We start from the raw sequence: 115343 nt of genomic DNA on the forward strand, positions 1-115343 counted from the left end.
CCTAAACTCGTTAAAACAATAGATGTAAGTTTTAATCGACTTAACAAGTTTCTGTCTATTAAATTAAAAAACGACTCTCTACCAAGTGTTGCACAAGCAATAGCAGATGTTTCTGGTAAAAATATAATTCTTTCACCTAATATTAAAAACGAAAAAGTATCTGCTTATATATTAAATAGACCCTATAGGCAAGTTCTTGATATGATGGCTAAGTCTAACGGTTTACTTGTTACGGAAGATGAGGATGATAATTTTTATTTTGAAAAAGATTCAAGACCTAAAGAGGTAATAAAGACAAATTCAAGAACAAATTCAAGAACAAATAGGAGTAGAAATAACTCAAATAGAGAAAATAAAGGAGAAGCTGGTAGTTATGAAATGAGTGTGGATGCTCAAGGTTATTTAAGTATAAAAGCATTTGAAGCAGATGCAAACGATTTAATAAATGAAGCAGCCGAAAAATTAAACGTAAATTTCTTGATGTATGACACTCCTGAAGGAGTGAATACAACTTTAGTTGCTAATGCTATTACTTTTGATAATTTACTACAACATCTATTTAAAGGAGAGAAATATACTTATAAGCAAGTAGATGATCTATACTTTCTTGGGGAACACACTACTGAAGGTTTAAGGACAACAGAATTGGTGCAACTAGAAAATCGTTCTATAGAGTCTGTTGAAGCTTCATTACCTAAATGGGTAAAAGAGAATTTAGAAGTGAAAGAGTTTGTAGAGCTTAATGGTTTTGTTGTATCTGGTTCTAAAAGTTATATAGAAGAGTTTAGGGATTATATTTATCAAATAGATCTTGTTGTGCCCGTAGTTCAAATAGAGGTAATATTTGTTCAATATCAAAAATCATATGAAATACAGACAGGTTTGCAAACGGGAATTAATAGTGAAGATAGAACCACTTCAGGGGTGTTATTTCCTACTACAGATGTTGCAATGAACTCTAGTTCAGTAAATAGCTTAATTGACGCCTTTAATGGGTTGGGAATTGTAAAATTGGGTAAAGTAACAAAAAACTTTTATTTAAACTTAAGAGCTTTAGAAAACAATTCTTTAATTAAGTTATCATCTACTCCAAAATTAGTGACACTTAATGGGCATACTGCTAATTCTTCAATTGGTCAAACAGATTATTATTTCGAACAAAGTAACCAGTTAATAACAAGAGGTGTTACAGATGGAATCTTGCAAAGTGGTTCTTGGAAGCCCACGGAAGCAAATTTAAGTATTAATATCACTCCGTTTGTGTCAAAAGATGAGAATGTGACATTAAATATTTCAGTTGAAAAAAATTCTTTTTTAGGGCGAGCAGGTGAAAATGCACCTCCAGGAAAAGCAACACAGCAATTTGAATCTATGGTAAGGGTTAAAAATAATGAGATGGTTTTGTTAGGGGGGTTAGAAGAGTTGGAAAATGAAAATTCAGGCACAGGAACACCTTTTTTGTCAAGAATACCTGTCATTAAATGGTTTTTTAGTAGTAGAGTTAAATCTAAGGAAAAATCAAAGCTTCATATTTTTATTAAACCTACGGTTATGTATTAATGGTATCTAAATATAAAGACATATTACAGGTTAATAAACGTTATTATTTATTGGGTATAAATTCTTTAAATGATAACAACCAATGTACGGTATTGATTGTTAATTTCAAAAATGATGAACTTATAATCGAAGATCGCCATTTTGTTGACAATTTTGATTTAAATATAAAGGTGTTACTAAACAAAGATTATCCAGTAATACTTCATGTTGAAGGAGAGGAAGTAATCAGTAAAAAAACAAATAACCAAGTTGGATATAAAAAAAGTCTACTTTTTAACGCAAATCTTGATGATTTTTATTTTTATGAATATTTTCAAGATAACATCGTTTTTGTTTCGATAGCACGCAAAATTTTTATTGACTTAATTGTTAAGCAGGTTAATGATTTAAACCGTGCTGTTATAGCTGTTGCTTTTGGACCTTTTGTATTATATAATTTGCTGCCTATAATACCGAACAGTTCTAGTTTATCTTCAAATAAGTATAGTATACAGATAGAAAATGCTAAATTTACTAAGTTTGTTGAAGAGCAAAAAGATATTGAATTTACTATAAGTCACGAAAAATTTAATCAAAAAGAGTTGCCAGTATTGGCTTCTTTTTTCGGGTATAAATATCCAAGTGATACTATTTCATTTGAGAACGATTTTACCAAGCAAAACCGCGAAGATTTTATTTATAAAGGGAGAATAAAAAAAACAGTTGTGGTATCTGTTTTGTTATTAGTTTTTGGAATACTTTTAAGTCATTTTTCTTTAGAAAGCAACTTACGGAAACTATCAGAAAAACAATCACAGTATTTATTTTCATCGCAAAAGTTAATCGAGTTGAAACTATTAAAGGAAGAACTTCTTTTAAAAGAAGTTATTATTAATTCTAATGGAATATTCAATAAGAATTACATTACAAAGTACATGGTAGAAGTTGGGAATTCAGTTCCCGAAGATATGAAGTTGAGTAGTATTAATTTTTTACCCTTAGTAAAAAAAGTAAGAAAAAATGAAAAAGTAAATCTTACTGAAAACACTATTATTATTGAGGGTGAAACTAATAATGATAAAGTGTTTAATAATTGGATTATGAAACTTCAAGCACTCAATTGGACTAGGGAAATAGATATATCTTATAATCAAATAAGTAAATCAACTAATACTTTTAAATTAACGATTAGCATTTAATGTTTAGAGAGTTTACGTACAAACAAAAGTTTTTTGCAACAGTTTTAATATTTGTTTTGCTGTTTTTTGCGTGTTATAAAAAGACATTTAAGCATGCTATAGAGACGCAAAAAGAATTGAAAACTGTAGAGAGTAAATTAGCATCTACAAATAACGTTAATCAAGAATTATTTTATTTAAATAGTCAGTTAGATGCAATTGATAATGCTATAGGTAGCGGCTCAAATAATCCAGAGCAAGTACAAAAAAAACTATTGAGTTTTATAGCAAAGGATAAGGTAAATATTATTTCTATGGAAGATGTTCACGTATTTAAGGATAGTCAATTTGATATATACACAAACCAAGTTGTATTAGAGGGTACTTATGAAGGTTTAATTAATGCGATGTATAATATTGAGAAAAAATTTGAGGAATCTAGAATTGCAAATGCAAATATATATATAAAAAGAGATTATAAACTAAATTTAGAAAAGCTATATCTAAAACTAATACTACAAAATTATGCAAAGAATAAATAACATTTTAATAATACTAGTACTATTGTTTACAATTTCATGTGATGATATCTTAGAAGAAGATATTAGTGATGATTTAGTACAGATTACTTCTCCAATTAATAATATAACTCTTATTGGTAATACCGTTAATTTTACTTGGCAACCTTTAAATGGAGCAGATAGTTATAGAATCCAAATTTCAGAATTGTCTCAGAATATTATTTTGGACTCTTTAGTTTCTACTTCAAATTTTTCTTATGTAATGAATTCTGGTAGTTATCAATGGCGTATAAAAGCAGAGAATTTTTCTTACCAAACGGACTACACATTTCCAGCAAATTTTAGTTTAGAAACCTCTCAAAACTTGGATAACCAAACAGTTGTGTTGCAGACACCATCTCAGAATCTATATTCAAATTCAAACGATTTTGTGTTTACTTGGGACGAACTTGAAGCGGCAACAAGTTATGATATAGACCTATTAAAAAACACAACAGGTCTAGAAACTGTTTTTCAACTATCAAATATTACTGATAATGGTGTAAGTGTAGCAGCATCTTATTTTACAGATGATGCCGAGTATATATGGAAGATAAGAGGCGTTAATGCTATGTCTCAAACAGATTATAGTGAACGTTCTTTATATATCGATAGACAAAGCCCAAATCAACCCAATTTAGTTTCTCCTGCAGAATTAGAAACCACTTCAACAGAAACTGTGACTTTTAATTGGTTAAACGGAACAGATACAGGAACATTACAATCTGAGATTACAAACACATTTGAGATTGCTACAGATATTAACTTTAATGCTATTCTTTACACTGAGCAAACTAGCAATAATACATCTCAGTACGAATTTACAACAACAGGAACGTATTATTGGAGAGTTAAAGCTGTAGATTTAGCATTTAACCAAAGTGATTTTAGTATAGTAAGAACTCTAGTTATTCAATAAATGATAAAGAAAATTGTTAACGGAATATTAGTGAGTTTTTTGTTGTTAATTACTGCTGGTGTTTTAAAAAAATGCTCTAATAAAAGTAGTAATGCTTTAGAGGCTCCAATAGCTAATGTTAACATAAAGCCTTACGAAAACTTTTCTGTTTCTAAAGATACTTTTAAACTAGAGTTGTTAAATAGAAATCCATTTAAAACAGGTAGAAGTTATATAACCCCTGTAAAAATAGTTAAAAAAAGTAATTCAAGTGCTTTCAATTCCGTTGCGGTTAAAAAGTTTAAATGGCCAATTATAGAATATTATGGTTTTGTAAAAGGAAATAACTCTAAAGATAGATTGGCTCTTATAAAGATTAATAATAGGCTTTATAGGAAGAGAGAAAACCAAACGTTAGGTGATTTAAAAATTAAAAAAGCATATAGCGATTCAATAATAGTAATCGTTAATAATAGTAGTAAAACAATTGCAAGAAAATAATGAATAAAATAAAGCTATTAGTTTTTATCAATACAATATTGATATCGGGTATAATAATTTGCGGACTAGTTATTTATTTGAAGCCAGAAAATGAAAAGCAAGATGATTTTGCTTATGTAGACCGTGTTAAGTTGTTTAATCAATTTAATATGACAAACGATATTAAGTCTATTGAAGAAAAAAAAATACAGGCTATTAAGAAGCCTATGGATAGTATTTATTCTATATATCAAAAATTGGCAAATAAAAGATCGAATAAAGCAAAGGATTTAGAAATTGAACTTAGTAGGAGAAGTCTATTATTAGATCAAATTCAGGAAAATTATACAAATACCCTAACACAACAGATTTGGGAGAGATTACATTTATATACCAGTGCTTATGCGGAAGAAAATAAAATAAAAATATTATTTGGAAGCGCAGAAAATGGAAATATAATGTACGCTAAAAAAGATATAATACTGACTGATAGTGTTTTATTTTTTTGTAATCAAAAATATGAAGGATATATAAAGTAATATCGCTCGCATTAAAAATATTTTGTTTAGTTTTGATTTATTAATCAAACCAAACCAAACCAACAACTAACCATTGTCAAAAATCCCTACAATTTTCTTTTTATCTGTATTGTTTTTATGTATTAGTTGTAATTCTAATAAAAAAAAAACAATTGAAGAGTATAAAACTTACAACCTTCAACAGCAAGGATGGAAAACTAAGCGTATAAATCAGTTTATAGGTGATATAAATTATACGGCTACACAAGTTCCTTTACAATATTATCTTTTAAAAAATATTGGTAAAGATATGGAAAGGATGGATTCAATTTATAAAGCTAATAATAAAGAACGCATTATAGAAATTGAATTTCAACACACTAATCAAGACGATTTATTAAAAGAAAAATATACTAATAGAAGTTATGAGGATGCAGTAAAATACATGGCATTTACTATAGCAAATGATTTTACTGTAATAACATCTAGCAACGACACTATATTATGTTCCGGAGTAAACTTCGAACGAAATTTTAAAGTAGCGCCTTTTAAAAGAGCACTTTTGTATTTTAATAATATTAACCCCGACCAGACTATAAAATTGATATATCAGGATAAACTTTTTGATAATGGAATTATAAAATTCAATTTTGGAGAAACACCAATAAAAATCTAAATTAAATACTATGAAAAGATCATTTTTAATTCAATTACCTTTTTTGCTGTTTTCAGTATTTATTATTGGCCAAGAAAACAATACGTCTTTTTATGAAAATGCTGCTGGAATTTCAGGATCTACAAACAGTGCTTTTGGTTATAAGTCTGGAGCAATTAACGCTAATAAAGGAAGTGTCTTTGTGGGGGCTTTTTCAGGGGGCGGAAATTCAGAAGGTTCTTCAAATGTGTTTGTAGGCTTTGAGTCCGGAGCAAAAGGTTATGAAGGTTCTGAAAATGTCTTATTAGGGTATCAATCAGGATACCATAATATAGCTCGAGGCAATACTTTTTTGGGATATCAAACGGGGTTTGAAAATCAAAAAGGAAATGGTAATGTTTATATAGGTTATCAGGCTGGTTACGGTAAAGAAAGATCCAGTACATTATATATTGAAAACTCCAATTCAAGCAAACCTTTAATTTGGGGTGATTTTAATAAGGATATTGTTAATGTAAATGGTTCTTTAGGTATTGGAACAGAAAGCCCAGCCGAATCATTACATATTATGGGGAATATCAGAGGAAATGCTTTAGGTGGTGCTTTAAGAATTAAAACATCTTCAGGATATATAGATGTGGGAGCTCAAAATGGATCATGGGCCCATATATATACGGATAGAGCTAAATTTATTTTTAATAAAGATGCCTACACTATAACAGGTGGATTTAGCTCGTATTCTTCAAGCGATTTATCATTGAAAACAAATGGAACTCAAAGATTAACCATTAATAACGAAACGGGTAATGTTGGTATAGGAACAATAGCTCCCGACGAAAAACTTACGATTAAAGGAAAAATACATACGGAGGAGGTAAAAGTGGATTTAAGTGTTTCAGGTCCAGATTATGTTTTTGAGAAGTATTTTAACGGCAAGTCTAAATTAAACCCAAGTTATAAAATGCTAACACTTCAAGAAATTGAGTCATATGCTAAAGCTAATAACCACTTACCAAATGTGCCTTCTTCTAGGGAGATGCAAGAGGATGGAATACATTTAAAAGAAATGAATTTAAAATTATTACAAAAAATAGAGGAGCTTACATTATATGCTATAGAGCAACAAAAAGAGTTAGATCTTCAAAAAGAAAACAATAATACTTTAGAAAGTAGATTGGAAAAAATTGAAGCTTTTATAAAAGGTTTAAAAAACTAAAAACAGTTAATCATTACATTCTCTATTACAAAATCCTTCTGAATGAAAAATATTAGAACCAGTAAATTTTCAAAAATATTAGCAAGCTATTTAGCAATACAACTACTAATAACGACCATTCAACCTACTAATTTATATGCATTAACAAGCGGACCATCTCAACCAGAATTTAATTCATTTACTCCAATTGGCACTAGTGATATGGTTAATTTGTCTTCAGGAGATTTTAATTATAACATCCCTATTATGGATGTTGGTGGTTACCCACTTAATCTTGCTTACAATTCTGGTGTTACAATGGATCAAGAAGCATCTTGGGTAGGTTTAGGGTGGAATTTGAATGTGGGACAAATAAATAGACAGGTTAGGGGTATCCCAGATGACTTTAAAGGCGATGAAATTACTTATGAAAAAAATCTAAAAAAGCATGTTACAGTTAATGTGAATTTAGAGGCAGGAGTGCAAGTTGTAGGTTTCGAGGCTCCAGATTTTGAGGGTAATGGAGGATCAACTGGAATAAAAGTTGATGCAGGATTAGGTATTACACATAGTAACTATTACGGTGTTAGTTTTAAGCCTTCTTATGGTCTTGCTTTTCAACTTTCAAATCAGGTAAGTGTTGGAGTCGACGTTTCAACGTCTACAACAGAAGGAGTTACAGTAAGTCCTAATGTAGGCATTTCAGCTAGTGCAAAAACTAAAGGAGCCTTAGCAATTGGAGGAAACCTTAACGCTGGATTGTCTTATAATTCAAGTCGCGGGTTGGGTACATTTAATTTGCAAGCCTCGACAAGTGCAAGTTTTAAAAAAGCTCCATTTATATCAAAAGACGGTACAAATAGTAGTGGTGTTAGCCATGGTTATTCGGCTACATCAGGAAGGATTTCGTTCTCAGATCCTTTTACTATAACACCAAGAAAAAGATTGGCTTTTAAAAATAATAGTTCAACGTTTTCGTTCTCTGTTGGGCCGGATCTTTGGGGTTTGGATGGCGAATTAGGTGTTGCTGCTACTGCTACTAAACAAGAATTAAAAGATAAAATAAAAACGGAAAAAGCTTACGGTTATGAGTTTACAGGACAAGCGTCTTCAAGTGATGTTTTAGATTACAATAGAGAGAATGATAGAGTAATAAGTAAATACATTTTAGCATTGCCAACAACTAACTATACATATGATGTTTATAGTGTTAATGGTCAAGGGATTGGTGGTATGTTTAGACCGCATAGAAGTCAGATAGGCCAAATTTATGATGAATTTGTTCAAGACCAAGGAGAAAGCTATAGTTTAGGAGGTGAGTTTGAAGGAGGTACGGGATGGCATGTTGGAGGTAATTTTATATCTGCGCCGTCATCAAGTCATACAGGGGTATGGAATACGACAGCTTCTAATACTTTTAAAAATGAAAATGAGAATGTAATTAATAATGACTATGAACCAGTGTATTTTAAACATATAGGTAATAACGGTGTAGACCAAAATAGTGCCTTGTATACAGCAGATTTAAATGGGGATGCAGCTATGACGCTTGCACTTGAAGGTAATAATGCTGTAAATAAGTTTAGAGTAAAAAAGTATAATCCAACGACTAATGTTCCATATTATGAGACCTCTTCATTTTCAGATGCATTTAGAAGGAGTAACAGAAAAGTAAGAAATCAATCGATACAAAAAATATCTAAAAAAGAGCTTCAAGATTTTTACAAACAAGAATACGCACATTATAGGACAAACAATTATGCAAAAGATCACCATACTGCAGAAATAAGAATATTAAAGCCAGATGGATCTACTTATGTTTTCGGAGAAACAGTGTATAATATCGAAAAAAATGAAGTTGCATTTAATACTGAAGCTTCTGGGGATTGCGCTACAGGTTTGGTTACATATAACAGAGGGACAGAAACATATCCAGAATCAAATATATATGAAAACGGAGAAAATACTATCAGTAATTCTAGTGGGATAGATCATTTTTATGATAAAGTTAAAACACCAGAATATGCACACACCTATTTGTTATCTTCAGTTTTTTCTTCTGATTATGAGGATTTAACAGGAAATGGCCCTACTGATGACGATTTAGGTGCGTATACTACTTTTGAATATAATAATGATATGCCTGTTTATAATTGGCGTGTGCCTTACGGTAAAAATCAAGCATCTTTTAATGCTAGTTTAAACACCAATAAGGACGATCAAAAAGGAAGTTATATTTATGGTAAAAAAGAAATAAAGTATATTGATAAAATTATAACAAAAACACACATAGCTGTTTTTGATCTGTCAGCTAGAAAGGACGCTAGAGGTTCAAAAAATGAGAATGGAGATTTGCCTAGTCAAGGAGAACAGGTCATGTATAAGTTAGATAAAGTACGCTTATATTCTAAACCAGAATATAAAAAATATGAAGAAGAATTGGAAGATAATGATCCAAGTAATGATCCAACAATGGAACAACTATCTCCAATTAAAACTGCTCACTTTGTATATGATTATTCTTTATGTAAAGATTTAGATAATAATCTAGATAGTAATTATCAAGATTCAGGAAAACTGACTTTAAAGGAGGTCTATTTTACATATAGAAAATCTAATATGGGAAAGTATACTCCTTATAATTTTGTATACGAGAGGGATTTAGACAATGACGGAAGTATTAGTGAGGAAGAATCTAAAGTGAGTAATCCAGATTTTAGCTTAAAGGCATTTGATCTTTGGGGTAATTATAAGCCTAATAATGGTGGATGTAATGCAGATGCTGGTTTAACAAACCAAGAATTTCCTTATGTAGATCAAAACGATAGAGAAACACAAGATCAATATGCATCAGCATGGACAATGAGATCCATAAATCTACCTTCTGGAGGTTCTATTGATATCGAATATGAAAGTGATGACTATCAATATGTTCAAGATAAGCATACCATGCAAATGTTTAAGGTCGTTGGAGCTGGTAGTTTTCCTGATGAGTCTACTAATCCTGAAGGAAATCAAAAATTATATAATACGCTATTGCCTGAATCTGACGCGACACATTTGTATGTAGAATTACAAGACGAAACTATATCAGATATGCCATCAGAATCAGAGTTTGTTGAAAAATACTTAAAGGGCATTGAAAATAAACCCATGTATTTTAGATTCTTGATGAACATGACCAAAAAGGGAGCGAAATTAAAGAGTATGTCAGATTTTGATTACGTGACTGGTTATTTTCAGTTAGGTAGCGATTATAAAGTTTTTGGTAAAAATGATAAAGTTTATGCAGCCATTCCTATGAAGCACACTAATATGGAGGGTGGTTTAATATTACCAGGTGAAGATGTTAATCCAATTACTAAAGCAGGTTTGTATTTTGGTAGAAAATATTTAAATAGTCTCGTATATGGTTTAAATCAAAATGTAGAAACTGAAGATGTAGTTACAATAGCAAAAAGCTTAATTAAAAGTGTACAAGCTGGGGCTCAAATATTTACAGGTCCAAATAGGGTGCTAAGAACTCCAGAATATCAATGTGCTCAACTTTTTATTCCTGAAAAGTCATGGATTAGATTAACAACACCTAAAAAATATAAATTAGGAGGAGGTATTAGAGTTAAAAAAATTGAAATGCAAGATAATTGGGATACCATGGTATCTACTTCAGGTCAATTACAAACGTATGGTCAAGTATACGATTATTCTTTAGGTAATAGTCAAGGAACTAGTGGTGTAGCTACGTTTGAGCCTAATAATAGTGCCGAAAATCCATTTGTAGAGCCTTTTTATGATAAACCAGAAAAATTAGTTGCACCTAGGGAAGTTAGTTATGTTGAGAAACCTTTTGGTAAAGCATTTTTTCCTTCTTCTACAGTGACTTACAGTAAAGTAACCGTTAAAAATTTAGAAAGAGACGATATAATTAAACATGCAACAGGTAAAGTGGTTTCTGAATTTTTCACCTCTAAAGATTTTCCAACAAAAGTAGATTATACTGATTTAGACAGACTATACCAAAGTAATGAAAACAATGTATTACAACAAATTATAGGCGGAACATTCGGTTTGCCAATTAATATTAAAAATGAATTTACGCTTTCTCAAGGCTTCGTAGTACATACTAATGACATGAATGGAAAATCAAAATCTCAAAAAGTGTATCAAGAAGGGGCAGATGACCCTATTTCGACTGTTGAATATATTTTTAATACATTAGAAGGAGATGCTAGTACATTAAATAATAAAGTAACTGTTATTAATACAAATGGAATTATAGATAATAGTAAAGAACTTGGTGTCGATTATGATGTTGTTACAGATTTTAGAGAAAGTTATTCTAATTCAAGAACCGCTGGTATAAGTGCTAATGTTGTTGCATGGGTTCCTGGAGTAGTTGTTCCTACAGCATTTCCTAGTATGAGTTCAATTACAAATATCGGACATAGTACTATCACAACAAAAGTTTTGCATACTACTGCAATTTTAAAAGGAAAAATTGCTACAGATTTAGGAGCTAAAGTAACAACCATAAATCAAGCTTGGGATGCCACTAATGGAGAAGTGATTGTAACAAAAACTCAAAACGAATTTGATGATGCTTATTATAATTTTAATTTTCCGGCCTACTGGGCACATAATGAAATGGGGCAAGCATCAAAAAACTTAGGACTAAGAGGGACTTTAATTTCATCCGGAGACTATTTTCATTTAGAAAACGCTCCAGACGCATCTAAATATTTAGCTTTAGGAGACGAAATAATAGCTGACTACGGGGCTGTTAGCCCAGAACGTCTATGGATTGCTGAATTTAATAATTCAAAAACAGGTGTTCTTTTGATGAATAGGGAAGGTGTTGTTGTTAACAAAACTAGTATTAGTGGTAATAATTTTATTATTGATCAAAATATCAATTTTAAAATTATTCGTTCAGGATATCGTAATCAACAAATCGCAAATATGGCCTCTGTAACAATGATGAAGAACCCTATACAAAATAATGATGGTAGTTACGTTCATTCCATTGGGACTAATACTTTTAGTCAGCTAGAATCAATTAATACAGAGAATAGCTCTAGAATTGTTAATGCTAGTGCAGTTTCTTATACTGATTTTTGGAACTGTCAATGTGAATACGGATTAGAAAGCTTACCATACGCTGACCCAAATAATAATAATATATCTAATCAACTTGCAGATACAGCAATTGAAGACTACGGCTTTAATCCTTATGTTCATAATGTGAAGGGAACATGGCGAGCAAATAAGTCTTATGCTTTTTTAACTGAAAGAACAAATATTAAAGAAGGGGCAAGTTTTAAAGAGAATACAAGAAAAGAAGGTTATTATAAAAAATTTACTCCCTATTATAAAAATAATGATGGTGTATGGGAGAAAAATGTAGATAATATAACAGAGGATGTAGATGATTGGACATTTGCTAGTGAAGTAACTCAATATAGTGCTTTTGGTCCAGAAATTGAAAATAGAGATGCGCTTAATAGATATTCTTCAGCGCAATATGGTTATAATTTAACATTGCCTACAGCTGTAGCTTCTAATAGTAAATATCGTCATATGGGTGCAGAGAATTTTGAGGATTATGATTACATTAGATCTAATGATGCTCACTTTAGTTACAAAGAAGTGGCTTTAGAAGATGGTGATGGGCTTATTACACCTACTACAAAATATTCGCATACCGGAAATGTTAGCTTACAGGTTCCTTTTGGTGTAACAGAAAGTTCTACTGCTAATTTACCAATAGAATTATTAGGCTTTTTACCTCCAGCACTCGACACCGATGGAGATGGTATAAATGATGATATTGATAATTGTCCAGAAACACCAAATAGAGATCAATATAATTATGATGGAGATGCTCTTGGTAATGCTTGTGATGATGAAGGCGAACCTTTGAGAACAAGTTGGGCTGCAACACCTAGAATGGATTATGAATGTAGAAAGCAAGCAATAGCTACTATCGATGGGACACCAAATTCATCGGTAACTTATCAAGTTTTTATATTAGACACTCCGAGAGGGGGCTGGCATGCACAAATTAATGGAAGTAGTTCTTTAACGGGAGAATTATATTTTGATGCTACAGGCAAAGCTTATATTCAATTAGAATTAGCAGCTCAACGAAAAAAGAAAAAGAAAAACCGTTCAAGAACTTTAAAAGTAAAAGTAGTTATTAAAGATTTGCACGGTGAGTCTTTTGATACTTTTGTTTTCCATACGACGTCATATGAAGCATCTGACTGTCATGGAGAACCTTATACTGCTCACAAATTATTTAATTAATATAGTATAAAAATGAAAAATACTTATTTAATATTACTTACTATATTTATTTTTAATAGTGCTTATTGTCAAAGGGAAGCATGTCCCATAATTACAGATATACAAGTAATGGATGAATGTAAAAGTGGAAATGTTATAGATAACCCAATCTGTAATAAAACATTCTGTTATTGGTATACAGGAAGTGGTCTATTTGGTCTGACTATTGAAAATATTTTTCTCTGGACATTTTATGATACAGATGGAGTCACTATATTACATACAGATAGTAACGTAGGAGCAAGTTATGCATTTTCTAATAATGGTTCTTATATTGTTACTTTGACTATTAACACATCATCGGGTTGTACCGTATATTATAAAGAGACTATAGTAGTTGATTCTTGCTCTGATTCTATAAAAAATGAAAATGAATTTTGTTTAAGTGAAATGGAGGAGTATCCTACGGTGGGGGATTTAACACCAAGTGGGGATAGTATAGTGTGGTATTTAACAGAAACAGGGGGATTTCCATTAAATAACAATGACGAAATTGTCGATGATAATCAAGATTTAGTAGGGACGCCTTATTGGTATAGTCTAAATTCTAATCCTACTAGAGTTCAAGAAAATATTATAGTTTATGGACAAACTTTGAATCAGGAAGATAATGTAGATCAAGTATTCGCTCAAAGTTTAAATGCAACAGTATCAAGTTTAGAACCTACAAATGCAATTTGGTATGGGGATAATTCTTATTCATCACCTTTAAGTTTGTCAGCACCATTAGTTAATGGATTAACTTATTATGGCGAATTACCAGAGGAAATATGTAAAATTAAGGTGTATGTCTCTATAGGTACAAACCCGCCAACAGGAGATGGTGTACAATACTTATGTCCAGGACAAACTATTCAAGATATTATTATCGAACTTCAGGATAGTGATTCTTTAGCAGTATGGTATTTTGATGAAACGGGAGATACATTAATTTCTGAAACAGCAACAGTATCTAATAACGGGACATATTACGCAGCGCAAATAGATGGTGATGGGGTTGAAAGTGTCGAGCGTTTAGCTGTAACAGTTCTGTTAAACACAGTAAACCAACCTGTTGTTCCTTTTCCTGTAATGACCTTTGATGTAAATCAAACTCCTCCCTCAACAATAGCTAATTTGATTGCTTTTGGTTCAGGTATTAAATGGTATCCACAAGCCGTTGGAGGTATTGTCTATGGGGAATCAGAACCATTATTTGAAGTTGGTGCTCCAAATGGAACAAGTACTATTTTTTGGGCAGAGCAAAATGCTGGTCCATGTCCAAGTATTAGAGTACCTATACAGGCAATACTTGGTGTTATAGAGGAACCTCCTTTATTAGGATGTGAGAAGTTTAAACCACAACCTGGAGATCGTTATGTTATTAACGGTTGGGTAAAAGAACAAGAAGTAATACAAGTAAATCCCATAGTAAGAGAATTTAACAATAGTGAAGAAAGCGAACGTTTTGTAGATTTACTAAATCATTTAATGGTTGTTACCCGAAGTTCTGAGAGTGAGATTCATGATATTTTACAAAATGGTTATATAGCAACTTCTCCAGAAGTAATTCTAGATTTTGATCCATTAATTCCTTTTGTTAAGTTTATTGGTGGAGAAATTAAACTTAAAGTATATGATTATGAGCGTATTGTGGATGATTATGGTGGGCAAGATAGCGGGAGAACAATTGGTTTTAGATTTAAACTTACTAATCATTTAGAGGGACCAATATTTGAATGGAAATCTCCTTTTGTAGAATTAGATGGAATTGCACAGGATTATAGATACCCAATTAATGATAATCCAAATTTAGAAATACAGTTTACAAATGCCATAGTACAAGGTAATAATATTCAACTTACTTCAGATTTTTTAGCCAATGGAACTCCTTCTCTAAATAAATATAATTATGTTTCTGAATCTGTAATTTCTGGATTGGAAGAGGCTATAACGGTTTATGATTATGAGGAAGTACCAAACTTTCAACCTATAAATTATATGAGTACCCAAGTTAATATAACTTATAGAGATGTAAATCAAAATATTATTCAAACTCCAGATGGTGAAGATACAGTAGTTTTTTTTCCACAAGGAGAAATAATAGATGGATGGCAACGCGTATCTGGAGAGTTTAGAATACTAGGTAATGCAGCCCAAATGACTATTAGTTTAAAAAATGAATCCGATTCTAATCTAGCTTATTTTGATGATATTAGAATGCACCCATATGATAGTAGTATGAAAACATTTGTATACCACCCAGTTACGCAAAGACTAATGTCTGAGTTAGATGAAAATAACTATGCTACTTTTTACGAGTATGATGCAGAGGGCGGTTTAATACGAGTAAAAAAGGAAACAGAAAAAGGTATTTATACAATTCAGGAAACAAGATCAAGTACTATTAAACAAACTAATTAAACGATGCGTCTAAATTCATATAAAAATGTACTTTGTTTATTTCTTTTTATCGGATTAGTAAAGTTATCACAGGCACAAGATTTTAGTGAAGTGTTTCAAAAAGTGAATAATTACTATAAAACGACTAATTACTATAATATAGAAACTACTTATACAATGTATAGAGGCTATACAGGTAAAATAATTACAGAATCTTATAAGGGCCATATGTATAAAAAAAAGGAAGTAACAGGTGTTACAATTTTAGGGTCAGAGATTATAACTTTTCCTGAAGGACAGATAACAATTACTGATAAGAGTAAATCTATAATTTATATCAATAGAGAAAAGATAGCTTTAAAAAATAGTATAATAGATACCCATAAATTAACAAAGTTTTATAAGCAAATAGCTTTTAAGGAAGATGATAATATAGCTCAATACCAATTTTTATTAAAAAATGAAGTAAAGAATCTCCCCTATAATAAATTGGTGTTTTATATTAATAAAAGTGATAATTCAATATTAAAACAAGAATTATTTTTTACCTCAAAACTACCTTTTACTAATAAAAAAGGAGAAAGAGAGTATGATTTTGGACGTATGGTAATAGTATATAAAGTTTCTAATAAACTTCATAAAAACAGTATAAAAATAGAAGACTATTTAATTATTGATAGTAACAATAAAGTTAGTTTAACTAAAGCCTACAAAGACTATCAATTGATTAATCAAACACCAAGCAACTAGACCATATGAACGTTATAAAAATAAAAAATAGGCATTTCTTGTTTTTCGCTTTCTTTATCATAAGCATTAGTAGTTTTGCGCAAGATGTAATGACATATAATTCATCTCAGGTTGCTTCAGCAAATTCTTTGGAGTATATAACTTTAAATTTAGCAACTACAGATACTAAAGATGTTAATCCGTATTCATACGTTTCTTTAAAGATAAAAGAGGGAGTTGCACCATATACTAACTATACCTTTAAATTAGAGTTTGAATTAACACCAGTTTTACCTGACGGGACTCTTGATATCCAAAACATTACAGATGTTGTGTTAGAAGTAAAGAATGGTCAAATTACTGGTGGAGGAAATCATATTGGTATAAAGCAATATATATTGCAAGAAAAGTATGGCGCCATTCTTAATAATATAACAACTTTTTTTGAAGATGAAAATGGAACATCTGTAGTTACTGTACCTGCTAATATAGAATTGGAAATAGGTTATAAAGCTATTAGGTATTACGAATTACCATTAACTGTGCCTAATACTAGTTATAGTGTTGTTAATAATCAATTACAGATAAATTGGGATACTATTCCAGAAGCAAGATATTATGATTTAGAATGGACTTGGATTGATAACTATGGAGGAGATATTAATTCTTCACTTAGTCAACATGAAATCTTTTTTTCTAGTAAGGAATTTAAACGTAATAGTACTCGAATTCAAACCGATAAAACAGCTTATAGTGTGCCATTATTGTATGGAAAAGGGTATTTAATATTTAGAGTTAGAACGGTAGGGAATTTTTTAGATGATTTATCAAAAAATAAATTTGGACCATGGAAAGCAACTACTAATCAGGAGGTTCTTGTTAGCGACTGGTTGAATGTTGTAGAAATTACTCAGGACCATGAAGCAAATAAAAATTGGCAATTTCAGTCATCATATGCGGAAGACGGAAAGAAGAAAGAAGTTATAAGTTATTTTGATGGTACATTAAGAAATCGTCAAACGGTAACAACAATAAACACAGACCAACATGCAGTTATTGGAGAAGTGATTTATGATGCACAAGGAAGACCAGCTATAGAAGTTTTACCAACCCCGATTACAGACAATCAGTTAAAATATTATGAGGACTATAGAAATAGGAGTGCAAGTACTAATTTGCCATACCATTATACCGATTTTGATAAGGATGCTCAAAATGAAGTAGATATAATATCTTCTAGTAAAAAAATGAGTACGTCATCTGGTGCTAGTCAATATTATTCCCCAGAAAATACTCTAGTGGATAACTTTAACGATAGAGTACCTAATGCAAAACAGTATCCATTTTCTCAAATTGAGTATACATCGGATAATACTGGTAGAATACGAAGAAAAAGTGGGGTTGGAGAGGTACATCAATTGGGAGCCAAACATGAAATGGAATATTATTATGGTGTTCCAGAGCAAAAAGAATTAAATAGATTATTTGGTTATAGTGTGGGTAATGTATCAAAATATAAAAAAAACATGGTGTTGGACCCTAACAGGCAGCTTAGCATCAGTTATATAGATCCACAAGGTCGGACTATAGCTACGGCATTGGCAGGTGAAAATCCAAAATTTGATGATAACAATATTTTAGATGGATTAGATGATGAAAGTGAAATTCTATTACATGGAGAAGTAACTACAGATTTATTAGGAAAAACAATAGAGACAGATACAGATAAAACAATAGATAATAACCAATTGGGTATTACTGGTATTTATGGTCCATTACACGATAAATTGTCCTTCGGAGCATATAAAACAGTTGTTTTTAATGATACTAGAAAATTTGATTATAAGGTAACTAATAAAAACCCCTATTTTCATTATGGTTGTGTAGATGATGATTCATACCCAACGGTATACAATTTAAATATAAATGTTTTAGATGAGAATATAAATACATTATTAGAAGCACCTGTTTCGCTAACTATTAGCTTGGCAGATTCGGGAAATAACACAAGTATAGATTATTCAAATAATAATATATTTACACTAGATCAATTTACTGCAGATTTTCAAAGAGGAACTTTTATGGTAACTAAAAATTTGACGGTTAACAGAGATAAGCTTGAAGAATATGCAGATGACTATATTATTAGATTAACAGATGAGAATAGCGCATGTTATCAAGCTTTAGAAACTATAACTCCAGAACCAATATTTATAGATGGATGTTTTTCTACTTGTTTAGAATGTGAACAGAGTATTATTGCTCAATATGCTACAGATGCAGTATTTGCAGATATAAAAATAGCAGACTATACTCAAGACCAAATAGATTTATTAATAGAACTTAATCAATATGATGCATTTTATAACTCTTTAAAACAACAATGGGCAGATGCCATTTTAGCATGTAATTTACCTTGTGAAGAAGAGGATGAAAATGCACCACTACCTTCAATTTCTTGTGAGATTGCATCATTGCAGTTTGCTGAAGACATGAGTCCTAGCGGTCAATATGGATTGGGTTTAACGTCAGATCAAGTAACGTCACAAACTATATTTAATGAAGAACAATTAAGTATTTTTAATCAAGATAATATATTGTTAAGTACCAAATCACCGTCAGGTGAGCATAATAGCTGGAAGAATCCAAGGCATCATCAATTTGATGGAGAGGCGACTACAGATGTATTTACACAAGGACATTACTATAATAGTGATGCATCAATAAGTTATGTTAAAGTCACACAATTTTATTCAGAAATAGATGATGTAACTTATTATACGCCCGAAGTAGATCAATCTGCTATTAGTACACTTATTCCAACTGAAGACGTAGATATTACAAATCAATACTGGGTAGAACCACAATATTTAAATAATGTATTAGACTTTTTAAGTACAAATATTTGGAAAAGTAGTTGGGTAAATTCACTTTTGGTATACCATCCAGAGTATGACTATTTAAAGTATAGTACTGCCATTTGTAAAATGGAATTACCACACCCTAATAGTCCCGGAATTAATTTAAATTCTGATGCTTACGATAGTTATTTATTATCTATTACTAATTATCGTGACGCCCAGGAAGCAGGTTTTTTAACTGATGATCCATTAGTTATTTATAAAACAGATCCATATTTTCAAAACACCCCAGGTGACCCATTTGAAACTTCAACGTTATATAACGGTGGAAGAAAAAAAATGATGGAGATTGCCTTACAAACTGATTTTGATGGTGGACAAAAACCTATGATGTCGGTTGCTTTCTCTAGATACGTGTGTAACAGTATCGAAGTATGTGATCCTTCAGTTCCGAATGTACAAGGTATTTTAGATGAGATGAATACTCGAACAGAATTAGAAAAAGACGAATTCTGGAATAGTTACAAAACAAATTATATAGGTTTAAAACAACGTATACAATCTCTTTTTATTAATAGTTACGCAAAAAAGCAAGGTTCGTATAATGGTTGTATTGGTCAATCGGATGCGCTTTTTAACTTAGAAACTGCAATTAACGCATATCCTGTATCAGCAGGAGTAGTAGAAAATTATTTAAATAATACTTCAGATTTTCTTTGCGAATACCAATATGGAAATGCTTATATAGATAAAGTAAAACGCTTTATACCCTCAGATATGTTTTATAATTCTGCTGCAGATCCAATAGATATTGTTGAAGGGATTGCTGAACAAGTAGAATATAATTATTACATAAATTCTGGAACTTGTCCGTTAGCAAGAGATATGCAGTTATATCTAGATCACTATTTCAAAGAAGCAAATAGTATTACAGGACTATCAATATTAGAAAGTAGAGAATATAAAGGGGTATATTTATCTCCCCCTTTATTTGAGGATTTTGGTGGTATATATCCTACTACAGATGTAGTTAAAATGGTAACTAACCAATCTGGAACAACTTTTAATATTCAATTGTATACAGGAGGAGGGGCTATGGTACAAAACTCTAATGTACAGTTAATTATTCCTGCTGGATTGGATTACACATGGGAAGAATATGGAAATGGATGGATAATAGAAAACATAAATGCCATTAATATAAATCCTTCTTTAGGTAGTTATAATGCTGCAAGTGAAGTGTTTAATTTTCAAGTATTAGCTCAAGTATCAACGGAACAAGGCGCTACCGAAGTAATTTTAAATGGTACCACTAAAGCTCGAATATTTAATTGTAGCATAGACGATAATATAGATCCTATTGGGATATACTTGGGCACAGGTAATAGTTGGGATGAGTCAGGAACTTGTAATAAAGAAGGGTATACTTCTAAAGCTTTTATAGCATTACTTAATAGTTTAATAGAAACTAACCAAATAAATGGCAGTAATGTTAATATTTCATTTTTGGAGGCCTATGCAACCAGTTATTTACCAGAATTTTTTGATGCTTATGGAACAGTTGTGTGGAATGCTGAAGGTAACGGAACTTATACTATTAAAATAGATGGAGTTCAAAAGTTTGTAATGAATTTGAGTAATCAAATTCCAAATAATACAGAAGTCACAAACGTTAGATTTGATTACCTGTTAAATTCTAATAATGCTATAATAAACCAAAAAGTTAAAGTCACTTGGGTAGATAGTAGTTTTAATCTTAATTCTGTGGAAGGATCAGTTGCCGAGAGTAATACTAGATTTTTAAACTTCTTATGTTGTGCCGATATTAATGATTTAGAAACTGCTGGTCCTTGTGATAACTTAAGTTGTGAAGATATAATTATTCAGATACTTAATTATTTAAAGGACCCAACAACGCCGCATTCAATTACTAGTCCTCAAGAGCCAATTAATCTGTTTGCTACTAAGGAAAATTGTTTTATTGATTTTTTTGATTTAACAACAGCAGACACTTTTATGTGGTCAAATTTACATGATTTTGACTCTAATGCGGAGTATAATGACAACAATTATGTCTTAACCCTTAATGGAAATATTATTTTTCAAGTTTTATGGGCTGAAAACCTGTCAGACCCTACTATTATTTCTTTTAATGGTTTAAACCAAGACGATCCAGAAAATGCAATATCTTATTACAATAATGAGGGAGTATTAAAAACTATGAAAGCTATAATAAAGATAAATTGTAATGCAAGTACAACCAATAAAGCCTCTAAAGAGTTTTATCAGTACGCAACAGCACAAATTCTTAGTAGAATGGATGAGTGTGATACAGAAACGCCATGTATTCCACAACCATTACCAATAATTACTTGCGATGCCGCCTTTTTAACTTTTAAGGAAACAATTCAAGCTTTAGAAGATAGCCATCAGGATATAAGATATGAGGACTTTTGCGAATTACAATATAAGTATTTGGTAGATGATTATAATTATTACATCAATAAATTGGTATTACAAGACCCTAGTAGCCCAAATCCTTATACTCAATCTTTACGATATATAAGTATAGCAAACTTTGGAGCAACTGTGTTTGGTTCTGGTTATAATGATATGAGTTTTGTTATAGATGCCTATGCCTCTCATATTGCAAATGCTGTAAATGAAGATAACATAGATAGCTGGAGTGTTTTTACTTCAAACTATTTACTTCAAATTACTAATGGAGGAGAGGACTGTATTTCTTTACCAGCTCTTGTAAATATAAATATTAATAATTTTACTATACCAGGACCAGTTATAAGTCCATGTTTAGAATTTTCTCAGAGTATACATAATAGCTATTCTCAAGATTCATACACCACTTTTTTAGGTACAGAAAGAGAGGATTTTATTAAAGCCTACCTGAAAAATGCAATGGATAATGCTGTCGAAAATTTCGATATGGTCTATTATGATAAAGAATATCAATACACATTATACTATTACGATCAAGCAGGAAATTTAACGCAAACTGTTCCGCCAGAAGGAGTTGATAGGTATTCAGATAACAAATTAATGACCCTTAACAGTACAGGGACTGAAACATTTAACGATCAAATTAATAGTTATAGAAATAATAATACTGCCACAGAAAATAGCAGTTTTCTACCAGATCATAAATACAAAACACAATATAAGTACAATACTTTAAATCAATTAGTGTGGCAATTAACACCCGATGGTGGAGAAACACGTTTTGCTTACGATAAATTAGGAAGAATTATCGCCTCTCAAAATGCTAAACAATTAGTAAATAATACATTTAGTTATACAGTATACGATGGTTTAGGTCGAATTACGGAAGCGGGAGAATTAATACCTAATGTGCCATTAGCTATAAACACATCTACAGGAACATTGTCAAGCACAAGTTTTAGTAATCAAGATGATATTTACGAACAAACCGATTTAACCCAACTTGTAGTAACTACTATACGTTTTCCTAAAACAATATCTGACACTCAAAGAGAAGTTACAAAAACACAATATACAGAGCCAGTAACATTTGCTGCAGATATTTTTAATACAGTAGATGCTTTAGATGCTAACTTAAAAGAAAAAACAAGAAATAGGGTAACAGCTGTTTATTCTTACGATACTGTTAATTCAACAACACTTACTAGAGATTATATTACTGCATTGTATTATAATTACGATATTCATGGAAATGTAATAGAACTAGTAAACGATAATAAATTTTTAGTTCAATCAATGGAAATACCATTTACAGGTATAAAAAATGTTGAGTACGATTACGATCTTATTAGTGGTAATGTAAATAAAGTGTATTATCAAAAAGGAAAAGCAGATCAGTTTATACACAAATACACCTATGATGCGGACAATCGTATTACAACCGTCCAAACGTCGTCAGATGGTTATATTTGGGAGCAGGATGCTTCATACAACTATTTTGCACATGGTCCTTTAGCCAGAACCGTTTTAGGCGATACCAAGGTACAAGGTTTAGATTATGCTTATACATTGCAAGGTTGGTTAAAAGGTGTTAATTCTAACACTCTTAACCCACAAGACGATTTAGGTACAGATGGAACAACAGGAAGCGAAGTCGCTAAAGATGCTTTTGCGTATTCATTAAATTATTTTGATAACGATTACCAAGCCATAGGTACTATAAATGCTTTTGTAAATAGTGGTACATATAACCCTAAAAACCTTTACAATGGTAATATTAAACAAATGTCTACCACATTATTAAACCTAAACGAATCACGTTTAGACACACAACTTAATAATTACGAGTACGACCAGTTAAATAGAATTAAAAGCATGAAAGGCTATAAGTCTGGAACTGTTTCAAATTATAGTGCAAGTTATAGTTACGATAGGAATGGAAATTTACAAACCCTAAAAAGAGGTGTAAATAGTCCTGAAGATATGGATAACTTAGAGTATTTCTATAAGCAAAAATTAAATCCAGATACAAACCAATTGGAGTATATCAACCAATTAGATTATGTTAAAGATAATGTTACCAACGTAAACCATAACGACATTGGTCCAGATCAAATATCAGGAAATTATACTTACGATGCTATTGGACAATTAACATCGGATACAGCAGAAGGCATTACAAATATAGATTGGCGTGTAGATGGTAAAGTAAAACAAATAAATAAGCTAGATGGAACGCAAATAAAGTTTGCCTACGATGGTTTAGGAAACCGTATAGCAAAAACGATATTACCAAAAGATAAAACAACACTGTACCTTAGAGACGCCCAAGGTAATGTAATGGCTGTTTACGAAACTAACGAGCATGACCTTACTAATGTAAGCGAAAATAAAAACACCCTACTTAAAGAGCACCATATTTACGGTAGTTCTAGATTAGGTTTAGAGCAAAAACATATAACAATTACAGAAACAGGTACATCTTCTACACCAACAGTACCAGAAAACCTTACCTTAGATAATGTTATAATTACAGATTCTCAATTATTTCAAGCACTAAATAATATTACAGTAGCAGGTTCTGGAAACAGTTACACAATAGAAACTTCTGCCAATGTTACTATGCAATCAGGTAATAGTATAACACTAAAACCTGGTTTTATAGCGGTAGCAGGAAGTAATTATTTAGCTAGAATAACAGATATAGATCCAGGAGGAGTAGACATCACTACTGGTATAGCATCTGGAGACAAACGCTACGAGTTATCTAACCATTTAGGAAACGTGCTATCTGTAGTTACAGATCGTAAGTTTTACGACGAAACAGTCACAGATGGTAACCCATTTAAAGCAGACGTGATTGCGTTTAATGATTACTATCCTGGCGGGATGCTTTTACCAAACAGGCATGGAAGTTCAGATTCTTATAGGTATGGCTTCCAAGGACAGGAGAAAGATGATGAGATTAAAGGGGAAGGAAATAGTGTAAACTTTAAATATAGAATGCACGACCCTAGAATAAACAGATTTTTTGCACCTGACCCGCTTGAAAGAAGCTATCCTTGGAATAGTCCATATGCTTTTAGTGAAAACCGATTAATTGACGGGATTGAGTTAGAAGGATTAGAGTTTAAAGTGATTAAAGAACAAATTCCTGGTACATCTAAATATGATATTTCTGTTGTTTATGATGATAAGATTGAATTTGGAGTTATAAGACAGACTGTTTCAAATATGAAGGCTATGGGCTTTACAGGCGGACATACTTCTGCGCAAACTGGATTAAGGTTTAATAAAAATCAAAAAAAGGGTTTTACGATTTTTGACGAAGAATTGCAAAATAATTTCAGTATGTTGTCTATTGGTAGTGGCACTTTTAAGAAAGCAACTTCTTTAACGGCTCCCATAAAATCTTCTATTAAAAATACTATAGACAATAATTTAAAGCCTGAATTAGATAAAAAATTAGGTGTTTCTAATATTGAGTTGTCTTCAAAATGGTTAAAAGGAGAAGTTTTAGGAGCAGAATTTTCTGCTTTTGTAGAAATTAAAACTGAAACAGTATTAAAAAACTACTCTTTTGACGTAACTGTAACCATAGCAGCTGAAAATATAACTTCTGATTTTATCACAGAATTAGGAGAGAATCTACAGGTAGAAGGCTATAAGGTCGTCTTAGAGCAGAAGATTGACATTGATAAAAGTATTATTAATATAAGTGACCCAAGTAACCCTAATGGCATAAATATTGATTTTAATATAAATCCAGTATTACAATCAGAGATAAAGTCTATTAAAAAGGAAATAGAGTCAGTAACAGATGAGACAAATGATATTACAATTGATAACCCGAAAAGAGAGAAAACCGATTAATTTTATTTGCATAGTTATGTGTCTTATGTTTTCTCATGTATATTCACAAAACAATAATGATTTTAAAGAATTTGATAGCTGTTTTACTTCTATTACATCGCAATTATTAATCGATGATGTAGCTATTAAATATACGGAGAGCAGTAGTATGGATTATAAATTAATTTATACTAATGTTAAGGATTCTTCAGGAGAAAAGTCTATAATTATAGGCAATAAAGACTATCATTTATTTCATTCATTAGGAAGGAATAAAATAAATGATAGTATAAGTTATTATTTGTTTTCCCATAAAGTATTATTTAAAGGAGAATCAAATTATTATGCGTATTTAGCAATTTTCAACAAAGAAGTGTTGTCTGATTTTAAGACAATATACTCTAATTCTAGTTCAGGTATAGAAGTATATAATTTCGGCTCTGTTTTTTCTGAAAATGAGTTTGCTATTTTTAAAGAAGACTCCTGCGAATTCTTATATTATACAATAGACTCATATGGTCATATATATGAAACGGACGAGAGTACTAAATTTGACAATATAAATTTCAAAAGATTAAAACCTTACGAAATAAAATTAAACGCCAAATTTTATAAAACAAATAAGGTGCTATTACCAATTGAACTTGTTTGTAAGGAAAAACCAAAACAAATCTTACGAAAGATAGCAAGTGAAAATTTAAAGCTAAAAACAACTTTTTATATAGACTGTTTAAAAAACGATAACCAATTAACGTTTATATATTTAAATAATTTGACATCACAAAATGATTCAAATATTTTTGAAATAGTTTTTGATAAGTATGATGAGAATTGTGTTTGGTCAGGGAATAAATCTGTTTCTAAATACTATATTATGCCAAATGATATTGAAGTTGTAAATAAATTCACTTTGTCTTCTTTTTGAGATTTTAAATAGCTTTTAATTTAGCAGCTTTAAGCAGATTATCCCCACTCGCGCGGCATATCACATACTCTGGCGCGCTTTTGTAAAGCGTGTCTAATTTATATTAGTATTTGCAATACCTTTTATATCTTTAAAGCATGTCACAGAGATATAAAGTAATAGATAGTACAGAACCAACATTTGTAACGATAACAATAATAGATTGGGTAGATTTGTTTATACGCCCAATTTATTTTAAAATACTAGACGATTCTTTAAACTATTGTATAGAACATAAAGGCTTAAATGTACATGCTTACGTTTATATGAGTAGTCATATACACATGATAATTAGTTCCTATGATAATGAATTACAAGATATTATTAGAGATTTTAAAAAGCATACTTCTAAACAATTTATAAAAGCAATAAAAGAGTATCCAGAAAGTCGAAGAGAGTGGCTATTAGCCAAGTTTAGTTATGCAGCCAAGCGTGTTACAAAAGGCGTAAATTATAAAGTTTGGAAAGATGGTTTTCATCCTGTTATTTTAGACAGCCATAAAAAGTTAGAACAACGGATTAATTATATACATTATAATCCAGTGTCTTCAGGGTTAGTTTTCCACGAAAGAGATTGGGTAAATAGTAGCTATGCTGTTTATGAAGAAGATAATAAAGAAGTGCCTAATGTGAGATTAAAACCGTTGTGGTAATTTATGATTATTCAGATGCATTACAATTGTTTAATATAATTAAGACACACTTTACAAAAGTGCGCCAGAGTACGCATATGCCGCGCGAGTGGAGTTTACAGGATATTCAAAATCTTGACATAGACACTCAAAATATGCTCTTTAGACTAATTGATACCATGATTAGAGATACAAAAGCTAAAAAAGCTTACTCTAATTCTTAAAACTAAAAAAGCCTCTACATCTCTGTAAAAGATTTCTGTTTATTTTATCTCTCTCGCATTACAAATGCTAAACTAAATTAGACACGCTTTACAAAAGCGCGCCAGAGTGCGTGATATGCCGCGCGAGTGGTCTATTTGCTACGAATGCATATGTAGATAATTAGGCAATCTGATTTCTTGAGGGTCTTTAGCAAACCATCTGCCTATTCTCGGGTCTAACATTCTAGCTCCAAAATCATAACTAGTTCCAGGGCGCCAGAGTATGTGATATATGCCGCGCGAGTGGGACATTGCACAAAAGATTGCCGAAGCTCTTAATGTATCTCTGGACTTTCTTGCTGGCGATTCTTCTGTTTTGGTAAAGGATAAGGAAGTTTTACAGCGTATTGAAGAGATTTCCAACCTTTCCGATGATAAGAAAAAATATATATACGATTTTATTGATATGTGTTTACGTGATTATAAAACACAAAAAGCGTATTCTTAAAAAGTAAAAAAGATATCGGTTAGGATAGCTTCTCACTTATTCTATTTTACCATTAGCTAATTTGTGGTATCTCCTTTTTTCTCATAATAATAGGTAACTCCTCTTTCATTTTCGTCTGAACGGACAACACTGCCCAAAGTATCAACTATATTTTCATCGTCTGTTACAAATACTGGGAATGTAACGTGGTTATAATTAGTAACTGTCTCTATTGGCTCTTCATAGTCACCTGTTTCAAAAAGCACTTCGTTTTCCAAAACACCTTCTAAAAAATAACGCCCAGTTTGCTTAAAACTATATTCAAAATAAATTGAATCACGTAAATCTGATGAGAATAATAATGACTTAGGGTCTTTTATAATATGATTATAACTATCCATTATTTGTTCTGTGTTATGATTTACATAGAATACCGTAAGCCTTGAACTCTTACCGTCAATTTGAAGAGGTGTTATTGTATCTAAATAACTTTTATAAGCAATAACACCTCTGTAAGTTTTGTTAACATGAACCGTATCTTGAAAATAAAAATCAAAATATGTAGACCTTTTAGTATCAAACATATTCTTATTATCTAATTTAAGATTATCTTTTAAAGTCTTATCATTTTTGCACCCTATAACAAGACTGACAAAACTTAACATTAAAACTATTTTTTTCATTACATTATTATCCTTTTTGTGACTCTATATCGTTAGCTCTTTTTTCGACACTATCTCTTTTCTTTTTATACTTTTCGATTGTCCTAGTTGAATCTTTTCTTTTAGCCCTAACCTTTTTGTTATCGGTTCTAACTTCGGCTGAATTAGGTGAAACACCTCTTGTTTTCCAATTTCTATTATAACCTGGGACTATCCATGAATCTTCAACTTCAATAGTAATCATTTCATTATCTCTAATCGGATTAAAAGATGGATCTGTATTGAGCTCAGAATTGCCTCCAAAACCTGTACCAATAGCACCCTTCCCTCTATTAAAAAGATTAAAAATTCCTTTAGCAATAGTTCTAAAAAGACCTTTATATTTAGATCCTCCTCCTCCTCCTCCGGACACACTACCTATATCAACATACACTGGCATATCTCCTTCAAGAGGTTCAAAAAGACCTAAACCACCGCCACCTGTCTTGCCATCTTCAGATAATCGATAAAAAACTAAATATGGTGTTGGATTCGGATTTGATTCTTCACCTTCTGCAATAGGTTTTGTAGTGACAGTCATAACCAATTCCTTTAACTGGTCTGCATTGGTTTTAAAATCTTCAAAGTGAAATTCTATTTCATGACCTACCTCAGAGTGCATATTGTCATAAACAGGATTGTTCTTATCTAACATATTTGTACCTGCCCAGTTTTCAACACCACCAGCTTTTAAATAGTATTTATAGTTCTGTACAACTACTTCTCGCCAAGTAATTTGTTTTTGTAATGTATATCCATATTTTTCTTGTGTCGCTGGATCATTTAAATAATCAGCAATATACGAAGGCCCAACAATATCTTTCATTATTGTATAACCAACTAAATTACTATTCCCATCTACTTGCGGTTCTAATCCTTCTAGCTCTGTAGACATTATTGGTGTATTACCACTAAACTGATAAGGCGAATAATATGGATAAGAATGTACCATTGGATCAACAGCAAAAAATCTCATTACCCTAGGGTCGTACATCCTAAACTTATAATTAATAGAGTTTCCTTCCCCTTTAATCTCATCATCCTTCTCCTGTCCCTGGAAGCCATATCTATAAGAATCTGAACTTCCGTGTCTATTAGGTAAAAGCATCCCGCCAGGATAGTAATCAAATGTGCTGTAAAAACTACAAAATAAGAACGTTCAATGTCTAAATATATAACAAAAATAGACAATAATAGTGTTTTTAATACTATTTTTAGTGTCTTAAAAAATTAAATATTTATGCCATTTTTATGAAGATAAAACAACCTATTATACCTTTTTTTAAACAGTTTATTAAAGATAGTACATCCGGTAAGCGTTTAAAAAAAAATGGCGAACGTATTTCTCCTCAATCTATTAAAAATTATCAATATGTTTTAACTAATCTAGTTAAATTTCAAACAGAAACTAATTTTGAGTTACGCATCTGTAGTGCTTCTAAATTAAACACAAGAGAATTATCTTCTGAGAAAAACTATTGGAAAAAGTTTTATAAAAAATTTACTGAGTTTTTATACAAAAAGGGGTGCTACGATAATTATGTAGGTGCAAATATTAAACATATCCGTACCTTTTTTAATTACCTTAAAAATGATAAGGATTTTGCTACTGGAGATTTTCAACGTTTATTTTATATACGAAAGGAAGAGGTGGAAATATTAGTGTTGTCTCCAGAACAATTAAAATTTTTAATACATGATCAAGTGTTTGATAATGCTTTATCACCAGCAATGAAACGGTTTAAGGATGTGTTTGTATTTGGTTGTACTACAGGTTTACGTTTTTCAGACATTTTTAATTTAACTAATAAAAATTTCGAAAAACAAAATAACGATTGGTATTTAAAGATTAAATCTCAAAAAACAAAGACTTATAGCTTTATAAAGCTACCTAGTTATGCTGTTGCTATTTATAAAAATTATAAGCCTACGTCGTCTAGAACGTCTGTTTTTGGAAGTATTAGCTTATTTATTTTTAATAGAAGCTTAAAAAATATTGGAGAAATGGCTGGTTTTATTAATCCTATCCATGTTACTAGAGAGCGTCAAGGAAAAACAAAATCTACAACAAAAAGTACGTTGCGCTTTTGTGATAAAATGAGTTCGCACATGATGAGACGTACTGCAATTACAACACTTCTAATTCTTGGAATGCCAGAGCATTTAGTCAGAAAAATTAGTGGACACAGCAGCTCCAGTAGTTCTTTTAATCGATATGTGCATTATGCGCAAGTGTATATCGATAAAGAAATTGATAAAGTGCATAGTAAGTTAGAGAATTTTTAAATATTTATGTTGCACTTATTACATGAACTTAGAAAGTTTTAATTAATGGATTTTTTTTAAGGTGGAGATTATTATTAACCACTATTTAAAGTTGTCAATCTGTTTTATAGGTTTTTATCAATGTGATTTTTTGATAGTGACTAAATCATTATATATTATAATCTAAGCTAGTGATTTATGTATAATTAAGATCACGCTATTTAAACGGTTAGTGTTTTAGATTATTTTTAAATGGTAAAAGCTGCATTACGTGTATTGTAAAAAGAATATGTTTTATTGGTATTATGTCGATTTTTATAAGGTTGATGATGTTTTACTAGTGAAAGTGTGAGTTATAAAAATAAATTAGAAAACGTTTTACGGGGATGTAGTTTTTTTCTTTTTAAAATTTCACAACTTTTTATGTTGATCAAAACAGCACTAATAAACACGAAAGTATTATAAATGAAAAAGCCTTACATAAAAATGTAAGGCTTTTTGCGGAGAGTAAGGTTCCGCCACCTATCTTTAAACATCAATGTTTACTATGCTTTCCAGAGGTTAATTTTTTAGGGTAACTAATAGGGTAACTCTCTCTGTTTTACTTCTAATTTATTTCAATGTATAATTGAACTACAAATATAGAAACTATTGCTCTCTAATTTTTAATTGTTTTAGAAATATTTTAGGGAATGCTAGGGAATCCCTCGCTACACCTAGAGTTATGTTAGATATTTGCAGTATTAATAACATAAAAATATATAATTATGATTGAAAATTTAGAAAAAATTAATTTGGATGAAACTCCATTAACAAGGCAATTATTAGAAAACTACGTTTTAAGAATGTATGAAGACGAAGCAGATTTGTCAGATGAATCTTTAAAAACTGAATTAATACTATTGAAGAATAGTAATGAACTTCAACAATTAGTTTTGGCTGAAGCTCTAACTAATCTTAAGATGTAGTTTTCTGAAAAATGTATAATAACATAGATAGGTGAGTTGAATAGTATTAAACTCACCCATGTTATTATATTCTTATAAAATTAAATTTTGAACTTTTACAAAAAAAATAGTGAGAAGGAAAGATATTTATAAACTCATATAAATATCATCCAACTCTTCTTGTCTTATACCTAGGTATCGTTTTGTTATTGCTGGAGACGAATGATTAAATAAATCTGATAAGTATAATAGGGCTTTTTCAGTTTCATTATTATTTGAGTACACTTGACGTCCAAAAGTTTTTCTTAGTGAATGTGTTGAAATTGATAGATTTTTAGTTCCGAAGAATTCTTTGATTTTACGATTTACATATTGGGTACTGTAAACGGTGTTTTGGTTTGAAGTAAAAATAAAACCTTCATGTATCTCAACTTTAGATTTTAATAGTTCAAAAGCGTTTTTAATATTATCGTTAATTCTGATAATACGTTTCTTGTTTGTCTTTTTTTCTAAAAGTATAATTGAATCAGATTCTAAATCTGAATATTTTAAAGAAAGTAAATCAGAAATACGTAAACCAGAATTAATACCTAAAACTACTAAAAAACCTAATTTATAGTTTTTGTCATTTTTAATTAATTTGATTGCTTTGTTAAGCGTAGAATCAAAATTTAAATAATCACTTGTAGTGACAGAACCTTTAACACTCATATCTTTATTATTTCTATCACAAATATAATAAAAATAAGTTTCACTTCTAACTATTTTTAATTAAAAGTGAAACTATTTTACGATTGATTTATCATGAAAACAGTTAATCTATTGATTGTCAGTGTTTTATGTAAATAAAAAAGTTTCACTTCTAATAATAGTGAAACTTTTTAGTTAAAAATAAAAATCAAACTGTTAAATCATAATGCACTAAGTTTTCTTTTATACAATCGCTTTATTTTTTAATGCCAACATAAACTCTATCTAAACTAACACCAGAACCCCAAGTAACTTCATAACAAACTACATTTTCTGAGGATTTAATCTCTAACTTAATAAAATCAGAAAAGTCGCCTTTAAATTCGTTTGCTACCCAAACCTTTTTAAATTCAAATTCTCCATCATAGTAAATAAATTCAGTAGTATTTGACGGTACATTAGATACCTCGTTTTCTTCGTCTATTATAACTTCTCCAGTTACTGGGCATTTAAAATACAATGGACTTTCAATATATACTTTTTTTATTTTCATACCCTATTTCATCAAAGCTTCATTGGTAACATCTTTCATACTAGCAGCTACAATCATCTTACTATCCAAAGCGGTGAAGTGTTTTTTACCACAATCTATTTTCCCTTGCTCTTTTGGTCTTAAATCAAATAATCCAGTACTTCCTTTAGATTCTACAACAAAGAATAACTTTTCCTCATTCTCATCTTTCCAGAGAATAGCCCAATCTGGATTGTATGTTCCTAGTGGTGTATCAATCTTAAACCAGTTTGGAAGTTTTGCGTACACAGAAATATTTTCACTTTCCTCAAAATCATTTGCTAATGTAGATTCTATACCAGAATCGTAAACCACATAATCGTAAGGTGACTTTGTACTCTCTTTCAAATTATTCTTTAAATAACCGAAAAGCTCTTCGTTTTCAAAAAGTTCTTGACTATAATACTCAGCATCATCTATTTTACTGTATTGGATACCATCAATAATATGCATACGCATCTGCTCATTAATAATATCAATGCAACCTTCAATGAATTTTTGAGGATTAATCTTGAAATACGGTAGTCTGGTAGTTCCAGTTAGTATCTCTACAATCGATTTTCTAGTTAACTGCGTTTCGTTCTGTAGGTAACCAACAATATCTGGAAGCACTTCAACTTCTTCATGTAAAGTTTCTGTTCTAACACTGTTAGGTTTTATCTCGGCGTCAACACCTCCAATAACAATAGAAATCGATGCTTTACTATAATGTAATTTTCCTCTAGTAATTTTTAATCTATCGTCTAATGCGTTAATACACTCTTTCACTAAACTAGCAGAATCAAAATCTACAGAAAATGTAGTTTTATACTTTACACGCTCCCAAAGTTCTTTAAACTCTGGACTATCTAAAACTCGTTTATTAACTTTAACTCTTTTCTTTTCGTCTTTGTTTTTAATTTCTAGTTTACCAGCTGCATCTTTTAAATTACTCAATACTTGCTTTAAAACATGTTTGTTTTCAGTAATTTCTTCTGGTAAGGTTACATTATCGTTTTTTAAGTCTGTTCTTAAATCGTCTTGTACTTTTCCTTTTGCATCAATATAGCCTTGTGCTAATAAATGTTTAAATAATTCTTCGGACTTTTCTTGACCTAAATATACTGGTGTTTCGTCTTCAATAGCCAACACCACATTTGCAAAACTATGCGTCTCTAATATCCCAAAACGGATACCAGTATCAGATTCTACTTCTTTCTGGAAGTTGCTTACAAAATCGCTGTAAGATTCTGTTGCCATTACCGTAAGTGTATTCACCTCATGACCATAAATACGCTCTCCGTCTTGGTTTACGCATAAACGTAACCCTCTTCCAATTTCTTGTCTTCTTTTTATTTCTGAATTCCCAGCATCTTTAAGTGTACAAATTTGAAATACATTAGGATTATCCCATCCTTCTTTTAATGCCGAATGCGAAAAGATAAAACGTAATTTAGACTTGAAGCTTAACAGCATTTCTTTGTCACGCATGATAAGACTATACGTGTCTTCATCTGCTTTTACACTACCAGAGGTATCTTTGAAATATTCGAACTTGTCTTTTTTGTTACTTGACTTACTCTTTTTATCAATTGAAAAATATCCATTATGAACTGCCGAAGCATCTTTTTCATCATCTGTTATTTCTCCGAATAGACTTACATATTTTGGTTTGGTTATTAGCTTTAAATATTCTTTTTCAAATATTTGGGCATACTCACCATTTTCAGCATTTCCTTCTTCATCATATACACGGTATTTACCAACTGAATCTATAAAAAACAAACTCAATACCTTAATACCTTGAGGATTTAAAACTAATTCTTTGTCTAAATGTTCTTCAATGGTTTTGCTTATTAAAGCTGTTTTTACTTGCTTTTCGTCTACAGCTCCAATAGATTGTCCTAAACGTATAACATCTTCTTTACTAGTGAAATCGATATATTCATTTCCTGGAACTGCATGAATATCTTTTAAAATATAACCTTCGTACTCAATTCTATCTGTAAGCTGTTCTAAATCTTCATTTTGCTTTACAGCATAAGTTTTCCTGGTAATGCTCCCGTTTTTGAATGCATCAACTTCTATTTTTGCAATAGGAAATCCTTTACTAACTTTTACACTAACTAATTTAATATAGGCTTGATTGTTTACACCTTCCGTTTGCACAGAACCTACTTCAATTTGCTTTACCAATTTTCTATCATAAGCATCTATAGCATCTAGTTTATACATAAGGTTTACTTTTTCCTTATGAGTGGCAGAATACCTTACAATAGCTAAAGGTTGTAAACTTTTAACTGCTTTTTTACGAATAGGCGTACTCATGGTACTTTGCGGCTCATCTATAAAAACAACTGGATTTGTGTTTTTAATAAGGTCTAAAGGTTTGTAACCTAAACTATCATTATATCTATGAATAATATTGGTTTTATTGTCCTTACTTGGGTCTTTAAAACTTTTAGAAAATGCATCAATATTAATCACCATAATTTCTAAACCATCGTTGGTAGAAAAATCACGGACTTCGTTTAGTTTACTACTATCGTAAATAAAGAAGTTGTAATTAATATTATCATACAGCTGTTTAAAATGCTCTTTGGTAATCTCTAACGATTTGTAAACACCTTCTTTAATAGGAATTGAAGGCACAACAATAATATGTTTAGAAAAACCATATTTACGATACAGTTCCATAATAGAACGTAAATACACATAAGTTTTACCAGTACCAGTTTCCATTTCAATTGTAAAATCTAAATGACTTTTATTAACTTCTTTACGCTCTGAAGGTTTTAAACCATTGGCTAATTGAATGTTTTGTACATTCTCTAATAACTTGCCTTCGCTTATCGTTAAACGGTTACCATAACCTATTTCGTTGAAAGACATGTTATGCTGTTTTGCTAGAAATTCTGGTGAATACACCGTAAAATTAGCTTCACAAACTTCTTGACCTTGAAATATATCTACTATTGCGTTAATGGCTTCTTGTTGGTAGTCTAACGCAGCATCAAATTGAATTTTCATACGTTAAATACTTTTTATTTCTGTGATACCAAAATGTTTTAAAGTCTGTACCGAATTAGTTTTTTCTACATCTGTAAAGCCAGTATCTTTAAAGATAACACGACACATTTCTGGATTAAGGTCTTCTTTCCATTTACCAATACCTTCTGCAACTTTACTGTTTAGGTTGTCACCCAAACAAATAAATAAGGCGCCAAAACCAACATTAAAAACGGTTTTACCTTCAATAGTTTTTTCTTCTATTGGTAAGGTTAGGTCTAAACCGTATTTTAATAATATCTCATACAATACATCTTCTTCTGTTCTGTCATCTTTTATATTTGTTACTGAATCCCAAAGACTAGTTTCTAAATCATCTGGATTACCATCCCAACCTTTTATATTAGAACTATCTAGTTTAAATACTTTAAAACCTAAATCTAAATCTTTTGCTTTTTCGGGGTTTTCTTCTATTATTTTTTTTGCAGCTCTACGTATACGTTCTTTTCCTATTTCCGTGATTCTCTTATAGCCAGACTTAAATGCTTCGGTTTTTTCTTCCGTTAGCTCTGGCAATTGAACTTGAATGTATTTTCTTTTAGCATCATCTTGGCTGTTTAGTTCCATTAAAGAAACAGCTGTAGAGGCTGAGCCAGAAAAGAAATCCAAAACAATATCATTCTCAGTTGAACCTGCTGTTAAAATTGTTTTTAAAAGTTTAGTAGGTTTGGGAAAGTCAAAAACATCTTTATTAAATAATGCTTTTATTTCTTTAGCTGAATCTTGTGAATAGCCATGATTGTCTAAAATTGTAGCTAGAGTTGTGCCTTTACGCACTTCGGAAAGGTATCTCTTTAGAAAAGGAGAACCAGAGTTTTCTCTAAATCCAATCCGATTTTCGGACAATAATAAATTTACTTTATCTTGATTATATAGCCAACATTTATTTGAAGGAGGAGAAAATGATTCTCCAGTTTTTGGGTTTTTAATATCAAAAATACAACTTTCAGTTATTCTCCCTCCCTTACCGTTTGCACTTAAATCCGATGCGACCCAATCTCCTTTCGGGTCGTTATCTGGATTAGAATATCTACTATTGAGTTTTGCGCTTCTGGGTTGTAAATTTAATTTTAAATTATCTATTTTTTTTGCAAAAGCGACTAGGTATTCATGATTTTTACCAATAATTCTATCGTTTGGAGGTGTAGCTCTCCTCTTCCAAATTAAGTTTTCAATAAAATTATTTTCTCCAAAAACATCATTAGATGCTTTAATTAAATTTTCAAACTCATTATCATCAATACTCATAAAAATAACACCATCCTCTGTTAATAAATTCCTAGCTAGTTGTAAACGAGGATACATCATATTCAACCAATTAGAATGATACCGTCCATCGCTATCACTGTTCGTGCTTAATTTATTACCATCACTATCTACTTGCCCAGTAACTTCTTTGTAATTTTTAAGGTTATCCTTGTAATTATCTTTATAAACAAAGTCCTTACCCGTGTTATATGGCGGGTCTATGTAAATCATCTTTACTTTACCAGCATAAGATTTTTGTAACAGTTTTAACACTTCCAAGTTATCACCTTCAATGTATAAGTTCTCCGTAGTATCCCAATCTACGCTTTCGTCTTTTGCTGGTCTTAACGTACCAGTGCTAGGCTTGTGAGCTTCACGTCTGGCTTGTGTTTTACCAGCCCATGTAAAGCGGTAATATTCGTCTTCCTCTTCAATATCTTCGCCTAAAACGTCTTGTAGCACCTTAAAATCTATTTTACCTTCAGTAACGATTTCGGGGAATAATTGTTTAAGCTTCTCAATATTATCCGTTACTAAATCTTTACTTTGCGTTAGGTTATCGCCTGGTTGTATTTTATCTATGCTCATGATGTGCTGAGTTGTTTTTTAATGCGTTGTATGTCTTGTCTCTTTTTATGAATAGCTATATTTAAAGCTACTTTAGTATTGAGTTGTTTTTCTTTGCTTAACTGGCTTTTTAGGCTAGTAATTTCGGTTTCTATATTTTCTATAACTAATAAATTAGCCATATCTTCTTCAGTACGTTTTTGGCTTCGCTTATTAAAGCTTCCCGTACTTACAGCTACTTGATATTGTACTACTGCTTGTATGTAACTTTTATATGTAGTTTCTAGATTGGTTTTGTCCAGCGTATTAAAATCTAAAGTTTTAAAAAAGGCTTCCGTTTGCTCATTTTTATACAGTTTAGAAATTGGTGAGGTGCTAAAATATTGCTGTACCACCAATTTATTTTTATCAACCTGGTTAATGCGTTTCTCTGCTACGTTTATAACAAAATCGTTACCATCTTCTATTACCAAAACCACTTGGTGCGCTATATACTTTTGGATAAATTGTATACAATTATCTGCATATTTTGTTATTTGATTGTTAGTAATGGTACATGTAATTATTAAAATATTTTCGTAGCTAACGGTTTCAGTTAACACACCTGGAATATTACTTTTTTCCAGATTAACTTGTGCTAAAATTTCCATAGACTCAATAGCATTGTTTAGCAACTTTTTTTCAGCACTGGATAAGCTAAAATTCCTAAGAAAAAAAGCTTTAGTTAAGCGCTGTGCTACTAGACCACGGTCTGGTATTTTAAATATATTATTAAACGGGTTACTCATTTACTTAATAATTAAATAACTGACTAATTCTAAAGTATCATCGTTACCTATATTTTTATTTAATAAGTTGATAGCGCCACGAGTCGCTAACATATCTAAACCAACTTCTTCTTGTACACCAACAACATCTTTTAGTGCTGTATTTAACACTTTGGTGTATGCTTCCATTTTTTTAGAGGATTTAGTTTCTTTCTCAAATTCTGATACTAAATCTGGTAATACTTTATCGTTACCCATAGACAACTTTCTAAAATAATCTAAAGCTATTTTTGTTTGTGAAGCTGTAACGGTCTCTTCTCCATCTAAACTAGCATACACTAAGAAATAAGGATATAAAATGTTGTTTTTAAGTTTATCACTTATATTGTTACTAGTATCCTTTAAACAAAATATTACACCTTCTTTTACATTAGATAAATTAGATTTCACAATAGCGTAGGACGCTGGTGGTATCTCATTTAAAGCTTCTATTTGTGCATCACTACTTTTTTCTAAATCTATTTTAAAATCGTTAAAGGTCATATCGGTAATAGAAATATTACCATTAATGTCTTCTAAATCTAATACCTGGTCTTGCAATTGTTTTAATTGACGTTTTCGATAATCTAAATCTTGCATTTCACGACTGTTTCTAGAAATGATATTGTCTTCTCCAGTTGCAGAAACATCTAGCATAACCATTTTACCTTGAACTCTAGCTACTAAATCGATGAAGCTATCCAGTTCCATACTAGGAAAAAAGTTTACTAATTGAATTTGTTTGTTAATAGAACCAATTCTGTCTATTCGTCCAAAACGTTGAATTATACGTACTGGATTCCAATGAATATCGTAATTTACCAGGTAATCACAATCTTGTAAGTTTTGACCTTCTGAAATACAATCTGTACAGAATAGCACATCGATTTCACTGGTTGCTTCTGGATAAATATCTTTTCGTTTTTTTGATAGTGGTGAAAAATGTGTTAGGATGGAATTAAGGTCGTTACGACACCCTTTCATATTAGTTTTGTTGTCACCCGAACCAGTTATTAATGCAGAATTTAATCCTTTGTCTTTTTTAATCCAGTCATTTAATTCTTTGTACATATAGTTTGCTGTATCTGCAAACGCTGTAAATACAATAACTTTTTTATTATCTCCGTTTAGAGGGTTTTCAATTTTTCCTTCTATAAGCTTTTTAAGCTTCAAGAGCTTAGCGTCACGGTTTACATCTATTAGTTTAATACTTGCTAGTAAACTGTTTAAAACATCCTTATCGTGTCTTAAATCTTGCTTCCAGCGTATGCCGTCAATATCTTGCAGAAGCACTTTTGTTTTACCTCCAATTAATAAGTCTTCTAAATCCGTATCGTCTAAATCTATATCTGTAATATTAATATCTAAATCTATATTACCGTTTTGATGTTGTTCCAGTTGTTTTAAATTGGAATTTACTAAACCAATAAGTTTTTCTACCGTTAGTTTAAAGGAGTGTATTGAACTTTCTAAACGTTTTAAAAGATTAACACGCATTAAATATATCAAACTCTGCTCTCTATCTACTTGTTTAAAGACACTACCAGTTTGCGTCTCCATATCGTATTTCTCCTCGTAATACTCACGTTTATCAGACCTTACATATCCTAAAGGTGTATAGGAGGCTAAAGTTAGTGTGCTGATTTCGTCATAAATTTGCTCTATATCTTTAAACTGTTTTTTCGTGTCTATTTCTGGAGTTATCGTAATAGGTTTTAAACGGTCTGGGAACTTGCCAATATCTTTGGTGTCATAATACTTTTCTATATGTTTTCTTGACCTTGCTATTGTTAGCATGTCTAGTATTCTGAAGTAGGCACCATCTAAATGTTGCATTAATTCATTCACATCTAAATTGTCTGGGTCTCCATCTCTAAACCAATTGGTAAATCTACGCTGAGAATCTCGCATTACTTGAGTTACACTATCAATACCATGAGAAGCAAAAGCAGCATCGTCACCCTCTGTAATAAAAGCTATTTGGTTTTTAAGGTCATTCATTTTGTTGTTAACTGGTGTAGCAGATAACATTAAAACTTTGGTTCTTATATTTGACTTGATAACATCGTTCATTAAACGCTTGTATCTAGTCATACCTCGTTTAGTGGGGTTATTTCTAAAATTATGTGACTCATCAATAACGACTAAATCATAATTACCCCAATTAATAGTTTCTAAATCTACGTCACCAGACTTACCACGTTCTCGAGATAAATCTGTGTGATTTAAAACGGTATAACTTAATCTATCTTCAGTTAAAACATTTCTCTTATCATTTAACGTATAAATAGTCCAGTTTTCTCTAAGTTTTTTTGGAGCTAAGACTAATATTTTTTCATTTCTCAAAGAATAATATTGAATTACTCCTAGAGCCTCAAAAGTCTTACCTAAACCAACGCTATCAGCAATAATACAGCCACCGTAGGTCTCTATTTTTTCAATAGCACCGATTACTGCATCCTTTTGAAAATTGTAAAGCATACTCCATATTTTGGAGTCTTTAAGTCCTACTTTTTCAAGTTTCTCATCTGCTCGTTCGTTTATAGTAGAATAATGGAATATTTCACGAATACAGTATTTGTAAATCGCTTCACCAGTAAAATTTGAAGTTCCTTTTTGTAACTCTTCAATCACCATATTATTTAGGGATTGACTACTATTTTCCCATGAATTATTGAACAACCCTAAATATGTGTTATTTATATCTTCTAGAGAATTTATCAGTACTGGAAATTGAGAAGGTATTATACCCAAACTAACAGAATCTAAATTCATTGGTGTTAACGTGAAACATGTAGAACCATCATCATTTTCAATTATAAGTATGTTTTGGTTTGCAGTATTTCCTTTTCTGAATTGGATTTTATCTTCTATTAAGCCAATGACTTGGTTTATTTTATATTTTCTATCTAAAGCTAAGTTTAATTTCTGCTCAGCATCATTCTGTATAAATTGAAAATTATATTCAGCTTTTAAGTCTAATAAAATATTTACTCGATTGGATTTTTTAAGTATTTCAATTAATTCAAAAACAGCAAAAGCAGTAAAGAAATTACAACTGATATAAACTTTTGAATCTTCATTAATTAAATTTTTCAACTCATCGATTAATAAGCTGTCTTTGTTATTGATTAATTTCATTTAGTGGTTTGGTTATCAATTAATAGGTCTTTCACACTAACGTTTAGAAGTTCTGCTATTTCAAATAATACTTCAACACGAGGTTGTCTTCGATTAGCAGCATAACTATTAACCATATTATAGCTTTTACCCAGTCTTTCAGCAAGTAAAGATTGCTTCATGCCTTTTTCATGTAATACTTCTTTAATACGATTCATTTTGTGAAAATTTTAAAAAAAATAAATATAGAATTATTATCTCATAAAATGAGATAAATCTTTTGAGAAAATGGTCTTTTTACTTGCAGCTGCATATTTATCAATAAAGATAATTATGAAACAACCAAAGTATTATGAATTTAAACACATCATAGAATTAACTGGTATATCTGAACGTACTTTCAGATACCGAATGAAGGTCATTAAAGAAAAATATATAGACCAACCAGATTTATTATTTAAGAAGAGGCATTCTTGGAGAATCCATCACAGTCTTTTATTTGAATTTAATCACAAGTACCAAATATCAAACAAAAATTAAACTATGGATTTTATAATAGAAAACATTGAACTAATGTATACACCACACACTAAACAATTATTAATAACCTACGTAAGTATACAATATCAAGAATATGCTGATTATAGTGATGACGCTTTAAAAACAGAACTACTTTCATTATATAAAAATAACGACTTGAACCAATTAATCTTAGGTGAGTATTTAACATCTGAAGCAAGACAAATAACCTATACTAATGAAAAAGCTTAATATTAAGGTTGTAAATGAAAACAGTAAAGCGATAGCAAGAAAACATTTAATCGATATGATTAAATCTAAACATGAAAACGTTGAAGGCATTGAATATGATTCTCAATTAAAAACCTATCATTTAATAAAGGGTGATAGTGGCTTATTTAGTATTGAAATACCAAGTACATAAACACATTCGAGTACATATAGTTTTGCATCACCCTACCTACGTATTAACGGAGGGGAGACCCTTCTTATATACCCTCCCTCCGTTATTACCAAGGTACCACTTGATGCTGTAAACGTACTTTTTTGTACCCTACGTATCACGTACTTGCTAACATGCAATTTTGGGATATCTCGCTAAAACACTAAAACCAACGGTATTTTGAGGAACAGACTTTATGAGGTAAAAACATTGAGTTTAAAAAGACTTTGTAATTTATATAGATATGCAATTTACTTTCAATGTGATTATAAATAAATTATTAAGTACTGAAGTGTTTTTCAAATTGATTCATTATAGTTTCTTCTGTATTAGTTGGGTGATGCTTCTTTTTATCATCAATTGATATTACTGGAACACTCCCGAGGTGTTTATTTAATATATTACTCATAATACTATAAGTTAAATCTAGATGTTGTTTAGGTACTAATACGCCATCATGTATGGAATAAGGTATAATTTTATTTTCTACTAAATTCTTACAGATTTCATTGATAAAGATTTCGCTTTCTGTTTTTTGTAGTTTTATAGCAAACTGACTATGGTCATTAGATTTCATGGTTTCAATGAACTCATTGATTTTTGGGTAATACCGTTTAAATATATTTTTTAAAGTTCGGTATCCCTTGTTTTTAGAGTATGCAATTTTCATCCAGTTTTTCTTCGCTATTTCTCTATCCTCATTACAATTACGGTTAAGTTTAAAAATATCACATAACTCTTCATACCAATTCCCCGAAATAGTTATTAAATAGTATCTTTTGATTTCTTCTTTAAGTTCATTACTAACATTTTTGTAATGATTTTTTAATATGATATTAAATAATACTGGTTGAGAGTTTGAAAGGTCTAGGTAAGACATGTTTTCGATGCCCACAATAAACTTTCTAATATCCTTAGCCATAAAGGTAAGGTTTGTGTCTACTCGTTTGTTAGAACTGTTTCTATTGAATTTTAATGATTTATTTTTTTTACCAAAATGTAAATTTTTAACAGAAGTGATTCGTTGGGTATAGCGATTAGGAAGTTTTTTTATTTGTTTGTAAAACTCCTTTTTATCAATTTTATCATTAATAAGTTTTAGTTCCAGTTTTTCGGTCTCAGTATTTATGTAATTATTACAATATTCAATAGCTTCATTATAGTTTATCTTTAAGTTTCTTCTAAAGTATTGAGACATGGTTTTTAGGAATGATGGGTATTTTCTGTTTCGTCCTAATTCCAACTTATAAGTCTTAATCTTTTTTCTATATAATTTAGATTTTTCTTCATAAACAACTTCAATAATTTTATTATTATTCCTCTTTTTCAAAACCTCCTTAACATCAATGTTTATGGGTGTTTTGTTTAGGTTTGGTTTGTTATTTGGAATAGATAGGACAGTTGTAGTATAGTTTATAAATTCTATTGAATTATCTATATCTATTTTATATCTTAAACATTTATAATCTTTATATCTGTTATTACATTTTATAAAACTATTATTGATTAAATAACTTAGGTATATTTTATATTCTTTACCTAAATTATCTATTAATATTGGAGAACATAAAGCAAAGTAATCGTCTTTCTTTATTTTTAAAGCATTTTGCTTTGGATTTGTTAGGATATCTAATATCCAATAAAACTTATCAATATCATATTTGAACAAACTGCCTTTGTTCAAATCCATACAATCTAAACCTTTATATGGTGGTATTGTTGTAAGTTTATAATGTAAAAACTCAGTAATATCTTTGCGGATGTATAAGCGTACTGACATAAATCTAGTAATTAGCATTTTTAGTCAGTAACTCATTTATTTTGGAAATAGGGTAGAGGTAGATATCACCCATCATGGTAAATGGTATATCTCCAGATTCTCTATATTTTACTATTGTATTTGAAGATATGCCAAAAAACTCTTTAAGCTCTTTGTTTCTGTAGTAACCTTTAGAGGCTTGTTGTTTTTTAATAAGCTTTGTTTCTATTTCTTCCAGTTTATTTATTACTGGATTGAATAGTGATTGTAATTTGTCTAATTGGATTAAGACTACTGGTGATTCCTTTTGCATCATAATATATTTTGTTTAATTATTATGATGCAAATATCTTACATGTTTACAGCTATAGCGAGGGATTCCCTCGCATTCCCTAAAAATAATTAAGCAAGTCCTTCTTCATGGTTAGCTAAAATTTGTTCTTTTCGGTTTTTAAGCTTTGAAATAATAAGTTCAAGTAATTTTAATTCGTGTTGTTCATATTTATTATCATTTAGAAATCTAGCAAATTGCCTTGTAATATCATTCACTTTACTCACTTTTGCTTTATCCAAATAATAAATATTGGAATTATCGATGTACGATTTTAAGTTTGTATATGGGTGCTTTTGTCCTTGATTGTTAACATGAATAATTCCAACATCATGCAGTGCTCTATAAAATAAAGCAACTTCCATTTTACTTAATTTATACTCTAGCTTTAAATCGGTAGGGTCATTAATTAAAATGTCATCTAGTGTAAACTCATCTTCTTTATAGTTTTCAAGTTTTTTAATAAGAGAAACAAAAGAATCTAAGTGTTTAGCAATGTTTTTTAATAGAGTTCTAGTACTGTCTAGACAATATGAAAGAAAACCATAGGAATAATATCTGTCTATTTCCAATTCTTCTTCCTTGTTTTTGAGTTTAAATACAATTTCTTCTCTTTTAGGCACTTCTATGCCAGGTTCTTCTCCGAACATTTTTTTGTGAAGTTCCTCACCTATAGCCATAAGTGTATCTATTTCATCTTCATTTTTTTTATCAAATAAAATTTCATCTTTTTTTAAATCATCATCATCTTTTTCATCAATTATAATTTCTTCAGTATCATGTAATTTATATATTATTTCATCTAGTAATACATCTTTGATTGAATCATAACTGTAATTGTCATCTTGGAAATCGAAATCATCTATGTTGAAGATTCTAGCTATTTTTTTTAAGAAATTTTCATATTGGTCATGATTATCTGGAGAATAATAGAATTCACTATTCTTAATTTTGTTTGGGTTTGAAGTATCACTAAATTCAAGAGGGAATTGAGGGAAAGATTTTAAGTAATCTAAACTTTCATAATCTATTTTATTTAAGTCATTATATTTTTGCAAAACATCTTGGTGGAAAACCTTTATGAATTTTATATTAGTGGGGCTATCTGGGTCAGAGATATTGTCTATTTTGTCTTTTATTCTTTCTTCCCAATCATAAAAATAATTAACCTTATGGTAAATTTCATTTGCCCATGTGTCATAAAACATGATATTTTTAAAGTTGTTAAATATTTGAATTTTTGGCTTATATAGTTTTTCTATTTCTGCATTAAGGTCTAAAAAATTTTTCATAAAATTTCAAATAATAAAAAGCCCTCGTTGTTGAGGGCTTCTAAACTAAAAAATAATAATGAACTATGCGAATTTCTGATGTAATTTATCCATGTCGTTCTTGACATTACTATCTAATACTTTAGCATAGTGTTGGGTCATAGTTATTCTTGTATGTCCCATCATTGAAGAAACATTTTCAATAGAAACTCCATTACCAAGAGTAACTGTTGTTGCAAATGTATGTCTAGCAACATAATGAGTTAACTTTTTATCTATTCGACATAAATCTGCAATTTCTTTTAGATACTCATTAATCTTCTGATTGCTAATCATTGGTAGTAGTTTTTCACTATCTGAATCAACATACTTATCAATAATACGTTTAACTGGTGGTAATACTGGAACGTTTGATTTTATTCCAGTTTTTGCTCGATTTGTTTTAATCCAATATGAATCAGTATTATCTTTTATAAGATTACTTTTGGTTAAATTCTTGACATCAATAGGAGCGTAGCTTGTATAACATGAAAATAAAAAGATATCCTTAACTCTATTGAGTCTTTCAGAGCTGAATTGTTTTGTTTCGATTCTTTCAAGCTCATCTTTTGTTAGGAAAACAGCTTCTTTTACTACGAGTTTTTCGTCATAGGTTAAAAATGGATTACTAATAATTAAATTTCGTTTAATTCCATAATGACATACTGTTTTGAAGCATTGAAAATATTTCACTACTGAATTATGACTTATACCAACTTTACTTTTGAAAGTAGATTCGTATTTTAGGTAGGATTCCAAGTTGTAAATAAACTGATTATCAATATCGGTTATGCTAAATGATGCTTTAGCATGTTTAACTTTAATATAGTTGGTAAGTAAATCTTTTGCTCGATTGTATTTTTGTAAAGAAGCCTTAGAGCGTTCTCCAGTCTGATACTTTTTATTAAAGTAATCGTTATGTTTTTTGAATAACTCAATAATATCAATCTCTCCAATTTTAGTAGTTTTTCCATTAAGTTTATTTTTAATATCTACTAATGTAACGTCTGGATTGTGTTGCGATAATTCTATGTAGGCGTCTTCAATTTTACGTTCAATCAAATCGATAGTAGATTTACAGTTTTTTTCAGTATTTAAACGAAGCTTATTTCTAAGTTTATTGGTGAAATTCCACCTCTCTTTACTAATATACTTACCAATACTTAAAGTTGTTTTTTTACCTTGTAATTCGATTTTGGCATAAATTGGAGATTCTCCTTCGTTGTTTTGTTTATCTGTTTTTAGATAGAAAAATGTTTTAATCATAATGTTACAGTTTTAGTTTTTTTGTAAAATTAGTAGTAAAACAAAGGGTTACCGAGGGATTCCCTAGCATTCCCTAAAAAAGTAGTTACCCCAATTTTTATAAATTGAGAGGGTAACCTATAGGGTAACATAACTTTGATATGTAATGTGTATTTTGATTATATACCAAAAAACAAAAAACCCTCTAAACATAGTGTTTAAAGGGTTTTGACTTTTAAAGTGTCTTATGACAACTTTATCAGCGGAGAGTAAGGGATTCGAACCCCTGGAGGTGTGACCCTCAACAGTTTTCAAGACTGCCGCATTCGACCACTCTGCCAACTCTCCAAAGTGTCTCATTAGGTATTCCCTAATTGCGAGTGCAAATATAGAAAGCTTTTTAGTTCTATTCAAATAAAAAACACACTTTTTTTAAAAAACTTTTAGTTGCTTCCCTTATTGCCTTAGTAATCAATTTATAACATAAAATTATAGTGCATTTAGTTTTCTTAAAGGTGTAATCTTTATTTTTGAACAAAATAAAACTATGAATATAATAGAGCAGCTTAATTGGCGATACGCTACAAAAAGCTTCGATTCCGAAAAAAGCATTCCAGAAAAAGATATAGACGTGTTAACGGAAGCCTTTAATTTAACAGCAACTTCTTACGGTTTGCAGCCAATAAAGCTTCTTATTATAAAAAATAAAGACCTACAATCGACGTTAGTCCCGTTTTCATATAATCAAAAACAAGTAGGGGAGGCGTCTCATCTTTTAGTCTTTTGTATCGAATCACAAATAGATACACCTTTTGTTTCTAATTATTTTGATCGTGTCAAAGCCATACGAAATACACCGGATGATATTCTAAATCCTTTTAAAACCTTTCTGATTGAAGATTTTAAAACAAAAACACAAGCAGAAAAAGAAACATGGGCAGCAAAGCAAGTCTATTTAGCCATGGGGAATTTAATGACGGTTTGTGCGATGTTAAAAATAGACGCCTGTCCAATGGAAGGTTTTAGTCCTTCCGATTACGATCGTCTTCTAGAATTAGAAGCGTTACAATTAAAATCGGTACTAGTGATGCCTATAGGTTATAGAGCAGAAAATGATTTTATGGCAGCATTAGATAAGGTCAGAAGACCTATTGAAGAAAGTGTGATTAGGAGGTAAGACATTAAAGTGGCAAGATTATTGTTATTTCATAAAAAAGAATACTTTTGTATTGCCTTAAAACGTTTGAAAATGAAAAAATTACTGTTTCTATTTATGTTATGTGCGTCGTTTACAATGATTGCTCAAGACGATGATTTTGAAGATTACGAGTCTAATTTAAATTGGTTAACGGATTTGGCAGAAGCTAAAAAAGAAGCTGTAGCTTCTAAAAAACCAATTCTAATTTATTTTACAGGAAGCGATTGGTGTGCTCCATGCAAAATGTTGAAAAAAGATTTTTTCTACTCAGAAGCATTTGAAGAGAAAGCAGATCAATTTGTGTTACTAATGATTGATATGCCAAGACGTGTTGATATCATATCTGAAGAACAACAAAAAAAGAATAATAACGTCGTTAGTAAATATAACACATCAGGAGGCTACCCTAATTTAGTGGTGTTAAATGATAAATTACATATAATAGGAGAATTATCTGGTTATACATTTTTAAGAGAAACAGACAGACATTTTGCTTTTATCGAGGCGATTCTAGAAAATTACTAGACTATTAAAAAATAACCCTATTAAAAAACGTCTAAATTAAGTTTTAGGCGTTTTTTTTATAGCTTAAATTCTTTTAAATTTGACTACTAATAAAAACGATAGAGATGCCAGGATTTGAAAGCTTTGGAGATTTAGAGCGAAAAGAAGTAGAAGATGTACTAGATAATGGAGTATTAATGCGTTATGGTTTTGATGGCATGCGTAATGGACATTATAAAGCAAAGTCTTTAGAAACAGAAATACAAAAGACATTACAGGTTAATCATGCACAATTAGTAACTAATGGTACAGCAGCGGTATCTGTTGCTTTAGCTTTAGCGGGTATTGGAGCTGGAGACGAGGTTATTATGCCTTGTTTTACGTTTGTTGCTAGTTTTGAGGCGATCATGATGTTAGGAGCTATTCCTGTATTAGTCGATATTGATGATACATTAACCGTAGATCCAGAGGCTGTAAAAAACGCTATAACGTCTAAAACAAAAGCAATCATGCCAGTACACATGTGTGGTAGTATGGCTAATCTAGACGCGCTTAAGCAAATAGCGGAAGACCATAATTTAAAATTGATTGAAGATGCTTGTCAAGCTATCGGGGGAACGTATAAAGGAAAGGCTTTAGGAACTTACGGGGATTTGGGGTGTTTTAGTTTTGACTTTGTTAAAACGATAACTTGTGGAGAAGGTGGTGCAGTCGTTACAAATAACCCAGAGTATGCTAAACATGCCGATTTGTTCACAGATCATGGACATGACCATATTGGAAATGATAGAGGAGCGGAAACGCACCCTTATTTAGGTTATAATTTCAGAATTTCAGAATTGAATGCAGCAGTAGGTTTAGCGCAAGTGAGACGTTTAAAAGACTTTATTGCTATTCAGAAAAAAAATTACACGATTTTAAGAGAGGCGTTGTCAACTATTCCGGAAGTAACTTTTAGAACAGTACCTGAAGGCGGAGAAGAAAGTTACGCTTTTTTAAGTTTCTTTTTACCAAATTTAGAAACGACAAGAAAAACATCTGCTGCGTTTAAAGAGTCAGGTGTTGATGTTTGTTTTCATTATTATGATAACAACTGGCACTATATTAGAAAATGGGACCATTTAAAAGATATAAAAACGCTGTATCCAGTGTCTAAAGACGTTAAAGACGGTTTAGCTTATCTTAAAGATAAAACGTTTGAAAAATCAGACCATTTTATTGGTAGAAACATCTCTTGTCTAATCAAATTATCTTGGACAGAAGAAGAAACAAGACAACGTGCACAACTTATGGTTGAAGCTATAAAAGCATCACTGTAATAATAATTAATCACATAAAAAAAAGCTCCAATTTTAATTAATTGGAGCTTTTTTGTTTTATACTATGTTGTACGTTTTAATACCCTACGTATTCTTCGATTTCTAAACCGTAACCAATCATTCCAACACGTTTAGTTTGTTGAGAATTAGAAATTAATTTTAATTTATGAATGTTTAAATCGTGTAATATCTGTGCGCCAATTCCAAAATCTTTACTATCCATTGCAATTGCTGGTGCTTTTACAATCGTATTTGGCTTTTGTTCACTTTTTAAAAGAGATAAACGTTGTAAAAGATTCATCGATTCCGCTTCCTGATTGATAAATAAGATAGCACCTTTTCCTTCGTCATTAATAACGCGGAACATGTCATCTAATTTTTCGTCAGCATTATTTGTTAACGTTCCTAAGATGTCATTGTTTACTAATGTGGAATTCACACGAGTTAAAACCGTATCGTCTTTTTTCCAATCGCCTTTAGTTAAGGCAATGTGCACTTGGTTATTTGTCGTTTGTTGGTAGGCTCTTAGTCTAAAACTTCCAAATCTAGTTTCGATATCAAAATCATCTTTCTTTACAATTAAAGAATCGTGATCCATTCTGTAAGCAATCAAATCTTCAATAGAGACCAGTTTTAAATCAAACTTTTTAGCCACTTCAATTAACTGTGGTAAACGTGCCATAGTCCCGTCTTCATTCATGATTTCTACAATCACTCCTGCTGGTTGTAAACCTGCTAGTCTTGCAAAATCGATAGCTGCTTCTGTATGTCCAGTGCGTCTTAAAACACCTCCTTCTTTAGCTACTAAAGGAAAAATATGTCCAGGACGTGCTAAATCAAAAGGTTTAGTGTCAGCCTTTGTTAAAGCTTGAACCGTTTTAGCACGATCTCCTGCCGAAATACCTGTTGTAACACCTTGGCCTTTTAAATCTACGGAAACGGTAAATGCGGTCTCCATATGGTCTGTGTTATTAGTTACCATCATGTGTAAATCTAACTCTTCACAACGTTGTTCTGTTAACGGCGTACAGATTAAACCACGACCATGAGTCGCCATAAAGTTGATCATTTCAGGTGTTACTAACTCGGCAGCAGCCACAAAGTCGCCTTCGTTTTCTCTGTCTTCGTCATCAACGACTATAATAACTTTTCCGGCTTTTATGTCTTGTATAGCTTCTTCAATGGTATTTAATTTAAAAGCAGTATTGTCTTGTGTTTTTGTAGTATTCATAATAAATGTGTTGTCTTACAAAGATATTACATATGTATTAGTTATGATATCTATGCGTCTATTTTTTGACGTCTATTAAAGTGAATTATTGGGTATAGTATAAACCCTAAAAGTGTAAATAAAGGGTGCTCTTGTTTATGCTTTATAATCTTTAGTAATTTGACATATTCTAAATACGATTTGATGTAGTTAAAGACAAATACTATAAATGAAATAATACTAATTTGTATCCCTGCTAAAGCTAATTGGGGTTGTTCGTTATTTTTTAATATGAAATAAGAGAGAAACAAAATTAAAGCAATACTAAAAAATAGAAAGCTTAACTTGGAGACTGCTCTAAAATCTATACTATCATTTTGGCTTAATGTAATTGGTATTTCTGTATAAAAGTCTTCACTGTTATGTGTTTTTATAGGATTATAGTTAGTGCCAAAAGCAATTTTATCGACTCTTAAAAAGTGAGTTAAAGGGTATACTATAGCGCCAAGTATTTTTTTGGTAATCGTCTCTTTTTTATTTTCCGTTAAAGCATTTAGCTTGTCAAAGGCAAAAGATGATTTAATATAGTTGTATAAAAATACTATAAAGGCAACAGCACTAAATTGAATACCTGCTTCCGCGAATTGTGGTAAGCTATTATTTTTAAACACAAAGTACAATACTCCTAAAACTAACGCTATACCAAAGCAAATACTGGTTATTTTTGAAAGCGTTTTATAGTTATTGATGTCTTTTTCTTCAAAGGTAACCAACGGTGTGTTTCCATTCAAAGCGTCAAATTGCGCACCACGATTAAATTTTTGATTGTACCAATGTTTGATGGGTTGTGTAATATGATCAAATTCAAAAATACCACGATCTTGTGTTGCACGTGTTGTTAAAAAGATACTTAGTGGTAACATGATTAAGGTAGAGAACCAAGCCGAGAGGGCGGGGTGCAGATTCCCGTTTTTCGCACTATTCTCTGCAAATAAACCTATAAAGTGATAACTTAAAAATAAGACAATAGCAATAACCATTGGTAATCCCAACCCTCCCTTTCTTATTAAAGCACCCAGCGGAGCACCAACAAAAAAGAGTATAATACAGGCAATGGCTAAAGCAAACTTTTTATGAAGTTGTATACCATGCTTATTCAAAATTGTATTTCTAAATTTTAAAACAGCTTGTTTGGATTTTATGATCTGTTGCGTACTAGAAGTGCTGTTTATGGCATAATCTAAAACTTGTATTTTACGTTTGTTTTTAAAAATATCAAGTATTTCTCCAGTATAGATACTATCTTTTTTAGGATTAACCGTTAAGTTTAACGTCGCTAAATTGGTTCTGTTATATAATGAATTCGAAAACTCTTTTACAATAGTATTACGTTCTATTTTTAAAGAATCTATTGCATAGTTCAATTCTGCAATATTTAACATGGTGTATTTGTCGTCAATATTTTTTTCGTCTAAGTCAATATTGTTTAGCTTAGATAAGTCCAAATTCATAACGTGCTTTTTAAAAGCAGCTTTTGTGAATGGTTTTTTATTTCGATCGGCTATTTTTTTTGGTGGCGTATCATCATAGTAGTATCCATCATATAAAATTAACTTTAAAATATTAGAATCTGCTGCACTTGCTAATTCTCCACGTTCGGCGACTATAGTAGTGTAATTACCACTGATTTTTTTACCACTCTTCTGATGGATAGTGACTCCTTTTAGAAACTGGCCATTTTCTCCAGATTTTTTTTCTACTTTAATATTGAAAGCTTCACCGATATCATTAAACTGCCCTTCAGCAATAATCATAGCAGGTTTAACCTTGGCAATATTTTTTCTAAGATTATAACTGTTATATTCCGCCCATGGGATGACGTTGTTACTAAAGAAGAAGGTCAGTATGGATAAGCCAACAATAAAAATCCCTAAACCAGACATTGCACGTTGTAATGAAATCCCTGTAGATTTCATGGCTGCGAATTCATAATTTTCGGCAAAATTACCAAAAACCATAATAGAGGCTAATAAGATTGTAAGGGGTAAAATTAAAGGAATTAAGGTCGGCGTTATGTACATTAAAAACTTAAGGACCGTTACTAAGTCCAGATCCTTACCTGCTAATTCTTTAATATATAACCATATCGCTTGTAAAACAAAAATCAGCATGAGTATAACAAACACGCTGATAAAGGTTTTAAGATATGTTTTTAATATGTACCTATCTAATATTTTCACTTAAGATTAATCCAGTTTATTGATGTAATAGTCTTTGTACTTACTTTCGTCAAAGGTAAATAAGGATTTTGATAATGTCTCATTAGTTTTAAAAGAATTTACAGTTAAAGTGGTTTTTGTGCCATTTTTTCCAACTTCGATCAACCTGTAAATATGTTTTGTTTTGGTATCAACCCCTAATAAGACGTTTTTGATTTCAGAATTTGAATCTATTGGAATAAGTTTCACAAACTGAATTTTACGACCACTAACATCTTGTATGATGTCCATGTTATACGTAAAACCGTCTTGGTAAAAGGATAGCATTTTACTTGGTGTAATTGTACTTTCGTCTTGATCACTACCTTTAGATACTGTGATTTCTTCATCTTCAGGACTAATGCTAAAGATACTTTGACCATCAAAAATACGGGTAATACCTAAAATATTTAAACGGTATTTTTCGCCTTGCATGACCACATCACCTTTAGTCTCTTGCTTGATATTTTCTTCAGTATTTTCTAAAACGTATTTAAAATCTATTGAAATATTATCATAACTTTTGGCTTTTACTGATACTTCATCTAATAATTTTTTCGCATCATTATTTTGTGCGAATAGAGTACTGGTAGCTAATAAAAATAATACTAATAATTTTTTCATCTTAATTGTAGTTAATTTTTTTCGTTTTCTAATAATTGATCTAGTGCCACTAAATCTGTTACTAACACTTGTCTGGCTTTACTACCTTCAAAACCACCGACAATACCTGCTGCCTCTAATTGATCAATTAAACGACCAGCACGATTGTATCCTAATTTTAATTTACGCTGTAATAAGGACGCAGAACCTTGTTGTGCTGTAACAATAATTTCAGCAGCATCTTTAAATAATTTATCTCTGTCTGATATATCTACATCAAGACTTGTGCCACTTTCTTCTCCAACATATTCTGGGAGTAAATAAGCATCAGGATAAGCTTTCTGATTTCCAATAAAATCAACTATTTTTTCGACTTCTGGTGTGTCAACAAAAGCACATTGTACACGGATCATGTCATTACCTTGTGTATATAACATATCTCCACGTCCAATTAGTTGATCGGCACCACCAGCATCCAATATTGTTCTAGAATCTATTTTACTAGAAACTCTAAAAGCAATACGTGCCGGGAAATTGGCTTTTATAATACCCGTAATAACGTTTACAGAAGGTCGTTGTGTTGCAATAATTAAGTGAATACCAATGGCACGTGCTAATTGTGCTAAACGGGCGACAGGTGTTTCTACTTCTTTTCCTGCAGTCATAATTAAATCGGCAAACTCATCAACAACCAAAACAATATACGGTAAGTACGCATGACCGTCGTTAGGATTTAATTTACGCGCTTTAAATTTGGTGTTATATTCTACAATGTTACGACATAATGCATTTTTAAGCATTTCATAACGGTTATCCATTTCGATACACAACGAGTTTAAAGTATGGATAACTTTAGTGTTGTCTGTAATAATAGCTTCTGCTTCATCAGGAAGTTTGGCTAGATAATGTCTTTCAATCTTATTAAATAATGTTAATTCTACTTTCTTGGGATCAACCAGTACAAATTTAACTTCCGCAGGATGTTTTTTGTATAATAATGAAGTCAGTACAGCATTTAAACCTACCGATTTACCTTGTCCAGTAGCACCTGCCATTAATAAGTGAGGCATTTTGGCTAAATCAATCACTAAAGTCTCGTTACTAATGGTTTTACCAATGGCTATTGGTAAATACATATCTGTATTTTGGAACTTTTGAGAAGCGATAACAGAACGCATCGATACTATGGTCGAGTTTTTATTTGGCACCTCGATACCAATAGTCCCTTTGCCAGGGATAGGAGCAATAATACGTATGCCTAAAGCCGATAATGATAAGGCTATATCGTCCTCTAAGTTTTTAATTTTAGAAATTCTTATTCCTGCCTCTGGTACAATTTCATATAATGTAACCGTTGGTCCAATGGTTGCTTTTATACTTGCAATACCAATCTTGTAGTTATTTAAAGTATCTACGATACGATTTTTATTTTCTTCAAGTTCTTCTTGATTAATGGTAACACCTTCGTTATCGTATTTTTTAAGTAAATCTAAAGGTGGGAATTGGTAGTTACCTAATTCTAATGTGGGGTCAAACTGTCCAAAGTCTTCTACTAATTTATTGGCTAGATTATCCGTTTCCGATAATTCTTCTTTTACCGCTTCCACTTCAATTTCCATTTGAGGTTCCTCAATTTCAATTTTCGGAACTTCAATTTCTATTTTAGGCGATTTAATTTCTGTTTTAATCACCTTTTTAGGAATGTCTTGACTCAGATCAATAGCTTTAGTAACCTCGATTTTAGAATGATTAGAAATCGTAGGTTCTACTTTTTTATCGACATTAAAAGCAGATTTTATATCTTCAGCTTCGTCAGAATGTGCATTGTCGACAGGTACGAAGTCTTCATTAAAATCGTCCTTAATATCATCTTGTGCTTTCTTGAAAAAGGCAGCAATACGTTGTGGAGTAAACTTAAATCTGATTGCTAAATAGGTAATAAAAGCAAAAACTAATAATAGGATCGTCCCAATCTTTCCAATATAATCTTGACAATAGGAGTTAATTTCAAATCCAACGACGCCACTTAGGCTATCATTTTTATGAGTAAAAAAACCAAAGAATACAGATACCCATAGCATGACTAAAAGGCCCCAAAACCAATGTTTACGTAATTTAGCTTTATTTAGGTCGGTTAAGACATACACTCCAGATAAAAAGGTGAGTCCAGAGATAATAAAGGCTGCAATACCAAAACCACGTTGCACAAATAAATCACTAATCCAAGCCCCAAGCTTACTTAGCCAGTTTTTTGTTTCGACGTCTCTAGAGGCAAATTCGCTTAAAACGCTCTGATCCGTTTTCCCAGTAAATAAATAGGATAAAAAAGCGATAAAAAACAGAAGACCTAATATAACCAAAAAGCTTCCAAGGACTAGCTTTTGTTGACTAGATAGCTTGAAATCAGGTTTTTTGATACTGACTTTCTTTTTGGGCTTCGTTTGTTTTTTTGCTTTCGCCATTATAGGGTTTTAGTTTGGGTAAAAATACAAATAGTTAACGTTTATCCTAATGGATAATTGTTTAAAATATTTTTGGAATGTAAATTATTAACCCAATGATAGAAGCCGCTATGGAGGCTATAAAAACGGCACCGGCTGCGATGTCTTTAATAAAACCAATTTTTTCGTGATGTTCTGGGTGAATAAAATCGGCAATAGCTTCAATAGCAGTGTTCACACCTTCCACACTCATGACTAGCCCTATGGCAAAACATTGCATGATCCATTCTGTGGAAGAAATCTCATAATAAAAACCACCAATGGTCATGATAATAGCAATACAAAATTGGATTTTGATACTAGCTTCTGTCTTTAAAAGTAAGAGCATGCCCTTAAAGGCATACCCTACACTTTTTAAACGATTGATTATAAAAGGTTCCTTTTTACTCATCTAATAAGGCCTCAAGCGATGCTTTATAATTAGGTTCGTCAGCAACTTCTTGTACTTGTTCTGTATATTTTACAACACCATTTTCATCTAAAACAACGACACATCTAGAATCTAAACCTTCAAAAGGTCCAGTAGCAAATTCTAAACCATAGTCTTTACCAAATTGTCCTGTTTTAAAATCTGATAACATTACGACATTATCAATCCCTTCTGCACCACAAAAACGCGCTTGTGCAAATGGTAAATCTCTAGAGATACATAATACTTTAGTGTTTTTCATTTCTGCTGCTTCTTTATTAAAAGCACGTACAGAGGTAGCACACGTACCAGTATCCACACTTGGAAAGATATTTAAAACCACCTTTTGACCTTTGAAATCTGATAATTTATGAGTAGATAAATCACTTGCAGTTAAAGTAAAGTCAGGAGCTTGTGCTCCAATTTCTGGAAGATTACCTATTGTTTCGACAGGTGTACCGCCTAATGTTATTTTTGCCATTTTGAATTGTTTTGGTTAAAGTATAAAATTAACAATAATTAGAAGCTTAAACTATTTGTTTTCTTTTTTTATTCATTTTTAAAATTGAAACTGAAAATCAATGTGTTGCTACTATGGTTTCGTTAATAAAGTGTTAAACGATTATTTTTTAAAAACCGAGTCGTTTGTGTTTTCGTTTATAGGACTGTAACAAATAAATAACTAATTTAATAAAACACTAAAATTATGAACATTTCTAAATTAATTAAATCAACAGTATTTACAGTGGCATTATTTTCAACAATTAACGGTTTTTCTCAAGACAACATGAAAAAAGAGAAGATGAAAACCGAAAAAACAGTTATGGTTGGTGGTGCAGAGATGTATCCAAGTAAAACCATTGTGGCCAATGCTGTAAACTCTAAAGAGCATACCACATTAGTAGCGGCAGTAAAAGCCGCAGGATTAGTAGAGACGTTATCTAGTGACGGGCCATTTACAGTATTTGCACCAACAAACGCTGCTTTTGCAAAATTACCAGAAGGTACGGTGGAGACTTTATTACAACCTGAAAACTTAACGACATTACAAACGGTATTAAAAAACCACGTGGTAGCAGGGACATTAAATGCTAAAACGCTTTTAAAGTTAATTAAAAAAGGAGACGGAAAAGCAGAACTGACGACTGTAAGTGGTGGTATGCTTACTGCTTGGGTAAAAGATAAGGAGGTTTATATCACCGATCAAAACGGAAACTCAGCAAAAGTAACAATCGCAGATGTTAATCAATCTAATGGAGTGATCCATGTTATTGATACGGTAGTGTTACCTAAAGCGTAGTTTACTAGAGATTTATCAAGCTTAATTTAAGGCTACTTTGTAATAGAAGTAGCTTTTTTTTTGTTTGCTTAGTTAGGTTTTGTTAAATTTAAAGACCTATTAAAAAGATGTAGTATAAGTAAATGTTATGCTAAAATAAATACAATCAATTTTATTTATCGTTTAACGATTAAGTAATAGATTACTTTTATCAAAAATTAAATTGTAAACAAATATATCATATGGATCATACTAATAACGGAGACGCAAGCCAGTGCCCTTTTATGCAAGGCGCAATCACCACAACCGAAAAATCAGTCACAGATTGGTGGCCAAACACGCTAAATCTTGATATTTTACATCAGCAGGATACAAAAACAAATCCATTAGGTGCTGATTTTGATTATCATGAAGAATTAAAAAAGTTAGATGTAGAGGCGCTTAAAAAAGATCTTAATGCATTTATGACAGATAGTCAAGATTGGTGGCCAGCAGATTGGGGACATTACGGCGGACTAATGATTAGAATGGCATGGCATGCTGCCGGTACTTACCGTTTAGCAGATGGACGTGGTGGTGGTGGAACCGGTAACCAACGTTTTGCACCGTTAAACTCTTGGCCAGATAATGTAAGTTTAGATAAAGCTAGACGTTTACTTTGGCCTATCAAGAAAAAATACGGAAATAAAGTAAGTTGGGCAGACCTTATTATTTTGGCAGGTACCATTGCTTATGAAAGTATGGGATTAAAAACGTATGGTTTTGCATTTGGTCGTCAAGATATTTGGCATCCAGAAACGGATGTGTATTGGGGTGCAGAAAAAGAATGGTTAGCACCAAGTGATTCCCGTTATGGTAATGTTGAAAATCCTGAAACAATGGAAAATCCTTTAGCAGCCGTACAAATGGGATTAATTTATGTTAATCCAGAAGGTGTAAATGGAAAACCAGATCCTTTAAAAACAGCGCTTCAGGTGAGAGAAACATTTAAGCGTATGGCTATGAATGATGAAGAAACCGTTGCTTTAACTGCAGGTGGACATACCGTTGGAAAAACACATGGAAACGGAGATGCTAGTATTTTAGGTGCTGATCCAGAAAGTGCCGATGTGGTAGAACAAGGTTTAGGTTGGTCTAATCCAACTAAATCAGGTAAAGGGCGTTATACGGTTACCAGTGGTTTAGAAGGTGCTTGGACAACACACCCAACTAAATGGGATAACGGATTTTTCGAAATGTTATTTAACCATGACTGGGAATTACGTAAAAGTCCAGCAGGTGCTTTACAGTGGGAGCCCGTAAGTATTAAAGAAGAAGACATGCCGGTTGATGTTGAGGATTTAACAACTAAACATAATCCAATGATGACGGATGCCGATATGGCTATGAAAATGGATCCTATCTACAAAGAGATTTCATTGCGTTTTAAAGACGATTTTGATGCCTTTTCAGACACGTTTGCTCGTGCTTGGTTTAAATTAACGCATCGTGATATGGGACCAAAAGACCGTTGGTTTGGACCAGATGTGCCACAAGAGGATTTAATTTGGCAAGACCCAATTCCAAAAGGAACTAACAATTATAATGTCGATGCTGTAAAAGCTGAAATTGCAAGTACAGCGTTAACTATATCAGAATTAGTTGCTACAGCTTGGGATAGTGCAAGAACCTATAGAGGATCGGATTTTAGAGGTGGTACTAATGGGGCGCGTATACGTTTACAGCCTCAAAAAGATTGGCAAGGTAACGAACCAGAACAATTACAAAAAGTACTGTCGGTTTTAGAACCTATTGCGACTCAGTTTGGTATTAGTCTGGCAGATACTATTGTGTTAGCAGGTAATGTTGGTATAGAAAAAGCAATTAAAAATGCAGGACAGACTGTTAATGTGCCGTTTACACCTGGTAGAGGTGATGCAACGCAAGAGATGACAGATATCGAATCTTTTGAGTCGTTAGAACCACTTGCGGATGGTTATAGAAACTGGCAGAAAAAAGAGTATGTTGTGAGTCCTGAAGAAATGCTATTGGATAAAACGCAATTATTGGGCTTGACAGCTGCAGAAATGACTGTTTTAGTAGGAGGTATGCGTGTGATGGGTACTAATTATGGCGGAACTAAACACGGTGTGTTGACAGACAACGAAGGCGCTTTAACTAACGACTTTTTTGTAAACCTTACCGATATGATTTACGAATGGAAATCTATTGATAATGGAATTTACCAAATTAAAAACCGTAAAACAGGAGACGTTAAGTTTACCGCAACTCGTGTGGATTTAGTCTTTGGTTCCAACTCTATTTTGCGCGCTTACGCGGAAATGTATGCCCAAGACGATAGTAAAGACAGATTTGTAACGGACTTTGTAGCTGCTTGGACTAAAGTGATGAACGCTAATCGTTTTGATATTAAATAAGAAATAATACAGTAATTATAAAAGGAATGGGTGTCACAACGCATTCCTTTTTTTTATAAAAAAAAACCAGAATGGAAACTATAAATACCCTTTTTGAAAGTATAAAAAACAAAGATAATACGACTTTAAAAACGTTGTTGAGTGCTAATCCTAAATTAGCAGAAGCTAAAGATCATCGCGGGTTTACGCCATTAATTTTAGCGACTTATTTTGATAATGAAGCAGCTACCAAAATTTTAGTAGAACATAACGCCCCCATTAACGTTAAAGATGCGTCAGGAAACACGGCTTTGATTGGTGTGAGTTTTAAAGGAAATGTGGCTTTTGCTGAATATTTAATAGACAATGGTGCCGATTTAAATGCAATCAATGCTAACGGAACTACTGCCTTGACGTTTGCAACACAATATAATAAAGTCGACATAGTAAAACTGCTTTTAAAACATAACGCCGAAACAACCATTAAAGATAATGATGGTAAGACGGCTTTTGATTATGCTGAAGCGAAAGGGTTTACTGAAATTACTGGGCTTTTGGGGTAGTTTACTTTCTGTTAATTTAAATTGTTTTGTGCGGTTAATTGTATTGGTTGGTAACTAAATTAGTAAGGCTAAGAAAAATATTTTTTTTAGCCTTACAAGTTTTTGATATATAGATTATTAAGTGTTTTTTAGTATTAGGTTTTATTTTTTATTTTATTTTCAATTTGCTTAAGAATTGTAACAAATTTTTCAAAATGATTAACATCATTAATGCCATGTGCTGGAGTTAAAATAATTCTGTTTGTAGGTTTATTAAGAGTTCTAATAAATATTTTCTCATTCTTTATGTTTTCTAAGAACATTTTGTCTGAAATGAGTTTTTTTATTAAGTCTTTATTTCCCGCAAATGAAAATTCATTTCTAACAGCTATAGGAATAAATATTGATCGATTTGGAATTATAAAGTCTAAGAATTTATTCCATAAATTTTTAGGAAAAACATTAAATTTAATTCCATAGCTTTTGTCTAAGTGAAGTGTAATTCTAAATGGTTCCGTTGTATACATTGCTCCGCCAACTTCATTCAAGTTAATACTGATTTTTGTTCCTTCAAAATCTATAATTCCGCTTTTTTGTTGGTAACCATATTTTTCTGTCAATTCCTGAATAATACTCATTTGTTCAAAATTTTATAAAATTACATCTAACGTATACCGAATATAATTCCGATGTAATAAATGAGATTCGTAGTTAAACGAAGTTAGTTTAAAAATTAGACAAACTGAAGGTTCAATTAAAGTAAAACGACTTTGCTTTTGCTGACTGTTTAATCGAAAATGATGCCGATTTAAATGCAAATACCATTAATTTAGATTCCTACTCGCGAGAAATGTAACAGGTAAATCTGGCGCGATTTTATAAAGTGTGTCTAATTTAAATTAGCATTTGTAATGCATTAAAGTCATAATTAAAACAATTGGTACGCTTTGCAAAAGTATATTTAAGGTGGGGTAATAATTATGGACATATGGCGTGCGAGTGGTATATATTATTTCAAACAATTCTTTTAGTTTATCAAGTTTTTGATCTTTAGCAAAGGCTTTAATTTATAAGTTCTAGTTTTTTTTATTTTTCTATTCAGCATTTTGATATTCACTCAGAAACGTTTTTAAATCAGTTATTTTATCTGGTTTTAAACTCATTTCTCTATAAAAATAAACATTCGGGTTTTCGCTTCCGTCGGCACTAAAATACCAAAACATATATCCTTGATGCATCATAAAAACAAAATCATTTTCAGTCAGAAAGTTTTCGGCATTATCTTCTTTTAATAATTCTAAAGCCCATTCTTTTAATTTGCTTTTATCGTGATATAGGTCAGTCCCGATCAGTCCTTTTGGAATAGATTTTTGACACTCTATATAAAAATTTCTATAAGTTGATGGAAAAGTTAGGTTAAGTGTTTTTTCTAATATATTCAATTTTTCCATGTAGTTTATTTAGATGCCACTCGCGCGAAATGTATAAAGTACTCTGGTGCACTTTTGTAAAGTGTGTCTAATTTAAAATAGCCTTTGTAACACATTAAAGTTATAATTAAAACAATAGGTATGCTTTGCAAAAGTGTCCTAGTTTAAGTATGGGAATATGTCGCGGAAGAGGTTAATTATTTTTTGTACCCTAATATCTTAATAATATTTTCATCCATGAAGTATTCAGTTTTTTTATTGTTTAAAAAAGCTAATATGTCGTCATGTTTGTTCATTTCTATGTAGTCTATCTCTCGAAACTCTATGAACTTGCCATAGTCGTTAATTAAGATTGAACTCTCAGATAGCTCTCTAATAAAATCACAGTAATTAGCATTAGAATTTATCAATAGTTTTATCTTAAATATTATGTTTTTATTCTCAATTATTTGGAAGATATTATGCCATTTTTGGTTGTTTAAAATTCCGCTATAACCTTGTTCTAAAATAATTCTTTTGGCTTTTTTAGATCTTGATAATTTTTTTAATTTTTCAGTTTTATTAATTTTTTTTGGTTTTTTATTTTTCATTAACTTGTTAATTCTAGTTTTAAAAGTGATTTTCGAATTTAAAAAAAAAGTTACTTGAAAAACGTAACAAACTCAAGTTTCATTTATGTAAGTACGTATAGCTTTTACTTTTTTAGTTCGTAGGCATTAAGCTGACCGTCTGATGTAAGGTGTTCGGCATCTTTTAACTCGAAATTTCTACCAAATATAGAATTTATATCATCAAAACGCACGCGTATTTTATTGTCTTTTATGACGTATGTGCCACTAGTCGCGATTGTTTCTTGAGAATAGTGCCAGTAAGAAGCCGTAATAGTTGTTTGGTCTACAAAAGTAATAGTAGCAAGGGTTGTTAGTGTTTGTTTGGCAAATTCTGGATTTGCTTTAGCCTCCTCAGGAGATATTTGGTCTTCTGCAAAGCCTTTTTTTTCAAAGATTTTACCATCTAAATAAGTGGTAGTCACTTCATAATTTTCGATGCAAGACACTAGTGAAAATGTAATAAGTAGAAAGGCTAGTTTTTTCATAGATGTTAGTGTTTTTTAATAGTGAATCAATACTAATGTTTTTTTTGTAGAACCAGATAGAATAGTTAAGATTAAAGATTTATAATCATGAAAACGTCAAGTAACAATTAAATAAAAACGACCCTACTTTTGCAAAGTGTTTAATTTAAAAAGATGCCCATTTAAAGGGCGCTTTAATAGTTTTTGGTTTCATCTTTAATTTGTTTTAAGTCGTTGGGCAAATTGTTTTTTAGGAGTTCTAAACCTTTGTCATAATCGTCTACTAGATAAATTTGTTCTTCTTCCATGCCCTTTTTTATCCATTGTTTTTCAGCGTTTAAGTCACCTTTTCTAACAATAATTAGCTCATATTGTTTAATGTTAGCTTTCCTGTTTTTTATTGTAAGTTGATTAAAATCTGAGATATCAGGATCATTATTTATATTACGTTGCCCAATATCGGCTCCTAAAAATACGTCACAATTCACGTATTTGTAATGCGGGTTATTATTGTCAAAATTTCGAAAAATCATTTTGTCACCATTTTTAAGTATAAACGCTTTGATTTGTTCAAATTCTTCAAAACTGATTACATCCGATACATTTGTAAAATTCATAGTAAGGTTTTTATTTGGAATAGTTTTCACTGAGTTGCAACTTGATAAAAGTGTAAAAAACTATAAGTGTTAATTTATCTATTTTTTGTCTAATTCTAGGCAACGTATGGTCAGTCTTTTTTTAATTGTTTGTGTATCGTCTTTTGTTACTTAATTTTTTATCTGACATTATTGGATTGAATTCGTGTTTAATGTCTTAATTTTCAGTATAATAGATTTGTTTTGTTTAAATATTTTAGTAAATTTAGTCAACTAAATAAATATATCGTATTATGAAAAAATCAGTAAAAATTTTAACTCTAGCTTTTTCAATTTGTTTGTTTTCAAGTTTCAAGGCACCCGAAGTAACACAAATAAGTACTACCCAAATTAGTGCGTACGATTCCTGTGATGACTTAATTAAAACGTGGGTTGGTGACCTTTTTGGTATTACAGCTCATTTTAATAGTCGTGCATGTGCAGAAAATGCAGGTGCTGACAATATTCAACCAGGCGGGCTTTGGCCGCAATGTCAAACTTTTATTTGTATTTAATTCAAATTGTATTTTCAAATTTGAAATTTAAGATTTTAAAATAATTAACCCAGAACTAAATAGATTGGTTCTGGGTTTTTATATGGTTTGACTTAAAGTAAGATTTTTGCTTGTTTAACTATTTACTTACGTATAGCGAATATAATTCCGATGTAATAAATGGTATTCTAAGTTTACGAAGCTAGTTTAAAAATTGGATAAACTTAAGGTTGCATTAAATCAAAACGACTTTGTCTTTGTTAAGTCTTTAAATGAAAATGGTGCCGATTTAAATACAATTAATGTCACTGAAACAGCGTAAGCTATAAAGATCTAAAGGGGGTATAAGTACTAAACTTAATTAGACACGTTTTTTAAAACTGCGCTAGAGTACGTGATAGATGTTTCGGGCGTTAGACTTTGTAAATAAACTAATTGTTTTATTTAAATGGAACAAGCTCTTAAGACTTTAATCATAAGAGCTTGTTATTTGAAGAATAAATTATCTAAAACTTTAGATGTTTTAAATTATTTACAGTTCTCCATTTCTTTTGCCAAAGCTTCAGCAAAAGCTTTCATATCTTCAGCAGTGTTGTATTTTTTTGTTGTTTCTACAGAAAATTCTGTTATTTCCTTCGTAAAATCACTTGCTTTTGTAGGGTCCGCAGCCATTGCTTTTGTCATTTTGCAAGTAAGATCAGCCATTTTTTTAGCATCAGACTGCATATCATTTCCACCACCACAAGAGGTTAAAAATATAGCCCCTAAGCATATTGTAATTAGTACTTTTTTCATTTTACTTAATTTAAAGATATTTTTGCTTACTCCCTTTTAAAGTCCTTTTCAGCTTGTTTTGACTGTGAAAATAATTAACAGGAACAATACTACTTATATTTTGTTAAATATAAGTAGTAATACATGTTATTTTTATAATAATAAAGCCGGATAGATTTTAAGGGTATTCTCCTTTAAAAAAGAGTTTACTTTTAAGGGGTTGAAAATCAGTCAGATAAAAAATAGTTTAAAATTTTGAGTCTTCTAGAGCATAGTATTAAACGTATGCTGTTGTGTCTTCTCTATTTTGTTTAATTCTAGGGCGTTTGTGGTTTAGTTTTGGTAATTGTGGCTAACGTAAAGCCAATATAATTCCGATGTAATAAATGAGATTCGAGGTTAAACGAAGTTAGTTTGAAAATGGGACAAACTCCAGTTTCAATTAGGGCAAAACGACTTTGATTTTGTTAAGTCTTTAATCGAAAATGGTGCCGGTTTAAATACAATTAATGTCAACGACACTTTTGTAAGCTTAAAAGATATAAAACGTATTACTAATATTAAATTAAATTAAATTAAATACGCTTTAAAAAAGCGCGCTAGTGTGCGTGGTAGATATCGCGTAAGTGAATACTTTTTTTATTCAGTATTAAGTGCAATGTTAAATATATGGCAAGTTGGGCAGAGCTCTCACGCAAGCGAGTAAATCTATATAATTTACCTTTGTTTTTATTGTATCTGGTTATAATCGTCAGTAATTTGATCAGAATTGATTACAACGTCTTCATTAGTCATGTTCTGGTGTAATTCTTTTAATATGGAATATGTAAATTCTAAATTACCCTCATTATATCTTCTGGCCCAAAAGGTATAGATAGTAACAAGCCTAGTTTCTTGCCTTGTAAAAGAGTACTTTTTATATGTAGTGTAATTTAAATCGCTCAAAGCATCTAAGATTTCTTTAGTTGCCATAGACATAATTATTGGTGTTATAGCATCATCTTGTTTACGAGATTTAGAGGCTATTTGATAGATCTGAGCTAAAGGCTCTTTTTCATTTTTGAACCCTTCATAGGACAGTAATAATGATTTGACTATAGAATAAGCACCACAATTTTTATAGAGATTATTCTGTTTAAAAATAGAATAGGCTAGTGCTTTTATTTCTGTAGTAAGCATTTTTTCTAAGGATTCTGTGCTTCTATTAATCTTAGAGATCATATGATTAGCAAAATAATCTTCAGACCAAAATGGATATTCACCATACGCTGGATAAAAAATCCAACTAGTTCTTATTGCAGTTTCTAAGTCCCTTTTTTCTAAATTCAGGTCTTCAAAGACAAATGAGAGTAATTTTTTATTATCTATTGTAATCCACGAATCCTCTTCTAGCAAGTGACGAATATTTTCCTCTTTGACATAATTTTCCTCTTTATCTTCTTTTTTTTTAGCAAGTTCTTTTTTCTCTATGGTTAAAGATCTATTTATTTGCAGCAAGGAATCCTTTTTATTTTTTTGAATCTCTAATTGTTGCTCTAATTGCTCTACTTTTTCTTTGTTTTTGTTTGAATTACATGATAATGCAATTGAAATGATAAAAATTAATAGAATCTTTTTTTTCATTTTATTTCTTTTGTAGTTATTGCCTTTAATAAAATATTCAATGTATTGTTTTCTTATATGAATGCCAATGTGTAGCGATTATAATGCTGATTAATAAATGCTATTCTAAACCAAACAAAGTTAGTTTAAAAATCCGATAAACTTAAGGTTCCATTATATCAAAACAACTTTGATTTTGTTAAGTCTTTAATCGAAAATGGTGCTGGTTTAAATACAATTAATGTCAACGACATTTTTGTAAGCTTAAAAGATATAAAGGGGATTACAACTATTAAACTAAATTAGGTACGCTTTAAAAAAGCGTTTCAGAGTATGGGATAGATATTGCGCGAGTGGGATAAATCACAGATAGAATATTCCGCAGGAATGTTCGTAAGTACACTATAACTGGCAATTAATTTTAAACAGTGTTGGACAACGTAATTAGTTTTTAATAATATACATTTCATTCAAATATCCTGTCCAATTTCCATATTTTACTTTGTAATATCCATTTTCTTTTTTTATTATTTGAATTTTTACATTTTCTGGTATTCGGACAATAATTTCAGCTACTGGATTTGGCTTTGTTCTTAGTTTTGCAACCATAATGGTTTTGGAGTTTCCTGTTGCAGGATAATGGGTTGAAATTGGCTTTTCTTTTGAATAATCGAAGGAAGGTTTTTTATTGGATGAAATATACATTTCATTCAAATATCCTGTCCAATTTCCGTATTTTACTTTGTAGTATCCATTTTCTTTTCTTATTATTTGAATTTTTGCATTCTCTGGTATTCGGACAACAATTTCAGCTACCGGATTTGGCTTTGTTCTTAGTTTTGCAACCATTATCGTTTTCGAGTTGCCTGTTTTAGGATAATAAGTTGAAATAGGTTTTTCTTTTGAATAATCGATGAAAGATTTTTTATTGGGTGAAATATACATTTCATTCAAATATCCTATCCAATTTCCATATTTTACTTTGTAATATCCATTTTCTTTTGTTATTATTTGAATTTTTGCATTCTCTGGTATTCGGACAACAATTTCAGCTACTGGATTTGGCTTTGTTCTTAGTTTTGCAACCATAATAGTTTTGGAGTTTCCTGTTGTAGGATAATGGGTTGAAATTGACTTTTCTTTTGAATAATCGAAGGAAGGTTTTTTACTAGATGAAATATACATTTCATTCAAATACCCTATCCAATTTCCATATTTAACTTTGCAATATCCATTTTCTTTTTTAATTATTTGAATTTTTGCGTTTACTGGTATTCGGATAACAATTTCAGCTACCGGATTTGGCTTTATTCTTAGTTTTGCAACCATTATAGTTTTCGAGTTGCCTGTTGTAGGATAATAAGTTGAAATAGGCTTCTTGAATCGATTGTTTACTGTTGTATCATTTGTTCCAGAAGGGTAATTTATTTTGGTGTCAGGAATAATATAACCTTTTTCATCAGTCCAAGGATTTGTATTTGGTTTGGTTGAATAGTTGTCTCTATTAGTATTATTTCGGTTAGTTCGGTAATGTGATTTTACATATGTTCCATCACTTCGATAATATCCATTAACTTTATGATGATTAGGATTTACTTGACAGTAACTGATAAAGAAAGAAAATAAAGCAAATAGTATTAAATAAATTCTCATCGTTGATTTGTTTTATTGTGGCTACGTTGTTGTGTATGGTTAGATTCTGTGTTAATTTACAACAAAAAATTCATATTTTTTTTATATTTTTATTTTTCAAAACGGCTTCGAGCTAGTTTCTAAAGGGCAGTTTCTATTTCTAATAGAGTTGCTCTTTTTTGTTGCTCATAATTTTGAATAAAACCTTCTTTATTTTTATAAACGACGTAAATTAATTCTAATAATTTTCTTTGAACAGCAATCAGTCCTTTCATTTTCACACCACTTTTAGCCGTTAATCTCAAATATAATTCTTTATGGGTTTTATTATATTTTACTGCAGATAATGATGGTAAATGCATCGCTTTTCTCAAATTACGATTTCCTTTTTTTGATATCCTTGTTTTAGACCTTATAGATGTTCCAGATTGTTTTTCTTTTATATCTAAACCTGCATAACTGGTGATTTGTTTTTTATTTCTAATCAGTTCAAATCCATTTGTTTCTGCTATAACAATTACCGCTGTTAGCATCCCTACACCAGGAATTGTGCAAATATTTTTTAATTCTTTTTTTAATTGAGTATCCTTATTTACTATATTTTGAATTTCTATCTTAATCTCCTTTTCTTGTTGGTTAAGAAATTCAATTCTAGTTTTTAAACGCTTTAAACTACTTTTATTAGGTTCTGCTTCAGTTTTTTCTGCATGCAGTTGGTTCTTCACAATTACGCGTTCATCTACTATTTGGCTTCGCTCTCTGGTAAGTTGCTGTAGCTCTTTGTATACTTTTTTTGGTTTCGTCCAACACTCTAATTTTCGTTCTAAACCAAATTGACAAATGGCTTGTGATGCTGTTTTGTCAGTAATGGTTCTTACATTAAGAGTTCTCATATAATTACTAATCTTATTTGGTAATACGATAGTTAAATTACATTTTTTTTTATCTAAATAATACGCGAATTTTTGATGATAAACACCTGTTGCTTCCATTACAAACTGTAGCTTTATCTCTTTATTTATAATTGGATCTAGCCATTTGAGTAAGGCAGCAAAACCTATTTTATTATTTTTAAAGACTTTGTAAGCATAAAGATCTAACGTGAAATCATTATACATTTTTCCCAGAGTTACTACTAATTCTTTTTGAGCTACGTCAACACCCAAGACTTGTTTTAAGATTTGTTTCATTTTACATGGTTTTTAATAGCATATAAAGTGAGTATCTTTCCTCGTTTTTTCTCCTAGTGGATATTCTGGATATAACTATTTATAATTATTCCTTACATTCTGTTCAAACTCTAAAAGATATAAAAAAAGTGAGGTGATTTCTAACCAACAATATACTTTTAGAGTTATTTAGTTGCGTGCGTACTCTCACTTTTTTCACTTTATTTTTGCTAAATTTATATATGAATTAACTTCCTTTACAAACATAGGAGTTGCGTGGTTAATCAACTAATTTAGTAAATAAATCACAGGTAGAATATTCCGCAGGAATGTTCGTAAGTCGGCAGTGACTAAGCAATTAATTATACACGGTGTGTGTGCCCAGCATGGGCATCTTTTAATTTACCTAAAGGTAAATAATTAATCTAGAGGGTGCAAGTCCCTTATGCGCAGGAGTAACGTCTTGAAACATTAGTAAGTCGCAAGGGTGAAAACCGTGAGGTTTTATCTGAAGGCTATTTGTGATTGATTAATGAGCAAATACCACTACAAAACTCGGTACTGACGAACAGAAATCGTATACAGAGGCATAGTTATTCGGGTAAGCAAGCACATCATTGTAACGCCCAAATAGTACCAAAAGGATAATTATGTAGATACGGCAGTGATTGAGAGAAAGAAGATGTCATTACCTGGGGAGATCTCTAAAGTTACGAGTTCATTATATGGAGAAGTCAGCAGAGGTCATAGTACTTACAGGACACGAGTTGAGGCAATACCTCAGAAGGTCTCACAAGTAAGGAAGGACTGAACGTAATTCTCTTCAAAATTCGCATAGGAGCAATAGTGGTAGCCTATGCCTAAATTAGAAGATAGTGTCAAGGGGAAAAGAGTTTTGGCGTGATGATTTACGAACCGCCGTATACGTTCCTGAGTGCTATTGCTAATAGCAATAGATACGAAAGGACTAACGTAGTTGCGTAAGTACGGTGGTGTGAGAGGCGCACTCCGGCTATTTTAGTCGGAGCCGTCTACTCGATTGTAGCCAGTTATTTTTTCAGTTCGTGTGTTTCTAATAGATAAATTGCCAAAGTAGAAGCTGCTCCAACTGCTAATTTTGCGTGTCTTGGTTGTAAACCTTTAAATTTTCCGTCTTTTCCGTGTCCGCTTCCATATTCATTTCGAACTTCTCCAATTCCTTGTACGACTGATGATAAACTACCTAAAATTTGCTTTATTGAACTTGCAGCTTTTGCTTCATTCGGAATATCATCTGGTGTTAGTTTCAATAATTTAGTCGTTTCTTTCATCAATTTCGGCAAGTCCCAATTTTTGTCATATTCCTCTTGTCTTTCGTCAAATATTGATTTGCAAGAAGTTTCAATTAATTCTTTTGCTAAACCAATTGAAATATGTGGGGAATTCTCAATTGAAGATTCCATTAAATTAATTTGTTGAGAAACGTAATCTGCGTTTAAAATCTTTTTTATTTCATTTCCTTTTTTCTCGATAGATTCTTTTCCGTTTATTTTAATTCTACCGACAAAAATTGGTTTATTTGATATTCTTGTCTTTTCAACAATTTCGAAATTATCATCGGTTAAATTGTCGTTAAAAATCTGAACTAATTTGCTAACTTCTGACTTATCTGCTCTGACTAAAGGATGAATCATTTCGCAAAGAAAATCCAGAAATTTTGAGTCGTCACAATTTAAAAGATTAAACCTGTCATCATTAAAAATCCAATCATCTTCCCAATCATAATTATTTACTCGATGTTGCCAAATATCTCCAGCAGCATTCGGAAAACGGTCGTCTTTAGAAACCATATTTTCCAAATCAAACATTCGTGATAAAAAATTCGATTCTTCAAGTCTTCCAGCATACCAAAATCCTTCGACTTGGATAAAGTCAAATATATTTTGTCTTGTTATTTGAGATATTTTGTTCAATGAGTTTCGGTTTTTTTTAATTGGCTACAACTATTTATATAATTACTTTTATTACTCATATCCCGTATATGGTTAGTTTAGTTTTGCTTACATCTATTAAGATATAAAAAACGAAGTTACTTTTTATTCATTAAAAAAACTATAAGTAGAACTACGTGTTTTTCTCTTTACGAAAGCCAAGTTACAACAGTCAAACTATTATATTTTACGGAAAACCGTAATCACCATTTATTTTAACTAAAACAGCCTCTATTAATGATATAAACGATTGGTTTACAAGACTAATAGAGACTTTAAAAGGGTGGAAATAGTAAAACGTAAAGAGTTTATAAAAAGCGTTTTTTTTATCTGGTTAACTATTTTGGTAACATCGGGATTTGCTTTTGTTTTAAGTTGGAAAAACTCATCAGTTCATTTTGAAGTATAGACTTTTGACTTTTCCTTTTGAGTAATACATAATTTTATAATACTTATAATGTATAACGTCTTGATACTGTTTTTTTGACGTCTTTTTTAATTACAGTATCGTCTTTATAAAATTTGTAAACATGTTAACACACAACAGGTAAAGGCTATTAATTTATAGTTGGTAGGTCGGATGTAAAGCTTTTGTGTATTTTTTTGTATACTCGAGATATCTCTTCATTGGATTTTACATGATATTCTGTTACTGTTGTGATTATAGAGTCATTAATCAATCTTTTTTCTTCAACTTTTAGCAAGTCGTTGTAACCAGAATCTTCAATACTGGTACTTTTTATTAAGGTTAATGTGTCGTTTATGTACGCATAGGCTTCTTGGATATGCCAACAACATCCTGATTTATCATAAGAAAAATACATTTTTCTTTTATAATCAATATCGTAACCTGTCCCGTGTGTTGCTTTTTCTAATGCTCGATTTAAAATAAATTTATTTTTTTCTTTATCAAAAAGGTATACGTCTTGTGCGGGACTTCCATAAGAGGCATTATTACCAGTGTAAATAGATAAATCATTAAGGCCATCAAAATTAAAGTCTGAAGAGGCACTAAAAAAGCCTAAATTTTTATTTGTATGTACGCGATTGGTTGTAATGGTTTGAATTACCTGTTTTGTTATGGTGTCTGTTATTTGTATGGTTAAATTATTGGTTCCAAAACCTCTTCCATGATTACTTGTCACGTCAGTATTCCAATCTGTGAGTTTTAAGTTAAATAAATGGTGATTAATAATAGTGTCTATGGTGCCTTTGTCTGTTCCGAATCTTAATTTAAAATCGGCGTCGTTTTTGTAGATAAATTCTAATTGGTAGTTATATTTTTTTTCTGATATTTTTTCTAATTCAGAAACGCTTGGCGTATTGTCCAATACAGAGTTGTAGTGTAATATTGGTCCTGATGCCGATTGATTTAACTCAGCAAATACTTGCTCCTGATTATAGGGATACAAATACAATTTCTCCTTGGTTTTAGACTTGGTTTTTTTTATAATGAAAGAATCTATTTTATTCCAAAAATCATTGTACATAATGGCATGTCCTACTATAGTGTCTGTGGTGTAATGTAGTTTATAAAGAAGTCTATCGTAATCACTGACTGCACTTAAAAAGTGTTCAGCTGGCTTATTTGTTTGTATGACTATAGTTTCTTTTTGCGTCTTATCGTTGCAGGATAAAAGGTTGCAAATAGTAATTAATAAGAGTAATAGGGTGTATTTTGAATTCATTTTAAAGCAATTCAATGTTTTAAAATAATTCTCCTTGTTTAAAAACATATTGGGTAGATAACGTTACATTTTTTACAGCGTAATTGATAGTTTTTATTCCATCTCTAGTAATGGATCAGGATTTGGTTTATCGTTGTCTTGGTCAGGATCAGGCTCCCAGTTGCCTTGTACCTCTGTATTTGGTAGTTTGTCTCCTGTTATTTTGTCTATCTCGTAGCTGTAAAAATAGACGTCGTTGCTAATGTATAGGCGATAGGTCTTTTCGGTTTCTTGTACTTCGTTGATAAAGTCAGGTTGGAAGCCGACCAATTGTTTTACTCTGTTTATGGTTTTGCGCTCTTCTGTTGTTGGGACATAGAAGCGGTCAGTACCAAAGAGGTCAAAATTATTAACGTTGTTATTTAGCATATTAACAATAAGATTGTAATCAAAAGTGGTGTCATTACCTAAAGGTGAAAATTGTACCAGGCTTTGAAAATTAACTAAAACGTCCTTAGTGTTGGACCAAACGGTTATTTTATAATCTTGAGGTTCTATTTGTAATTCTGGGTAGTTAGTGTCAATAATAGTAATTGCTTTTGTGATTAAAGTCGCTTTGCCTAAAGCTTTAAGGGCGTCTATGGTATTGGTCATATTTTGATCTTGAGCAACAGTAGCGTGCATGGTCATAGTGGTTATTAGTATTAATAAGAGCACTTTTGGAGATTTTATAATGTTCATCTAATAGGAGGGTAGTTTCGGTTTAGTACATGTCAAGGTCTAATGTAGTAAATATAAACTGAATTTAGAATAGGACTACTGCTTATAGCTGCAATAATAGGCTAACTATTTTTTTTATTTTAATCACTCGCGGTATACGTTGAAAAAATGGCTCTTAAATATTTGGTCACGTTAGGTGTTAACCAAAACAAAACAAGATCACTTTAGAAAATTACTTTATAGTTATTACCTTCCGTTAGGAGTGTTTTGTGTCAGTAGTGTCATTCCCTTTTTTTTTATCCGCTTCTTTATCATCCAACATGTCTAGATAAAGGTCTTCCACATGCTCTCGTGCCCAAGTGGTGCGTCTTAAAAAGCCCAGACTAGATTTCATGGTTGGATTGTATATAAAACAACGGATATTAACACGATCACCAAGATAGGCCCAGCCATAATAATCTACCAGGCGCTCTAACACTTGTGCCAATTTTACACCATGAAAGGGATTGCTTAGCTGCGCTTCTGTAGCTTGTCTTCTAATGCGTTTAGTTGGTTTATTGGGTGTGCTTTCCGACGCTGCAGAGGTTTCAGAAGTGTTGTCCGATGCTTGCTGCTTGTCTGATGGGCTGTTACTGTTATTATCCATGGATTAGTCTATAGGTGTTTTAGCTTTTTTTAAGTGTAATTATCGCCTAATAATAAGCTATTATGATATTACACTTGTAGTAAAGTGACACGAAATTAGGTGAAAAATTTGATACTGTCAAGTGTACTAATAAGCAAAGGGTGTTCTGTTTTAGAATTTTGAAGGTCTAATATAAATTAAAACGATCATTTTACATAGATTTAACGTCAATATTAGGCAGTTTAAGACTTATGACGTGATAAATTTTTAGTAATTTTGCAAAAAACATTTCAATTACTTTCACAAAATTTCAATATTACAAAAATGAGTAAAGACAAAAAAGTATGGTTTATTACTGGTGTATCATCAGGATTAGGTAAACAGTTAGCTAAAGAAGTATTATCACAAGGACAAATCGTGGTTGGTACTTTTAGAAAACAAGACCAAGTAGAGGCGTTTAACAATGAAAATCCAGGGAATTCTTTTGGTGTACTTATAGATGTTGCTTCTACACAAATGATTATTGATGGTGTTAAAACTATTTTTGATAAATTCGGGAAAATCGATGTCGTTGTAAATAATGCTGGTTACGGTATTATGGGAAGTGTTGAAGAGATCTCTGACGAAGAAGTAAGAAGACAATTTGAAGTTAACGTGTTTGGTGTATTGACGACTATCAGAGCGGTATTACCTGAAATGCGTAAACAACGTTCTGGACATATTATAAATATTACGTCTATTGCAGGTCGTATTGGATCTCAAGGTTTAGGAATCTACAATGGTTCTAAATTTGCTTTAGAAGGAATTGGTGAAGCTTTAGCAGCCGAATTAAAACCATTAAACATTAAAGTAACTAATGTAGAACCAGGACCATTTAGAACAGAATGGGCGGGTAGTTCTGCAGCTTACGATAATACAGAGATTGAAGATTACGAGAGTACTGTAGGAGAACGTATAAGAGGTTTACAAGCTTTAAGCGGAAACCAACCAGGAAATCCTGAAAAAGCAGCACAGGCTATTTACAAATTAGCACAATTAGAAGACGCTCCAGTACATTTACCTTTAGGTAAAATTGCTTACGAAGTTTTCGGAAATGTAAATAACGGTTTAATCGAAGAGTTAGCTAAGTTTGAAAGCTTAGGTAAAGATTGTGATTTTGACTAGGTTATTTTAACCCATGTTATACATATTAAAAACCGCCTTTTGGCGGTTTTTTTTATACGACAACTTTTTAATTTTTGTTGTTAAATAGTTAATTAGGCATACTAAAATAGTACCGCTATTATAGTATTAAGATTTTAAAGAAGAAAACCAGATTAAAGCGAATAAGATATAATAAAAAGACAATGGACTACGTGACTATCTGCCTAGTATCATCTTACTACCTCAACACTCTATTATCCTTTTTTGCCTGTTCATATACGCTTGAGCTTTTAGTCGTTTTAAGAGTATCCACTAAATAGTCAATGTGTGTTTCTCCAATACGTTTAAACTCCGCGATGTCAAATGTGCTCAATTTTATTTCTCGTTGTAAATCTGCGTGTCCTCCAATATATACCCAAAGGAGATACGTGTCTTTCACTTTTTGAAATATAAAATCCCAATCTTTCCAGTAGATTAATTGTCCTTTGGTATTTTCAAGATTTAAATATATTTTTTCGATTTTAAAATTGTCATGTGTATTACCAAATAGGCGATAAAACGCGATGCTTTCCTCTTTATAAACCGTTCTAATATTATCCGTTTGTTCTGAATTTAAATGGTATTGACTGGTCAATAATAGAATAACCTCCTCAATCGTATCTAGCGTATGGATAGATTCTATTTTGTCCAATCTCTGATTCCAGAACGTAGCAGACAAAGACTTTTTTGCAAAAATATAAGCGTTATGTGACTTAATTAATTGCATGTGTCTTATTGTAATTTAATTTTTAATAATTTTTTTATGAATAACACCTTTAGGCGTGTAAAAATTGATAAAATATAAGCCGTGTTGCATAGTACTCAAATCAATAGTATTGTTCTGGATTGTAGTGCTGGTAAACATTTGTTTTCCATTGATATCATAAACAGAAATAGCCGTAACAGTTTCTTGAGTATTGAAACGTAATAGACCCGTATTAGTTGGATTAGGATACACACGGATGTCTTCTCTATTACTATTAAAATCAGTAACGTTTAGAGTGTTATCTATTTCATTTTGATAATAGTTTAAAGCGTTAAGGGTGTAGGCTAAAGGGGCGTTCCAGTTTATAGCTACTTCATTAGAGGCGTAAGAACACGAGTTGTCTAAATATGAAGCAGCATTGAAGTTACTTGGGTAAGCTTCACTACATCCCGAGGCATCCTGTTGGCCTGTATGAGGTCCCCCAGCTAACATACCAGGTATTGGATTGATGATCCCATCGGCTTCAGAAATTCTATGATGAGGATCCGATGTTGACTTTTCTCCAAAACCAGTAACATAGCAATAACCCGTACCATTTCTGCCTAATAAATAATCCATCGCTGTGTAGGCAGCATCTAAGTAAGATTGATCATTGGTTATTTCGTATCCTCTAATTAGAATTAAAACTTGATTGGCAGCGGTACTGTTGCTACCCCAAGTATAATCCCAGTTATAGTGTCCCATAGTAATATTCATTACAGAAGATTCAACTGTCGTTTTTAAATCATTAGCAAAACTTAATAATAAGTTACTAGCTGTATTTGTATCAATATCTGGAGACAACAATGCTTCATGAAACATAATTGAAATTAAGGCTGAAGGATCTGCATATTGCCAACTTGGATAACCATTACCTATGGTGCTTACATTGATGTCATTTTTGTATTGTACATCACTAGTTGTGATAAATAACTCCACAGCTGCCCATTGAAACTCGTCACTAATATCGTAATCTCCATATTCTCCTGTAGAAACATCATCAGGGTTGGAAAACATAATGTTTGGGTTTGCTATAGCCCAAGTGTAGGCTTCCTGCGCAGCATTTAACAACGTTGTACTATAGCCTGGTATTTCTGTATCAAAATTGGAATAGATTCTTGAAGCCATAGCCATTACAGCAGCAAAATTTAATGTGGCAGCCGTACTTTTTTGTACTACATATCTATCAGAGTTTGAATCTTCAGGCATTTGAGTGCCAGAAAAATTTAAAGTCGTAAGTTTATGGTAAACACCTCCATCTGAAGGTGCTTGCATGGTTAACATCCAGTCTAAATTCCATTTAATTTCATCTAATATATCTGGTAAGTTATTACCTGTTTCAGGAATATTAAATGTTTTTGATGTATAGTAGGACTCATAATGCTCAAATGCAGCTAAAAGGGTATAAGTAGAAACACCACTATTAACAATGTATTTATTGTAGTCACCTGCATCATACCATCCTTTTGGAGAAGAGATTATTGTTCCTGTAGGTCGTGTTGGAGAAGCAGCGGAACTATGAACATAGATTTGAGTATCTTCATGTCCTATGTTTCTAGCATATTCACCTCCATAAGTAGATGATATTGATGTGGAAGCTCTGTTATAATAGAAATACTTCAAAGATGCTTCAGATATGGATTCATAGATATCTACTCCTATATTAAATAAAACCTCTATCTCATCTGTTTGGAAGGTGTAAGTGCCAGGAGTGTCAATTGATGTGAGATCTACCTTTGCTATATATTCACCCGAATCATCCCAGTAATCTGGTGTGTTTGTAACACCACTCAAAACAATTACGTTGTTATCATTTAATATAGTAAAGTTTTTAGGTGAAAAATTGTTTAAAGAGGCGATATTAATAATTTTGTTTCTCCCTACAAAATAGCCCACCTGATTATATCTTATGTCATAATCGATTATTTGCTCCAATGGTTCGCCAAAGGATAACCAGTCGATAGTTATTGTACCATTATATTCTCCGTTACCAGGATTTATAAAAAGAACCATTCCTGATAACTGCGACGCATCAACAGAGCAGGGGCTAGAAGTACAAGAGCTACCATATCCGCCATCTACAAGTTTGTCGGTGTAATCAATTTCAAGTATTTGGTAATTCGCATTTGGTGTAATTACTGAAGGCGTTAAACTTGTAACATAACCATTAGTGTCTATTAAGTCGAGTCTAATCTGTGGATTGTTTTGAGCTTTAATTTTTATATATAATTTTGGACTTGAAGCTGCATTGACATTTATGCTACTTCCTGAATTATGGAAGGAATAACTTATGTTTTGCCAAGCAGAAGCAGTACCGTCTCCTACAATTTGTAAATCATTGTTATTTATTGAAGATAATAATGACGAATCACTTGTGAAATTATTGACTCCTTCATTAAATTGATCACTATAAATAACTTGTGATAATCCAATAAAGGACTGGAGTAATACTAATGTCAGTAATAGTTGTTTTGTCATGATTTTTGGTTTAATAAGGCTAATATGTAATAGGTCTGATTCCTTTCTAATGAATCAAATACAACGATCACGAAGTTACTTTAATATTTGAGAAGATTAGAGTGTCAATTCAATAAAAAAACCACCTTGCTTTCGCAAAGTGGCTTGTAAAAAAGGGTGTTTTTTGTTAATCGTTTATTTTTTAGTCATTTTTAGCAAAATACCCATCGTTAGAGACTGCAGCATCACTTACAGAGATGCTTCCTGTTTTAAACCACACTTCGGCGTAATTACCATCTGCATATTGCTTTTTAATATCACCACCATGTGTTTCTGCCCCAGAACACCAGTTTTTATTAACTTCTGGAGATTTACCGTTGGTTTGGTTATAAGCACCAAGCTTAAAGAAACAACCTTCACCGGTATAAGCTGCTTGACGCTCTACACCATCTTGACCAATTGGCACAAATAATTTTTGTGTTTGCTCAGGGATATCTGCTTTAGTCGTGTATTCTGATGCGATTAAGTTTTTAGTAAATGTTTTTGTCTCATGTCCTTCACTAGTAAACGTTAAGTTCATGATTCCCTCTTTGACTTCAATAGTATAACTAAATGCTTCGCCTAGCGCAATACCGTCTTTAGGTTCTTCAGGATACGAGTTTTCTTCGGTACCAACTACAGAAAAGTCATTACCCCAAACAGCAGAAGAATAATCCCATCGTCCAGAATTATCATCGCCTGCGGTATTGATTTCGTAATGCCAGAATACAGAACCTTTAGTCTGACCAGGATACTTTTTGTAAAATATTTTTAAGGGTTCGTTTTCATGCTTATCAGCACTATGAATCTGACCTACCACGACAGCATGAGAGGCTGCAACACGAGCATCACCGGTAGCAGAGACATTCATTACTTTAAGTGTCGCTGTTAGTTTGTCATTAGCGGTTTTAGGATACCATTTTTTAGTTTGTGCTAATTCTGTTCTAGTATTATTAGAAGTACCGTGTGTATCTCCTCCATTGGGCGCTTTAAAGACAACCCAGTCACCAGCACTATCGTTTGCGGTGTAAAAGAAGTCTTTGTTCTCAAATTTAGTGGCAATGCCAGCATTAGAGCCATCACCTAAGATTAATTTCCAGTGCTCAAAAAAGGGAATAACATCACTAGCGTAAACAGGCTTTGGAGCGACTTCTTCTTGGACTGGGGCAATAACAGGTTGTTTAGCCTCTTCTTTACAACTGTTGACCGTTAGTAAAAGACCAAGCGTAAAGAGTGTTGTTAATGATGGGATAGTTTTTTTGTTCATTTTGTTTTAATTTAGTGTCAAATTAGTATTTTTTTTATTGAATACAACTGTTGATAAACAAAGGTGTTGGGTCTGTTTTACAACGTTGGCTTTCAATTTAAACAAAAAAAACCACCTTGCTATTGCGAAGTGGCTTTTAATAGTAGTATCATTCTGTTTTTTAACAAATTCTAAAAGTCAATAACATCAAGTTTAATTGATAGTCCAATCATTTTTTAGATAGCTAAGGGCCTCTTCTAAGACTTGTTTTGAAGGTTTTGGATTGAAACCTAATTCTTGTTTTGATTTGGAGATGTCATAATCCTGTTTTAGTCCGTAAAACATGTCTAGATAGTGACGTTGTAGTAATGGTTCTTTATTTGTGATTTTACTGCTAAACTCCATCAATGCTGCTACAGTGTATAATACCCATTTGGGTGCCTTTTTTGGTGTTTTTAATTTTAATTCGGGATATAGATTAGCTGCTATTTTTACGCTGTCTTGTAAGGTTGTATGTGTTGGGTTGGAAAGAATATAACGGGTGTTGTTTTTGCCTTTTAACATCGCTTGATAAGCACCAAAAGCAACATCTTTGACATCGACCCAATTTAAGGTGACGTTGGTATCTATTGGTATTTCTCCATTTAAAATTTGATATACCAAATTGTTAGAATAGCTAAGTTTGTGCGCTTGCTTACCAATCATTGCAGATGGTAAAACTAAAACAGTTCTTATACCATACTTTTTACCTAATTCTAAAGCTAATTTATCAGAGTCATTTTTAGAGTTGTAATACCAGTTTCTACGATCTTTATTATAACCATTATCGACGTTGGCAGGTAGGGAGGTAAAATCTAAAGAAGCTACAGAGCTGACGTATACTATATTTTTAATACCACAGGCCTTAGCAATGTCAAATACATTTTGTGTGCCTTGCATGTTATTATCGTAAATTTCAACTTTAGGGTTTTTGGCCCACATGCTAAAATTTGCGGCGACTGCATATACATGTGTAACGCCTTTAAATGCCTTTTTTAAAGCTGTTTTATCCAATAGATCAGCTTGAGCAACTTCACAATCTAAATCTTTAAAAGGTGCTGTGTTATTGATGTCTCTAACCGTTGTTCTTACCTTTAGGTTTTTAGAAAGTAATAAACGGATTAGATTATTACCTAAATGACCATTTCCTCCAGTTACTAATGAAATCTCTTTGCTCATATTTTATGTGTTTTTGTTTGTGCAAAGGTCTGTGGTAATTACATGTGTAAAAATAACATTTGTTAGAAAGTGATTTGTTTTCTAATACGGCTTAAGGATTGCGGTTCCATGCCTAAAAATGACGCAATAGTATCTACGGACACGTTTAACGCTAGCTCAGGTTGCTGGTTGATAAACTTTAAATAACGTGCTTTGGCTGTTAATGTCTGAAAATCTTTAACGCGTTCTAATTTACAGTTTAGATGCTCGTTGGTAACTGTTTTTATAAAATCACTCCAAAAGGAAGATTGTGTTTGTAGTGAGTCGTAATCTAATTTAGAAATTTTTATAAGCTCACAATCGGTAATTGTTTCGTAATAATCAATAGCAGGAGTTTGGCTCATAAAACTGTCTAAAGAGGTAAAAAAATCATGCGCTTGTACTAAATGTTGGACGACTATTTTACCGTCTATATTTTGATAACCTTTTACAATACCTTTACTTAAAAAATAAACATAGCGTTCAATTTTTCCTGCTTGTAATAGTTTGGTTTGTGCCGGAACATTTTCACTAATAGAATGTGTCTTAATTAAATGGAGGTCAGAAGTCGAGATCTCACATCTAGCTTGAATGTAGTGTAGTAAGTTTTTCATTGGAGAGCTTTATATGATCAGAAGAACAGAAAACACATCATTAATACCTTTTGATGTGTTGTAATAAACGAAGATAATTGAAATCCATCTAAAGTCAATTGTCAATATACGCAAAAAGTATAGTTGGTGATTAAGTGTGTTGGTTATTTCCGTTGTAATGCAATCATTTGGTTTATCCCCATAAATAAAACGATTAATGCTATGGCTCCAATGATAAAATTACCAATAAAAGTAATTTTAAAGGGGTTAAATAAAATTAGAATTACACTAGCCAAAACCCAAGTATAGTCTTGAATAATTATCCAAATTATAGCTAGTTTTCTTTGTGCTTTGATTTCGTACCAAATAGTAAGCGCAAAGTAGATTAAAATTAATCCAACACTCCAGAAAACAGTAGTATTACTAGTTTCAAATACTGTTGCTATTTGTTGATGTAATGCTACGATTAGTAATCCTGAAAGGCTTGAGAATAACGCATTGATTTTTAAAGCTTTTTGTAAAGGGTTCATTTTGTTTAAAATTTTGTTCTTGCAAATTTCTATAAACAAATGGTATTCTCTCTTGACAAATGATAGTTAATTTGTTTTTCTTAATCTGCTTAAAGATTCTGGTGTAATACCTAACATGGAGGCTATATATTGTAGCGGAACATTTTTAAAAAGATCTGGTGCTTCATCTAGCAAACTAAGAAACCTTTGTTTTGCTGTGGTATGTAATTGAGAGAACATGTTTTTTTCTAATAAAGCAAAAGAGTTAGCTAACAACAGGTTGTCAAATTCTAACCATTTAGGTTCTGTTTTGTTAAGTTTAAAATGAGCCTCTCGATTGATAATGTAGAGTTTACAGTCGGTGATGGCTTGTATATTCCAATGGTTACTGGTTTCAAAAACGAAGCTTGACAATGAGGTGATAAATCGGCCTTCACTACCAATCCATAATGTGATTTCTTTTCCGTCTACAATGTCATACATTCTTAAATAACCAGACGTTATAAATGCCATTTGTCGGCATATTTTTCCTGATTTGAGAAAGAAGTCACCTTTGTTTAATTCTAGAGGTTTAAAGGCGGAAAGTATGTTGTCCATCGCCTTTTTCTTAACAGCGACTTGACTTAAAATACAGTTTTCTAATTTTTCCATTTCATTATATTTAAAATTATTAAAACCGTTAATTTTAGAGCAGATTTTAATATTTAAACCCTTTAGTAAGGTTATAATTTGTTGATCGGTTTTTTATAACTTTTTAGAGAGTTTAGATTTGGTATAGTTGAATCTTAACGAAGATAATAGAAACTAGTAGAAGCCCAAACTTTAGATTAAACTAAAAAAACCACCTTGCTATTGCAAAGTGGCTTTTAGTACTGGTAATTTTTCTCTTTCTTATTTCTATTTATCAATAGACCCTAAAACACGTTTCATAAAGTTATTAACGGCATCCTTTTTAGTTGCACCGTCTTTAATCATTTTGTTAACTTCAATAGCACCATACATATTAGAGATTAATTCTCCAATAACGTCTAGTTCTTCATCTTTAAGAGAAGGTACTTCGGTTAAGGCTTCTAGAGTTTCAATGGTTTCGACGATATAGTCTTCGTCATTGTCTTCTATAAATTGTGTTAAGTGTTTTATTACTGGTAGTTTCATTGATAAAATTATTTTTTAATTTCGCTACAGCGAAAAATGGTTACTATGCTACTTCGTCAACTAATTCTTTTAAAACGTCAAATTTGTTAGTCTGTGTTTGATTTACAAATTTCCCGCCTTTAAAAGTCGCGAATGTTGGTAAGTTATCTACTGTAGCTAATTTTCTTGATTCTGGAAATTTTTCCGCATCAGCGATAACAAATGTTATATTTTCTAACTCGCCAGCTAATTTCTTAACCTTTGGTTTCATAATACGACAGTTACCACACCACGTTGCAGAATATTGTACTACTACAGTATCGTTAGCAGCAATAATTTCTGATAAATTGTCTTGACTTAATTCTTGTAACATAATATTTGTTTTTTAGTGTGAAGCTAAATAAGCTGCAGTTCCTTTTGCATCTGCAGACATAGCGTCTTTTCCTTCTTCCCAGTTTGCAGGACAAACTTCACCTTTTTCTTGTACGTGCGTTAACGCATCTACTAAACGTAAGTATTCTCCAACGTTTCTACCTAAAGGCATGTTGTTGATACTTTCGTGTTGTACAACACCTTCTTCATCAATAATGTAAGTTGCTCTGTAAGTCACATTGTCTCCTTCAACTTGAACCGTTCCAGTTTCTTCGTCGTAAGTTTCATTTTGGATATCTAAGATACCTAAGATGCTAGATAAGTTACGGTTACTATCTGCTAATATTGGGTAAGTTACACCTTCAATTCCACCATTGTCTTTTGGAGTATTTAACCATGCAAAGTGTACTTCTGGAGTATCACAAGAGGCACCAATTACGATTGTGTTTCTTTTTTCGAATTCTGCTTTAGCAGCTTGAAAAGCGTGTAATTCTGTTGGGCAAACAAAAGTAAAATCTTTAGGGTACCAGAATAATACTACTTTTTTATTGTTTTTTTTCGCTTCTTCAAGAACGTTAACTTTAAAGGTGTCACCCATTTCGTTCATTGCATCCACATTTAAATCTGGAAATTGTTTTCCTACTATTGCCATTGGTTTTAAATTTTATAATTAATACATTGTTTTTTCAGTATGCAAAGATACATTAGAAGGCAAAAAAAATAGCCTAATAAAATTTTTAAATCTTATTAGGCTATAAATTTTAATTATAGTAAAATGTAAATGTGATAATTCACAGTTATTTATCTTTTAGTTGTCTGATCTTAATATTAAGCGCAGCAAAAAATAATGTTGTAAATGGACTTAGCCAGTTAAAAATAGCATAGATAAAATACTCTCCAACACCAACGCCTAAAACACCACTTTGATAAGCACCACAAGTATTCCATGGGATAAGCACAGAGGTTACTGTTCCAGAATCTTCTAATGTACGACTTAAGTTTTCTGGAGCAAGTCCTTTATCTTGGTATGCTTTTTTAAACATTTTACCTGGTATAACTAAGGCTAGGTATTGATCTGACGCAATTGCATTTAATCCTAAACAACTAATGACTGTACTAGCAAATAGCCCGAATACTGTAGTTGCTAGTTTTAAAAGTTCTTTTGTAATACGGGATAGGGCTCCAATGGCATCCATGGTACCACCAAAAACCATGGCACAACAAATTAATAAGATTGTCCATAACATACCATTCATACCACCAGCACTAAATAGTTTTTTTAATCGTTTGATGGTTATTAATTTTTCTAAGTTTTCAGCTTTAGCTTTAATGACCGAAGCATCCTTATAATCCGGAGCTAAAAAGTTTTGTAGACTTTGAAGGGTATGCACGCCTTTTAAATCGTCATCAGAAAAAAGGTTTTTAAGCTCAGGGTCAGAATTTACTTTTTCTATATCTGCAGCAGATAGATTAGCCAGATATTCTGTATTATCAATTTCAACATTGGTATCTGTTAATATGGATGTCACTACTGTTTTAGTAGAAGAATCTGTTATATTTTCAATCAGTTTAGGTTGAAAGACAAACGCAAATATTGCAGCCAATAACACACCGGATACTAATGCCGCTAAAGGTTTAACTTTAAAAAGTATTAAAACTACGACACCCACTGGGACTAAAAAGAGTAGCGGTGTAATATTAAAGTATTTGTCAATGGTTCCTAAAATAAAAGACGTGTCAGAACTACCGGTAGATTCAACACTTATGCTCATAATAGAAAACGCTATTAACGTGATAATGACAGTTGGAATAGTAGTAATACTCATATATTTAATATGTGTAAATAAATCTGTGCCGGCCATAGCAGGTGCCAAATTAGTCGTATCACTTAATGGTGACATTTTATCCCCAAAGTACGCGCCAGAGATTACTGCACCGGCAATCATACCAGGACTAATCCCTAAAGCAGTACCAATACCAATTAATGCAATCCCAACGGTTGCAGAGGTGGTCCAAGAGCTTCCTGTGGCAATAGATATAATGGCACATATAACTACAGAAGCAGGTAAAAATATGGTTGGATTTAACACTTGTAAACCATAGTATACCATAGCAGGTATAACACCACTAATTAACCAAGTTCCGGCTAATGCACCAACTAAAAATAGTATCATGATAGGAACAAATACACTTTGTAGATTTTCCCAAATCTCTTTTAAAATTAGTCTGTAGTTTACTTTATTTAAAAAACCAACAATTGCTGCAATAGCACCTGCGATTAATAAAATAAATTGATTTGAATAACCACCTAAGGCTTCTCCATCTGCTACAAATATGTTGTAAGCTAGCATGCACATTAACAAAACAACAGGTATTAATGCTTCCCAAATGTTAAGTTCTTTATTATCTATAATGGTTTGATCTTGGATGTCTATTTCCGAAAGATTGTCGTCTTGCATTTAGTTAGTTTTTTGGATATGTAATGTTACGATTTTACAAGAAGCTATGCAAATGGATTTGAGTGCTGGAAATTAGTAAGTTAACTGTATTTGATAACTTAATAGGTTGGCGTAGTAACTTTTGACTTACAAACTGGAAAAAATGATAGAGATAATATAGCATTGTTAATGGGGGTAATTTGGCGTATAGTTTTAAGTGAAGTGGTATCTTAATGGTTGGTTTTGTAGTTTAGGACTTAAAGTATTGAACTTGTTAGTTTAATGCGGGGAATATTTGAGATTATGCAATAGAAACGATTTATGTCAAGTATTGTGGTTTTCTATGATTGTGACCTCTATTAGATACGAAAATTAAAAAGAAAGGATTTAGCGTTGATTTAAGTGAGTTGTCTTTGTCTTCACTTGAAAAATTAGAAGAACAATTTTTATACATTACACAATTAAATAAAAAGATAAAGTCTCAAGATACTGTTATAGAGTCTCAAGACCAGAAAATTAAGAATTTAGAAGAAAGACTATTAAAAATAGAAGCGCTTTTACAAAAATAATCTTAATGTAGTAAAAGTAAAAAGCCTGAACATTAGTAATGTTCAGGCTTTTTTTTTGTTTAATTATTTATAGGTTATGCTATGTCGGTGTTTATAATCCCCACTTTAATCATGCAGTCTTTCATCATCTCAAAAGTCCGTTGGATATCTGCATCTAATCCAATAGAAAATCTAATTAAACCATCGCTTAAACCCATTGCTTTTTGTTCGTCTTCTGGTATTTCAGAGGAGGTTGAGCTTCCAGGAGCGGAAAATAAGGTTTTGTAAAAGCCTAAACTTACCGCTAAATAGCCTAAGTTTTTCTCTTGCATAAGCTCCATTAACGCATTGGCTTTTTCAAGTGAACCAGCATCAATGGTTAACATACCACCAAAACCGTATTTGTCATTCATCATACTTTTAAATAGAGAGTAAGAAGGATGCGATTGTAATCCAGGATAGACTGTTTTAATGCCTAATTGTTCAAATTGTTCAGCCAAAAAAGTAGCATTAAAACTGTGTTGTTGCATTCTGATATGTAACGTACGTAAGTTTTTTAATACTGAAGCCGCACGTAAGCTATCCATTGTGCTCCCTAATAACATACAAGCACCATCGTTTACGCTACGTAAAGCATTGATAAATTCTTGTGTCCCACAAACGACACCACCAACCGTGTCGCTTGATCCATTGATAAATTTTGTTAAGCTATGGATAACAACATCTGCTCCTAATTGGGCAGGGGATATTGATAATGGCGAAAACGTGTTGTCTACAACCAATGTTAAACTATGTTTTTTAGCTAAAGCGGCTAAACCTTTTATATCAGCAACCTCTAATAAAGGGTTACTAACGGACTCGCAATACAATACCTTGGTTTTTGGTGTAATAGCGACTTCTACACGTTCTAATTTTGTGATATCTACAAAACTAGTGGACAGACCAAATCTAGGTGTAAAGTTTTTTAAGAACGCGTAAGTCCCGCCATAAATGGTACGACTGGATACAATATGCTCTCCGGCACCACACAGTTGCATTAAAACAGCTGTAATGGCTCCCATGCCTGATGCGGTAACGTTTGCTGTTTCTGTGCCTTCCATAGCTGCTAGAGCTTCGCCTAAATATAGATTAGAAGGGGTAGAATGTCTAGAGTATAAATAGCAACCATCGGTATTACCTTCAAAGGTATCAAACATGGTTTTTGCAGATAAAAACGTGTATGTTGAAGAATCGGAAATAGAGGGGTTTACACCTCCGAATTCTCCAAAGTATTGTAAGTCTTGAATGTTGTTTGCTGGTTTGAATGTCATAATAATTGTTTTAGTAGTGATTACATCAAATATCAGAATTAATAGATTAATAATCAATAGATGTTTAATTATTAGGATTTTAAAACTATTATTTGTTTGATTTGTAGAAAATAAATTATGTATATTTGAAATTATAACTCATACACTGAAAATTTTTCCATAATGACCTTTGATGCGATAGACAGAAAACTCTTGCAATTACTACAAAATGATAGTAAACAGACTAATAAAGAACTCTCTAATAAACTTAATTTATCTGTTACAGCAGTTTTCGAGCGAATTAAAAAATTAGAAAACAATGGGGTTATAACCAAATACGTTGCTCTAGTTAAAAAAGAGACAGTAGAAAAAAGCTTTGTTGCATTTTGTCACATTAAGTTGTCGCAACATATTCAAGCGTATGTGGTTCAATTTGAAAAAGAGGTGACTAATTTAACAGAGGTGTTAGAGTGTCATCATATTAGTGGAGATTATGATTACCTTTTAAAGGTTCTGGTTAAAGACATGGAAGCTTTTAGAGAGTTTATGGTCGAAAAATTAACCAACATTAATCATATCGGGAGTACACATAGTATGTTTGTAATCAGTGAGGTAAAGAGTACGACAGCGATACCTATATCGGCAATTTAGTTTTTTTATTATAACTTGTAGGTGTAAATGTAATCGCTATAAAACATTTTTACATGACGTACAAGCAAATAAAAGACCGTTATAAATCTATCTTTAAAGCTTTTGAAAAACCGAATTTAGAAACGCATATTAAAAAAATTATGGAGCTAGATGCTTATCTGCCGTATAGCTCCACTTTTTTCTGTGTGACTAATACACAAGATTTAACGTTTGAATATATCAGTAAAAATTTTAAGACTTGTTTAGGTATTGATCCAGCTGTATTGAAAGCAGAAGGGATGCGTTATTTTTGGAGTAGAATACATCCCGAAGATATTGAGGTGTGGTTGAATGCTATGAATCATTTAATGGAGTTTACCATGTCAGAAATTAAAGAGAATGACCGTGTAAAATCTAATTACACTTGGAATTATCGCTTTAAAGACGGCGCTGATGCCTATGTTACCATTATTCAAAATACAACCCCTTTATCTTTCGATTTAGACATTAAACCTATAGTTGGCTTAGCTCATTATACGGTTTTAGATTCGACAATAAAAAGACCTATTACGGCATCTGCTAAGCTGTTAAATGCTAATAACGAGTATGAAACCGTTTATTTTAATAACTGCTCTCAAAAATTATTAAATGACGGTATCTCCAACAGAGAGCGCGATGTTATTAGGTTATTAGTTTTAAATAAAACGAGTAAAGCAATTTCTGAAAAACTAAATATTAGTTCGCATACCGTAGATACGCATAGACGTAATATTCTAAAAAAATTAAAAATTTCTTCCACAGGAGAATTAATAGGAATGTTAAAAATGAATGCACATTTAATTTAAAATTACTCAATTTAAGTATTGCAATTATTATAAATATTCTGCAACTTTACAGTGCTATTAATCTTAAAGGGCAACCTTTATATGAAAGCCTATTATTAGATAATTTGATTGTCTACAATAGGCTTTTTTTGATTTGTAAATTAATAGTAGATTAAAAATTAGGAAAATATATAGAAAATTTCGTCATTGTTCATTCGGAATTCATCAGACAAAATGGTACTTTTGTTTTAGGTTTTAACAATAACAATTTCCGCGAAAGCGAAAAAAAATATAAAAATATGAGTCAATACGATGTAGCAATTATAGGTTCTGGTCCTGGTGGATATGTAGCCGCAATACGTTGTGCACAATTAGGAATGAAAACTGCAATTATTGAAAAATACTCAACATTAGGTGGTACATGTCTTAATGTTGGATGTATCCCAAGTAAAGCATTATTAGCCTCTTCGCATCACTATGAAGAAGCAACAAAACACTTTGAAGAACATGGAATTGAAATTCCGGGAGAGATCAAAGTCAATCTAGAAAAAATGATTGGTCGTAAGCAAGCTGTTGTGGATCAAACAACAGGTGGTATTGACTTTTTAATGAAGAAAAACAACATTGACGTTTTTACTGGTGTTGGAAGTTTTAAAGATGCGACTCATATTACTATTGAGGGTGAAGAAACGACTGTAATTGAAGCAAAAAATACCATTATTGCTACAGGAAGTAAGCCGTCAAGTTTACCATTTATTACTTTAGATAAAGAGCGTATCATTACCTCTACTGAAGCTTTAAAACTTAAAGAAATCCCTAAGCACATGATTGTGATTGGTGGCGGTGTTATTGGTTTAGAGTTAGGTCAAGTATACAGACGTTTAGGAGCAGAGGTGACTGTAATAGAATATCAAGACAGAATTTTACCTACAATGGATGCTTCATTATCTAAAGAGTTGAATAAAGTCTTTAAAAAGGCTAAATTTAAAATGATGTTGTCTCATAAAGTACAGTCTGTAGAGCGTGTAGGTGATGAGGTGATTGTTAAAGCAGAAAACAAAAAAGGAGAGGTTGTCGAGTTTAAAGGAGACTATTGTTTAGTATCTGTGGGACGTAAGCCTTTTACTGGTGGTTTAAATGCTGAAGCAGCTGGTGTAAAATTAACCGATAGAGGACAAGTTGAAGTTAATGAACATTTACAAACAAATGTGTCTAATATCTATGCTATCGGAGATGTTGTAAAAGGTGCAATGTTAGCGCATAAAGCTGAAGAAGAAGGTGTTTTTGTTGCAGAAACGTTAGCAGGTCAAAAACCACATATCGATTATAACTTAATTCCTGGTGTTGTGTACACATGGCCAGAAGTTGCTGCAGTTGGTCAAACTGAAGAAGAGTTAAAAGACGCTGGAGTCGATTATAAAGTTGGTCAATTCCCGTTTAGAGCATTAGGTCGTGCTAGAGCAGGAGGGGACTTAGATGGTTTTGTTAAAATATTAGCAGACAAAAAAACAGATGAAGTTTTAGGTGTACATATGATTGGCGCACGTTGTGCCGATTTAATTGCAGAAGCAGTTACAGCTATGGAATTTAGAGCATCTGCGGAAGATATTTCTCGTATGTCACACGCACATCCAACGTTTGCAGAAGCAGTAAAGGAAGCAGCATTAGCAGCAACTGGAGATCGTGCTTTGCATGTTTAGATAGTAGATTTAAATTTCGCAATCACAAAAAATATATAATATGAAAAGCAAACCGAACGGTTTGCTTTTTTTTTGATAAATAAATGGCTAATAGATTGATAGTTATAAGATAAAACTTTATTTTGCCTTGATTAAATATAACTATGAGTATTTCAGCAAAACTATATATAGAAGATAAGGTTTTTAATGTCTTAAAATTTGGTTTTAAATTTAACCAAAAATCTAGTGCTAGCGGGTATCCGTCCGCCACAACCACAGGAGGGCAGTTTGATATTGTCATTGAATCGACTAAGGATCCTTTGTTTTTTGAATGGATGACATCAGGCGATATGCTGTCAAAAGCTAAAATAGAAGTTTCTCAATCGTTTGTATTTGGAAAAACAAGGAAGATTGAGCTTTTAGACGTGTATTGTTTACAATTTCAAGAAAAATTTGATGGGATAAACAGTCAGCCAATGCAATCGTTTTTACGTCTATCTCCAGCAATAATGTTGCAAGATGGTGCTAAGATTTTTGAGTGGTACTGGAAGGTTACGGATTTGGAGGCTAATGCGGAAGACACGGTTATTGATAATGCCGAGCCGAAATTATTAAGTTATCATATTGAAGATTTAGAGAACAATATTATAGAAGAAAAAACGATTAAAGAGAATCAAGAAATTTATCTTGTTATTAATTCTGAAAATACGCAGGATGAGATTTCGGATATAGATTTAGATAATAGCGCCATAGATTTTGAGTACAATGGGGAATGGATGGAAGATGATATTATTCGTGATATTGTCTTAAATGATAATTTTACTAAGGTTAAACTAAAAGCTGTTAAGCAACAACAACAACAAAACTAACTATGGGAACAATAACATTAAGAGATTACCCAAATGAAATACTTCAATTTGAACTACCAGAAGTTGAGAGTGATATAATAAGAATCCATATCCATATGGTTAGAATTTATAATGATGGTACCACTATATTAAGTGTTATTAAAATGACTATTGGAGATAAATATTATTATTATACATCAGTATCTAGCGGTGATGCACTTTCTTCTCCTGCTAAAGCAGGATCGTATCAGGGGTATTTATTAAAAAAGAGTGGTAGTGGTGATGGAAGTGAATTGAATATAGCAGATTCGCAAAAAACAAAAAAAAGAATTGAAAATGTTTTTAAAAATTTAAAAAAATACGACGAAAGGTTACCAGAAATATATGGAGATGGTAGTCAAAGCATTAGTTATGGAGGACATAATGGACTAAGAATTTATGACGGAAAGATTGACGGTAATATTAGTAGAGGCGGAAAAATTTTAAAGGGAGGCAATCGATTTTTTCACGTCGGCAATTATTATTTTCATAGTTTCGGATGTGAATCGCTAAATACAGATATTAAATATTATACAATTGAAGAAATAGAGGATAGAGGTGATGCAATCGACGACGAGGATTATTATGGGGATAAAAAAGGTTTGTTTAGAGGGAATGATCCTTTTAAAGCAACTGCGGACTTTATGGATAATATAATTAAAGTTTATGAAGATAATGTTGCAAAAGATATACAATCTAGAATACACATAGATATTGAAGTTGAGGATAATATTCAAAAAAACTTTAGTAAAACAAAGGTTTATAAAGCAGAGGAAACATATGTGGCATTATACCCACCGCATGAAAAGGTGGAAACTGTTAGTACAATAAAAGCTTCTGGACCGATCTTGAAAACGCAAAAACCTTCTGCACCGACAGATCTTAAATAACTAATAAATCAATACATGAAAGTAGTTTTTAAATTTTTAATAATTCTAAGTTCTTTAAGTGTTTATAGTCAGGAATTATGTGGTTTTGGTACATATGATTTTATTTCCAACACAATACAAGGGGTTGATAAATTTCCTTACTCTAAGGTTAAATACGTAAATAACAGAAAATCAATTAAGAATCGTGTTCGATATGTTATTAATTATGATCGTTTTGGGAGAGTGATTACTATAGACTCTAAAGGTAATGGTTATAGTATTGAAAATCTGATTGAGGGCTGTAAAGAATTAGATAAAGCTATTTATACATATTCAGATTCTATTATACCTAAGGAAGTCAAGATTAAAGAGAATAATCAATACCAAGACACACAAATGGAATATAGTTTGTTTTTTCATTATAATACATTGAATAAAACGAAATCTATTGATTATACTGATAGTAAAGGAGAAATATTTTCAAGTATTAATTTTGAATATGATAAGAAAAACCAACTGACATCAATAGATAAAGATTATGGTTATTATTATGAATGGGATAACAAATCACGGATAAAAAAAATCACCATACCTGATCCTTTTTATATTGTTCGAGAGTATAAATTCACCTATGTTGATAATAGATTAGCATCTGTAATTCATATTAGTCGTTTTAAACATAGTATAGATAAAATAAGGACTTATTCTATCTATATTTATACATATAAAAATGATAGGTTAGATAAAGTTGAGTATACTAATATTAAGTCAGAAGGTTCTAGTTATCGTGATTACAATTATGATAACGATGACAAAGTAATTATTACTTATTACGATAGTGAAGGTGTTTATAAACATCATTTAGAGTACTATTATTAAGGAAAACACATGAAAACGCTTTTATTTTTTTTGATAGTCTTAAGCTCTCTAAGTATATATAGTCAGGAATTTTACGATATAGGTGGATATGATATTATTTCCAATACAATTGAGGGTATTGAAAAATCTCCATATTCTAAGATTAAATATGTTGTTAACACAAAACCACTTAATAAGCGTATTCGATATGTTGTTAATTATGATCGTTTTGGGCGTGTGATTTCTAGAGCCTTATAAAGGCTTAAGGTTCAAAATTAATAATACAAATAATAAGCTTGATAAGCTTATTTATAAGTATTCAGATTCTATTGTTCCTAAGGAGATTAAAGTGAAAGAGATTAACGAATCTCAGGAGGTCCAAAAAGAATATAGTTTAATGTTTCATTATAATAAATTTAATAAAACAAGATCTATTGATTATACTGATGATAAGGGTGGGGTTCTTTCAACTTATAATTTTGAATATGATAAGCAAAACCAACTTAAATCAATAGATAAAGATTTTGGTTATTATTATGAGTGGGATAGTAAATCACGCAAAAAAAAAATAACGATACCGGCGTCCTTTTGCCTCAAATGATGAATATAATTTCACCTATGTTGACAATAGATTAGTTCTTATTACTAGTCTTATTCGGCTTAAAGACAATAAAGAGATAATACGTTTTGGAGGAATTTATGTGTTTCTTTATAAAAATGATAAGTTAGATAAAGTTGAGTTTACAAATATTAAAACAGGAAGTTCTAGTTACCGTTTATACAATTATGACAACGAAGACAAGTTAATTATTACTTATTACGATAGTGAAGGTGTTTATAGATATCACTATGAATGCTATTATTAGTAAAAATATATGAAAGTGCTTTTTAAATTTTTAATACTCTTAAGTTCTTTAAATGTTTATAGTCAGGAATTATGTGATTTTGGTGGATATGATGTTATTTCCAATACAATAAAGGGTATTGAAAAATTTCCTTATTCTAAGATTGAATTCGTTGATAACACAGAATCATTTAATAAACGTGTTCAATATGTTGTTAATTATGATCGTTTTGGGCGCGTGATTGCTATTGACTCTAAAGGTAATGGTTATAGTAGTGAAAACCTGATTGAGGGCTGTAAAGAATTAGATAAAGTTAGTTATACCTATTCGGACTCTATTGTTCCTAAGAAGGTCAAGATTAAAGAGAATAATCAATATCAAGACACTCAAATGGAATATAGTTTAATGTATCATTATAATACATTGAATAAAACAAAATCTATTGATTATACTGATGATAAAGGGGAGGTCCTTTCAACTTATAATTTTGAATATAATAAGAAAAACCAGCTTAAATCAATAGATAAGGATTATGGATATTATTATGAATGGGATAATAAATCACGGATAAAAAAAATCACCATACCAAGTCCTTTTGCACTAATTGGTGAATATAATTTTACTTATGTTAACAATAGATTAGCTCTTATTACTATTCTTAGTCGACTTAAAAGTAATAAAGAGATAATAGCTTATGGAGGGATTGATGTGTTTACTTATAAAAATGATAAATTAGATAAAGTTGTGTCTACAAATATGAAAACAGGAAGTTCTAGTTATCGTGGTTACAATTATGATAAGGAAGACAAATTAATTATTACTGAATACGATGAGGAAGGTGTTTATAGATATCATTATGAATGCTATTATTAGTAAAAACACATGAAAGCACTTTTAGCCTTTTTAATACTCACATTTACCATAAGTAGTAGTTACAGTCAAAGACTATGCGATTATGGAGAATACGATTTTTATTTTAACACAATTATTGGTGTTGATAAACACAATTTTTCTCAAATTAAATTGATTGAAAATACCATGCCTATTGATAAGCAAACGAGATACACATATAATTTTGATACTAATGGAAGATTAGCAAGTGTAGATTTTAATGGAAATGGTTCAACTTATTCAGAAAGTATTGATACTGGTTGTCTCTTAATAGAAAAGGCTACTTATAAGTATAATGAAACTGAATCTCCAAAAAAAATAGAAATTATAGACAGTCTAAATAATTATGGACACACTATATATTACAACAAGCACGATAAAATAGAAAAAATTGAAAATAAATATTTTGAAAACACTGAAGTCATTTATTCTTATGACGAAAAAAACCAGCTAAAATCAATAGAAAAAGAGGATATTATTTATAACTACTATTGGAATGAAAATTCATGTATAAAAAAAAATAACGATTCCAGATCCTTTTTATACAATTAGAGAAATAAACTTTACTTATACAAATAATAAAATTTCTTCTATTTCTTCCACCAGACGTTATAAAACGAACAATATTATAGTGTCAGACCACACTTATTTATATACTTATAATAATGAAGATCTATCTAGTATAAAAATAATTAATAACAAGTATCAAAGTTTTGTTATTTGCAATTATGATTATGAAAATGAAGACAAATTAATTATTACGATAGAAAGTCAAGATAATAAATACCAAAGTCACTTTGAGTGCTACTATTAATAAATGAAATCATTATAACCCGTACATAGTGAATTAATTTACTTAAAATGAAAACACTTTTTAATTTTTTAATAGTCTTAAGTTCTTTAAATGTGTACAGTCAAAGACTATGCGAGCTTGGCAGGTATGATTTTATCACCCAAACAATTGTAGGGGTTGATAAAGTGCCCTTTTCAAAAATTGAGTCTGTTGATAATAGTAAATCTCAGAACGATAGGGTGCAATACGTCTCTTATTATGATGATTTTGGTCGATTAGTAAATGTAGACTTTAAAGGTAATGGTAATCTTTATGGCGGACAGAATATAAACAAAGAGTGCTATGAAATAGAAAGCTCAAGTTATAAGTATTCTGATACAATTATACCTAAAAGGATAAAGATTAAGGATACGCGTGAAGAATATAGTCTAATACTTTCTTATAATAAATTTAATAAAATAAAGACTATAGATTACACTGATGATAGAGATTCAATATTTTCAAGTTTTAATCTGAAATATGATAGAAAAAAACAGCTTACAGTTATAGATAAAGGGAATCTTGAGTATTATTATGAGTGGGATGATAATTCACGGATTAAAAAAATAACAACAACTGATGTAACGGACCCCTATTATATCGTTCAAGAAACAAGCTTTACTTACGTTAATAATATAATGACAACTATTGAAGCTATTGGTCGAGCTAAAGACAATAAGGATGATATAAGTTTTCATTTTAAATTTCTCTATACTTACAAAAACGATAAACTAGATAGATCGGTGTTTCAGGATATGACATATGGAAACTCCATGATAACCATTTACAATTATGATAATCCTGATAAATTAATTGTTACTCAGTACAATACAGATATGGAATACTCCGCTCATTATGAATGCTATTATTAGTGAAAAACATGAAAACACCAATAACTTTAATACTACTAATATTCTGTATGTATTCATTTGGACAAAAACCAAAGGAAAAACCAAAAACTCCAATTATCCGAATCAGTTCATTTCAGTTGAAAACTCAAATTACAGATGGGATGAAGCATTATAGTTTTATTAAAATGCAAAAAAAACTTTATAATGTAGAATATAAAATAATAGAAAGAATTGAAAATGAATCTAGTAAATTAGATTCTAGAGATTTTAGAAAAAAAATGGGTTTATTTTTTAAAGGAGAATCAACAGGTATTACAACTCAAGGTTTTTTTAGTAATGGTTACAAAAATGGATTCTGGAAAACGGCACTTGAAAACAAGTTAGTGCAGACTATTAATTATAAAAATGGTTTAGTAATAGGTCGATATAGAGTGTATAATGCAAATGGAGACTTGATTTATAAAACAACTTTTGGCAGTGCAGGTAATGGTAAATATAAAGATTTTTATTACAAAACTGGAATATTGAAAGAAGAGGGTAATTACCTAAGCGGAAAAAAGGAAGGCGAATGGAGTAAATTCAATGAGCAAGGAGACTTAACCGAGACTATATACTATATTGAGGGTATGCCAAAAGAATAAAAATTTATACTTAATAAATTTTTAATTTTGGTGGATTTATAGCTTTGTTTCATTGTGTAATATGCGATAATGTACAAAATAAATGTCATCGCATAATACGGATTAACATCACGAAACATGTGGTGTTACATGCTCGTTAGTATTTCTTATTGGATGTTTTTTTTACGTGTTTATACAATTATGATAACGAAGACAAATTAATTATTACTAATTACAATGGTAAAGGTGTTTATGATGGGCACTATGAATGCTATTATTAGTAAAAATAAATGAAAGCTCTTTTAAAAGGTTTTTTGCGCTTGAAATAAAAAGCAATTGAATAGATAGATTTCTATTATGTAAAGTAAGGTGGTGTTAAAATTGAGTCATTACGGATTATGAGGTCTCATCCAGAAAAAGGAAAGGAGTATTCTTTTGTTCACAGAAGACAAGAGATCCTTCGAGCAGATTTAACTAAGTTTAAATCTAATAAAGTAAAGTGTTTGTTGGTATTAGTATAATCTTAATTTGTAAAATATAAAGTTCATAAAAAAAGCGAACCATTTGGTTCGCTTTTTTTATGACACTCTCTAAGTGTTTCTTATTTCTTATTACGTTTATTGTAATTTTTATCTCCTTTAGTTTTAGGTTTTTTGTATTTGGCAGCAATCTTAAATTTGTAACTACCTCCTAAATTTTCTTTACTGTTTTTTTCTGATTTTTCATGAAAAGCAGGTCCAGGGGCGTCAATATCTTTTCGTTTGGTTGGATTGTTACGTTCTTTAATTACAGTACGTTCTTCTTCAATCAATTCGGTAGAGATAACAACGTCTTCAGGAATTTGTAATTCAGGAATTTCCATCTGCATTAACGTCTCAATCTTTTCAAGACCGACTTGTTCTTTTATAGTAGAAAACACAATAGCTTGTCCTTCGCGTTCGGCACGCCCAGTTCTACCTATTCTATGCATGTAGTTCTCTGGATAGTCTGGCGTATCAAAGTTAATAACGTGTGATACATTATCGATATCTAAACCACGAGCCATAACGTCTGTAGCTACCAAAATACGGTTAACACCTGCTCTAAATTGCTCGATACTACGTAATCTGTAATTTTGAGTTTTGTTAGAGTGTATCACACATAATTCTTCATTAAAAAACTCGTCTAAAGCTTCAAAAAGGCGATCTGCCATACGTTTGTTTGACACAAAAACTAAAACTTTATTGTAGGTTTCAGCATCCTGAAAGAGGTGTACTAATAAATTAAGTTTAGTGTAATAATTAGGAACACTATATTTTGTTTGCGATATATTTTCTAATGGTGTACCAGAAATAGCAATAGATACTTTTTTGGGCGCAGTGAAAAAATCCGTAATTAATTCGTCAACATCATCCGTCATTGTTGCAGAAAACATAATATTTTGTCTACGTTCTGGAAGGATATCAAAAATGTTAATTAATTGATGTCTAAATCCTAAATCTAACATAACATCTACTTCATCAATAACTAGACGCTCTAAAGACTTAAGTTGTAGTACACGACTAACCGCTAAATCATATAAACGTCCTGGCGTGGCAACAATAATATCTTGACCTTGTGCAACCGCTTGTTTTTGTGTGTTAATGTTTGTACCACCATAAACACCAAGTACACGAGTGTTTATATATTTTGCTAGTTTTTCAATTTCGTCAACAACTTGTACTACTAATTCTCTAGTAGGGACTAAAATTAAAACACGAGGGTTGTCTTGCTTAGAAAATTTTAGGTTTTTTAGTATTGGTAACATGTAGGCAAAAGTTTTACCTGTACCTGTTTGTGCAATACCAACCATATCTTTACCACTTGCAACTACATTAAAAGCTTCTGCTTGTATTGGAGTTGGCTGCGTAAAACCTAGGTCGTCAATTGCGTTATATAAAGGGGTGTTTAAATTTAAATCTCTAAAGCTCAAAACGTATTATTTTAGCCTACAAAATTACTACTAATATTTTGTTTACCCTAAATGATGCTCATGTATTTGTATACTGTAGCTTGCATTAAAGGTTTCGTTTTGTGGTAATTTGATAATGCCTTCTTTTTCGATTAGTTTTTGTGTTGTGTTTTCAGCGTCCGCAATACCTAACCAAGGTTCTATACAAACATAGGGTGCGTTTGGTTTTGCCCAAATACCTAAATAATTAAAGTCTTTAAAGGTCATATTTAGTATTTCGCCATGAGTTTTACTAACTAAAGCGACCTGTCTAGATTGTAAATCCTTGAAAATAAGCGCATCTTCAGTAAATAAATTGGGTCTTAAATGGATGCTGTTTTTAGTGTCAAAAGCAAGTTTTGTTTGATTGGTAACTAAACCATTATCCATATTTAATACATAGGTTTGGGCGGTTTCGTCAGTTTCAAAAACCAAGCTGTAATCGGTATAATTTTCATCCTTATAGACCGGACATTTAAAAGCAGGATGTCCTCCAATACTAAAATAAATGGTTTGGTTATCTAAATTTTTAACCGTGTGATTTATTTGTAAGGTATTGTTAACTAAAGTGTAAGTGATTAAAAATTCAAACTTAAAAGGAAACTGTTTCAGTAAGTCATCATTGTACATTAAGCTAAACGTCAAACTGTTTTTGGTTTGTTCTACTAGTTTAATGTCTTGACTATGCCTAATAAACCCATGTTTTGGTAATGTGTATGTTTTGGCTTCAAAGGTGTATTCATCATTTTTTAAAGCACCAATTATAGGAAACAAATTGGGTGCGTGGCTGCCCCAAATGTCAGGGTCTGCATGCCACATAAACTGATTGTCATTTTTTACCGAAGCAATTTCGCACAATTCTGCGCCTTTCGGTTTAACCGAAATTTTTAATAGGGCATTTGATAGTTCAAACATCTGTGTTATATTTAATCTCATGACTAAAATACTCGTTTTTTTTAACATTTCTGTTTAACTTTACACAACATTTTTATAGTGAGAACAACGACAAAACATAAACTGACTAATCCTGAGGACTTCAAGCAAAATTTATTGTCTTGGAGTCAGCAATTTGATGATGTCGTTTGGTTGGATTCTAACCAATACCAACAGCAGTATTCTAGCTACGATGCCGTTTTAGCTGTGGATGCCTTTACAGGGTTTCAAACGGATTATAAAAATGCGTTTGAACAGTTTAAAGAATACCAAACGTTGGCTAACGACTGGGTTTTTGGTTATTTGTCTTACGATTTAAAAAATGATGTAGAGCATTTAAAATCTGCTAATTATGATGGTTTAGCATTTCCTGATTTATATTTTTTTCAACCTAAAAAAATCTTTTTAATTAAAGGTGATACTGTCGAAATCCAGTATTTAAAAATGGTGGATGATGAAGTGGAAATGGATTTAAATGAAATACGTCAGTACAAGGACAAAGGACGTGGCAAATTGCCGAATGAAAACGCCCCAATTAAAATTGAACTTAGAATACAAAAAGAGGCGTATTTTGATAAGATTAAAACCATGCTTGGTCACATACACAGAGGTGATATTTACGAAGCTAATTTTTGTCAAGAGTTTTATGCAGAGGATACCGTTATAAATCCGTTAGAGATTTATAATAAACTCAATACCATTTCAAAACCTCCATTTGCGACGTTTTTAAAGCTAAATGATAAATATCTGATGTCGGCGTCACCAGAACGTTACATTAAAAAAGAGGGCACTAAAATTATATCGCAACCTATAAAAGGTACCGCAAAACGTGAGGACGATTTTATATTGGATTCTATTTTAAAAAACAACTTAGTTTCGGACCAAAAGGAGCGTAGCGAAAACGTGATGATTGTAGATTTGGTGCGTAATGACTTATCGCAAACCGCAACAAAAGGGAGTGTAAAGGTCGAAGAGTTATGTAAGATTTACACCTTTGATCAAGTGCATCAAATGATATCTACAGTAACCTCTCAGGTGGCCGAAAACACGCATCCAATAGATATTATTAAAAGTACGTTTCCAATGGGAAGTATGACTGGAGCTCCAAAAATTTCGGCAATGAAAATTATTGAAACTTTAGAAGAAACCAAACGCGGGTTATATTCTGGTGCAGTCGGCTATATTTCGCCAACAGGCGACTTTGACTTTAATGTCGTTATCCGAAGTATTTTATATAATGCCAGTAATAAATACGTGTCATACTCAGTTGGAGGCGCTATTACTGCAAAATCAGATCCTTTAAACGAATATGAAGAATGTTTGCTTAAAGCTAAAGCGATGAGGACGGTTTTAGAAGGGTGAATCTGATATCAGGGAAAAGGCATTAGGCAAAAAAAAGGCAAATGTTTTAAGTATTACGAAAAGATCAAAAAAACGTAAATTTGTTAAATGAAGAGTTATAGAGATTTGATAGTTTGGCAAAAATCAGTAGATATGGTAACTCATGTTTATCGCTTAGTGAAGCTATTTCCTGAGGATGAAAAGTATGGATTAACTTCGCAAATAAAAAGAAGCGCTATCTCTGTTTCATCTAATATAGTAGAAGGTTATGGTCGTAATTACACCAAGGAATATATTCGGTTTTTAAATATTTCTACAGGATCATTATACGAAATGCAGACACAGTTGCAAATTGCAATTAATTTAGATTTTTTAAAAAGCAACGATTTAAATGATGTTAATGGCCTGTCTTTACAAATAGAAAAAATGCTTAATGCTTTAATCAAAAAGTTGGCAGTATAATTTATGCCTTTTTACTTATGCCTTATAACTTAAAAGAACACTTCCAAAATCACATTAACAACACGCTTCCTTTTCTTAAAAAGAGCAAACTATTACTTGCTATTTCAGGAGGTTTGGACAGTGTTATTTTAACGCATTTATGTAAACAATCTGATTTAGATATTACAATGGCACATTGTAATTTTAATTTACGAGGTACTGAAAGTGATGGTGATCAAAAATTTGTTTTGGATTTAGCTGATAGCTTAAATTTAGAAGTGTTTATTGAGAATTTTGATACTAAGGCTTACGCCGAAAGTAATAAGGAATCCATCCAAATGGCAGCAAGAACATTGCGTTATGATTGGTTTCAGGAGTTAGCAGCACAGTTGGGTTTTGATTATATTTTAACTGCCCATCATGCGGATGATAATTTAGAAACTTTTTTAATTAACCTGACTCGAGGAACAGGTTTAGAAGGTTTAAAAGGGATTCCGGAAGTAAATGATAATATTGTAAGACCATTGTTGCCATTTTCTAGAGAAACTATCGCGGATTTTGCAGTGTCTAACAAAATAGAATGGAGAGAAGATAGTAGTAATGCATCTACAAAATACTTGCGTAATAAGTTAAGACATGATGTTATTCCGGTTTTAAAATCTTTAAATAGCAATGTTTTAACCAATTTTAAAAACACATTAAACAACCTTAATGATACAGCAGATATTGTAGAAGAAAGTGTGCAAGCGGTTTTAAAACGTGCAATAATTGATATTGATGATACCCAAATAAGTTATAAAATATCAGAGTTTATTAAAGTCAGCAATCCTAAAGCATATCTATTCGAAATATTTAAAGATTACGGATTTACCCAATGGACAGATATTGTTAATTTGTTGACTGCACAAAGTGGAAAGCAAGTGTCTTCTGCCACCCATCAATTACTTAAAAATAGAGAGACTTTAATTTTAAGTGAATTAAAAACGGAGGATAGTCAGCATGAAAATGAAGGGTCTGTATTAATTACTAATTTTGAAAACGAGGTAGATGTGTCGTTAGGCGTTTTGTCTTTTGAAACCACAGAAAGTATAGAGAAATCGGATACCTCGACGGTGTTTATTGATAAAGAAACGTTAAAATTACCATTAACTGTAAGACATTGGGAGGAAGGCGACTATTTTTACCCTATTGGCATGCAAGGAAAAAAGAAGTTAAGTAAATATTTTAAAGATCAAAAACTATCTTTGTTAGCCAAGAAAAAGGTTTTATTATTGTGTAGTCAAGATAAAATAGTTTGGGTTATTAATCATCGTGCAGATGACAGATTTAAAGTAACCAATCAAACCAAATCAATACTAAAAATTAAATTATCAAAATGAAGTATATAACCGCTTTTATACTATTTTTTATTACTGCGTTTACTGTTAATGCACAAGTATTAAAACCTGTAAAATGGACCACTGAAGTCGAAAAAATATCTGACACAGAATACAATTTGACTTATAATGCTACTATAGACAACCATTGGCATGTCTATTCTCAGACTTTACCTGAAGGAGGCGCAATTCCTACTGAGTTTTTTTATCAGGAAGATGTTTTAAATACAGATTTTGAGTTAGTTGGTAACGCTGTGGAAAGTGAGAGTATCACTGAGTTTGATAAAGTATTTCAAATGGAGTTGTCTTATTTTGATAATGCAGCAACATTCACTCAAAAAATAAAGGTTACAAATCCAAATATCTCTTCGATTGAGGCTGAAATTAGCTTCCAAGCGTGTGATGACACAAAATGTATTTTTGAAAGCGAAATTGTAACGTTTCAGTTAAAAAAAGAAAAGCAATCTAAAATATTTGATCCTGTAAAATGGACGTCGGCAATAAAAAAGGTAAACGATACTGATTATGAGTTGGTTTATACTGCAACGTTAGAAGACAAATGGCATATTTATTCTCAGAATAATACGGAACCAATGGGACCTATTCCAACTGAGATTACTTTTAAGGATAACGAGAATAAAGATTATAAGACTATTGGTAAGCTAGAGGAGTCTCAAACTATTACAAAGTATGAAAATGCGTTTGCAATGGATGTTACTTATTTTGAAAAACAAGCAATATTCACTCAAAAAATAAAAGTACTAAATCCTGGGATTAAAAAAATTGAAGCGGAAGCATATTATCAAGCTTGTGACGACGAAAAATGTTTGGCGCCAACGACATTTCAATTCATAAATAATCTTGATGGAAGCCAAGGTCTTGTGGAGACTTTAGCTATTGATCCACAAGATTTAGAAAAATCAAGAGGACTTAGTTTAGGTGTTACTGGTTGGGATAAATACAAAAAGGAAGAGGTTAAAGAAGAGACTAACTTCGGAATATTTGTCCTTGGATTTATCGGAGGTTTAATAGCTTTATTAACGCCTTGTGTCTTTCCAATGATACCTTTAACGGTTTCATTTTTTACAAAAAGTGCTGAGAATTCTCAAAAGGGATTAGCCAACGCGATCATTTATGGGCTTTTTATTTTAATCATATATGTGTTATTATCATTACCATTTCACTTTTTAGATTCATTAAATCCAGAAATACTAAACACGATATCTACTAATGTGACGTTAAATATTATTTTCTTTTTGATTTTAGGTTTTTTCGCATTTTCATTCTTTGGATTTTACGAGATTACTTTACCTGCATCATGGGGAAATAAAATGGATGAAACATCGTCTAGAATAGGTGGTTTTATCGGTATCTTTTTTATGGCGTTGACCTTAGCAATTGTATCTTTTTCTTGTACCGGTCCTATTTTGGGGTCATTATTAGCAGGCTCGCTAACAAGTGATGGTGGCGCTATGCAATTAACAGCAGGAATGAGCGGTTTTGGATTAGCTTTAGCTTTACCGTTTACATTGTTTGCAATGTTTCCAAAATGGTTAAACTCATTACCTAAATCTGGAGGTTGGTTAAATTCAGTTAAAGTGGTTTTAGGGTTCTTAGAATTAGGGATGGCATTTAAGTTTTTATCAAATGCAGATTTAGTTAAACATTGGGGACTTTTAAAGCGTGAAGTATTTATCGGTATTTGGATTATAATCGGAATTGGTCTATTGCTTTATTTATTAGGGAAAATTAAGTTTCCGCATGATAGTCCACTAAAAAAGTTAAGCTTTAGTCGCATATCATTTGCTGTTCTAGTGGGAGCATTTGTTATTTATTTAATTCCTGGCTTGACTAATACAAAATATGCTAACTTAAAATTATTGAGTGGTTTCCCTCCACCTTTACCATATAGTCTTTATGAAAAAGATAGCGATTGCCCGTTAGGTTTAAATTGTTATAAGGATATAGACCAAGGTCTTGCAGCAGCAAAAGAAGAAAATAAGCCAATCATGTTAGATTTTACAGGTTGGGCATGTGTCAACTGTAGAAAAATGGAAGAACAGGTTTGGAGTCAAGATGCTATTTATCAAACCCTAAAAGACGACTATATTATTGTGTCTTTATACGTGGATGACAGAAAAGAATTACCAAAAGAGGAACAGTTTAAATTTGTCAAAGCCAATGGTCATTTAAAAAATATTAAGACTATTGGAGATAAGTGGGCAACATTACAAACGTTAAATTTCCAAAATAACTCACAACCATTCTATGTTTTGGTTAATGATAAAATGGAGCTTTTAAACCATACAACAGCGTATACCCCGAGTGCTGACCAGTATCTTGAATGGCTTAAAGAAGGATTAGAAAATTTTAAAAAAATAAATTAAAAATCCTGCAATAGCGGGATTTTTTTTTACTGTTATATAGTACAACATGAAAACAATACAAGGACAAATAGTAGACATACAAAACAAGCGTATTTTTAGTGGAGAAATCACTGTTAGCGTGGGTAGAATCACCTCTATTACAGAAAAAGAACACGATAATAAGCATTATATTTTACCCGGTTTTGTAGATGCACATATACATATAGAAAGCTCAATGTTAGTCCCATCAGAGTTTGCAAAAATAGCAGTTAAACACGGTACGGTATCTACGGTTAGTGATCCGCATGAAATTGCGAACGTATTAGGTGTGACAGGAGTGGAGTTTATGATTGAAAATGGTAAGAAAACACCGTTTAAATTTAATTTTGGAGCACCAAGTTGTGTGCCAGCAACTACTTTTGAATCGGCTGGAGCAGTTATAGATTCTGACGATATTAAAACCCTTATGGCTAATCCAGATATTAAGTATCTAGCCGAAATGATGAATTACCCCGGCGTGTTGTTTGATGATGAAGAAGTACTTAAAAAAATAGCTTGGGCAAAACACTATAATAAACCCGTAGATGGTCACGCACCTGGTTTACGAGGTGATGACGTTACTAAATATATCAATGCAGGAATTAGCACAGATCACGAATGTTTTACCTATGACGAGGCATTAGAAAAGCTTCAAAAGGGAATGAAAATCTTGATTAGAGAGGGTAGTGCTGCCAAAAACTTTGAAGCTTTAATAGATTTATTACCTGAGCATTATCAAAACATGATGTTTTGTAGTGACGATAAGCATCCTGACGATTTATTATTAAACCATATAAACGCCCTTTGTTCTAGAGCAGTGGCAAAAGATATTGATGTGTTTAAAGTGTTGCAAGCAGCTTGTGTCAATCCTGTAAAACATTATAATTTAGAGGTTGGATTATTACAAAAAGATGATATTGCAGATTTTATTATTGTTGAAGATTTAAAAGATTTTAAAACATTACAAACGTATATAAATGGTGAGTTAGTGTTTGACAATGGAACGTCTTTAATTAAGCACGTAGATTTTGAAAATCTTAATAATTTTGATACCGAAATTAAAACGGTTGAAGACTTTAAAGTCGAAAGTACAGCCAAACAAATACGCGTCATTGAAGCTTTAGAAGGACAGTTGGTAACTAATCAATTAATTGAAGAAGCAACAATCTTAAACGGAAATTTAGTATCAAATACAGTTACTGATGTCTTAAAAATGACAGTAGTTAACCGTTACAAGAACGACGAGCCAGCGTTAGCGTTTATTAAAAACTTTGGATTAAAGGAAGGTGCAATTGCAAGTTCTGTGGGACATGATTCTCACAATATAATTGCGGTAGGTGTTAACGACGAAGCCATTTGTAAAGCAGTTAATGTAATAATTGAAAATAAAGGTGGTATTTGCGCGGTGTCTGATACGGATCAAAAAATAGTATCGCTTCCTGTTGCTGGAATTATGAGTGATAAAAATGCTGAAACTATTGGGCACGCTTACGCGGAATTGGATGCGTTTGCTAAACAATTGGGTACAACATTAAATGCGCCTTACATGACCTTGTCTTTTATGGCATTATTAGTTATTCCTTCACTAAAATTAAGTGATAAAGGCTTATTTGATGGAGGTAAATTTGAATTTACAAGTTTAGAGGTTTAGTGTTTTCACTGTAGCTCTACAGTTGTCATTTTGAGCGCAGTCGAAAACTTGAGAGTTTAGGTTTTATAACATTTCAACTGCACTCAATGTAACAGTTTTAAAATAAGTGTTACTTGAGTAGTTTAACAATTGTCATTTTGAGCGCAGTCGAAAACTTGAGAGTTTAAGTTTTATAGCATTTCGACTGCGCTCAATGTGACCGTTTAAAAATAGTTATTATTTGAGTAGCTTAACAATTGTCATTTTGAGCACAGTCGAAAAACTTGAGAGTTTTGGTTTTATAGCATTTCGAAAGCGCTCAATACGACAGTTTAAAAATAAGTGTGACTTGAGTCGCTTAACAGTTGTCATTTTGAGCGCAGTCGAAAACTTGAGAATTTAAGTTTTATAGCATTTCGACTGCGCTCAATGTGACGGTTTTTGAAATAATTGTTATTTTACTAGCTCTACAATTGTCACTTTGAGCGCAGTCGAAAACTTGAGACCTTAGGTTTTATAGCATTTAGACAACGCTCAATGTGACAGAATTAAAAAAAAAAACAATAAATGCCAATCTTAAAAACCACATACAAACCCAAATTGATATTCAGAAATGGGCATATCTCAACGATCTATTCAGGTGTATTACGTAAAGTAGATGGCGTGACTCAGAAACGTGAACGTATTACTTTACCAGATTCTGATTTTATAGACTTAGACTGGAGTTATGCTAGTAGTAAGACTAAACAACTACTAGTGATTTTACACGGTTTAGAAGGTAATGCACAACGCCATTATATGCTAGGATCGGCTAAGATGGCTAACCAAAATAATATGGATGCGGTTTGTGTCAATTTTAGAGGGTGTAGTGGAGAGGTAAACAAAACCTTTCAATCGTATCACTCAGGAAAGACTGACGACTTAACTTCAGTTATAAACCACATTACGACTCAGTTTGATTATGATACGATCTACCTAAATGGATTTAGCTTGGGTGGTAATGTTATTTTAAAATATTTAGGAGAAACATCAGATTTACCAAAACAAATAAAAGCAGCGGTAACAGTTTCTGTTCCTGTTTATTTAAGAGGGTCTTTAGAGTGCTTAATGTCATCTAGAAACTATGTGTATTCCAAGAAGTTTTTAAGAGATTTAAGAGGTAAGCTATTAGAAAAACAACAATTGTTTCCTCAAAAAATAAACAATCAAGATTTGAGTGCTGTCAAAACTTTAAAAGATTTTGATGATGTATATACCTCAAAAGCACACGGGTTTAAAGATGCTTATGATTATTATGAGCAATCTAGTAGTTTGCAGTATTTAAAACACGTTTCAATTCCTACTTTACTAATAAATGCACAAAACGATTCGTTTTTATCAAAAGAATGTTACCCAATTAATGAAGCGGAACAAAACCCTAATTTTTATTTAGAAATGCCTAAATATGGTGGACATGTTGGTTTTTATGATGAACAAAACGTGTATTATTCGGAAAAACGAATGCTTCAGTTTTTTACTGATTTATAGAGTACAACTCTAGTTTCAATTTAGTTATAAAATACCTATCTTTAGTTTTTTAAAATCAAAAATTAATGAAACGTATCCTTCTTTTATTAGCCATAACGCTAGTATTTTCGTCTTGTAAAGACCAACTAAAATTAGACACTACCACCACCGAAAAAGCAAAAGACACTTTTATTGTTGCAGAACATTACAATAAAAAAGAAGTCTCTATTGCTATGCGTGATGGTGTAAAATTACACACCACTATTTATTCGCCTAAAGATACCTCTAAACAGTATCCAATTTTAATGCAACGTACACCTTACAGTTGCAGACCTTATGGAGATGCCGCGTTTAAATCTAAAATAGGACCTAATCAATATTTAATGAGAGAAGGTAATATTATAGTGTATCAAGATGTTAGAGGACGTTGGAATAGTGAAGGCGTTTATGATAACATGAGACCGTTTATACCGAATAAAACAGGCAAACAGTTTGATGAGGCTAGTGACACGTATGACACTATAGATTGGTTAGTAAATAATGTAGATAATACTAATGGTAATGTAGGGACTTGGGGAATTTCTTATCCTGGGTTTTATGCGACTTATTCTACATTATCTGGGCATCCTGCTTTAAAAGCAGCTTCTCCTCAAGCTTGTATTAGTGATTTCTTTTTTGATGATTTTTTCCATAACGGTGCTTTTTTGTTAAGCTACTGGAGAGCAACGACTCTATTTGGTTACATGAAAGATAAACCAACAACAAAAGCTTGGTACGAGTTTCCAAAAATAGGAACAGAAGATCAATACCAGTTCTTTTTAGATGCAGGACCACTTAGCAATTTAAATACATATTTTAAAGGTGATAATGTTTTTTGGAATCAAATTCAAAGCCATCCAAATTATGATGAATTCTGGCAGAGTAGAGGTATTCTACAACATTTAAAAGATATTAAACCAGCGACGCTAGTCGTAGGAGGTTTATTTGATGCTGAAGATTTATATGGACCATTTAATACGTATAAATCCATTGAAAAAAATAGTAAAAACTATAACGGTGTTGTCTTTGGACCCTGGAGTCATGGGGATTGGGCAAGAAGTAATGACCGTCAAGTAGTGGGTAATATTCATTTTGGTGATAGTATTTCTGATTACTTTCAGAAGAATATCGAAACTAAATTCTTTAATCATTTCTTAAAAGAAAAAGCAGATGGTACAGTGGATTTACCAGAAGCCCACTTTTTTAATACAGGAACTAAACAATGGTCAGATTTTACGGCTTGGCCACCAGAAAACAGCGTTAAAGAAAGCTATTTTATGCAACCAGATCAACATTTAACGCAAAAAGCAAATCGTGTGATAACGACTAGCGATTTTATTAGTGATCCAAAAAAGCCAGTACCATACACGGAAGATATAAAAGTGGTATTTACACCACGAAAGTTTATGACCGACGATCAGCGTTTTGCATCAAGACGTCCTGATGTTTTGACTTTTGAAACTGAAGTTTTAGAAAACGACATCACTTTAGCTGGAGAGATTTTAGCTAAATTACAAGTGTCAACAACGGGTACATCTGCCGATTGGATTGTTAAAGTTATTGATGTTTTTCCTGCTGACACAGAAAACACAGAGGATGTGCAGGATCATTTAAAACTAAGTAATTACCACATGCTAATTAGAAGCGAAACTATGCGTGGGCGTTTTAGAAATAGTATGACTAATCCAGAACCTTTTGAGCCAAACCAAAAAACAGCGGTAAATATTAAATTGCAAGATGTGTTACATACCTTTAAAAAAGGACATAAAATACAAGTGCAAGTACAAAGTACATTTTTTCCTTATATAGATATTAATCCACAAACGTATGTCGATAATATTTTTGAAGCAAAAGCATCCGATTTTAAGGCACAAACACATAAAGTTTATAACGATTCTGCAATAGAGTTTTCAGTTTTAAAGTAATGTCTTGAATCTTTTTCCTACTTTTAGTATCTAAACCAACCATTTTATGCTAAGAAAAGTTTTTGGAAGTGCGGTCTTTGGCGTTGAGGCTACGACAATAACAGTAGAAGTTAATATAGATAGTGGTATCGGCTACCATCTTGTTGGACTACCGGATAATGCCATTAAAGAAAGTAATTTTAGGATTGCAGCAGCGCTACAAAATAATGGGTATAAAATTCCTGGAAAAAAGATAATTATCAATATGTCACCAGCAGACCTTCGTAAAGAAGGTTCTGCTTATGACTTGACGTTGGCAATGGGGATTTTAACGGCGTCTAAACAAATTGCAGCAGATAATTTGGAAGACTTCTTAATCATGGGAGAATTATCCTTAGATGGAAGCTTACAACCTATTAAAGGGGCTTTGCCAATTGCAATTAAAGCAAGAGAGGAAGGTTATAAAGGTTTTATATTACCTATCCAAAATGTAAAAGAAGCCGCGATTGTTGACGGATTGGAAGTGTATGGTGTAGAAAATATTAGTCAAGTCATTAGATACTTTGACAAAGGTGAGCCTTTAGAACAAACCATCATTAATACACGAGAAGAGTTTGAAAAGAACTTAGATTTTCCTGAATTCGATTTTAGCGATGTCCGTGGGCAAGAAAGTATCAAACGTTGCATGGAAATTGCAGCAGCGGGAGGACATAATATTATTTTAATAGGGCCTCCTGGAGCAGGAAAAACAATGTTAGCCAAACGTTTGCCTAGTATACTGCCTCCAATGACCTTACATGAAGCTTTAGAAACTACAAAAATACATAGTGTCGTGGGGCGTGTTAAAGATACAGGTTTAATGTCTCAAAGACCGTTTAGAAGTCCACATCATACTATTAGCGATGTTGCTTTAGTCGGTGGTGGGGCATATCCACAACCAGGAGAAATATCGTTATCACATAATGGCGTTTTGTTTTTGGATGAATTACCCGAATTTAAACGAGGTGTTTTAGAAGTCATGCGTCAACCATTGGAGGATAGAGAAGTGACTATTTCTAGAGCTAGATTTACAGTAACGTATCCCTCTTCTTTTATGTTAGTTGCTAGTATGAATCCAAGTCCTAGTGGTTATTTTAATGATCCAAGTGCACCTGTAACCAGTAGTCCAGCCGAGATGCAACGTTATTTAAGTAAAATATCAGGACCGCTTTTAGATAGAATAGATATTCATATAGAAGTGACACCGGTACCTTTTGAAAAATTATCTGAAGAACGTAAAGGCGAATCTTCAGTAGATATAAGAAAACGGGTGACTAAAGCCAGAAAAATACAAACGATCCGTTTTGAAACATTTGATAATGTACATTATAATGCACAAATGTCTACAAAGCAAATCCGAGTGTATTGCAAGCTAGAAGAGGCTTCCAAGCAGCTTTTAAAAACAGCTATGGAACGTTTAAACCTTTCAGCAAGAGCGTATGACAGAATTTTAAAGGTGGCTAGAACGATTGCTGACTTAGAAGAAAGTACAGCGGTGAAAGGGACTCATATTAGTGAGGCTATACAGTACCGAAGTTTAGATAGAGAGGGTTGGTTGGGATAAAATATTTCTTGTTTGATAGATTTTCTGTACATTCGTGCCCAAGCTATTAACCAAATTTAAAAAAAATGACAAAACCAACTGGAATAATCACAGCTAAGGAAGCTGTAGAATTAAGTGATGCGTGGACTAAACTACGCCAAGATGCTAACAATACTGCTGCGGGTCAAGAAGATAATAGATCATCATGGTTTTCAATCGACGACATGGAGGCTTTTATTAAGATGATAAAAGAAGAAAATCCTTTTGTAAACGGTGTTAGATGCTATTTAGGAGTAAATCAAATTTCTAAAATCAATCCTAACGGACTTACAACTGTTTTGATGGTGCCTACAGAGAGTAAAGGCGGAAAGAATCAGGATATAATAGATGCCAATGGTATGGATAGGGGAGATGCAGGTATGCCTCCAGGACAAGGTTATCCGAACTAATAATTATGGAAGAGTTCCTGAAAGGTAATTATAGTATATTAACTAAATTATTTATTTTAGTAACAGTTGTTTCTGGTCTTATTTCATTTAAGAAATATAAAGGAACACCTGTTACTTTCTTTATAAAAATATTAATATATCTTTTTATTATTGAGTTAGTTGGTTGCTATCCTTTATTTTATAGTACTTTTAAATTTTTAGAACCTATTTATAATTCAGTTTTTAGACAAAACTATTGGTGGTATACTATTGCGTTTGATTTGATAGCAATTGTATTGTTTTCAATTTTGTTTCAGAAGATTATATGTAATAAGCTTTATGTTATGATTTTAAAGTATAGTACTTATGCTTTTGTATCATTTTCCATATTATATATTATTTTTCATCACGATATTTTTTTCATTCAGTTTTTTCCGGTAATTCAAATAACAGGAGCAATCATAATTTTAAGTTGTAGTATTTTTTATTTTATAGAGTTATTGTTAAGTGATCATATTTTACACTTTTATAAATCTGTTTATTTCTATATCGCGATCTCCATTTTTATATGGTGGATTGTTATAACTCCACTAACATTCTACGATGTCTATATAGTCGGAAGTGATTGGAATTATATAATATTAAAGTGGCAAATATATTTATCCCTTAATTTTATGATGTATACAACATTTACCATCG

The 115343-nt window shown here is 31.6% G+C and carries 96 protein-coding genes and 1 tRNA gene (2 of these 97 running past the window's edge); 50 read left to right on the plus strand and 47 right to left on the minus strand.

What is annotated here, in order from left to right:
- The 15 genes from H0I26_RS10780 to H0I26_RS10850 form a co-directional block, all read left to right on the plus strand.
- A protein-coding gene (locus tag H0I26_RS10780; protein WP_218698436.1) for a type II secretion system protein GspD crosses the window boundary here: on the plus strand, positions 1 to 1560 show its 3' portion. It extends 360 nt beyond the left edge of the window; 1560 of the gene's 1920 nt are visible here — the last part of the coding sequence; its start codon lies beyond the left edge, outside the window; it ends in the stop codon at positions 1558 to 1560.
- 92 nt (positions 1561 to 1652) lie between these two features.
- Complete coding sequence (locus H0I26_RS10785) at positions 1653 to 2738, plus strand: hypothetical protein (protein WP_218698438.1); 1086 nt, start codon at positions 1653 to 1655, stop codon at positions 2736 to 2738.
- The gene (locus H0I26_RS10790; protein ID WP_218698440.1) at positions 2738 to 3259 is read left to right on the plus strand and encodes a hypothetical protein; all 522 of its coding nucleotides are present in this window, start codon (positions 2738 to 2740) and stop codon (positions 3257 to 3259) included. The genes H0I26_RS10785 and H0I26_RS10790 overlap by 1 nt, the downstream gene beginning before the upstream one ends.
- Positions 3243 to 4196: a hypothetical protein gene (locus tag H0I26_RS10795; RefSeq protein WP_218698442.1), complete on the plus strand. Its 954-nt coding sequence runs from the start codon at positions 3243 to 3245 to the stop codon at positions 4194 to 4196. Before H0I26_RS10790 ends, H0I26_RS10795 begins: the two co-directional genes overlap by 17 nt.
- Positions 4197 to 4676, plus strand: coding sequence for a hypothetical protein (locus H0I26_RS10800; RefSeq protein WP_218698444.1), 480 nt, complete (start codon positions 4197 to 4199; stop codon positions 4674 to 4676).
- Positions 4676 to 5194, plus strand: coding sequence for an OmpH family outer membrane protein (locus H0I26_RS10805; RefSeq protein WP_218698446.1), 519 nt, complete (start codon positions 4676 to 4678; stop codon positions 5192 to 5194). Before H0I26_RS10800 ends, H0I26_RS10805 begins: the two co-directional genes overlap by 1 nt.
- Before the next feature lie 73 nt (positions 5195 to 5267).
- Positions 5268 to 5849, plus strand: a complete 582-nt coding sequence (locus H0I26_RS10810; RefSeq protein WP_218698448.1) for a hypothetical protein — start codon at positions 5268 to 5270, stop codon at positions 5847 to 5849.
- A 10-nt stretch (positions 5850 to 5859) separates the two neighbouring features.
- Positions 5860 to 7044: a hypothetical protein gene (locus H0I26_RS10815; protein ID WP_218698450.1), complete on the plus strand. Its 1185-nt coding sequence runs from the start codon at positions 5860 to 5862 to the stop codon at positions 7042 to 7044.
- A 42-nt stretch (positions 7045 to 7086) separates the two neighbouring features.
- Positions 7087 to 13329 carry a hypothetical protein gene (locus H0I26_RS10820; protein WP_218698452.1) on the plus strand — a complete coding sequence of 2081 codons (6243 nt, stop codon included), beginning with the start codon at positions 7087 to 7089 and terminating at the stop codon, positions 13327 to 13329.
- 12 nt (positions 13330 to 13341) lie between these two features.
- Positions 13342 to 15771: a PKD domain-containing protein gene (locus tag H0I26_RS10825; RefSeq protein ID WP_218698454.1), complete on the plus strand. Its 2430-nt coding sequence runs from the start codon at positions 13342 to 13344 to the stop codon at positions 15769 to 15771.
- Positions 15772 to 15774: 3 nt separating this feature from the next.
- On the plus strand, positions 15775 to 16500 hold the full coding sequence (locus tag H0I26_RS10830) for a hypothetical protein (RefSeq protein WP_218698466.1): 726 nt from the start codon (positions 15775 to 15777) through the stop codon (positions 16498 to 16500).
- Positions 16501 to 16589: 89 nt separating this feature from the next.
- Positions 16590 to 25670 carry a 3-coathanger stack domain-containing protein gene (locus H0I26_RS10835; protein ID WP_218698468.1) on the plus strand — a complete coding sequence of 3027 codons (9081 nt, stop codon included), beginning with the start codon at positions 16590 to 16592 and terminating at the stop codon, positions 25668 to 25670.
- A 25-nt stretch (positions 25671 to 25695) separates the two neighbouring features.
- Positions 25696 to 26574, plus strand: coding sequence for a hypothetical protein (locus H0I26_RS10840; RefSeq protein ID WP_218698470.1), 879 nt, complete (start codon positions 25696 to 25698; stop codon positions 26572 to 26574).
- A 137-nt stretch (positions 26575 to 26711) separates the two neighbouring features.
- A complete protein-coding gene (locus tag H0I26_RS10845; RefSeq protein ID WP_218698472.1) occupies positions 26712 to 27266 on the plus strand; it encodes an REP-associated tyrosine transposase in 555 nt (184 codons plus the stop codon).
- 474 nt (positions 27267 to 27740) lie between these two features.
- On the plus strand, positions 27741 to 27956 hold the full coding sequence (locus H0I26_RS10850) for a hypothetical protein (RefSeq protein ID WP_218698473.1): 216 nt from the start codon (positions 27741 to 27743) through the stop codon (positions 27954 to 27956).
- 56 nt (positions 27957 to 28012) lie between these two features.
- On the opposite strand, the gene H0I26_RS10855 is transcribed toward H0I26_RS10850, so the two are convergent.
- Positions 28013 to 28618, minus strand: a complete 606-nt coding sequence (locus H0I26_RS10855) for a hypothetical protein (protein WP_218698475.1) — start codon at positions 28616 to 28618, stop codon at positions 28013 to 28015.
- Between the two features lie 7 nt (positions 28619 to 28625).
- The gene (locus H0I26_RS10860; RefSeq protein ID WP_218698477.1) at positions 28626 to 29744 is read right to left on the minus strand and encodes an RHS repeat domain-containing protein; all 1119 of its coding nucleotides are present in this window, start codon (positions 29742 to 29744) and stop codon (positions 28626 to 28628) included.
- A gap of 143 nt (positions 29745 to 29887) precedes the next feature.
- Here H0I26_RS10860 and H0I26_RS10865 point away from each other — a divergent pair, with 143 nt between their 5' ends.
- The gene (locus H0I26_RS10865; RefSeq protein ID WP_218698479.1) at positions 29888 to 30922 is read left to right on the plus strand and encodes a tyrosine-type recombinase/integrase; all 1035 of its coding nucleotides are present in this window, start codon (positions 29888 to 29890) and stop codon (positions 30920 to 30922) included.
- Between the two features lie 746 nt (positions 30923 to 31668).
- Positions 31669 to 31869 carry a hypothetical protein gene (locus tag H0I26_RS10870; protein WP_218698481.1) on the plus strand — a complete coding sequence of 67 codons (201 nt, stop codon included), beginning with the start codon at positions 31669 to 31671 and terminating at the stop codon, positions 31867 to 31869.
- Between the two features lie 126 nt (positions 31870 to 31995).
- Here H0I26_RS10870 and H0I26_RS10875 read toward each other — a convergent pair whose 3' ends face one another.
- The 7 genes from H0I26_RS10875 to H0I26_RS10905 form a co-directional block, all read right to left on the minus strand.
- Positions 31996 to 32559 carry a tyrosine-type recombinase/integrase gene (locus H0I26_RS10875; RefSeq protein WP_218698483.1) on the minus strand — a complete coding sequence of 188 codons (564 nt, stop codon included), beginning with the start codon at positions 32557 to 32559 and terminating at the stop codon, positions 31996 to 31998.
- A gap of 235 nt (positions 32560 to 32794) precedes the next feature.
- Positions 32795 to 33091: a hypothetical protein gene (locus H0I26_RS10880; protein WP_218698485.1), complete on the minus strand. Its 297-nt coding sequence runs from the start codon at positions 33089 to 33091 to the stop codon at positions 32795 to 32797.
- Between the two features lie 3 nt (positions 33092 to 33094).
- Positions 33095 to 36118 carry a type III restriction-modification system endonuclease gene (locus H0I26_RS10885; protein ID WP_218698487.1) on the minus strand — a complete coding sequence of 1008 codons (3024 nt, stop codon included), beginning with the start codon at positions 36116 to 36118 and terminating at the stop codon, positions 33095 to 33097.
- 3 nt (positions 36119 to 36121) lie between these two features.
- Entirely contained in the window at positions 36122 to 37993 is a 1872-nt protein-coding gene (locus H0I26_RS10890; RefSeq protein WP_218698498.1) for a site-specific DNA-methyltransferase, read from the minus strand.
- Positions 37990 to 38760 (minus strand): DUF4391 domain-containing protein, encoded by a 771-nt coding sequence (locus H0I26_RS10895; RefSeq protein WP_218698500.1) that lies wholly within the window; start codon positions 38758 to 38760, stop codon positions 37990 to 37992. Before H0I26_RS10895 ends, H0I26_RS10890 begins: the two co-directional genes overlap by 4 nt.
- Positions 38761 to 41919, minus strand: a complete 3159-nt coding sequence (locus H0I26_RS10900; RefSeq protein WP_218698502.1) for a helicase-related protein — start codon at positions 41917 to 41919, stop codon at positions 38761 to 38763.
- Positions 41916 to 42116 carry a helix-turn-helix transcriptional regulator gene (locus H0I26_RS10905; protein WP_218698504.1) on the minus strand — a complete coding sequence of 67 codons (201 nt, stop codon included), beginning with the start codon at positions 42114 to 42116 and terminating at the stop codon, positions 41916 to 41918. The genes H0I26_RS10900 and H0I26_RS10905 overlap by 4 nt, the downstream gene beginning before the upstream one ends.
- A gap of 115 nt (positions 42117 to 42231) precedes the next feature.
- Here H0I26_RS10905 and H0I26_RS10910 point away from each other — a divergent pair, with 115 nt between their 5' ends.
- The 3 genes from H0I26_RS10910 to H0I26_RS10920 are packed head-to-tail and all read left to right on the plus strand — an operon-like array spanning position 42232 to position 42841.
- Entirely contained in the window at positions 42232 to 42438 is a 207-nt protein-coding gene (locus H0I26_RS10910; protein WP_218698506.1) for a hypothetical protein, read from the plus strand.
- Between the two features lie 3 nt (positions 42439 to 42441).
- Positions 42442 to 42669, plus strand: coding sequence for a hypothetical protein (locus tag H0I26_RS10915; protein WP_218698508.1), 228 nt, complete (start codon positions 42442 to 42444; stop codon positions 42667 to 42669).
- Complete coding sequence (locus H0I26_RS10920) at positions 42656 to 42841, plus strand: hypothetical protein (RefSeq protein WP_218698510.1); 186 nt, start codon at positions 42656 to 42658, stop codon at positions 42839 to 42841. The genes H0I26_RS10915 and H0I26_RS10920 overlap by 14 nt, the downstream gene beginning before the upstream one ends.
- A gap of 298 nt (positions 42842 to 43139) precedes the next feature.
- Here the strand turns inward: H0I26_RS10920 and H0I26_RS10925 are convergent, their stop codons facing one another.
- The 5 genes from H0I26_RS10925 to H0I26_RS10945 form a co-directional block, all read right to left on the minus strand.
- Positions 43140 to 44639, minus strand: coding sequence for a hypothetical protein (locus tag H0I26_RS10925; RefSeq protein ID WP_218698512.1), 1500 nt, complete (start codon positions 44637 to 44639; stop codon positions 43140 to 43142).
- 4 nt (positions 44640 to 44643) lie between these two features.
- A complete protein-coding gene (locus tag H0I26_RS10930; protein WP_218698514.1) occupies positions 44644 to 44934 on the minus strand; it encodes a helix-turn-helix domain-containing protein in 291 nt (96 codons plus the stop codon).
- An 86-nt stretch (positions 44935 to 45020) separates the two neighbouring features.
- Positions 45021 to 46241 carry a hypothetical protein gene (locus H0I26_RS10935; RefSeq protein ID WP_218698516.1) on the minus strand — a complete coding sequence of 407 codons (1221 nt, stop codon included), beginning with the start codon at positions 46239 to 46241 and terminating at the stop codon, positions 45021 to 45023.
- Between the two features lie 63 nt (positions 46242 to 46304).
- The gene (locus H0I26_RS10940) at positions 46305 to 47525 is read right to left on the minus strand and encodes a site-specific integrase (protein ID WP_218698518.1); all 1221 of its coding nucleotides are present in this window, start codon (positions 47523 to 47525) and stop codon (positions 46305 to 46307) included.
- Between the two features lie 242 nt (positions 47526 to 47767).
- Positions 47768 to 47852, minus strand: a tRNA-Ser gene (locus H0I26_RS10945).
- Positions 47853 to 48051: 199 nt separating this feature from the next.
- Here H0I26_RS10945 and H0I26_RS10950 point away from each other — a divergent pair.
- The 3 genes from H0I26_RS10950 to H0I26_RS10960 all read left to right on the plus strand — a co-directional run bounded on the left by H0I26_RS10950 (position 48052) and on the right by H0I26_RS10960 (position 50525).
- Positions 48052 to 48681, plus strand: coding sequence for an NAD(P)H-dependent oxidoreductase (locus H0I26_RS10950; protein WP_218698520.1), 630 nt, complete (start codon positions 48052 to 48054; stop codon positions 48679 to 48681).
- A gap of 72 nt (positions 48682 to 48753) precedes the next feature.
- Complete coding sequence (locus H0I26_RS10955; RefSeq protein WP_218698539.1) at positions 48754 to 49227, plus strand: thioredoxin family protein; 474 nt, start codon at positions 48754 to 48756, stop codon at positions 49225 to 49227.
- 104 nt (positions 49228 to 49331) lie between these two features.
- Positions 49332 to 50525, plus strand: coding sequence for a DegT/DnrJ/EryC1/StrS family aminotransferase (locus H0I26_RS10960; protein ID WP_218698541.1), 1194 nt, complete (start codon positions 49332 to 49334; stop codon positions 50523 to 50525).
- A 76-nt stretch (positions 50526 to 50601) separates the two neighbouring features.
- Here the strand turns inward: H0I26_RS10960 and ribB are convergent, their stop codons facing one another.
- From ribB to tpx, 6 genes are all read right to left on the minus strand, one after another.
- Entirely contained in the window at positions 50602 to 51756 is a 1155-nt protein-coding gene (gene ribB / locus H0I26_RS10965) for a 3,4-dihydroxy-2-butanone-4-phosphate synthase (RefSeq protein WP_101018272.1), read from the minus strand.
- A gap of 50 nt (positions 51757 to 51806) precedes the next feature.
- Positions 51807 to 53906 (minus strand): LptF/LptG family permease, encoded by a 2100-nt coding sequence (locus tag H0I26_RS19875; protein WP_411268230.1) that lies wholly within the window; start codon positions 53904 to 53906, stop codon positions 51807 to 51809.
- Positions 53907 to 53981: 75 nt separating this feature from the next.
- The gene (locus H0I26_RS10975; protein WP_218698561.1) at positions 53982 to 54617 is read right to left on the minus strand and encodes a LolA family protein; all 636 of its coding nucleotides are present in this window, start codon (positions 54615 to 54617) and stop codon (positions 53982 to 53984) included.
- Between the two features lie 11 nt (positions 54618 to 54628).
- Entirely contained in the window at positions 54629 to 57058 is a 2430-nt protein-coding gene (locus H0I26_RS10980; protein WP_218698563.1) for a DNA translocase FtsK, read from the minus strand.
- Between the two features lie 61 nt (positions 57059 to 57119).
- Positions 57120 to 57488 (minus strand): diacylglycerol kinase, encoded by a 369-nt coding sequence (locus H0I26_RS10985; protein WP_218698565.1) that lies wholly within the window; start codon positions 57486 to 57488, stop codon positions 57120 to 57122.
- Positions 57481 to 57987 carry a thiol peroxidase gene (tpx, locus tag H0I26_RS10990; protein ID WP_218698567.1) on the minus strand — a complete coding sequence of 169 codons (507 nt, stop codon included), beginning with the start codon at positions 57985 to 57987 and terminating at the stop codon, positions 57481 to 57483. Before tpx ends, H0I26_RS10985 begins: the two co-directional genes overlap by 8 nt.
- Before the next feature lie 225 nt (positions 57988 to 58212).
- Here tpx and H0I26_RS10995 point away from each other — a divergent pair, with 225 nt between their 5' ends.
- The 3 genes from H0I26_RS10995 (at position 58213) to H0I26_RS11005 (ending at position 61744) form a co-directional block, all read left to right on the plus strand.
- On the plus strand, positions 58213 to 58806 hold the full coding sequence (locus tag H0I26_RS10995; RefSeq protein ID WP_218698577.1) for a fasciclin domain-containing protein: 594 nt from the start codon (positions 58213 to 58215) through the stop codon (positions 58804 to 58806).
- A 221-nt stretch (positions 58807 to 59027) separates the two neighbouring features.
- On the plus strand, positions 59028 to 61202 hold the full coding sequence (gene katG / locus H0I26_RS11000) for a catalase/peroxidase HPI (RefSeq protein ID WP_218698580.1): 2175 nt from the start codon (positions 59028 to 59030) through the stop codon (positions 61200 to 61202).
- A 71-nt stretch (positions 61203 to 61273) separates the two neighbouring features.
- Positions 61274 to 61744 carry an ankyrin repeat domain-containing protein gene (locus H0I26_RS11005; RefSeq protein WP_218698582.1) on the plus strand — a complete coding sequence of 157 codons (471 nt, stop codon included), beginning with the start codon at positions 61274 to 61276 and terminating at the stop codon, positions 61742 to 61744.
- Between the two features lie 134 nt (positions 61745 to 61878).
- Here the strand turns inward: H0I26_RS11005 and H0I26_RS11010 are convergent, their stop codons facing one another.
- From H0I26_RS11010 to H0I26_RS11030, 5 genes are all read right to left on the minus strand, one after another.
- Positions 61879 to 62361, minus strand: a complete 483-nt coding sequence (locus H0I26_RS11010) for a hypothetical protein (RefSeq protein WP_218698584.1) — start codon at positions 62359 to 62361, stop codon at positions 61879 to 61881.
- Between the two features lie 456 nt (positions 62362 to 62817).
- Positions 62818 to 63174, minus strand: a complete 357-nt coding sequence (locus tag H0I26_RS11015; RefSeq protein ID WP_218698586.1) for an SMI1/KNR4 family protein — start codon at positions 63172 to 63174, stop codon at positions 62818 to 62820.
- A 176-nt stretch (positions 63175 to 63350) separates the two neighbouring features.
- Positions 63351 to 63743: a hypothetical protein gene (locus tag H0I26_RS11020; protein ID WP_218698588.1), complete on the minus strand. Its 393-nt coding sequence runs from the start codon at positions 63741 to 63743 to the stop codon at positions 63351 to 63353.
- A gap of 104 nt (positions 63744 to 63847) precedes the next feature.
- On the minus strand, positions 63848 to 64249 hold the full coding sequence (locus H0I26_RS11025) for a hypothetical protein (protein ID WP_218698599.1): 402 nt from the start codon (positions 64247 to 64249) through the stop codon (positions 63848 to 63850).
- A 173-nt stretch (positions 64250 to 64422) separates the two neighbouring features.
- Positions 64423 to 64845: a hypothetical protein gene (locus H0I26_RS11030; protein ID WP_218698601.1), complete on the minus strand. Its 423-nt coding sequence runs from the start codon at positions 64843 to 64845 to the stop codon at positions 64423 to 64425.
- A gap of 272 nt (positions 64846 to 65117) precedes the next feature.
- On the opposite strand from H0I26_RS11030, the gene H0I26_RS11035 reads away from it, so the two are divergent.
- Positions 65118 to 65378, plus strand: a complete 261-nt coding sequence (locus H0I26_RS11035; RefSeq protein WP_218698603.1) for a hypothetical protein — start codon at positions 65118 to 65120, stop codon at positions 65376 to 65378.
- Positions 65379 to 65885: 507 nt separating this feature from the next.
- On the opposite strand, the gene H0I26_RS11040 is transcribed toward H0I26_RS11035, so the two are convergent.
- The 8 genes from H0I26_RS11040 to H0I26_RS11075 all read right to left on the minus strand — a co-directional run bounded on the left by H0I26_RS11040 (position 65886) and on the right by H0I26_RS11075 (position 75537).
- Complete coding sequence (locus H0I26_RS11040) at positions 65886 to 66152, minus strand: hypothetical protein (protein ID WP_218698604.1); 267 nt, start codon at positions 66150 to 66152, stop codon at positions 65886 to 65888.
- 708 nt (positions 66153 to 66860) lie between these two features.
- Positions 66861 to 67754 (minus strand): hypothetical protein, encoded by an 894-nt coding sequence (locus tag H0I26_RS11045; protein WP_218698616.1) that lies wholly within the window; start codon positions 67752 to 67754, stop codon positions 66861 to 66863.
- A 423-nt stretch (positions 67755 to 68177) separates the two neighbouring features.
- Positions 68178 to 69386, minus strand: coding sequence for an SH3 domain-containing protein (locus H0I26_RS11050; RefSeq protein ID WP_218698618.1), 1209 nt, complete (start codon positions 69384 to 69386; stop codon positions 68178 to 68180).
- Between the two features lie 119 nt (positions 69387 to 69505).
- On the minus strand, positions 69506 to 70555 hold the full coding sequence (locus tag H0I26_RS11055) for an IS110 family transposase (protein WP_218698620.1): 1050 nt from the start codon (positions 70553 to 70555) through the stop codon (positions 69506 to 69508).
- Between the two features lie 1028 nt (positions 70556 to 71583).
- A complete protein-coding gene (locus tag H0I26_RS11060) occupies positions 71584 to 72486 on the minus strand; it encodes an abortive infection family protein (protein ID WP_218698622.1) in 903 nt (300 codons plus the stop codon).
- Between the two features lie 575 nt (positions 72487 to 73061).
- Positions 73062 to 74192 carry an XAC2610-related protein gene (locus H0I26_RS11065; protein ID WP_218698624.1) on the minus strand — a complete coding sequence of 377 codons (1131 nt, stop codon included), beginning with the start codon at positions 74190 to 74192 and terminating at the stop codon, positions 73062 to 73064.
- Positions 74193 to 74285: 93 nt separating this feature from the next.
- Positions 74286 to 74912, minus strand: coding sequence for a hypothetical protein (locus H0I26_RS11070; RefSeq protein WP_218698626.1), 627 nt, complete (start codon positions 74910 to 74912; stop codon positions 74286 to 74288).
- Between the two features lie 235 nt (positions 74913 to 75147).
- Positions 75148 to 75537, minus strand: a complete 390-nt coding sequence (locus H0I26_RS11075) for a VF530 family DNA-binding protein (protein ID WP_218698637.1) — start codon at positions 75535 to 75537, stop codon at positions 75148 to 75150.
- Between the two features lie 303 nt (positions 75538 to 75840).
- On the opposite strand from H0I26_RS11075, the gene H0I26_RS11080 reads away from it, so the two are divergent.
- Complete coding sequence (locus tag H0I26_RS11080) at positions 75841 to 76680, plus strand: oxidoreductase (protein WP_218698639.1); 840 nt, start codon at positions 75841 to 75843, stop codon at positions 76678 to 76680.
- Positions 76681 to 76897: 217 nt separating this feature from the next.
- On the opposite strand, the gene H0I26_RS11085 is transcribed toward H0I26_RS11080, so the two are convergent.
- The 11 genes from H0I26_RS11085 to H0I26_RS11135 all read right to left on the minus strand — a co-directional run bounded on the left by H0I26_RS11085 (position 76898) and on the right by H0I26_RS11135 (position 87488).
- Positions 76898 to 77425, minus strand: a complete 528-nt coding sequence (locus tag H0I26_RS11085; protein ID WP_218698641.1) for a hypothetical protein — start codon at positions 77423 to 77425, stop codon at positions 76898 to 76900.
- A 15-nt stretch (positions 77426 to 77440) separates the two neighbouring features.
- The gene (locus H0I26_RS11090) at positions 77441 to 79921 is read right to left on the minus strand and encodes a glycoside hydrolase family 9 protein (protein ID WP_218698643.1); all 2481 of its coding nucleotides are present in this window, start codon (positions 79919 to 79921) and stop codon (positions 77441 to 77443) included.
- Between the two features lie 181 nt (positions 79922 to 80102).
- Entirely contained in the window at positions 80103 to 81206 is a 1104-nt protein-coding gene (locus H0I26_RS11095) for a polysaccharide lyase family 7 protein (RefSeq protein WP_218698645.1), read from the minus strand.
- Positions 81207 to 81398: 192 nt separating this feature from the next.
- Positions 81399 to 82403 carry an NAD-dependent epimerase/dehydratase family protein gene (locus H0I26_RS11100; protein ID WP_218698656.1) on the minus strand — a complete coding sequence of 335 codons (1005 nt, stop codon included), beginning with the start codon at positions 82401 to 82403 and terminating at the stop codon, positions 81399 to 81401.
- 62 nt (positions 82404 to 82465) lie between these two features.
- Entirely contained in the window at positions 82466 to 83035 is a 570-nt protein-coding gene (locus H0I26_RS11105) for a Crp/Fnr family transcriptional regulator (protein ID WP_218698658.1), read from the minus strand.
- A 143-nt stretch (positions 83036 to 83178) separates the two neighbouring features.
- Positions 83179 to 83544: a hypothetical protein gene (locus H0I26_RS11110; protein WP_218698660.1), complete on the minus strand. Its 366-nt coding sequence runs from the start codon at positions 83542 to 83544 to the stop codon at positions 83179 to 83181.
- A 66-nt stretch (positions 83545 to 83610) separates the two neighbouring features.
- Positions 83611 to 84174 carry a Crp/Fnr family transcriptional regulator gene (locus H0I26_RS11115; protein ID WP_218698662.1) on the minus strand — a complete coding sequence of 188 codons (564 nt, stop codon included), beginning with the start codon at positions 84172 to 84174 and terminating at the stop codon, positions 83611 to 83613.
- 246 nt (positions 84175 to 84420) lie between these two features.
- Entirely contained in the window at positions 84421 to 84678 is a 258-nt protein-coding gene (locus H0I26_RS11120) for a DUF6952 family protein (RefSeq protein WP_101018310.1), read from the minus strand.
- Between the two features lie 43 nt (positions 84679 to 84721).
- Positions 84722 to 85030, minus strand: coding sequence for a thioredoxin family protein (locus tag H0I26_RS11125; RefSeq protein WP_101018311.1), 309 nt, complete (start codon positions 85028 to 85030; stop codon positions 84722 to 84724).
- Between the two features lie 12 nt (positions 85031 to 85042).
- Positions 85043 to 85681, minus strand: coding sequence for a peroxiredoxin (locus H0I26_RS11130; protein ID WP_101018312.1), 639 nt, complete (start codon positions 85679 to 85681; stop codon positions 85043 to 85045).
- A 145-nt stretch (positions 85682 to 85826) separates the two neighbouring features.
- Positions 85827 to 87488, minus strand: coding sequence for a Na+/H+ antiporter NhaC family protein (locus H0I26_RS11135; RefSeq protein ID WP_218698673.1), 1662 nt, complete (start codon positions 87486 to 87488; stop codon positions 85827 to 85829).
- Between the two features lie 392 nt (positions 87489 to 87880).
- Between H0I26_RS11135 and H0I26_RS11140 the strand changes: the two genes are divergently transcribed.
- Positions 87881 to 88036, plus strand: coding sequence for a hypothetical protein (locus H0I26_RS11140; RefSeq protein ID WP_157814137.1), 156 nt, complete (start codon positions 87881 to 87883; stop codon positions 88034 to 88036).
- A 74-nt stretch (positions 88037 to 88110) separates the two neighbouring features.
- Here the strand turns inward: H0I26_RS11140 and H0I26_RS11145 are convergent, their stop codons facing one another.
- Positions 88111 to 89325, minus strand: coding sequence for an aminotransferase class I/II-fold pyridoxal phosphate-dependent enzyme (locus tag H0I26_RS11145; RefSeq protein WP_218698682.1), 1215 nt, complete (start codon positions 89323 to 89325; stop codon positions 88111 to 88113).
- A gap of 162 nt (positions 89326 to 89487) precedes the next feature.
- Between H0I26_RS11145 and H0I26_RS11150 the strand changes: the two genes are divergently transcribed.
- From H0I26_RS11150 to H0I26_RS11200, 11 genes are all read left to right on the plus strand, one after another.
- The gene (locus tag H0I26_RS11150; protein ID WP_218698684.1) at positions 89488 to 89955 is read left to right on the plus strand and encodes an Lrp/AsnC family transcriptional regulator; all 468 of its coding nucleotides are present in this window, start codon (positions 89488 to 89490) and stop codon (positions 89953 to 89955) included.
- A gap of 53 nt (positions 89956 to 90008) precedes the next feature.
- Entirely contained in the window at positions 90009 to 90779 is a 771-nt protein-coding gene (locus tag H0I26_RS11155) for a response regulator transcription factor (protein WP_218698695.1), read from the plus strand.
- A gap of 278 nt (positions 90780 to 91057) precedes the next feature.
- Complete coding sequence (gene lpdA, locus H0I26_RS11160) at positions 91058 to 92458, plus strand: dihydrolipoyl dehydrogenase (RefSeq protein ID WP_218698697.1); 1401 nt, start codon at positions 91058 to 91060, stop codon at positions 92456 to 92458.
- Positions 92459 to 92601: 143 nt separating this feature from the next.
- Positions 92602 to 93306, plus strand: a complete 705-nt coding sequence (gene tssD / locus H0I26_RS11165; protein ID WP_218698699.1) for a type VI secretion system tube protein TssD — start codon at positions 92602 to 92604, stop codon at positions 93304 to 93306.
- Between the two features lie 2 nt (positions 93307 to 93308).
- Positions 93309 to 94214, plus strand: a complete 906-nt coding sequence (locus tag H0I26_RS11170; protein WP_218698701.1) for a hypothetical protein — start codon at positions 93309 to 93311, stop codon at positions 94212 to 94214.
- A gap of 15 nt (positions 94215 to 94229) precedes the next feature.
- On the plus strand, positions 94230 to 95072 hold the full coding sequence (locus H0I26_RS11175) for a hypothetical protein (RefSeq protein WP_218698703.1): 843 nt from the start codon (positions 94230 to 94232) through the stop codon (positions 95070 to 95072).
- Positions 95073 to 95102: 30 nt separating this feature from the next.
- On the plus strand, positions 95103 to 95309 hold the full coding sequence (locus H0I26_RS11180; protein ID WP_218698705.1) for a hypothetical protein: 207 nt from the start codon (positions 95103 to 95105) through the stop codon (positions 95307 to 95309).
- Positions 95310 to 95932: 623 nt separating this feature from the next.
- Positions 95933 to 96769 carry a hypothetical protein gene (locus H0I26_RS11185; RefSeq protein WP_218698716.1) on the plus strand — a complete coding sequence of 279 codons (837 nt, stop codon included), beginning with the start codon at positions 95933 to 95935 and terminating at the stop codon, positions 96767 to 96769.
- Positions 96770 to 96778: 9 nt separating this feature from the next.
- Positions 96779 to 97339: a hypothetical protein gene (locus H0I26_RS11190; protein ID WP_218698718.1), complete on the plus strand. Its 561-nt coding sequence runs from the start codon at positions 96779 to 96781 to the stop codon at positions 97337 to 97339.
- 309 nt (positions 97340 to 97648) lie between these two features.
- A complete protein-coding gene (locus tag H0I26_RS11195; protein WP_218698720.1) occupies positions 97649 to 98491 on the plus strand; it encodes a hypothetical protein in 843 nt (280 codons plus the stop codon).
- 8 nt (positions 98492 to 98499) lie between these two features.
- Positions 98500 to 99111 (plus strand): toxin-antitoxin system YwqK family antitoxin, encoded by a 612-nt coding sequence (locus H0I26_RS11200; RefSeq protein WP_218698730.1) that lies wholly within the window; start codon positions 98500 to 98502, stop codon positions 99109 to 99111.
- A gap of 580 nt (positions 99112 to 99691) precedes the next feature.
- On the opposite strand, the gene H0I26_RS11205 is transcribed toward H0I26_RS11200, so the two are convergent.
- Entirely contained in the window at positions 99692 to 101041 is a 1350-nt protein-coding gene (locus H0I26_RS11205; RefSeq protein ID WP_218698732.1) for a DEAD/DEAH box helicase, read from the minus strand.
- 42 nt (positions 101042 to 101083) lie between these two features.
- Entirely contained in the window at positions 101084 to 101995 is a 912-nt protein-coding gene (locus H0I26_RS11210; protein ID WP_256935111.1) for an aldose 1-epimerase family protein, read from the minus strand.
- 54 nt (positions 101996 to 102049) lie between these two features.
- Between H0I26_RS11210 and H0I26_RS11215 the strand changes: the two genes are divergently transcribed.
- The 10 genes from H0I26_RS11215 to H0I26_RS11260 all read left to right on the plus strand — a co-directional run.
- Positions 102050 to 103354 (plus strand): anthranilate synthase component I family protein, encoded by a 1305-nt coding sequence (locus H0I26_RS11215; RefSeq protein ID WP_411268252.1) that lies wholly within the window; start codon positions 102050 to 102052, stop codon positions 103352 to 103354.
- Positions 103355 to 103441: 87 nt separating this feature from the next.
- Positions 103442 to 103795 carry a four helix bundle protein gene (locus H0I26_RS11220; RefSeq protein ID WP_218698736.1) on the plus strand — a complete coding sequence of 118 codons (354 nt, stop codon included), beginning with the start codon at positions 103442 to 103444 and terminating at the stop codon, positions 103793 to 103795.
- Positions 103796 to 103812: 17 nt separating this feature from the next.
- Positions 103813 to 105153, plus strand: a complete 1341-nt coding sequence (gene tilS, locus H0I26_RS11225; RefSeq protein ID WP_218698738.1) for a tRNA lysidine(34) synthetase TilS — start codon at positions 103813 to 103815, stop codon at positions 105151 to 105153.
- A complete protein-coding gene (locus H0I26_RS11230) occupies positions 105150 to 107537 on the plus strand; it encodes a protein-disulfide reductase DsbD family protein (protein WP_218698749.1) in 2388 nt (795 codons plus the stop codon). Before tilS ends, H0I26_RS11230 begins: the two co-directional genes overlap by 4 nt.
- A 46-nt stretch (positions 107538 to 107583) precedes the next feature.
- Positions 107584 to 109206, plus strand: a complete 1623-nt coding sequence (ade, locus tag H0I26_RS11235) for an adenine deaminase (RefSeq protein ID WP_218698751.1) — start codon at positions 107584 to 107586, stop codon at positions 109204 to 109206.
- Between the two features lie 546 nt (positions 109207 to 109752).
- Positions 109753 to 110712 carry a YheT family hydrolase gene (locus H0I26_RS11240; protein WP_218698753.1) on the plus strand — a complete coding sequence of 320 codons (960 nt, stop codon included), beginning with the start codon at positions 109753 to 109755 and terminating at the stop codon, positions 110710 to 110712.
- 65 nt (positions 110713 to 110777) lie between these two features.
- Positions 110778 to 112655, plus strand: coding sequence for a CocE/NonD family hydrolase (locus tag H0I26_RS11245; RefSeq protein WP_218698755.1), 1878 nt, complete (start codon positions 110778 to 110780; stop codon positions 112653 to 112655).
- 46 nt (positions 112656 to 112701) lie between these two features.
- Positions 112702 to 114237: a YifB family Mg chelatase-like AAA ATPase gene (locus H0I26_RS11250; protein ID WP_218698757.1), complete on the plus strand. Its 1536-nt coding sequence runs from the start codon at positions 112702 to 112704 to the stop codon at positions 114235 to 114237.
- Positions 114238 to 114302: 65 nt separating this feature from the next.
- Positions 114303 to 114665 (plus strand): hypothetical protein, encoded by a 363-nt coding sequence (locus H0I26_RS11255; protein ID WP_218698766.1) that lies wholly within the window; start codon positions 114303 to 114305, stop codon positions 114663 to 114665.
- 5 nt (positions 114666 to 114670) lie between these two features.
- A protein-coding gene (locus H0I26_RS11260; protein WP_218698768.1) for a hypothetical protein crosses the window boundary here: on the plus strand, positions 114671 to 115343 show its 5' portion. 53 nt of this gene lie beyond the right edge of the window; 673 of the gene's 726 nt are visible here — the first part of the coding sequence; it begins with the start codon at positions 114671 to 114673; the stop codon falls past the right edge of the window.

Source organism: Olleya sp. HaHaR_3_96 (genome assembly GCF_019278545.1).
In the GTDB taxonomy this organism is placed as follows: domain Bacteria; phylum Bacteroidota; class Bacteroidia; order Flavobacteriales; family Flavobacteriaceae; genus Olleya.

Bases quoted from the DNA above. Each gene is read 5' to 3' on its own strand.
- H0I26_RS10830 (WP_218698466.1), top strand. From the start codon at position 15,775: ATGCGTCTAAATTCATATAAAAATGTACTTTGTTTATTTCTTTTTATC.
- H0I26_RS10950 (WP_218698520.1), top strand. From the start codon at position 48,052: ATGAATATAATAGAGCAGCTTAATTGGCGATACGCTACAAAAAGCTTC.
- H0I26_RS10800 (WP_218698444.1), top strand. From the start codon at position 4,197: ATGATAAAGAAAATTGTTAACGGAATATTAGTGAGTTTTTTGTTGTTA.
- H0I26_RS10920 (WP_218698510.1), top strand. From the start codon at position 42,656: ATGAAAAAGCTTAATATTAAGGTTGTAAATGAAAACAGTAAAGCGATA.
- H0I26_RS11090 (WP_218698643.1), bottom strand. From the start codon at position 79,921: ATGACAAAACAACTATTACTGACATTAGTATTACTCCAGTCCTTTATT.
- H0I26_RS10875 (WP_218698483.1), bottom strand. From the start codon at position 32,559: ATGAGTGTTAAAGGTTCTGTCACTACAAGTGATTATTTAAATTTTGAT.
- H0I26_RS11105 (WP_218698658.1), bottom strand. From the start codon at position 83,035: ATGAAAAACTTACTACACTACATTCAAGCTAGATGTGAGATCTCGACT.
- H0I26_RS10910 (WP_218698506.1), top strand. From the start codon at position 42,232: ATGAAACAACCAAAGTATTATGAATTTAAACACATCATAGAATTAACT.
- H0I26_RS10815 (WP_218698450.1), top strand. From the start codon at position 5,860: ATGAAAAGATCATTTTTAATTCAATTACCTTTTTTGCTGTTTTCAGTA.
- ribB (WP_101018272.1), bottom strand. From the start codon at position 51,756: ATGAATACTACAAAAACACAAGACAATACTGCTTTTAAATTAAATACC.
- H0I26_RS11155 (WP_218698695.1), top strand. From the start codon at position 90,009: ATGACGTACAAGCAAATAAAAGACCGTTATAAATCTATCTTTAAAGCT.
- H0I26_RS10995 (WP_218698577.1), top strand. From the start codon at position 58,213: ATGAACATTTCTAAATTAATTAAATCAACAGTATTTACAGTGGCATTA.
- H0I26_RS11015 (WP_218698586.1), bottom strand. From the start codon at position 63,174: ATGGAAAAATTGAATATATTAGAAAAAACACTTAACCTAACTTTTCCA.
- H0I26_RS11035 (WP_218698603.1), top strand. From the start codon at position 65,118: ATGAAAAAATCAGTAAAAATTTTAACTCTAGCTTTTTCAATTTGTTTG.
- H0I26_RS11095 (WP_218698645.1), bottom strand. From the start codon at position 81,206: ATGAACAAAAAAACTATCCCATCATTAACAACACTCTTTACGCTTGGT.
- H0I26_RS11210 (WP_256935111.1), bottom strand. From the start codon at position 101,995: ATGAGATTAAATATAACACAGATGTTTGAACTATCAAATGCCCTATTA.
- H0I26_RS11045 (WP_218698616.1), bottom strand. From the start codon at position 67,754: ATGAAAAAAAAGATTCTATTAATTTTTATCATTTCAATTGCATTATCA.
- H0I26_RS11085 (WP_218698641.1), bottom strand. From the start codon at position 77,425: ATGCAATTAATTAAGTCACATAACGCTTATATTTTTGCAAAAAAGTCT.
- H0I26_RS11170 (WP_218698701.1), top strand. From the start codon at position 93,309: ATGGGAACAATAACATTAAGAGATTACCCAAATGAAATACTTCAATTT.
- H0I26_RS11230 (WP_218698749.1), top strand. From the start codon at position 105,150: ATGAAGTATATAACCGCTTTTATACTATTTTTTATTACTGCGTTTACT.
- H0I26_RS11240 (WP_218698753.1), top strand. From the start codon at position 109,753: ATGCCAATCTTAAAAACCACATACAAACCCAAATTGATATTCAGAAAT.
- H0I26_RS11115 (WP_218698662.1), bottom strand. From the start codon at position 84,174: ATGGAAAAATTAGAAAACTGTATTTTAAGTCAAGTCGCTGTTAAGAAA.
- H0I26_RS10885 (WP_218698487.1), bottom strand. From the start codon at position 36,118: ATGAAAATTCAATTTGATGCTGCGTTAGACTACCAACAAGAAGCCATT.
- H0I26_RS11050 (WP_218698618.1), bottom strand. From the start codon at position 69,386: ATGAGAATTTATTTAATACTATTTGCTTTATTTTCTTTCTTTATCAGT.
- H0I26_RS10895 (WP_218698500.1), bottom strand. From the start codon at position 38,760: ATGAGTAACCCGTTTAATAATATATTTAAAATACCAGACCGTGGTCTA.
- H0I26_RS10890 (WP_218698498.1), bottom strand. From the start codon at position 37,993: ATGAGCATAGATAAAATACAACCAGGCGATAACCTAACGCAAAGTAAA.
- H0I26_RS10790 (WP_218698440.1), top strand. From the start codon at position 2,738: ATGTTTAGAGAGTTTACGTACAAACAAAAGTTTTTTGCAACAGTTTTA.
- H0I26_RS11255 (WP_218698766.1), top strand. From the start codon at position 114,303: ATGACAAAACCAACTGGAATAATCACAGCTAAGGAAGCTGTAGAATTA.
- H0I26_RS11125 (WP_101018311.1), bottom strand. From the start codon at position 85,030: ATGTTACAAGAATTAAGTCAAGACAATTTATCAGAAATTATTGCTGCT.
- H0I26_RS11110 (WP_218698660.1), bottom strand. From the start codon at position 83,544: ATGAACCCTTTACAAAAAGCTTTAAAAATCAATGCGTTATTCTCAAGC.
- H0I26_RS10980 (WP_218698563.1), bottom strand. From the start codon at position 57,058: ATGGCGAAAGCAAAAAAACAAACGAAGCCCAAAAAGAAAGTCAGTATC.
- H0I26_RS10900 (WP_218698502.1), bottom strand. From the start codon at position 41,919: ATGAAATTAATCAATAACAAAGACAGCTTATTAATCGATGAGTTGAAA.
- H0I26_RS10825 (WP_218698454.1), top strand. From the start codon at position 13,342: ATGAAAAATACTTATTTAATATTACTTACTATATTTATTTTTAATAGT.
- H0I26_RS10820 (WP_218698452.1), top strand. From the start codon at position 7,087: ATGAAAAATATTAGAACCAGTAAATTTTCAAAAATATTAGCAAGCTAT.
- H0I26_RS11200 (WP_218698730.1), top strand. From the start codon at position 98,500: ATGAAAACACCAATAACTTTAATACTACTAATATTCTGTATGTATTCA.
- H0I26_RS11075 (WP_218698637.1), bottom strand. From the start codon at position 75,537: ATGGATAATAACAGTAACAGCCCATCAGACAAGCAGCAAGCATCGGAC.
- H0I26_RS10975 (WP_218698561.1), bottom strand. From the start codon at position 54,617: ATGAAAAAATTATTAGTATTATTTTTATTAGCTACCAGTACTCTATTC.
- H0I26_RS10925 (WP_218698512.1), bottom strand. From the start codon at position 44,639: ATGTCAGTACGCTTATACATCCGCAAAGATATTACTGAGTTTTTACAT.
- H0I26_RS11020 (WP_218698588.1), bottom strand. From the start codon at position 63,743: ATGAAAAATAAAAAACCAAAAAAAATTAATAAAACTGAAAAATTAAAA.
- H0I26_RS11175 (WP_218698703.1), top strand. From the start codon at position 94,230: ATGAAAGTAGTTTTTAAATTTTTAATAATTCTAAGTTCTTTAAGTGTT.
- H0I26_RS10795 (WP_218698442.1), top strand. From the start codon at position 3,243: ATGCAAAGAATAAATAACATTTTAATAATACTAGTACTATTGTTTACA.
- H0I26_RS19875 (WP_411268230.1), bottom strand. From the start codon at position 53,906: ATGCTGATTTTTGTTTTACAAGCGATATGGTTATATATTAAAGAATTA.
- H0I26_RS11245 (WP_218698755.1), top strand. From the start codon at position 110,778: ATGAAACGTATCCTTCTTTTATTAGCCATAACGCTAGTATTTTCGTCT.
- H0I26_RS11055 (WP_218698620.1), bottom strand. From the start codon at position 70,555: ATGAAACAAATCTTAAAACAAGTCTTGGGTGTTGACGTAGCTCAAAAA.
- H0I26_RS10865 (WP_218698479.1), top strand. From the start codon at position 29,888: ATGAAGATAAAACAACCTATTATACCTTTTTTTAAACAGTTTATTAAA.
- H0I26_RS11100 (WP_218698656.1), bottom strand. From the start codon at position 82,403: ATGAGCAAAGAGATTTCATTAGTAACTGGAGGAAATGGTCATTTAGGT.
- H0I26_RS11250 (WP_218698757.1), top strand. From the start codon at position 112,702: ATGCTAAGAAAAGTTTTTGGAAGTGCGGTCTTTGGCGTTGAGGCTACG.
- H0I26_RS11070 (WP_218698626.1), bottom strand. From the start codon at position 74,912: ATGAACATTATAAAATCTCCAAAAGTGCTCTTATTAATACTAATAACC.
- H0I26_RS10840 (WP_218698470.1), top strand. From the start codon at position 25,696: ATGTTTTCTCATGTATATTCACAAAACAATAATGATTTTAAAGAATTT.
- H0I26_RS10915 (WP_218698508.1), top strand. From the start codon at position 42,442: ATGGATTTTATAATAGAAAACATTGAACTAATGTATACACCACACACT.
- H0I26_RS11220 (WP_218698736.1), top strand. From the start codon at position 103,442: ATGAAGAGTTATAGAGATTTGATAGTTTGGCAAAAATCAGTAGATATG.
- H0I26_RS11195 (WP_218698720.1), top strand. From the start codon at position 97,649: ATGAAAACACTTTTTAATTTTTTAATAGTCTTAAGTTCTTTAAATGTG.
- H0I26_RS11080 (WP_218698639.1), top strand. From the start codon at position 75,841: ATGAGTAAAGACAAAAAAGTATGGTTTATTACTGGTGTATCATCAGGA.
- H0I26_RS10835 (WP_218698468.1), top strand. From the start codon at position 16,590: ATGACATATAATTCATCTCAGGTTGCTTCAGCAAATTCTTTGGAGTAT.
- H0I26_RS11120 (WP_101018310.1), bottom strand. From the start codon at position 84,678: ATGAAACTACCAGTAATAAAACACTTAACACAATTTATAGAAGACAAT.
- H0I26_RS11150 (WP_218698684.1), top strand. From the start codon at position 89,488: ATGACCTTTGATGCGATAGACAGAAAACTCTTGCAATTACTACAAAAT.
- H0I26_RS11145 (WP_218698682.1), bottom strand. From the start codon at position 89,325: ATGACATTCAAACCAGCAAACAACATTCAAGACTTACAATACTTTGGA.
- H0I26_RS10860 (WP_218698477.1), bottom strand. From the start codon at position 29,744: ATGCTTTTACCTAATAGACACGGAAGTTCAGATTCTTATAGATATGGC.
- H0I26_RS10940 (WP_218698518.1), bottom strand. From the start codon at position 47,525: ATGATTAAAACATTTTTCTATCTAAAAACAGATAAACAAAACAACGAA.
- H0I26_RS11130 (WP_101018312.1), bottom strand. From the start codon at position 85,681: ATGGCAATAGTAGGAAAACAATTTCCAGATTTAAATGTGGATGCAATG.
- H0I26_RS10905 (WP_218698504.1), bottom strand. From the start codon at position 42,116: ATGAATCGTATTAAAGAAGTATTACATGAAAAAGGCATGAAGCAATCT.
- H0I26_RS11190 (WP_218698718.1), top strand. From the start codon at position 96,779: ATGAAAGCACTTTTAGCCTTTTTAATACTCACATTTACCATAAGTAGT.
- H0I26_RS10805 (WP_218698446.1), top strand. From the start codon at position 4,676: ATGAATAAAATAAAGCTATTAGTTTTTATCAATACAATATTGATATCG.
- H0I26_RS10880 (WP_218698485.1), bottom strand. From the start codon at position 33,091: ATGAAAATAAAAAAAGTATATATTGAAAGTCCATTGTATTTTAAATGC.
- H0I26_RS10955 (WP_218698539.1), top strand. From the start codon at position 48,754: ATGAAAAAATTACTGTTTCTATTTATGTTATGTGCGTCGTTTACAATG.
- H0I26_RS11010 (WP_218698584.1), bottom strand. From the start codon at position 62,361: ATGAGTATTATTCAGGAATTGACAGAAAAATATGGTTACCAACAAAAA.
- tpx (WP_218698567.1), bottom strand. From the start codon at position 57,987: ATGGCAAAAATAACATTAGGCGGTACACCTGTCGAAACAATAGGTAAT.
- tilS (WP_218698738.1), top strand. From the start codon at position 103,813: ATGCCTTATAACTTAAAAGAACACTTCCAAAATCACATTAACAACACG.
- H0I26_RS11040 (WP_218698604.1), bottom strand. From the start codon at position 66,152: ATGAAAAAAGTACTAATTACAATATGCTTAGGGGCTATATTTTTAACC.
- H0I26_RS10855 (WP_218698475.1), bottom strand. From the start codon at position 28,618: ATGAAAAAAATAGTTTTAATGTTAAGTTTTGTCAGTCTTGTTATAGGG.
- ade (WP_218698751.1), top strand. From the start codon at position 107,584: ATGAAAACAATACAAGGACAAATAGTAGACATACAAAACAAGCGTATT.
- H0I26_RS10850 (WP_218698473.1), top strand. From the start codon at position 27,741: ATGCCGCGCGAGTGGGACATTGCACAAAAGATTGCCGAAGCTCTTAAT.
- H0I26_RS11065 (WP_218698624.1), bottom strand. From the start codon at position 74,192: ATGAATTCAAAATACACCCTATTACTCTTATTAATTACTATTTGCAAC.
- tssD (WP_218698699.1), top strand. From the start codon at position 92,602: ATGAGTATTTCAGCAAAACTATATATAGAAGATAAGGTTTTTAATGTC.
- H0I26_RS11135 (WP_218698673.1), bottom strand. From the start codon at position 87,488: ATGCAAGACGACAATCTTTCGGAAATAGACATCCAAGATCAAACCATT.
- H0I26_RS10930 (WP_218698514.1), bottom strand. From the start codon at position 44,934: ATGATGCAAAAGGAATCACCAGTAGTCTTAATCCAATTAGACAAATTA.
- H0I26_RS10985 (WP_218698565.1), bottom strand. From the start codon at position 57,488: ATGAGTAAAAAGGAACCTTTTATAATCAATCGTTTAAAAAGTGTAGGG.
- H0I26_RS10960 (WP_218698541.1), top strand. From the start codon at position 49,332: ATGCCAGGATTTGAAAGCTTTGGAGATTTAGAGCGAAAAGAAGTAGAA.
- H0I26_RS11025 (WP_218698599.1), bottom strand. From the start codon at position 64,249: ATGAAAAAACTAGCCTTTCTACTTATTACATTTTCACTAGTGTCTTGC.
- katG (WP_218698580.1), top strand. From the start codon at position 59,028: ATGGATCATACTAATAACGGAGACGCAAGCCAGTGCCCTTTTATGCAA.
- H0I26_RS10935 (WP_218698516.1), bottom strand. From the start codon at position 46,241: ATGAAAAATTTTTTAGACCTTAATGCAGAAATAGAAAAACTATATAAG.
- H0I26_RS10845 (WP_218698472.1), top strand. From the start codon at position 26,712: ATGTCACAGAGATATAAAGTAATAGATAGTACAGAACCAACATTTGTA.
- H0I26_RS11030 (WP_218698601.1), bottom strand. From the start codon at position 64,845: ATGAATTTTACAAATGTATCGGATGTAATCAGTTTTGAAGAATTTGAA.
- H0I26_RS10870 (WP_218698481.1), top strand. From the start codon at position 31,669: ATGATTGAAAATTTAGAAAAAATTAATTTGGATGAAACTCCATTAACA.
- H0I26_RS11005 (WP_218698582.1), top strand. From the start codon at position 61,274: ATGGAAACTATAAATACCCTTTTTGAAAGTATAAAAAACAAAGATAAT.
- lpdA (WP_218698697.1), top strand. From the start codon at position 91,058: ATGAGTCAATACGATGTAGCAATTATAGGTTCTGGTCCTGGTGGATAT.